The organism is Micromonospora sp. NPDC000121, assembly GCF_042899165.1.
Lineage (GTDB): Bacteria > Actinomycetota > Actinomycetes > Mycobacteriales > Micromonosporaceae > Micromonospora.
Map to the genome: position 1 here is coordinate 88,844 of NZ_JBIAZP010000013.1, position 92,593 is coordinate 181,436.

General features: G+C 73.8%; 83 protein-coding genes, 3 tRNA genes and 3 pseudogenes (1 of these 89 only partly in view). 61 read left to right on the plus strand and 28 right to left on the minus strand.

The window, feature by feature from the left end; genetic code table 11:
* Both ACFY23_RS28375 and ACFY23_RS28380 read left to right on the plus strand, forming a co-directional pair.
* Window positions 1-1,476, plus strand: the 3' portion of a protein-coding gene (locus ACFY23_RS28375) for a glycogen debranching N-terminal domain-containing protein (RefSeq protein ID WP_350687381.1). It extends 585 nt beyond the left edge of the window; only the last 1,476 of its 2,061 coding nucleotides appear in the window; the start codon falls outside the window, past its left edge; its stop codon occupies window positions 1,474-1,476.
* Window positions 1,477-1,590: 114 nt separating this feature from the next.
* Window positions 1,591-2,340: a lysophospholipid acyltransferase family protein gene (locus ACFY23_RS28380; protein ID WP_350686488.1), complete on the plus strand. Its 750-nt coding sequence runs from the start codon at window positions 1,591-1,593 to the stop codon at window positions 2,338-2,340.
* 169 nt (window positions 2,341-2,509) lie between these two features.
* Here ACFY23_RS28380 and ACFY23_RS28385 read toward each other — a convergent pair.
* Together ACFY23_RS28385 and ACFY23_RS28390 are read right to left on the minus strand one after the other, a co-directional pair.
* Window positions 2,510-3,490 (minus strand): annotated as a pseudogene (locus ACFY23_RS28385) (ATP-binding protein); the annotation flags it as partial.
* A gap of 90 nt (window positions 3,491-3,580) precedes the next feature.
* The gene (locus tag ACFY23_RS28390; RefSeq protein WP_350686489.1) at window positions 3,581-4,480 is read right to left on the minus strand and encodes a class I SAM-dependent methyltransferase; all 900 of its coding nucleotides are present in this window, start codon (window positions 4,478-4,480) and stop codon (window positions 3,581-3,583) included.
* A gap of 183 nt (window positions 4,481-4,663) precedes the next feature.
* Between ACFY23_RS28390 and ACFY23_RS28395 the strand changes: the two genes are divergently transcribed.
* The 6 genes from ACFY23_RS28395 to ACFY23_RS28420 all read left to right on the plus strand — a co-directional run bounded on the left by ACFY23_RS28395 (window position 4,664) and on the right by ACFY23_RS28420 (window position 8,541).
* Window positions 4,664-5,272, plus strand: a complete 609-nt coding sequence (locus ACFY23_RS28395) for a hypothetical protein (RefSeq protein WP_350686490.1) — start codon at window positions 4,664-4,666, stop codon at window positions 5,270-5,272.
* Window positions 5,273-5,322: 50 nt separating this feature from the next.
* A complete protein-coding gene (locus ACFY23_RS28400) occupies window positions 5,323-6,003 on the plus strand; it encodes a hypothetical protein (protein ID WP_350686492.1) in 681 nt (226 codons plus the stop codon).
* Window positions 6,004-6,123: 120 nt separating this feature from the next.
* The gene (locus ACFY23_RS28405; protein WP_350686494.1) at window positions 6,124-6,453 is read left to right on the plus strand and encodes a PadR family transcriptional regulator; all 330 of its coding nucleotides are present in this window, start codon (window positions 6,124-6,126) and stop codon (window positions 6,451-6,453) included.
* The gene (locus ACFY23_RS28410; RefSeq protein WP_350819596.1) at window positions 6,447-7,436 is read left to right on the plus strand and encodes a hypothetical protein; all 990 of its coding nucleotides are present in this window, start codon (window positions 6,447-6,449) and stop codon (window positions 7,434-7,436) included. The genes ACFY23_RS28405 and ACFY23_RS28410 overlap by 7 nt, the downstream gene beginning before the upstream one ends.
* A gap of 348 nt (window positions 7,437-7,784) precedes the next feature.
* Complete coding sequence (locus tag ACFY23_RS28415; protein WP_350686497.1) at window positions 7,785-8,240, plus strand: GNAT family N-acetyltransferase; 456 nt, start codon at window positions 7,785-7,787, stop codon at window positions 8,238-8,240.
* A gap of 67 nt (window positions 8,241-8,307) precedes the next feature.
* Window positions 8,308-8,541, plus strand: a complete 234-nt coding sequence (locus tag ACFY23_RS28420) for a tyrosine-type recombinase/integrase (RefSeq protein ID WP_350686499.1) — start codon at window positions 8,308-8,310, stop codon at window positions 8,539-8,541.
* Window positions 8,542-8,628: 87 nt separating this feature from the next.
* On the opposite strand, the gene ACFY23_RS28425 is transcribed toward ACFY23_RS28420, so the two are convergent.
* A tRNA-Arg gene (locus ACFY23_RS28425) sits at window positions 8,629-8,704 on the minus strand.
* A gap of 165 nt (window positions 8,705-8,869) precedes the next feature.
* Here ACFY23_RS28425 and ACFY23_RS28430 point away from each other — a divergent pair.
* Window positions 8,870-9,568: a hypothetical protein gene (locus ACFY23_RS28430; protein WP_350686501.1), complete on the plus strand. Its 699-nt coding sequence runs from the start codon at window positions 8,870-8,872 to the stop codon at window positions 9,566-9,568.
* Between the two features lie 157 nt (window positions 9,569-9,725).
* On the opposite strand, the gene ACFY23_RS28435 is transcribed toward ACFY23_RS28430, so the two are convergent.
* Complete coding sequence (locus ACFY23_RS28435; RefSeq protein WP_350819597.1) at window positions 9,726-10,781, minus strand: alpha/beta hydrolase; 1,056 nt, start codon at window positions 10,779-10,781, stop codon at window positions 9,726-9,728.
* Window positions 10,782-10,875: 94 nt separating this feature from the next.
* Window positions 10,876-11,304 (minus strand): HPF/RaiA family ribosome-associated protein, encoded by a 429-nt coding sequence (locus ACFY23_RS28440; protein WP_350687403.1) that lies wholly within the window; start codon window positions 11,302-11,304, stop codon window positions 10,876-10,878.
* Between the two features lie 345 nt (window positions 11,305-11,649).
* On the opposite strand from ACFY23_RS28440, the gene ACFY23_RS28445 reads away from it, so the two are divergent.
* The 3 genes and pseudogenes from ACFY23_RS28445 (at window position 11,650) to ACFY23_RS28455 (ending at window position 15,590) form a co-directional block, all read left to right on the plus strand.
* Window positions 11,650-12,405: a single-stranded DNA-binding protein gene (locus tag ACFY23_RS28445; protein WP_350819599.1), complete on the plus strand. Its 756-nt coding sequence runs from the start codon at window positions 11,650-11,652 to the stop codon at window positions 12,403-12,405.
* Between the two features lie 477 nt (window positions 12,406-12,882).
* Window positions 12,883-13,890, plus strand: a pseudogene (locus tag ACFY23_RS28450) (cobalamin biosynthesis protein); the annotation flags it as partial.
* Window positions 13,891-14,045: 155 nt separating this feature from the next.
* Complete coding sequence (locus tag ACFY23_RS28455) at window positions 14,046-15,590, plus strand: cobyric acid synthase (RefSeq protein ID WP_350686126.1); 1,545 nt, start codon at window positions 14,046-14,048, stop codon at window positions 15,588-15,590.
* Window positions 15,591-15,873: 283 nt separating this feature from the next.
* Here the strand turns inward: ACFY23_RS28455 and ACFY23_RS28460 are convergent, their stop codons facing one another.
* Window positions 15,874-16,275: a rhodanese-like domain-containing protein gene (locus ACFY23_RS28460; RefSeq protein ID WP_350686130.1), complete on the minus strand. Its 402-nt coding sequence runs from the start codon at window positions 16,273-16,275 to the stop codon at window positions 15,874-15,876.
* 246 nt (window positions 16,276-16,521) lie between these two features.
* On the opposite strand from ACFY23_RS28460, the gene ACFY23_RS28465 reads away from it, so the two are divergent.
* The 4 genes from ACFY23_RS28465 to ACFY23_RS28480 all read left to right on the plus strand — a co-directional run bounded on the left by ACFY23_RS28465 (window position 16,522) and on the right by ACFY23_RS28480 (window position 20,671).
* Window positions 16,522-17,145: a uridine kinase gene (locus ACFY23_RS28465; RefSeq protein ID WP_387038807.1), complete on the plus strand. Its 624-nt coding sequence runs from the start codon at window positions 16,522-16,524 to the stop codon at window positions 17,143-17,145.
* 158 nt (window positions 17,146-17,303) lie between these two features.
* Complete coding sequence (locus ACFY23_RS28470) at window positions 17,304-18,656, plus strand: dipeptidase (protein ID WP_350686128.1); 1,353 nt, start codon at window positions 17,304-17,306, stop codon at window positions 18,654-18,656.
* Window positions 18,657-18,733: 77 nt separating this feature from the next.
* On the plus strand, window positions 18,734-18,940 hold the full coding sequence (locus ACFY23_RS28475; RefSeq protein WP_350686124.1) for a hypothetical protein: 207 nt from the start codon (window positions 18,734-18,736) through the stop codon (window positions 18,938-18,940).
* Between the two features lie 147 nt (window positions 18,941-19,087).
* Window positions 19,088-20,671: an ATP-dependent DNA ligase gene (locus ACFY23_RS28480; protein WP_350686123.1), complete on the plus strand. Its 1,584-nt coding sequence runs from the start codon at window positions 19,088-19,090 to the stop codon at window positions 20,669-20,671.
* Between the two features lie 42 nt (window positions 20,672-20,713).
* Here ACFY23_RS28480 and ACFY23_RS28485 read toward each other — a convergent pair whose 3' ends face one another.
* Both ACFY23_RS28485 and ACFY23_RS28490 read right to left on the minus strand, forming a co-directional pair.
* Window positions 20,714-21,553, minus strand: a complete 840-nt coding sequence (locus ACFY23_RS28485) for a hypothetical protein (RefSeq protein ID WP_350819600.1) — start codon at window positions 21,551-21,553, stop codon at window positions 20,714-20,716.
* A 124-nt stretch (window positions 21,554-21,677) separates the two neighbouring features.
* Entirely contained in the window at window positions 21,678-22,505 is an 828-nt protein-coding gene (locus ACFY23_RS28490) for an SURF1 family protein (RefSeq protein WP_350686120.1), read from the minus strand.
* Between the two features lie 291 nt (window positions 22,506-22,796).
* On the opposite strand from ACFY23_RS28490, the gene ACFY23_RS28495 reads away from it, so the two are divergent.
* A complete protein-coding gene (locus ACFY23_RS28495) occupies window positions 22,797-23,258 on the plus strand; it encodes a hypothetical protein (RefSeq protein WP_350685329.1) in 462 nt (153 codons plus the stop codon).
* A 14-nt stretch (window positions 23,259-23,272) separates the two neighbouring features.
* Window positions 23,273-23,632: pseudogene (locus ACFY23_RS28500) on the plus strand (GNAT family N-acetyltransferase); the annotation flags it as partial.
* A gap of 237 nt (window positions 23,633-23,869) precedes the next feature.
* Here the strand turns inward: ACFY23_RS28500 and ACFY23_RS28505 are convergent.
* Window positions 23,870-26,002: a transglycosylase domain-containing protein gene (locus ACFY23_RS28505; RefSeq protein WP_350685331.1), complete on the minus strand. Its 2,133-nt coding sequence runs from the start codon at window positions 26,000-26,002 to the stop codon at window positions 23,870-23,872.
* A gap of 121 nt (window positions 26,003-26,123) precedes the next feature.
* On the opposite strand from ACFY23_RS28505, the gene cobC reads away from it, so the two are divergent.
* The 3 genes from cobC to cobA all read left to right on the plus strand — a co-directional run bounded on the left by cobC (window position 26,124) and on the right by cobA (window position 29,825).
* Window positions 26,124-27,335 (plus strand): Rv2231c family pyridoxal phosphate-dependent protein CobC, encoded by a 1,212-nt coding sequence (gene cobC, locus ACFY23_RS28510; RefSeq protein ID WP_350685332.1) that lies wholly within the window; start codon window positions 26,124-26,126, stop codon window positions 27,333-27,335.
* A gap of 47 nt (window positions 27,336-27,382) precedes the next feature.
* Window positions 27,383-28,465 carry a nicotinate-nucleotide--dimethylbenzimidazole phosphoribosyltransferase gene (locus tag ACFY23_RS28515; protein WP_387038841.1) on the plus strand — a complete coding sequence of 361 codons (1,083 nt, stop codon included), beginning with the start codon at window positions 27,383-27,385 and terminating at the stop codon, window positions 28,463-28,465.
* Between the two features lie 76 nt (window positions 28,466-28,541).
* Window positions 28,542-29,825 carry a uroporphyrinogen-III C-methyltransferase gene (cobA, locus tag ACFY23_RS28520; protein WP_350685333.1) on the plus strand — a complete coding sequence of 428 codons (1,284 nt, stop codon included), beginning with the start codon at window positions 28,542-28,544 and terminating at the stop codon, window positions 29,823-29,825.
* A gap of 145 nt (window positions 29,826-29,970) precedes the next feature.
* On the opposite strand, the gene otsB is transcribed toward cobA, so the two are convergent.
* Both otsB and ACFY23_RS28530 read right to left on the minus strand, forming a co-directional pair.
* Window positions 29,971-32,535, minus strand: a complete 2,565-nt coding sequence (gene otsB / locus ACFY23_RS28525) for a trehalose-phosphatase (RefSeq protein WP_387038844.1) — start codon at window positions 32,533-32,535, stop codon at window positions 29,971-29,973.
* 38 nt (window positions 32,536-32,573) lie between these two features.
* Window positions 32,574-33,974: a trehalose-6-phosphate synthase gene (locus ACFY23_RS28530; RefSeq protein ID WP_350685336.1), complete on the minus strand. Its 1,401-nt coding sequence runs from the start codon at window positions 33,972-33,974 to the stop codon at window positions 32,574-32,576.
* A 331-nt stretch (window positions 33,975-34,305) separates the two neighbouring features.
* Here ACFY23_RS28530 and ettA point away from each other — a divergent pair, with 331 nt between their 5' ends.
* The 4 genes from ettA (at window position 34,306) to ACFY23_RS28550 (ending at window position 37,877) form a co-directional block, all read left to right on the plus strand.
* Complete coding sequence (gene ettA, locus ACFY23_RS28535) at window positions 34,306-35,982, plus strand: energy-dependent translational throttle protein EttA (RefSeq protein WP_350685337.1); 1,677 nt, start codon at window positions 34,306-34,308, stop codon at window positions 35,980-35,982.
* A gap of 1 nt (window position 35,983) precedes the next feature.
* Window positions 35,984-36,430, plus strand: a complete 447-nt coding sequence (locus tag ACFY23_RS28540) for a thioesterase family protein (protein WP_350685339.1) — start codon at window positions 35,984-35,986, stop codon at window positions 36,428-36,430.
* Entirely contained in the window at window positions 36,427-37,140 is a 714-nt protein-coding gene (locus ACFY23_RS28545; RefSeq protein ID WP_350819602.1) for a hypothetical protein, read from the plus strand. Before ACFY23_RS28540 ends, ACFY23_RS28545 begins: the two co-directional genes overlap by 4 nt.
* Before the next feature lie 149 nt (window positions 37,141-37,289).
* The gene (locus ACFY23_RS28550) at window positions 37,290-37,877 is read left to right on the plus strand and encodes a YbjN domain-containing protein (protein WP_350686605.1); all 588 of its coding nucleotides are present in this window, start codon (window positions 37,290-37,292) and stop codon (window positions 37,875-37,877) included.
* Window positions 37,878-37,999: 122 nt separating this feature from the next.
* Here ACFY23_RS28550 and ACFY23_RS28555 read toward each other — a convergent pair whose 3' ends face one another.
* The 3 genes from ACFY23_RS28555 to ACFY23_RS28565 form a co-directional block, all read right to left on the minus strand.
* Complete coding sequence (locus tag ACFY23_RS28555) at window positions 38,000-38,389, minus strand: globin (RefSeq protein WP_350686615.1); 390 nt, start codon at window positions 38,387-38,389, stop codon at window positions 38,000-38,002.
* A 91-nt stretch (window positions 38,390-38,480) separates the two neighbouring features.
* Entirely contained in the window at window positions 38,481-39,905 is a 1,425-nt protein-coding gene (locus ACFY23_RS28560; RefSeq protein ID WP_350686607.1) for an MFS transporter, read from the minus strand.
* Window positions 39,906-40,135: 230 nt separating this feature from the next.
* Complete coding sequence (locus ACFY23_RS28565) at window positions 40,136-41,188, minus strand: mechanosensitive ion channel family protein (RefSeq protein ID WP_350686609.1); 1,053 nt, start codon at window positions 41,186-41,188, stop codon at window positions 40,136-40,138.
* Window positions 41,189-41,485: 297 nt separating this feature from the next.
* Here ACFY23_RS28565 and ACFY23_RS28570 point away from each other — a divergent pair, with 297 nt between their 5' ends.
* Complete coding sequence (locus ACFY23_RS28570; RefSeq protein ID WP_350686610.1) at window positions 41,486-42,019, plus strand: HNH endonuclease; 534 nt, start codon at window positions 41,486-41,488, stop codon at window positions 42,017-42,019.
* Between the two features lie 14 nt (window positions 42,020-42,033).
* Here the strand turns inward: ACFY23_RS28570 and ACFY23_RS28575 are convergent, their stop codons facing one another.
* The 3 genes from ACFY23_RS28575 to ACFY23_RS28585 all read right to left on the minus strand — a co-directional run bounded on the left by ACFY23_RS28575 (window position 42,034) and on the right by ACFY23_RS28585 (window position 43,967).
* The gene (locus tag ACFY23_RS28575) at window positions 42,034-42,882 is read right to left on the minus strand and encodes a class F sortase (RefSeq protein WP_350686612.1); all 849 of its coding nucleotides are present in this window, start codon (window positions 42,880-42,882) and stop codon (window positions 42,034-42,036) included.
* Between the two features lie 12 nt (window positions 42,883-42,894).
* The gene (locus ACFY23_RS28580; protein WP_350686617.1) at window positions 42,895-43,371 is read right to left on the minus strand and encodes a hypothetical protein; all 477 of its coding nucleotides are present in this window, start codon (window positions 43,369-43,371) and stop codon (window positions 42,895-42,897) included.
* A 137-nt stretch (window positions 43,372-43,508) separates the two neighbouring features.
* The gene (locus ACFY23_RS28585) at window positions 43,509-43,967 is read right to left on the minus strand and encodes an Lrp/AsnC family transcriptional regulator (RefSeq protein ID WP_350686614.1); all 459 of its coding nucleotides are present in this window, start codon (window positions 43,965-43,967) and stop codon (window positions 43,509-43,511) included.
* Between the two features lie 169 nt (window positions 43,968-44,136).
* Between ACFY23_RS28585 and ACFY23_RS28590 the strand changes: the two genes are divergently transcribed.
* The 16 genes from ACFY23_RS28590 (at window position 44,137) to ACFY23_RS28665 (ending at window position 58,047) form a co-directional block, all read left to right on the plus strand.
* Window positions 44,137-45,039, plus strand: coding sequence for a tryptophan 2,3-dioxygenase family protein (locus tag ACFY23_RS28590; protein ID WP_350819604.1), 903 nt, complete (start codon window positions 44,137-44,139; stop codon window positions 45,037-45,039).
* A 19-nt stretch (window positions 45,040-45,058) separates the two neighbouring features.
* Window positions 45,059-46,366, plus strand: coding sequence for a kynureninase (kynU, locus tag ACFY23_RS28595; protein ID WP_350684414.1), 1,308 nt, complete (start codon window positions 45,059-45,061; stop codon window positions 46,364-46,366).
* A complete protein-coding gene (locus ACFY23_RS28600) occupies window positions 46,363-47,700 on the plus strand; it encodes an NAD(P)/FAD-dependent oxidoreductase (protein WP_350684415.1) in 1,338 nt (445 codons plus the stop codon). Before kynU ends, ACFY23_RS28600 begins: the two co-directional genes overlap by 4 nt.
* Before the next feature lie 23 nt (window positions 47,701-47,723).
* Window positions 47,724-49,205 (plus strand): 2-hydroxymuconic semialdehyde dehydrogenase, encoded by a 1,482-nt coding sequence (locus tag ACFY23_RS28605; RefSeq protein WP_350684433.1) that lies wholly within the window; start codon window positions 47,724-47,726, stop codon window positions 49,203-49,205.
* Between the two features lie 76 nt (window positions 49,206-49,281).
* Window positions 49,282-50,082, plus strand: a complete 801-nt coding sequence (locus ACFY23_RS28610; protein WP_350684416.1) for a fumarylacetoacetate hydrolase family protein — start codon at window positions 49,282-49,284, stop codon at window positions 50,080-50,082.
* On the plus strand, window positions 50,079-51,092 hold the full coding sequence (locus ACFY23_RS28615; RefSeq protein WP_350684417.1) for an acetaldehyde dehydrogenase (acetylating): 1,014 nt from the start codon (window positions 50,079-50,081) through the stop codon (window positions 51,090-51,092). Before ACFY23_RS28610 ends, ACFY23_RS28615 begins: the two co-directional genes overlap by 4 nt.
* A complete protein-coding gene (gene dmpG, locus ACFY23_RS28620; RefSeq protein ID WP_350684418.1) occupies window positions 51,089-52,150 on the plus strand; it encodes a 4-hydroxy-2-oxovalerate aldolase in 1,062 nt (353 codons plus the stop codon). The genes ACFY23_RS28615 and dmpG overlap by 4 nt, the downstream gene beginning before the upstream one ends.
* A 55-nt stretch (window positions 52,151-52,205) precedes the next feature.
* Window positions 52,206-52,979 carry a fumarylacetoacetate hydrolase family protein gene (locus ACFY23_RS28625; RefSeq protein WP_350684419.1) on the plus strand — a complete coding sequence of 258 codons (774 nt, stop codon included), beginning with the start codon at window positions 52,206-52,208 and terminating at the stop codon, window positions 52,977-52,979.
* 135 nt (window positions 52,980-53,114) lie between these two features.
* A complete protein-coding gene (locus ACFY23_RS28630; RefSeq protein ID WP_350684420.1) occupies window positions 53,115-53,543 on the plus strand; it encodes a RidA family protein in 429 nt (142 codons plus the stop codon).
* Complete coding sequence (locus ACFY23_RS28635; protein ID WP_350684421.1) at window positions 53,540-54,064, plus strand: 3-hydroxyanthranilate 3,4-dioxygenase; 525 nt, start codon at window positions 53,540-53,542, stop codon at window positions 54,062-54,064. The genes ACFY23_RS28630 and ACFY23_RS28635 overlap by 4 nt, the downstream gene beginning before the upstream one ends.
* Window positions 54,064-55,107: an amidohydrolase family protein gene (locus ACFY23_RS28640; RefSeq protein WP_350684422.1), complete on the plus strand. Its 1,044-nt coding sequence runs from the start codon at window positions 54,064-54,066 to the stop codon at window positions 55,105-55,107. The genes ACFY23_RS28635 and ACFY23_RS28640 overlap by 1 nt, the downstream gene beginning before the upstream one ends.
* Window positions 55,108-55,135: 28 nt before the next feature.
* Window positions 55,136-55,354: a type II toxin-antitoxin system VapB family antitoxin gene (locus ACFY23_RS28645; RefSeq protein WP_350684423.1), complete on the plus strand. Its 219-nt coding sequence runs from the start codon at window positions 55,136-55,138 to the stop codon at window positions 55,352-55,354.
* The gene (locus ACFY23_RS28650; protein WP_350684424.1) at window positions 55,351-55,779 is read left to right on the plus strand and encodes a hypothetical protein; all 429 of its coding nucleotides are present in this window, start codon (window positions 55,351-55,353) and stop codon (window positions 55,777-55,779) included. The genes ACFY23_RS28645 and ACFY23_RS28650 overlap by 4 nt, the downstream gene beginning before the upstream one ends.
* 49 nt (window positions 55,780-55,828) lie before the next feature.
* Window positions 55,829-57,292, plus strand: coding sequence for an amidase (locus ACFY23_RS28655; RefSeq protein WP_350684425.1), 1,464 nt, complete (start codon window positions 55,829-55,831; stop codon window positions 57,290-57,292).
* 73 nt (window positions 57,293-57,365) lie between these two features.
* The gene (locus ACFY23_RS28660; protein WP_350684434.1) at window positions 57,366-57,653 is read left to right on the plus strand and encodes a hypothetical protein; all 288 of its coding nucleotides are present in this window, start codon (window positions 57,366-57,368) and stop codon (window positions 57,651-57,653) included.
* On the plus strand, window positions 57,640-58,047 hold the full coding sequence (locus tag ACFY23_RS28665) for a DUF5130 family protein (protein ID WP_350684426.1): 408 nt from the start codon (window positions 57,640-57,642) through the stop codon (window positions 58,045-58,047). The genes ACFY23_RS28660 and ACFY23_RS28665 overlap by 14 nt, the downstream gene beginning before the upstream one ends.
* A 230-nt stretch (window positions 58,048-58,277) precedes the next feature.
* Here ACFY23_RS28665 and pepN read toward each other — a convergent pair whose 3' ends face one another.
* Window positions 58,278-60,827 (minus strand): aminopeptidase N, encoded by a 2,550-nt coding sequence (gene pepN / locus ACFY23_RS28670; protein WP_350684427.1) that lies wholly within the window; start codon window positions 60,825-60,827, stop codon window positions 58,278-58,280.
* A 213-nt stretch (window positions 60,828-61,040) separates the two neighbouring features.
* Between pepN and ACFY23_RS28675 the strand changes: the two genes are divergently transcribed.
* The 4 genes from ACFY23_RS28675 to ACFY23_RS28690 all read left to right on the plus strand — a co-directional run bounded on the left by ACFY23_RS28675 (window position 61,041) and on the right by ACFY23_RS28690 (window position 64,216).
* Window positions 61,041-61,664, plus strand: a complete 624-nt coding sequence (locus ACFY23_RS28675) for a DsbA family protein (protein WP_350684428.1) — start codon at window positions 61,041-61,043, stop codon at window positions 61,662-61,664.
* Window positions 61,665-61,834: 170 nt separating this feature from the next.
* Window positions 61,835-62,260, plus strand: coding sequence for a hypothetical protein (locus ACFY23_RS28680; RefSeq protein WP_350684429.1), 426 nt, complete (start codon window positions 61,835-61,837; stop codon window positions 62,258-62,260).
* A 190-nt stretch (window positions 62,261-62,450) separates the two neighbouring features.
* Entirely contained in the window at window positions 62,451-63,650 is a 1,200-nt protein-coding gene (locus tag ACFY23_RS28685; RefSeq protein ID WP_350684430.1) for a DUF1015 family protein, read from the plus strand.
* Window positions 63,651-63,721: 71 nt separating this feature from the next.
* Window positions 63,722-64,216, plus strand: coding sequence for a ribose-5-phosphate isomerase (locus ACFY23_RS28690; protein ID WP_350684431.1), 495 nt, complete (start codon window positions 63,722-63,724; stop codon window positions 64,214-64,216).
* Between the two features lie 148 nt (window positions 64,217-64,364).
* Here ACFY23_RS28690 and ACFY23_RS28695 read toward each other — a convergent pair whose 3' ends face one another.
* Window positions 64,365-64,685, minus strand: coding sequence for a hypothetical protein (locus ACFY23_RS28695; protein ID WP_350819606.1), 321 nt, complete (start codon window positions 64,683-64,685; stop codon window positions 64,365-64,367).
* A 198-nt stretch (window positions 64,686-64,883) separates the two neighbouring features.
* Window positions 64,884-66,116, minus strand: a complete 1,233-nt coding sequence (locus tag ACFY23_RS28700; protein WP_350687250.1) for a GNAT family N-acetyltransferase — start codon at window positions 66,114-66,116, stop codon at window positions 64,884-64,886.
* Window positions 66,117-66,226: 110 nt separating this feature from the next.
* Here ACFY23_RS28700 and ACFY23_RS28705 point away from each other — a divergent pair, with 110 nt between their 5' ends.
* Window positions 66,227-66,772, plus strand: a complete 546-nt coding sequence (locus ACFY23_RS28705) for a hypothetical protein (RefSeq protein ID WP_350687251.1) — start codon at window positions 66,227-66,229, stop codon at window positions 66,770-66,772.
* A gap of 200 nt (window positions 66,773-66,972) precedes the next feature.
* Here the strand turns inward: ACFY23_RS28705 and ACFY23_RS28710 are convergent, their stop codons facing one another.
* Complete coding sequence (locus ACFY23_RS28710) at window positions 66,973-67,239, minus strand: hypothetical protein (protein ID WP_350687252.1); 267 nt, start codon at window positions 67,237-67,239, stop codon at window positions 66,973-66,975.
* Window positions 67,240-67,764: 525 nt separating this feature from the next.
* Between ACFY23_RS28710 and ACFY23_RS28715 the strand changes: the two genes are divergently transcribed.
* The 5 genes from ACFY23_RS28715 to ACFY23_RS28735 all read left to right on the plus strand — a co-directional run bounded on the left by ACFY23_RS28715 (window position 67,765) and on the right by ACFY23_RS28735 (window position 75,263).
* The gene (locus ACFY23_RS28715; protein WP_350819607.1) at window positions 67,765-71,397 is read left to right on the plus strand and encodes a non-ribosomal peptide synthetase; all 3,633 of its coding nucleotides are present in this window, start codon (window positions 67,765-67,767) and stop codon (window positions 71,395-71,397) included.
* Window positions 71,398-71,441: 44 nt separating this feature from the next.
* On the plus strand, window positions 71,442-72,425 hold the full coding sequence (locus ACFY23_RS28720) for an aldo/keto reductase (protein WP_350686448.1): 984 nt from the start codon (window positions 71,442-71,444) through the stop codon (window positions 72,423-72,425).
* Between the two features lie 61 nt (window positions 72,426-72,486).
* Window positions 72,487-73,224: a hypothetical protein gene (locus tag ACFY23_RS28725; RefSeq protein ID WP_350686446.1), complete on the plus strand. Its 738-nt coding sequence runs from the start codon at window positions 72,487-72,489 to the stop codon at window positions 73,222-73,224.
* Window positions 73,221-74,078, plus strand: a complete 858-nt coding sequence (locus tag ACFY23_RS28730) for a family 3 encapsulin nanocompartment shell protein (protein ID WP_350686445.1) — start codon at window positions 73,221-73,223, stop codon at window positions 74,076-74,078. The genes ACFY23_RS28725 and ACFY23_RS28730 overlap by 4 nt, the downstream gene beginning before the upstream one ends.
* A 12-nt stretch (window positions 74,079-74,090) precedes the next feature.
* Complete coding sequence (locus ACFY23_RS28735; protein ID WP_350686444.1) at window positions 74,091-75,263, plus strand: MFS transporter; 1,173 nt, start codon at window positions 74,091-74,093, stop codon at window positions 75,261-75,263.
* A 90-nt stretch (window positions 75,264-75,353) separates the two neighbouring features.
* Here the strand turns inward: ACFY23_RS28735 and ACFY23_RS28740 are convergent, their stop codons facing one another.
* From ACFY23_RS28740 to ACFY23_RS28750, 3 genes are all read right to left on the minus strand, one after another.
* Window positions 75,354-76,463, minus strand: coding sequence for an FAD-dependent oxidoreductase (locus ACFY23_RS28740; protein WP_350686443.1), 1,110 nt, complete (start codon window positions 76,461-76,463; stop codon window positions 75,354-75,356).
* Window positions 76,464-76,704: 241 nt separating this feature from the next.
* Entirely contained in the window at window positions 76,705-77,937 is a 1,233-nt protein-coding gene (locus tag ACFY23_RS28745; RefSeq protein ID WP_350819608.1) for a S8 family peptidase, read from the minus strand.
* Window positions 77,938-78,052: 115 nt separating this feature from the next.
* On the minus strand, window positions 78,053-81,163 hold the full coding sequence (locus ACFY23_RS28750) for an Hsp70 family protein (protein WP_350685006.1): 3,111 nt from the start codon (window positions 81,161-81,163) through the stop codon (window positions 78,053-78,055).
* 167 nt (window positions 81,164-81,330) lie between these two features.
* On the opposite strand from ACFY23_RS28750, the gene ACFY23_RS28755 reads away from it, so the two are divergent.
* Complete coding sequence (locus tag ACFY23_RS28755; RefSeq protein WP_350685007.1) at window positions 81,331-82,152, plus strand: hypothetical protein; 822 nt, start codon at window positions 81,331-81,333, stop codon at window positions 82,150-82,152.
* A gap of 358 nt (window positions 82,153-82,510) precedes the next feature.
* Here ACFY23_RS28755 and ACFY23_RS28760 read toward each other — a convergent pair whose 3' ends face one another.
* Both ACFY23_RS28760 and ACFY23_RS28765 read right to left on the minus strand, forming a co-directional pair.
* On the minus strand, window positions 82,511-83,092 hold the full coding sequence (locus ACFY23_RS28760) for a dihydrofolate reductase family protein (protein WP_350685008.1): 582 nt from the start codon (window positions 83,090-83,092) through the stop codon (window positions 82,511-82,513).
* A gap of 744 nt (window positions 83,093-83,836) precedes the next feature.
* Window positions 83,837-84,277: a DUF6228 family protein gene (locus ACFY23_RS28765; protein WP_350685009.1), complete on the minus strand. Its 441-nt coding sequence runs from the start codon at window positions 84,275-84,277 to the stop codon at window positions 83,837-83,839.
* A 416-nt stretch (window positions 84,278-84,693) separates the two neighbouring features.
* Between ACFY23_RS28765 and ACFY23_RS28770 the strand changes: the two genes are divergently transcribed.
* Both ACFY23_RS28770 and ACFY23_RS28775 read left to right on the plus strand, forming a co-directional pair.
* Complete coding sequence (locus tag ACFY23_RS28770; RefSeq protein WP_350685010.1) at window positions 84,694-85,314, plus strand: hypothetical protein; 621 nt, start codon at window positions 84,694-84,696, stop codon at window positions 85,312-85,314.
* 22 nt (window positions 85,315-85,336) lie between these two features.
* Window positions 85,337-85,915 carry a site-specific integrase gene (locus ACFY23_RS28775; RefSeq protein ID WP_350685016.1) on the plus strand — a complete coding sequence of 193 codons (579 nt, stop codon included), beginning with the start codon at window positions 85,337-85,339 and terminating at the stop codon, window positions 85,913-85,915.
* A gap of 91 nt (window positions 85,916-86,006) precedes the next feature.
* Here ACFY23_RS28775 and ACFY23_RS28780 read toward each other — a convergent pair.
* Window positions 86,007-86,080, minus strand: a tRNA-Gly gene (locus ACFY23_RS28780).
* A 203-nt stretch (window positions 86,081-86,283) separates the two neighbouring features.
* Between ACFY23_RS28780 and ACFY23_RS28785 the strand changes: the two genes are divergently transcribed.
* The 6 genes from ACFY23_RS28785 to ACFY23_RS28810 all read left to right on the plus strand — a co-directional run bounded on the left by ACFY23_RS28785 (window position 86,284) and on the right by ACFY23_RS28810 (window position 91,772).
* Window positions 86,284-86,357, plus strand: a tRNA-Pro gene (locus ACFY23_RS28785).
* Between the two features lie 136 nt (window positions 86,358-86,493).
* Window positions 86,494-87,840: a trigger factor gene (gene tig, locus ACFY23_RS28790; RefSeq protein ID WP_350685011.1), complete on the plus strand. Its 1,347-nt coding sequence runs from the start codon at window positions 86,494-86,496 to the stop codon at window positions 87,838-87,840.
* 168 nt (window positions 87,841-88,008) lie between these two features.
* Window positions 88,009-88,650 (plus strand): ATP-dependent Clp protease proteolytic subunit, encoded by a 642-nt coding sequence (locus tag ACFY23_RS28795; protein ID WP_350685012.1) that lies wholly within the window; start codon window positions 88,009-88,011, stop codon window positions 88,648-88,650.
* Window positions 88,651-88,660: 10 nt separating this feature from the next.
* Window positions 88,661-89,323 (plus strand): ATP-dependent Clp protease proteolytic subunit, encoded by a 663-nt coding sequence (locus ACFY23_RS28800; RefSeq protein ID WP_091103946.1) that lies wholly within the window; start codon window positions 88,661-88,663, stop codon window positions 89,321-89,323.
* Window positions 89,324-89,529: 206 nt separating this feature from the next.
* The gene (gene clpX, locus ACFY23_RS28805; RefSeq protein WP_350685013.1) at window positions 89,530-90,825 is read left to right on the plus strand and encodes an ATP-dependent Clp protease ATP-binding subunit ClpX; all 1,296 of its coding nucleotides are present in this window, start codon (window positions 89,530-89,532) and stop codon (window positions 90,823-90,825) included.
* Between the two features lie 149 nt (window positions 90,826-90,974).
* Window positions 90,975-91,772 (plus strand): carbon-nitrogen hydrolase family protein, encoded by a 798-nt coding sequence (locus ACFY23_RS28810; RefSeq protein WP_350685014.1) that lies wholly within the window; start codon window positions 90,975-90,977, stop codon window positions 91,770-91,772.
* Window positions 91,773-91,776: 4 nt separating this feature from the next.
* Here the strand turns inward: ACFY23_RS28810 and ACFY23_RS28815 are convergent, their stop codons facing one another.
* Entirely contained in the window at window positions 91,777-92,004 is a 228-nt protein-coding gene (locus ACFY23_RS28815; RefSeq protein WP_350685015.1) for a hypothetical protein, read from the minus strand.
* Between the last annotated feature and the right edge of the window lie 589 nt (window positions 92,005-92,593).

Here is a 92,593-nt window from a genome sequence, read left to right on the forward strand (position 1 = left end):
ACCTTCGCCGGCGCTCCCGGCGGCCGGGACCTGCGGATGGGGCTGGGGGCGCACGGCGCCGAGCGGCTCGCCCTCCAGCACGACCTGGAGGAGTGGATCGCCAAGGCGCCCAAGGTGAACAGCCAGCACGACCGGGTCGCCGCGACCTACCGGCGCAGCCTGATCGACCTGGCCGCGCTGCGCTTCTCGCCGCTCTCCCTCGGCGGGGCGTCACTGCCGGCCGCCGGCCTGCCCTGGTTCATGACGATGTTCGGCCGGGACAGCATTCTCACCTGCCTCCAGGCGCTGCCGTTCACGCCGGAGCTGTCGAAGACCACGCTGCGGATCCTGGCCCGCCTGCAGGGCACCCGGTTCGACGACTTCCGGGACGAGGACCCGGGCCGGATCCTGCACGAGATGCGGTACGGCGAGACCGCCGCCTTCGAGGAGCAGCCGCACTCGCCCTACTACGGGTCGGTGGACGCGACCCCGCTGTTCCTGGTGCTGCTCGACGAGTACGAGAAGTGGACCGGCGACGTCGAACTGGTCATGGAGCTGGAGCGGGAGTGCCGCGCCGCGCTGAAGTGGATCGACGACTACGCGGACCTGGTCGGCACCGGCTACATCTGGTACGAGCGGCGCAACACCGACACCGGCCTGGAGAACCAGTGCTGGAAGGACTCCTGGGACTCCATCTCCTACCGGGACGGCACGCTGCCGCCGTTTCCCCGGGCCACCTGCGAGGTGCAGGGGTACGCGTACGACGGGAAGCTGCGGGCCGCCCGGCTGGCCCGGGAGTTCTGGGGTGACCCGGAGTTCGCCGACCGGCTGGAGCAGGAGGCGGCGGCGCTGAAGGAGCGGTTCAACCGGGACTTCTGGGTGGAGGACGGCGAATACTACGCGCTGGCGCTCGACCCGGACGGCCGCCAGTGCGACGTGCTGAGCTCGAACATCGGCCACCTGCTGTGGAGCGGGATCGTCGACCACGACCGGGCCGAGAAGATCGCCCACCATCTGGTCGGGCCCCGGCTCTTCAGCGGCTGGGGGGTGCGGACGCTGGCCGAGGGGGAGGTCCGCTACAACCCGGTCGGCTACCACAACGGCACGATCTGGCCGTTCGACAACTCGTTCATCGCCTGGGGCCTGCGCCGGTACGACTTCGCCGAGGAGGCGGCGGTCATCGCCAGCGGCATCCTCGACGCGAGTACCTACTTCCAGGGCCGGTTGCCGGAGGCGTTCGGCGGCTATCCCCGCGAGTTGACCAAGTTCCCGGTCGAGTACCCGACGGCGTGCAGCCCGCAGGCATGGTCGACCGGCACGCCGCTGCTGCTGCTGCGGACGATGCTCGGCCTGGAGCCGCACGAGGGGCACCTCGCGGTGGACCCCCGGCTGCCGATCGGGATGGGGCGCATCGAGGTGTTGGACATCCCGGGCCGGTGGGGCCGGGTGGACGCGTTCGCCCGGGGCCGCCTCGACGTGCACCGGCTGACCGAGTGACGACGGGTCCCGCCGGGCCGCCCGCCCGCCGGGGCCCACCCCCGCCGACCGGCCGCACCGCGGCCGGTCGGCGGGCTGGCGTGCGGCTCAGGTCGGCAGGGTAAGTTCGCGCACATGCCGGAACTCGTGTACCCGCCCGTGATCGCCGCCGCCAAGACGCTGTTCCGGGTCCTGGACCTGAAGATCACCGTCGAGGGCGCCCACCACGTCCCGCGTACCGGCGGGGCGGTCATGGCCAGCAACCACGTCAGCTACCTGGACTTCATCTTCTGCGGGCTGGGGGCGAACCCGTCGCGGCGGCTGGTGCGGTTCATGGCCAAGAAGTCGGTGTTCACGCACAAGGTGTCCGGCCCGCTGATGCGCGGCATGCGGCACATCCCGGTGGACCGGCGGGCGGGCGCGGGGTCGTACGCGACGGCGGTCAGCGCGCTCAGGCGCGGCGAGGTGGTCGGCGTCTTCCCCGAGGCGACGATCAGCCGATCGTTCACGGTCAAGGACCTCAAGAGCGGCACCACCCGGATGGCGGTCGAGGCCGGCGTGCCGGTGCTGCCGGTGGCGCTCTGGGGCACCCAGCGGCTCTGGACCAAGGGCCGGCCGCGCACCCTGACCCGCCGGCACACCCCGATCACGATCCTGGTGGGTGAGCCGATGGATCCGGCCGCCTACCCGGACGGCAACGCGATGACCGTCGACCTGAAGACGCGGCTGAGCGCGCTGGTCGACCGGGCCCAGCGGGAGTACCCGGACCAGCCCGCCGGCCCCGACGACACCTGGTGGCTCCCGGCGCACCTGGGGGGCACCGCCCCCACCCCCGAGGAGGCCGCCGCCCTCGACGCCCCCCACCGCCGCACCCCCAAACCCTGACCGGCCCCCGCACCCCCGGGCCGCATCCCGCGCTCCTGCACGTCATGCCCCCACATGCCGGGCGAAGGCGCGAACCGCAGACCGAAAGTGCACGATCGCGGGGGCGCGGCGTCACGGTGGAGGCGACCCTCCGTACCGTCGCCTCACCGCCGCCCGGATGCGGCGCCCCCAGCCGCAGGGTGGCGGTGGCGCCCGGCGCGTGCCGGGCCACGTTGGACAGCGCGGCGTAGGCGCTCTCGGCGAGCGCCTCGGCGACCGGCGCCGGCACCGGCACCGGGGCCAGCTCGGCGGTCACCGGCAGCTCGGGCAGCCGCGCCCGCACCGCCCGTAGGCGCTCGTCCAGCGGCGCCGGCCCGTCGGCGGGCGCTGACCGCGCGTCGGACAGCGCGGTGAGGGTACGCAGGTCGGCGGCGCACCGCCCGCGCAGCGCGGCGGACGGGCCGGCGACCGCGCCCAGCCCGACCATGGTCAGCGTGGCCAGCACCGTGTCGTGCAGGTCCCGGTTCTGCCGCCGCTCCGCCTCCCGGGCGGTCCGGGCGACCAGCGCCTCCCGGGTGAGCCGCTGGTGGGCGACGAAGGCGGCATCCGCCCGGCCGATCCGCCGCCGCATGATCGCGGTCATCAGCGCCGCGCAGGCGGTCTGCACCAGCAGCGTGCCCGCGTGCGCGGTGGCCTCGTCGGGCTGGCCGGCGATGTGCGCGCCGGCCGCGTAGGCGGCGGTCACCAGCAGCCCCGCCGGCACCGACCAGCGCGCCGGGGCGGTGGCCTGCGCGTTGATCACCGTGGTGCTGGCCAGCACCGCGATCCAGCTTCCCTCGCCGGGGAGCACCTCGGGCGCCACCAGCACCGGGATCGCGAGGCACGCGGCGGTGGTCGCCGCCACGTCGCCGGCCACCAGCGGGCCGCCGATGCCGTGCCGCAGCGCCCGGTACGCGTACCACACCGACCAGGCCGTCAGCGCCGCGACGGCCGGCACCAGCAGCGCCGGCTCGACGGGCGGGGTACGCACCGACAGGGCCACCACCGCCCCGACCAGGCCGCACGTCAGGCGCAGCAGCGCCGGCAGCCGGGTGAAGATGAGGGCGAACGCGCCGCCGGCCGGGTTGTCCAGCGTGGTCGGCGACGTGCTCGGAAGGGCAACGGCCGGCATCGGGAAGAGGCGTCCTCTTGCGACAACGACCCGATCCGGGTCCGCGCGGCGGAGATCGACGCCGGAGAATAACACGAGGACGTCCCGAGATCACCCTCGGTGTGCGTCGTGTCGCCGGTCCGTCAGGCGCTCCTCCCCGCCTGGCTGCCGCCGCCTGTCACCCCGCCCCGGGCCGGGTCGGTCCGTGCCGAGCCGCGCCGCCGCCAACAGGTGCACGCTGGCGCCGATGACCTCCGGGTCGCGCTCGTAGAGCGTCGCGCAGTGCAGCACCTCCGCGAACAGCGGCCCGTCGCTCTCCGGCCCGCCCGTCACGCTCAGCAGCGGCCACAGCGGACCCTGTACGCCGTACAGGTCGGGCCGGGGGAGTCCGGCCGCCTCGAACTCGTCGAGCACCTCGCCGGTCCGGTGGAAGTAGGCGGTGGTGAAGCCGCTTCCCACGTCGTTGACGCCGGTGGCGTACGCGCGCAGGAGGGCGGGACGCGTCCGGTCGTCCACCCGCCCCTGACGGGTGAGGTCCATCAGCGGGGCGTGCCGGCTGATCGTCGCCGTGACCACCAGGCCGCCGGGCCGGGTCAGCCGGGCCGCCTCGCGCAGCGCCGCGACCCGGTCGGCGCGTTCGGTCAGGTGGTAGAGCGGCCCGAGCAGCAGAGTCGCGTCGGCGCAGGCGTCGGCGAGCGGCAGCCGCCGCGCGTCGCCGACGGTGGCGCTCACCGCCGGATGCGCGCGGCGGGCCGCCACCGCGTGCGCGGGAACCAGGTCCACCAGGTGCACCCGGTGGCCGGCCGCGGCGAGCCACCCCGCGTACGCTCCGGGACCGCCGCCGACGTCCAGCACCGTCGCCGGCGCCGTCGGCAGCAGCCGGGTCAGCACCTGACGGGTACGCAGCCTCTCCAGCCGCCCGAGCGGGGTGCGCTCCAGCCGGTCCGCCTCCACGAAGACGTCGGTGTAGTAGCGCACGATGTCCGGCTCCGCCGGTCGGGTCCCCGTCATCCGTCGATGTTGGCCACGGGCCGGCAGCGCTGTCATGTCTATTTGTCGGCCCGGGGCGCTCGGTTGATCGGCAGGGCGCTGGTGCCGCCGCCGTGGCCGTCCCGCTCGCAGGCGTCGGACCGTCCTGTTTCGACGACGGTGCTACGTTCACGCCATCGCCGCCTCACCAGCCAGGAGCCGACCGTGAAGAGGTACGTGGGCCTGTTGGGCGTCATCGTGGCGACGGCGGGCCTCGCCGTCGTCGGCACCCTTGGCGGCGCGTACCTGGCCGACCGCACCGCGACCCGGCAGGCCGGCCCCACCGGCGGTACCGACCGCCCGTCGACCGGATCCGGGCCCGCCGACCCCGGCCCGTCGGCGTCGTCGGGCCGGCCGGAGTCGCCGGGCGCGTCGGCGTCGCCGAGCGAGGCGCAGCCCACGCCCCGGACGTACCGGCTCGACCGGCCGATCTACGAACAGGCGTCGCTGAGCGTCACGCTGGTCAGCGCCGAGACCAGCGGCGGGAAGCTGCGGCTGAACATCACGTACCGCAACGACTCGCGGGTCGCGTGGCCGGTGAGCTGCCCCGACGTCGACGTCGACCTGGTCTCCTCACACATCGCCCTGTCGGACGGTCGGACCGTGCGTCCCGAGCGGACCTGGTGCGCCACGACGCGGGCCGGCCAGTCCTTCAGCATCGGGCCGGGCGAGCAGATCAACAGCTGGGCCGTCTACCCGGTGGCTCCGGCGCCCCCGTCGTCCTTCGAGCTGAGCTGGTACGACTTCCCCACCCTCGACGTCCGGCTCGGGTGACCGCCCCGACGCCGCGGTCGCGTGTCGTAGCCGTCGCCTAGCCTCCGCGCGTGCCCCACGTCGAGCATCCCGGGCCGCCCTTCCGCGAGCTGCCCGAGCGCCCCGCGCCGCTTCCGCCCGCTGCCTGGCGCCAGATCATCGCCGAGCCCGACGCGGTGGCCGGGCACCTCGCCCGCGCGGCGGTCGCCGAGGCGGGCGTGGTCGCCCGCGACTGGGTCGCCGGGGAACGGGCGAAGTACCCGGCGGCCCCTCCGGTCACCATGGCCTACGGGGCGCAGACCCACCTTCGCCACCAGCTGCTCTACACCGGGCCGGTGCGGGTGCGCTCGGCGCTCACCCCCGCCGACGCCGTCACCGCGTGGTCGGAGCTGGCGTGGTACCAGGCGGTGCTCGTGCTGCACGTCGCCGCGGCACTCGGGGCGGACCCGCAGGACCCGGGACGGGCACGGGACCTGCTGACGCTGTGGCGGGTGCGCGGCACCGTGCCGTCCGAGGTGGACGCCCCGGCGCCCACGGAGGACCGCCTGCGCGAGGTCACGCCGGGGCTGGCGGTGACGCTGGGCCGGCTGACCGGCCGACGCCGGAAAGACGTCGCCGAATTCGTGCCGGACCCCAGCTGGGGGTACGTCGCCAACGACGACGCCCGCACGCTGCGGCCGCTGGCCAACCGGGCGGTCCGGCTGTACCGCGCGGCCCCCTCCCAGCCGCTGCCGTCGAGCCCCGGCCCGTGACCGGTTGCATCATCACTCTCCTCGCCTCCGGTCCTGAGGTCATCGCCGAGCCCGCGTTGTCGTGGAGCGACTTCCACCCTATGTAGACATCCGCCTTAGGGGCTATGTAGAGTTCCGAGAATGGGAGTGAGGATCACGGTGCCGGTGGCCAAGGTGCTTGCCGTGCTGCTCAGTGAGCCGGACGGTGAGCACTACGGGTTGCGATTGATGCAGCAGACGGGGGTGGCCAGCGGCACGCTCTACCCGGTCCTTGCCCGGCTTCAGGACGCGGGCTGGCTCACCGCCCGGTGGGAAGACGAAGACCCGGCCGAGGCGGGCCGGCCAGTCCGGCGCTACTACCAACTCACAGCCGAAGGCATCACCCGGGCCCAGGCCGTGCTGGCCGAGTTGCGCGCCACCACCACGGTCGCGGACACCACCGCGTCAGCCCAGGCGAGGCCAGCGTGGTGACCGCGGCAAGGGCAGTGGCGCACTGGTTGCTACGCCTCGCTGCGCGACGATGGCCGACAGACCAACGCGCCGAGCTGATGCGCGAATGGTCCGCCGAGATCAGCACGATCGCCCGGGACGCGACCACCGGGCCCGTCGCCCGCCAATGGCACATGCTCACCTTCAGCGGAAGTCTCGCCGTCACGCCGGGTGTCGCGCAGTACGCGCCGTTCGGCGCGAAGAGGATCGTCACCGTCGTGGCCGCGTTGTCGGCGTACCTGCTCGGCCTCAGCCTGCTCCAGCATGGCTGGTACGGGGTCTATCAGACCCAAGGGGAAGGAGAGCGGCCGATCATCGACGACGCCAGCCTTGCCGCTCGACTTGTTGTCGGCGCAGTCGCACTGGCCCCCGTCGTCGTGGCCGCGCTCGCCGGGTGGCTGGTCGGCCGCCGGTCTGCGTCGACGGTACGGCCGATGTCGTTGGGCCTGTGTCTGATCGCCGTGGTCGCCGCATGGGTGGGCGTCGGCTTCGTGCTCGACGCCGTGGGTGGCGAATACGCGGTGCCCACCATGGGGTACCACTTCGGTAGCCAGCCGTACGGCATGGTGGCGAGTTGGGTCTTCTGGCTGCTCTGCTTCGCGGCCGTCGCCGGGTTGCTGCGCGGAGCCGTCCGCCATCGAATGGCCCGGGGGCTCCTTGCCGCGGTGACGATTGCCGCGGTGGCGGTCACTGCCGGCACATTCGTGCAGTTCGACTCGTCCACCGCTCCCCGGATCGAGGCGTGGAAGTGGTTCGCCCAGTGGTTGGTGCCGCCGAACCCGTTCGAAACCGCTGTCGACGAGGGGGCGGACAGCTTCCACTCCGCCCGCGGCCTGGTGTACTTCGTCAGCTCCTACCCGCACGTCCTGCTCGCGGTTGCCGCGTTCGGCGTGGCATTCCTCCTGGCCGCGAAGCCGCCGTCGACACACTCCGCTTGCATGAGTGGAACAGCACGAATTAGTTGAGAGTTGGAACTGCGGAAGGCGAGCCGCGGAAATTGGCGGCAGGCTCGACAGCCCCGATACCTGGGACGCCAATCCCAGGTATCGGGGCCGTCTGCCTTCCCCGGCGGGCTGGAGGCTGGCCGAAGTGGTGCGGCTACGGCTGCTGGATGGAGGGATCGGGTGCGGGGCGCGTACGAACGTGAACAGGCGACTTTCACGTTCAACCGCGATGAGGTCGGCCGCCTGGCGGCCATCTTGGCGGAGGCGACTACTGGTTCACCCCGCGCCAAGTCCTTCTAACGCCAGGATCGCCGTGGACCGGCGGCCCGAACTGACGCGGGTGCCTTTTGACTCGGTAGGTTGTCGATCATGACGGACGTACGGCTGGAGCCGATGGCCGAGGATCAGTACAAGCCGTGGCGGGCCGAGGCCGAGGCGCACTACGCGCAGAGCGTCGCCGCGTTGGGCCAGTCGGCGCAGGAGGCGGCCCGCGACGCCGCCGACACCTACGCGCAGCTGCTTCCCGACGAGTTCGCCACCCCTGACCACCATTTCTGGTACGCCTACGACGGCGACCGCCGGGTCGGTTTCCTCTGGGTCAAAGTCACCCGCGACACCGCGTTCGTCTACAACGTCGCCGTCGAACCCGACGTACGCCGTCAGGGCTACGGCCGCGCGATCATGCTGGCCGCCGAGCGCTGGTGCCGCGACAACGCGCTGACCAGAATCGGCCTGCGCGTCTTCGCCCACAACACCGGCGCCCGGGCCCTCTACGAGCAGTTGGGCTTCACCGAGACCGCCCGCAACATGGCCAAGGACCTGTGACCGCGATCCGCTCGACCGCCCGGCTTCTCGACCTCCTGCGACCCGTCGGAGGTGCTGATTCTCGGTAGTGGACTCGTGTAGCTCCGAGGCCGCGTCGTACTCCTCAAGCCCATCTCTGCGCCCGCACGACCTGCGGCACGCCTGCGCCACGTTCCTGCTCGCATCGGGTGCGTCGCCCCGGGCGGTGATGAAGGTGATCGGTCACAGCCAGATAGGGTTGACGGTGAACACCTACGACCACCTCCTGCCGGAGATCGAGCGGGCCGCCGTCGACGAAGCCGCCAAACGCCTCTTCGAATGACTTGGCTGTACGAATGGCCGTACGGAGGGCGTGATGATCGTTCCAGCGGGAAGCGGGAAGCGGGAAGCCGCCGAACTGGTGCGATGGTGGTGCGCCCGGCAGGATTCGAACCTGCGGCCTTGGGATTAGAAGTCCCCTGCTCTATCCGCTGAGCTACGGGCGCGCGCGTACGTGTCGCGCGTGAAGGGTACCGCCGACCACGGGGTGGCCGGTGGAACGGGTGGTCGCGTCCCACGTCGTCGATCAGGGTCGCACGCGTCCCCGGCGGAGGTCACCCGGGTTCCGCCGTCGGCGCGGCCCGGCGACTGGTGGGTCGTACCCTCGGCTGGTGCTGCTTGACCCGGACACCGAGAACGACGTCGCCTACGAGCTGTGCCAGCTCCTCGGCCGCGCCATCCTGCCCATCCGCCGGACCGACGCCGGGGCGGCGGACGGTGGCCGGGACGAGGGCACGGCGTTCTTCTTCACCGGGCGGGGGCGGGAGTACCTGCTGACCGCCGACGCCCTCACCCACGCTGCGTCCGGGGAGATCGGGCTGCGGGCGAGCGTGACCGAGCCGGCCGGAGTGTCGGCGGACGCCGTGGCCCTGCCGGACTACGCCGCGCGGTGGCACCATCGCGGGGACCTCGGCGTCGCGGTCATGCCCACCGGCGGCCTGCACGAGCACGCCGACGGCGAAGGCTGGCGGTGGCGTACCCAGCAGGTGCCGGACGGGATCGCGGCCGACGCGGACGCGATCGCCCGGATCGGCGCGGAGCCGGGCTCGGCCATCGTGCTCGCCCACGGGGCCGGCGCGGACGGCGCCCGGCCGCTGGAGGTGGCGATCGAGCGGGTGGCGCGCGTGGGCGACGCCGTCCGGATCACCGCGGAGCTGCCGTTCGGCTACGTCGGCGCGCCGGTGTTCGGTGTCCAGGCCGGCGACGGTGAGATGGGGCTGCGGTGCCTGGGGCTCGTCCTGCCGGCCCGCGACGGCGGTCACCCGCTGGCCACCTTCGACCGCATCCGCGAGGCCGTCACCGCCGTGTGAGGCCGTCGCCGCCGCGTGAGGCCGCGTCGGCGCAGTCCTGGCCGGGCACCGGCCTGGAACTGCGCGCCGGCTGAGCCGCCCTGCGCGGGCACGGGCCTGGAACTGGGCGTTGGCTGACCCGCCCCGCGCGGGCACGGGCCTGGAAATGGGTGCCGGCTCAGCCGCCCTGCGCGGGCGCGCCCGCCGGGTCGGCCTCGGCCGCCGGGTCGGTCTCGTCCGCGGGCCGCCGGCTCGCCGGTGGCCGATCCCCGTCGCGGACCGTCGGCCCGGCGTCGAAGAACGCGTCGGCCCAGCGCCCGACCTCCGCGAAGACCTTCTCGCGTACGGCGGGGCCGGAGAGCGTGAGGTCGTGCATGCCGCCGTCGAAGCGTGCCACGGTGACGTGCCGGCCGAGGCGGGGCGCCCAGCGGACCATGTGCTCGACGTCGAGGACGGCGTCGGCGAGCGCCGCCGACTCGTGCCACTTCGTGCCCTTGAACGAGCGGGTCGAGCAGGCGAGCAGCACCGGCACCCGGATGTCCAGCCCGGCGCGGAGCTGCCGCTGGGCGGTGCGGATGGCGTTCAGCCAACCGGCCCGGACGGGGAACCCGGCGAGCGGCTTCCACGCCAGGTCGTAGTTCCACTCGCCGTGGTGGTCGGCGTGGATGGTCTGGCTGTAGACGGTGCCCAGCCCGAACGGCAGGACGCGGCGCGGCGCGCGGCGGCCCAGCGGGGCGACGACGGCGGCGAGTGGCCGGCGTACCGCCCAGGGGGCGTTGATGTCGAAGAAGGGGCTGTTCAGGAAGAGCCCGTCGATGATCCCGGCGTCGCGGCGGGCGTGCGCCCAGAGCGGCATGATCAGGCCGCCGGTGGAGTGGCCCATCGCGAGCAGGGTGTCGTGCCCGTCGTCCTCGCGGATGATCGTCGCGGCGGCGTCCAGCTCGGGGAAGTAGTCGCTGACGTCGCGGCAGAAGTTCGGGGTCTGGTGGGGCAGCAGGCTGCGGCCGTGCTTGCGCAGGTCGACGGCGTAGAAGTCCCACCCCCGCTCGGCGAAGAAGTGGCCGAGGTGGGCCTGGAAGAAGTAGTCGGTGAAGCCGTGCGTGTAGAGCACGGCCCGCCTGGTCGGGCGGTCGGCCCGGCGACGGACCAGGGTGGCGACCACCGGCCCCTCGTCGTCGGTGCCCAGGTCGATCGTCTGCCGCTCGTACGGCGGGCCCAGCACGTCCGGTTCCACGAACGCGACGGTACGCCGGGAAGCTACCGGGCGGTAGCCCCGCCGTGCCGGCCCCGCCCGCCCGCACCCGCGGGCGGGGCCTCGGGCGTACGCCTCAGACCGTCTCGACCTCGGCGCGGGCCGGATCGGTGTCCGGGTCGCGCCCGGTCCCGGTCTCGGCGCCCGGCTGGCCGACGTCCCGCAGGTGCTTGTTGTGGCGCGGCTCCTGCTTGGTCTTCGCGTCGTTGAGCCGTCGCCGCAGGTCGTCCCGGACGTCGTTGAGCGCGGCGTGCAGGTCCTCCTCGGCGGAGGTGGTGACGATCTTCTGCCGGCCGGCGATCCAGCACTCCAGCGTGACCTTCTGGCCCTTCGCCTCCCGGTTCTTCACCGACACCTCCAGCTCGGTGGCGTCGGCGTGGAACCCGGCCAGCCGGGCGTCCAGCGTGGCGAACTGCTCCGCGATCCAGTTCCGGTCGCCCTGGGAGAACCCGGCGCCGACCCGCAGGCACTCGGCGACGGTGGCCGGGTTGGCGACGGCGCTCATCGCCGCACCTGGCCGGAGACGAAGGCGATTGCGGTGGTGGTCATCTTCATGATCGCTGACCCTCTCGTTCGTCGTGCTGTCGGCGGTGCGGTTGATCGAATCCATACCCCGCCGCCTTCCGTCCGGAACGTGATCTCTCCGGCGCCCCGATCATCAGCCGGACGCCGTGACCGCCCCCAGGGCCGCTCGGCCCTAGCACACCGGGACCTTGATCAGGTCCTTGTCCACAGGCGGTCCGGCTGTCCACAGGCCGGCGGGCGGCGGTGGCGCCGGTCGTGCCCGACGGCCCAGGCTCGATACCGAGTCGACTCGCGATGGCAAGCCCGATCTCCCCCTGGAGGGACGATGTTCGACACCTACGTCACGATCGTGGGCAACGTTTTGACGGCCCCGGAGTGGCGCCGCACCACCCAGAGCAACACCCTGGTGGCCAACTTCAAGGTCGCCTCCACCGCCCGCCGGCTCGACCGCGACAGCGGGCGCTGGGTCGACGGCAACAGCCTGCGCGTCCGCGTCAACTGCTGGCGCAAGCTCGCCGAGGGGGTGGCCGCCTCGGTGATGGTCGGCGACCCGGTGGTGGTCTGCGGGCGGCTCTACACCCGCGACTGGACCGACGACGCCGGCAACCACCGCACCCTCTACGAGCTGGAGGCGGTCGCCGTCGGTCACGACCTGTCCCGGGGCCGGGGCCGGTTCGTGCGCAACCGGCCGGGCATGACGACCAGCACCGTCGAGGACGCGGAGGCCGAGCACCGGGTGCACGGCGAGGCGACCGAGCCGGTGCCGGACGAGGACGCCCCCGCCCTGCCCGACGGCCGGCTGCTCGACGAGGAGTTCGAGCTGCCGGACTTCGCCGCGCCCTCGGCCAGCCGTGGCCTGCCGGCCGACGCCACCTTCGACGGCTCGCTCGACCCGTTCGACGACCCGGCGGACGGCAGCCGCGAGGAATCTGACGGCCCCGCGCCGGAGGCCGGCGACCCGACGCCGGTGCCCGAGGAGTCCGACGCGCCAGCGGGCCCGGGCCCCGAGGAGACCGACGCGGGCGTCGCGCCGAACGGGCGCGGCCGACGGGGTCGGGGGCGGGTGCCGCAGCCGGCGTGACCGGCCCGGGCCTGGGCGACACGACGGGGGCGGGGTGACGCCGGCCGCGCGCCGTCGTCACCCCGCGTGTCGCCCGCGCCCCGCCGCCGACCTCGGCCGGCGTCACTGGGTGTGTTCCCTCCCCGCAGCGGATGGGAGCGGCCCGTGGCGGCCGGGCGACTCCTGCCAGCGGACCTGGCCCTTGTCGGCGGTCTTGTCGGCGTGGCCTGGCCCCTGTCGCCGGGTCTTGTCGGCGTGGGCTTGGCCGTTGTCGGCGGGCTTGGCGGTGTTGCCTGACCCTTGTCGCCGGGTCTTGTCGGCGTGGCCTCGGCCGTTGCCGGCGGTCTTGTCGGCGGGGCCCGGCCCTGTTGCCGGGTCTTGCCGGCAGATGCGGCCCCTGTCGGCGGGCCTCCCGGTCGCTGGCCCGCGCGGACCGGTCGCTCCCGCCCGAGGGCGGAAAGGCGCTCGGCTAGGCTGGCCGGCCGGAGGTGATGGCGGGTGCGACAGGCGACGCCGGTGGCGACCGCGGCGGGACTGGTCGCGGGGTACGCACTCGACGCGCTCCTCGGCGACCCCCGCCGCTACCACCCCGTGGCCGGGTTCGGCCGCGCTGCCGGAGCCCTGGAGCGGCGGATCTACCGGCCGGACAGGGCCGCCGGCACGGCGTTCGCCGCGCTGGCGGTCGGCGCGCCGGTGCTGCTCGGCGTGGCCGCGACGGTTGCCACCCGGAACCGGCCGGTGGCGCGGGCGGCGCTGGTCGCCGCCGGGACCTGGACGGTGTTGGGCGGACGCACCCTCCGGCACGAGGCCACCGTGATGGGGCGGGCCCTGCGCGAGGGCGACCTGCTGGCGGCCCGGCAGCGGCTCGGTCACCTCTGCGGCCGGGACCCGTCGGCGCTCGACGAGCCCGAGCTGGCCCGCGCGACCGTGGAGTCGGTCGCCGAGAACACCTCGGACGCCGTCGTCGCCCCGCTGGTCTGGGGCGCGGTCGCGGGCCTGCCCGGCCTCCTCGGCTACCGGGCGGCGAACACCCTCGACGCGATGGTGGGGCACCGCTCGCCCCGCTACGCGCGGTTCGGCACGCCGGCCGCACGCCTCGACGACCTGCTCAACCTGCTGCCCGCGCGGCTGACCGGGCTGCTCACCATCGCCGTCGCGCCGACCGCCCACGGTGACCGGGAGCGTGCCTGGCGGGTGTGGCGCCGGGACCGCAACGACCACCCCAGCCCGAACGCCGGGCAGTGCGAGGCCGCGATGGCCGGTGCCCTCGGCGTACGGCTCGGCGGGCGCAACGTCTACTTCGGCCGTTCGGAGGTGCGCCCGTTTCTCGGCGACGGCCCCCGGCCCGAGGCTCGGCACCTCAAGCGGGCCGCCCGGATCTCGGGCGCGGTCGGGCTGGCCGCGCTCGGCCTGGCGGCCGCCTACCCGCTGACCGTCGGTCGCCTGGTGACCGCCGTCGGCCGCCGCGCCCTCGACCGGGGCGCTGTGGTGCGGCGCGCGCTGCGGCAGCCCGCCGCTGGGCAGGGCATCCTCGGGCGCGACGGAAACGGAAGCGCCGCCGGCCGGCTGCTCAGCGCCGCCGGTCCGCTGGTGGGCGCCGCCGGCTCACTGGTGGGCGCCGGTCGGCGTGCCGCGGTGACGGCGGGGCGGGGGATCGGCCGGTGAGCGGCGGGCTGCTGGTCGCCGGCACGACCTCCGACGCCGGCAAGAGCGTGCTCACCGCCGGCATCTGCCGGTGGTTGCACCGCCGGGGCGTGAAGGTGGCGCCGTTCAAGGCCCAGAACATGTCCAACAACTCGGCCGTCGTCGTCGGCGCGGACGGCCGGGGCGGCGAGATCGGCCGGGCCCAGGCGATGCAGGCGGCGGCCTGCGGGCTCGCCCCCGACCTGCGGTTCAACCCCGTCCTGCTCAAGCCGGGCAGCGACCTGGCCAGCCAGGTGGTGCTGCTCGGCGAGGCCGTCGACACGGTCACCGCCGGCAACTTCCGTCAACTGCGGCCCCGCCTCGCCGAGACGGCGTACGCGGCGCTCGCCGAGCTGCGGGAGGCGTACGACGTGGTGATCTGCGAGGGGGCGGGCAGCCCGGCGGAGATCAACCTGCGGGCCGGCGACTACGTCAACATGGGCCTGGCCCGGCACGCCCACCTGCCCACGATCGTGGTCGGTGACATCGACCGGGGCGGGGTGTTCGCCTCGATGTTCGGCACCGTCGCCCTGCTGGACCCGGCCGACCAGGCGCTGATCGCCGGGTTCGTGATCAACAAGTTCCGGGGCGACCTCGGGCTCCTCCAGCCGGGGCTGGACATGCTGCACCGGGTGACCGGGCGGCCCACGTACGGGGTGCTGCCCTGGGCGCTCGACCTTTGGCTCGACGCCGAGGACTCGCTCGCGTACGGCCGGGTGCTCGGCCGGCCGGCCGCTCCGCGCGGCACCGACTGGCTGGACGTCGCCGTGGTCCGGCTGCCCCGGATCAGCAACGCCACCGACGTGGAGGCGCTCGCCACCGAGCCCGGCGTACGGGTGCGGCTGACCGTCGAGCCGGCCGAACTGGCCGCCGCCGACCTGATCGTCCTGCCCGGCTCGAAGTCGACGGTGGCGGACCTGGGCTGGCTGCGGGAGACCGGGCTCGCCGACGCAGTGCTGGCGCACGCGGCGGCGGGCAGGCCGCTGCTCGGCATCTGCGGCGGCTTCCAGATGTTGGCCCGGGCCATCCACGATCCGGTGGAGAGCCGGCAGGGGAGCGTGCCGGGGCTGGGCCTGCTGCCGATCGAGGTCACCTTCGACCCCCGCAAGACCGTCCGGCAGTCGGTCGGGACCGCCGGCGGCGACGTCCCGGTCCGTGGCTACGAGATCCACCACGGCTACGTCTCGCATGCCGATCCCACGCTGACCCCGCTGCTGACCTGCGCTGACGGCAGCGGCGAGGGCGCGGTGGTGGGCACCGTGCACGGCACCCACTGGCACGGGGCCTTCGAGTCCGACGAATTCCGCCGCCGGTTCCTGACCGAGGTGGCCCGGCTGGCCGGCCGGTCCGGCTTCCGGGTCGCGCCGGACACGTCGTTCGCCGCCGCCCGCGAGCGCTCCCTGGATTTGCTCGGCGACCTGGTCGAGGAGCACCTGGACACCGACGCCCTCTGGCGCCTCGTCGAGTCCGGCCCGCCGGCCGACCTCCCCTTCATCCCACCCGGCGCCCCACCAACCCCCTGACCCCGCCCGCCCGCGCACCGCGCATCCCGGGCACTGCCGCTGTGCGTTGATCAAGAGGTTTGCGTCCCGGAGCGGGCTGTGTGGGACGCAAACCTCTTGGTCAACCGCGCTTGGCGCCGGACGCCGGGCGGTCCTGCGTCGGGGCGCCGGGCGGTCCTGTGTCGGGGCGCCGGGCGGTCCTGCGTCGGGGCGCCGGCGCCGGGGCGCCGGGCGGTCCTGCGCCGGGCGTCGTGCGGCCCTGCGCCGGGGCGCCGGGCGGTCCTGTGGGACGGATCGGGCCGCGTCAGTAGCGGATGTCGGCGGGGCGGTCGGACATGGGCAGCCCCGCCTCACGCCATGCCTGCACGCCCCCGATCATGTCGGTCGCGCGGTGCAGCCCGAGCGCCCGCAGGCTCGCCACCGCGAGGCTGGAGCTGTAGCCGTGCCGGCACACCACGACGATCCGCCGGTCGTAGCCGGTGGCCTCGGGGATTCGCCAGGCGCTGGCCGGGTCCAGCCGCCATTCCAGCACCGTCCGGTCGATCACGATGGCACCCGGGAGGTCGCCCTGCTCCCGGCGCTGCACGTCGGTGCGGGTGTCGACCAGCAACGCACCGGTGCGGACCGCCTCGACGGTCTGGTGCGGGGTCAGCCGGCGCACTCCGGCGCGGGCCTGTTCCAACAGGGCGTCGACGCCCGGACTCATCACGCTGTGGGACACCAGCCGATCATCCCGCCCGCTCCGCGGCGCCGCCGACCGAACGCCCCGGCCAGCCCGACGACCGCTCGTTCGGGCGACCCCCGATCGGTGTGCCCGCACGGCGGCCGCCCCGACGCCCCGCCGGAGCCGGCCCGCGCGCCGCCCCGACGCCCCGCCGGAGCCGGCCCACGCGCCGTCCGTTCCGCTCGCCCGTCGTCGGCCCGCTCCGGGCCTCCCGCTACCGTCGGCCACGTGGCGGTGGCGGTGGTCGAGGCGTACGACCGGTTGGCGCGGCGGGTGCTCGCCGGGCCGGCGCGGTTGGGGCGGACCCGGCTGGTGGTGGTGGACGGGCCGAGCGGCGCGGGCAAGAGCGTCTTCGCGGCGCGGCTCGCGGACGCCCTCGCCGGCCTGCCCGGCGCCGGGCGGCCGCCCGTGGTGCACACCGACGACCTGCTCGACGGGTGGGACGACCAGCTCACCTTCTGGCCCCGGCTCGAAGATTGCGTGCTGGCGCCGCTGCGCGCCGGTCGGCCGGGGGCGTACCGCCGGTACAGCTGGGTCCGCCGGGCCTTCCTGCCCCGTCCGGTGCCGGTGCCGGTCGCGCCGGTGCTGGTGGTGGAGGGGGTCAGCGCGGCGCGGGCGGCAACCGCGGCCGAGCGTACCCTCGCCGTCTTCGTCACCGCCCCGGCGCCGCTGCGGCTCACCCGGGCCGTGCGGCGGGACGGTTCCGGGATCCTGCCGGAGCTGCGCCGCTGGCATCTCGGGGAGCGGGCGCACTTCGCGGCGGACCGCACCGAGGCCCGGGCCGACCTCGTGGTCGACGGCGCGCCGAGCCTGCCGCACGACGCCGCCCGCTACTACGTGCGGCGGCCCTGACCAGGGTTGCCACGGCCGCGCCCGCCACTACACGCGGCGGCCCTGACCAGGGTTGCGGCGGACTGCCCGCTACTACGGGCGGCGGCCCTGGTTGCCGTGGCCTCGGGCGCTGCGACCGGTAAGGCCGGCATACGATGCCGGTCATGACCACACCGATCATGTCCGAGTCCGAGGTCCGGGCCGCCGTCGAGCGGGAGCTGCCCGGCGTCCGTGCCGACCTGGAACGCCTCGTCCGCATCCCCGGCATCGCGTTCGAGGGCTTCGACCACTCGCACGTGGAGCGCTCCGCCGAGGCGGTGGCCGAGCTGCTGCGCGGCTGCGACCTCGACGTCAAGATCGTGCGCTCCGGCGGCCAGCCGGCGGTCATCGGGAAGAAGCCCGCCCCGCCCGGTGCGCCGACGGTGCTGCTCTACGCCCACCACGACGTGCAGCCGGTCGGCGACCTGTCGCTGTGGGAGTCGGACCCGTTCGAGCCCGTGGAGCGGGACGGCCGGCTCTACGGCCGAGGCGCCGCCGACGACAAGGCCGGCATCATGGCGCACGTCGCGGCGCTGCGCGCGTTCGGCGACGCGCTGCCGGTGGGCGTGGTCCTCTTCATCGAGGGCGAGGAGGAGTACGGCTCCGACTCGCTGGAGCGGCTGCTCGCCGAGCACCGCGACGAGATCGCGTCGGACGTCATCGTCATCGCCGACTCCGGCAACTGGGACGTCGGCGTGCCGGCGCTGACCACCTCGCTGCGCGGCATCGTCAACTGCTTCGTCGAGGTCCGCACCCTCGACCACGCCGTGCACAGCGGCATGTTCGGCGGCGCGGTGCCGGACGCGCTGACCGCGCTGGTGCGGCTGCTGGCGACCCTGCACACCGACGCCGGCGACGTCGCCGTCGACGGCCTGATCGGCCGGGAGGGCGCGACCGTCGACTACCCGGAGGGCCGGTTCCGGGCCGAGGCCGGGCTGGCCGAGGGCGTGCAGTTCATCGGCACCGGGCGGATCACCGACCGGCTCTGGACCAAGCCGGCCCTGGCGGTGCTCGGCATCGACGCGCCGGCCACCGGCGAGGCGCCGAACGCCCTGGTGCCGGCCGCGAAGGCCAAGCTCAGCGTCCGGCTGGCGCCGGGTGACGACCCCGACCGGGCGTACGCGGCCCTGCGCGCCCACCTGCAGAAGCACGCCCCCTGGGGCGCGCAGGTGACCGTCACCTTCGAGCACGACGGCAATCCGTGCGTCATCGACGCGTCCGGCCCGATGTTCGACGCCGCCCGTTCGGCGTTCCGGACCGCCTGGGACGGCACCGACCCGGTGGACATCGGCGTCGGCGGCTCCATCCCGTTCATCGCCACCTTCCAGGAGATGTTCCCGCAGGCGGCGATCCTGGTGACCGGCGTCGAGGACCCGCACGCCCGGGCGCACGGCCCGAACGAGAGCCTGCACCTCGGCGAGTTCGCCCGGGTCTGCCTGGCCGAGGCGCTGCTGCTGAAGAAGGTCGCCGAGGCGGGCGCCTACGGGCGTTAGGTGTCGGAACCGTAACTTCCGGGTCGATGTGGGAGTTTGCGGTGTGTCGGGCGGGGGCTTGTTATAGCCTTTCGAACATGCGTACGAACGAGGTGATGAGCCGGCTCGAAGCCGCCGTCAGCGCTCTGGGGGACGTCGATGTCTCCGCGTGGCCTGAGGACACGCTGAAGGAACAGCTCGGTGAGCTCTCCGCGGCCCTGGTCGCGCTCGACACGGTGCTCTCCCGGGTCGCCGACGAGATCCGCGCCCGCGGGCTCCGCATCGAGGAGCCCGTCTCCGCCTGACCCCGCCCGGCCCGCGTGACGTCCGGCCGCGTTCGCGGTCGGTGCGGCGGCGGCGCTCTGGGCGTTGTGCCCGACCTGCGTACGGGCGTGACGGCCCGGGCACGGCAATGCCCGGGTGGTGTCGGGGGTGGCTGGCAGGATGGACCCGTGCGGTTCCTCGACCTGGCAGCCACCTCCGCCGCCGTCGGCGCCACCCGGGCCCGGCGGGCCAAGGTGGAGCTGCTCGCCGAGGCGCTGCGGTCGCTCGACCCTGACGAGGTTCCGGCCGGCTCGGGGTGGCTGGCCGGCGAGCTGCGCCAGCGGCAGACCGGGGTGGGCTGGGCGAGCCTGCGTGACCTGCCGCCCCCGGCGGTCGAGCCGACCCTGACCGTGGCCGCCGTCGACGCGGCCATCGACGAGATCGCGGCGGTGCGCGGGCCGGGCTCGCAGGCCCGCCGCCGGGCGCTGCTCGGCGCGCTCTACGCCGCCGCCACCGCCGACGAGCAGCGGCTGCTGACCGGCCTGTTCAGCGGCGAGCTGCGGCAGGGCGCCCAGGCGGGGCTGCTCGCCGACGCGGTGGCCCGGGCGGCCGACGTGCCGGTCGCCGCCGTACGCCGGGCTCTGCTGCTCGCCGGCGACCTGCGGGCGGTCGCGGTCGCCGCGCTCGACGGCGGCGCGCCGGCGCTGGCCGCCTTCGGCCTCCAGGTCGGCCGCCCGCTGGCGCCGATGCTGGCCCAGAGCGCGCCCTCGGTCGACGAGGCGCTCGCGGCCACCGGCACGCCCGCCGTGGTCGACGTCAAGCTCGACGGCATCCGGATCCAGGTGCACCGTTCCGGCCACGACATCGCCGTCTTCACCCGCAGCCTCGACGACATCACCGCCCGGGTGCCCGAGGTGGTCGCCGCCGTGCGGGCGCTGCCCGCCCGCGAGCTGGTGCTCGACGGCGAGGCGATCGGGCTCGACGCGACGGGCCGCCCGCTGCCCTTCCAGGAGACGTCGAGCCGCGCGGCGCGGCGCACCACGCCGAGCACCACCGGCCGGGCCCCGGTCGCCCCGGCCGTGCTCGCCGCCGCCGAGTCCACCGGCGAGACGGTGCTGACGCCGTACTTCTTCGACCTGCTGCACGTCGACGGCGACGACCTGATCGACCTGCCCGGCCGGGAGCGCTGGGCCGCGCTCGCCGCCGCGGTCGACTCCCCGCTGCTGGTCGGCCGGATGGAGGTCGACGGCCCGGAGCGGGCCGGCGAGGCGTTCGCCGCCGCGATCGACGCCGGCCAGGAGGGGGTCGTGGTGAAGGCGCCCGACGCTCCCTACGACGCCGGCCGCCGGGGCGCCGCCTGGATCAAGGTGAAGCCCCGGCACACCCTCGACCTGGTGGTGCTCGCGGTGGAGTGGGGCAGCGGCCGGCGCCAGGGCTGGCTGAGTAACCTGCACCTCGGCGCGCGGGACCCGCGCACCGGTGACTTCGTCATGCTCGGCAAGACGTTCAAGGGCCTCACCGACGAGGTGCTGCGCTGGCAGACCGAGCGCTTCCTCTCCCTCGCCGTCGAGCGCGGCGACTGGGTGGTGCGGGTCCGCCCCGAGCAGGTGGTCGAGATCGCCTTCGACGGGGTGCAGAGCAGCTCCCGCTACCCGGGCGGGGTGGCGCTGCGCTTCGCCCGGGTGGTGCGCTACCGCGACGACAAGACGGCCGCCGAGGCCGACACCATCGACGCCGTACGCGCCATCCACGCGGGCCGGGCCACCGGCTGACCGCCCGGCGGGGTGCGCCGGGCGGCGCGAGCCGACGGCGGGTCACATGTTCGACAGCGACCGGGCGTAGTTGACCTGGTTGTTGATGTGCTGCACCTGGACCTGGTTCGCGACGGGGATCCGGGCCACGTACTGCTGGGCGCCGTTCGTCACGGTGATCTGCACGGTGCCGTGGTGCCGGGTCTCCTTGATCAGCAGGAACAGCAGGCTGAAGAAGGTCAGGCAGAAGAAGCCGACGATGGCGCACACCACCGCCCAGGTGGCGGTCTTCTGCTCCTGCTGCCAGTGGTCGACGACGTGCCAGGAGGCGCCGGCGAGCGGCAGCACGCCGGCCGGCGTACGGATCACCGGCGGGCTCACCATGATCTCGCCGATCTGCACCGCCACCGCACCCTGCACGGGCGGCGGGTAGCCGGCCGGCAGCGCGCCGGGCTGCCCGGAGGCGGGCGCCATCACCGGCGGGTGCGGTCCCGGCCGGACCAGATCCGTACCGGGCGACGCCGCGTACGGCTCGGCCGGCGGGGCGGAGTAGGGCTGGGCCGGCGGTGCGGAGAACTGCGCGGTTACCGGCGGTGCGGAGTAGGGCGCGGCCGGCGGTGCGGAGAACTGCGCGGCTGCCGGCGGCGCGGAGTAGGGCTGGGCCGGCGGCGCGGAGTAGGGCTGGGCCGGCGGTGCGGAGTAGGGCTCGGCCGGTGGGGCGGAGTAGGGCTCGGCCGGTGGGGCGGAGTCCGGGCCCGGGACCGGCGGTGCGAGGTGGTGCGGCGTTGCCGGCGGCGCCTGGTGGCCGGTCGAGACCGGGGCGGACGCCCAGGGATCGATCGTCGGTTGCGGCTGGGTCGCCGGCTCCGAGGGTGGCAGCGGCATGGTGGGATCAGGGGTCACCGCGAACCCCCACGCAGGTTGATCATTAGCGGACCCTACAACGGGATCGGCGCGGCCGAGGAATCGCGGATCGTCCGTCCAGCACACCGGACCGGCGCGGCCGACCGTGCCGTTCGGGCGACGCTCAGGCGATGCCGTGCGACGCCGGTTCCGCGGCCCGGTCGGTGGGTCGCTCCGGCCCCACGCCCGCCAGCCGGCGGGCCTCCCGGCGGGCCACCCAGCCGTAGCCGAAGAGGGTCATCGCGGCGAAGATCCACCACTGCACGACGTAGCCGAAGTTCTGCCAGTTGTTGGTGTATCCGACCGGCACGTCCTTGAAGGTCGGGTCGGCCGCCGGGGTCTGCTCGTCCAGCAGTAGGTAAGCCCCGTACACCGGGTAGGGCAGCTCCTGGGCCAGCCGGGGCACGCCGATCCGCCGGGTCTCCAGCTTGCCGTCGCGCCGGGTGACGTTGACCGAGCCGCTCTCGCTCAGGTGCACCCGTCCCGTCACGGTGACCTCGCCGGTGGGGGCGGACGGCACCTCCGGCTGGACGGTCGCGTCGCCGCCCGGGGCCGGCGGGATCCAACCCCGGTCCACCAGCACGGCCGTGCCGTCGGCCAGCACGAGCGGGGTGACCACCTCGAAGCCGACCGTGCGCTCCACGGAGCGGCCCCGGACCAGGACGACGTTCGCGGAGTCGTACCGGCCGGTCACGGTGACCTTGGTCCAGGACCTGTCCTCGGCGGGTGCGGGGCCGGCCGTGCCGCTGCCGCCGGTCGGGGCGGGCAGCGCGTCGCGCAGCGGGACCGGGTCCATCCGCAGGCCGGCGTCGATCCGTTCGTTGATCGCCGTGCGCCCGTGGTAGCGGTCCAGTTGCCAGTTGCCGAGCAGCACCATCACGGCCGCGGCGACCAGGGTCAGCGCGAGGATGCCCAGCCAGCGCGGCGTCAGCAGGAACCGGTACACGACCACGAGGCTACCCCTGTGCTCCGGGCCACCCACCGCGGCGGGCCCGGTCCGCGCCGGGTCACCCGCCTCGGCGGACCCCGGCGCGCGCCGGATCACCCGCCTCGGCCGGCCCAGGCCCGCGCCGGATCGCCGGTCTCGACGGTCCCGGTCCGTCCCGGTCCGCCCCCGGCGCCGCGCGCCCGACAGGCCCGCTCGGTGGCGGCCACCCGCCGCCCGCGTCGGCTATCGTCACGCGGGCGGACCGCGCGGTCGGCCCGCCGCTGGGTTCCCCCGCCGCCCCGCAGGGAGTCGATGATGACCGTCGTGCCGCGCCTGGTGCTCAGCGCGCCGTCCTCCGGCCACGGCAAGAACGCACTGGCGATCGGGCTGCTCGCGGCGTTCGCCGACCGGGGCGTCGACGCCGCGGGGTTCAAGATCGGCACGGACCACGTCGACGCCGCGTACCCCGGGCTTGCCGCGGGCCACCCCGGCCGCACCCTCGACCCCCGGCTGGTCGGCGGCGCCGACCGGATCGCCCACGGGGCGTCGGGCGCCGGGCTCGCGCTGGTGCGGGGCAACATGAGGCTGTACGACAGCCTCGCCGGCCGTCCCGAGAGCGAGTCGACGGCCGCCGTGGCGACCTGGCGGGGTGTGCACGTCCCGCGGCTCACCGTGCACCGGGCGGCGTACCCGCGGCTCGCCGACCGGCTGGTCGACGCGGCGGTGGAGGCGGCGGCCGACCCCGCGACCGCCCGGCCCGGTGGGGTGCCCGCGTGATCGGCCAGGTGGCGGTGCGCCGATTCCCGGCGCTGACGGTCTCCACGCCCCGCACCGAGGTACGCGCGCTGACCGCCGCCGACGCGAAGGCCGCCGACGAGGTCTTCGCCGACCGGCAGACCCAGCGGTGGCTGCCGCTGGTCGACACGTCCGGCCAGATCGACGGCCTGGCCTGGTGCACCGACCTGGCGCGGCAGCGGCGCGACAGCGGCGACGGCGACCACTACGCGGTGGTGCGCCGGGAGGACGACCGGGTGGTCGGCTGCCTGTGGACCCGGCGCACCGACTGGGGCGCCCGGTGCACCGAGATCTCCTACGCGATGGCGGCGCACGCGCGGGGCTTCGGCCTGACCGCCGAGGCCGTCGACGCGCTCGCCATCGCGCTGATCCTCGAACACGGCTTCCAGCGGGTCGAGCTGCGCGTCGCCCCCCGGCAACCTGGCGTCCCGCCGGGTCGCCGAGAAGGCCGGCTTCAGCTACGAGGGCCTGCTGCGCAACGCCGGCTTCGTCCGGGGCGGCCGGGTCGACCTGGAGGTCTGGTCCTTCGTCGCCGCCGACCTCCGCTGACCCGCCCGCCCCCGCCCCGCGAGGGCGGGAGCGGCGGGCGGTGGTCAGCCGACGATGCGGTCCGAGGGCGGGGTGAACTGGCGGGTGGGTTGCCCCTTGAGCGCGTCGCGGAGGGTCTCCGCGACCGCGGCGATCGGGATCTGGGACTGGCCGTCGCCGACCGCGTTGAACGGGTTGTCCGGGTCGGAGATGAAGCTCGCCGCCGCCAGCTCCGGCGTGTAGCCGACGAACCAGGCCGACCGGGTGCTGTCGGTGGTGCCCGTCTTGCCCGCGACCGGCCGGCCGACCGTGCCCCGCACGCTGTCCGCCGTCGACCAGCCGCCGCAGCTTCCGCGGGCGGGGGTGTCGCCGGTCGGGCAGCGGGCGGCGTCGGTGGCGGCCCGGGCCGCGTCGGCGTTCACCACCTGCCGGCAGCGCGGCTTGGCGACCTCGCGCTCGATCCCGGAGGCGGTCTTCCAGGTGGTCGGCGTGCCGTCCCGGTTGTAGATCGCCTGCACGGGGATCGCTTCGCAGTACCGGCCGTCCGCGGCGATCGCGGCGTACGCGTTCGCCATCTCCAGCGGGGTGGCGTCGGAGACGCCCAGGGTGAACGCGCCCCACGTCTTCGCCTTGGCCGGGGACGCGTGCTCCCGGTCGACGTCGGTGCGCCACCGCAGCCCGAGCTGCTCGGCGAGGCGGACTCCCTTGTCGGCGCCGATCTGCTCCTCCAACCACACGAAGTACGTGTTCACCGACTTGCCGAAGCCGGACCACATGGTCTGGTTACCGGACATCGCGCCGCTGGCGTTCGACGGCGCCCAGCCGTTGTAGACCTCGGAGCGGTAGCGGTACGGGGCGTTGAACGAGGTGGACAGCGGCATGCCCTCGTTCAGCGCGGCCAGCATCGGGAACATCTTGAACGTCGACCCGGCCTGGTAGCCCGGCAGGTCGCCGCCGCCGAGCAGGGGCGCCACCGTGTTGGGGTAGTTCGCCTTGACGTTCGGCCCGGCCTCGGGGTTGGAGCTGGGCGGGTTCTCGTCCAGTTCCAGCGAGTACGTCCGGTTCACCGCCATCGCCTTCACCCGCCCGGTGCCGGGCTCGGCGACCACGATGCCGTTGGCGAACGGGCTCCCGGTGTTCTCCTTCGTGCCGACGTTCTTCTCGGCCGCCTCCTGGATCTTCGGGTCCATGCTGAGCACGATCCGGTAGCCGCCCCGGCGCAGCTTGTCCATCCGTTCCAGCCGGTTCTCCCCGAACGCGGGCTGCGCGCTCCACCAGTTCTTCAGGTAGTCGCAGGCGAAGCCCCAGCTGTTCCACTTCTCCGGCACCGACGCGCAGTCGTTCGGCGGGTAGGTCAGCTTCAGCCGGATCGGCTCGGTCTTGGTCCGCGCCACGTCGTTCGGCGAGAGGTAGCCGAGCTGGCCCATCCGGTCCAGCACGTAGTTGCGCCGGCCGGTGGCGTCCTTCTGGTCGGAGGTGGCCGGGTCGTACTCGGACGGGGACTTCACCAGCCCGGCGAGGGTCGCCGCCTCGACGGGCGTGAGGTCCTTCGGGGCCTTGGAGAAGAAGATCTCGCTGGCCGCGTAGATGCCGTACGCGCGGTGCCCGAAGTACGCGGAGTTGAGGTAGCGCTCGAGGATCTGCTCCTTGCTCAGCTCCTTCTCCAGGTCCAGCGCCATCCGCATCTCCCGGACCTTGCGCAGGCTGGTCTGCTGGGTGGCCTCCTGCACCTCCTTCGGCGTCTTCGCGCTGTCGCGCAGCGCCATCCGGACGTACTGCATGGTGAGGGTCGAGGCGCCCTGGGAGACGCCGTTGGAGCGGGCGTTTGCCACGAAGGCGCGGGCGACGCCCTTCGGGTCGACGCCCCGGTGCTGGTAGAAGCGGTTGTCCTCGGCGGCGACGATGGCCTGCTGCATGTTCGGCGAGATGTCCGCGAGCTTCGTGTACTGCCGGTACTCCTCGTAGAACATCGTCAGCACCGTCTTGCCGTCGGGCGCGTACAGGTACGACGTCTCGGCCGGCAGCGCGGTGGTGAGGATCTTCGTCTTGTGCTCCATGGCGTGCGCCGTGACCTTGGCGCCGATGCCGGTGGCGGCGGCCACCGGATACGCCACGGCGGCGACCACGATGCCGGCGATCAGCCCGGCGCGGAGGAGGGGAACGAGACGACCAGCGGCAGCAAGGGGTCGGTTGCTCACAGGGCCAAGTTATGACATTTCCGATTCGTACTTGAGAAATATTCATAAACGCCCGCGTGGTGACGCGTCCCACGCCGGGATCCGCTGTCCCGTGCGCCGCCTTCCCGGCAGGATCGCGGACATGCGTGGTCAGCCGACCGAGACCCTCCCCGCCGCCGGGCCCGAACGCGATCCTGCCGGGCCGGAACGCGATCCTGCCGGGCCGGAACGCGATCCTGCCGGGCCGGAACGCGATCCTGCCGGGCCCGAACGCGACCCGGCGGGGGTCGGGCCCGACTCCACGGGGGACGAGCCCGACCTCACCCACCACGGTGACGCCGAGGTGGGCGACGGGCTGGTCGACCTCGCCGTCAACGTGCGGCGGGACGCCATGCCGGACTGGCTGGCCGACCCGATCACCGCCGCGCTCGGCGACCTCGCCGCGTACCCCGATCCCGGGCCGGCGCGGGCCGCCGTCGCCGCCCGGCACGGCCGCCCGCCGGCCGAGGTGCTGCTGACCGCGGGCGCGGCCGAGGGCTTCGTGCTGCTGGCCCGGGCGCTGCACGGCGTACGCCGGCCGGTGGTGGTGCACCCGCAGTTCACCGAGCCGGAGGCGGCGCTGCGCGCGGCCGGGCACCAGGTGGAGCGGGTGCTGCTGCACGCGGACGACGACTTCCGGCTCGACCCGGCCCGGGTGCCCGCCGACGCCGACCTCGTCGTGATCGGCAACCCGACCAACCCCACCTCCGTGCTGCACCCCGCCGCCGACCTGGCCGCGCTGGCCCGACCCGGCCGGGTGCTGGTGGTCGACGAGGCGTTCGCCGACACGACCGTCGCGGCGGGGGTGGCCGGCGAACCGGAGTCCCTGGCCGCCCGGCGGGACCTGCCCGGCCTGGTGGTGGTCCGCAGCCTCACCAAGACCTGGGGACTGGCCGGCCTGCGGATCGGCTACCTGCTCGGCGAGGCCGCGCTGCTGGAGCGGCTGGCCGCGGCCCAGCCGCTGTGGGCCGTCTCCACGCCGGCCCTGGCCGCCGCGTCGGCCTGCGCCACGCCCGTCGCGGTCGAGGCCGAGCGCGCCATCGCCGCCCGGCTCGCCGCCGACCGCGATCACCTGGTCGCCCGCCTGTCGGCCCTGCCCGGCGTACGCGTCGCCGGCCGGCCCGCCAGCGCGTTCGTGCTCGTGCACCTGCCCGGGGCCGCCGAGGTGCGGACCGCCCTGCGGCAGCGCGGCTGGGCGGTGCGCCGGGGCGACACGTTCCCCGGTCTCGGGCCGGACTGGCTGCGGATCGCCGTGCGCGACCCGGCGACCACCGACGCGTTCACCGAGGTGTTGGCGGAGATCCTGGAGGCATGATGCTGGAGACCACGATCGCGGCGATCCGGCCGCCGGACGAGCCGGCGATGGCCGCCGCCCGTGAGTTGCAGGGGCGCCTGACCAAGCCGGCCGGCTCGCTCGGCGCCCTGGAGGAGCTCTCCGTACGCCTCGCCGGCCTGGCCGGGCACTGCCCGCCGCCGCTGCCGGAGCCGGCCGCGGTCGCGATCTTCGCCGGCGACCACGGCGTGCACGCCCAGGGGGTGACCCCCTGGCCGCAGGAGGTCACCGCGCAGATGATCGGGAACTTCCTGGCCGGCGGGGCGGTGGTCAACGCGTTCGCCCGGCAGGCCGGCGCCTCGGTCACCGTGGTCGACGTCGGCGTGGCCACCCCGCTGCCCGCCCCCGACGCACCGGCCGCGACGGACGCCGCCGGGACGGACGCCTCCGCGACGGGCGCCGCCGGCGCCGCACCGGCCCGTGACCTGCCCCGACTGGTCGCGGCGAACGTCCGAGCCGGCACCCGGGACCTGGCGGTCACGGCCGCGCTCACCCGGGACGAGGCCCGGGCGGCCGTGGAGACCGGCATCCGGGTGGCCGGCGAGCTGGTCGACGCGGGCGCGGGCATCCTGCTCACCGGGGACATGGGCATCGGCAACACGACGCCGGCCGCCGCCCTGATCGCCGCGTTCACCGGCATGGACCCGGCGGAGACGACCGGCCGGGGCACCGGGGTCGACGACCCGACGTACGCCCGCAAGGTGGACGTGGTGCGCGCCGCGCTGCGCCGACACGCCCCCGACCCGGCCGACCCGCTGGGCGTCCTGGCCGCCGTCGGCGGCCTGGAGCACGCCGCCCTGGCCGGGCTGATCCTGGGCGCCGCCGCCCGGCGGACCCCGGTCCTGCTGGACGGGGTCATCGCGGTCTCCGCGGCCCTCGCCGCGGCGGCCCTCGCCCCGCACGCCGTGGGCGCCATGGTGGCCGGGCACCGCTCCGCCGAGCCGGGCGCCACCGTCGCGCTGCGCCGGCTGGGGCTGGAGCCACTGATCGACCTCGGGCTGCGCCTCGGCGAGGGCACCGGCGCGCTGCTCGCGCTGCCGGTGGTCACCGGCGCGGTCCGGGTGCTGCACGAGGTCGCCACCTTCGACTCGGCCGGGGTGGCCGAGAAGTGAACGAGCGCAGCGAGCGAATCATCGGGCTCGGTAGCGTGGCGCCTCGCGCCGCCGGGAAGCGGAGCGAGGCGGCGGCGTGACCGGCAACCCGTACCCCCTCGGCCTGCGGCTCGCCGGCCGGCGGGTGGTCGTGGTGGGCGGGGGAGCGGTCGCGACCCGCCGGGTGCCCGCCCTGCTCGACGCCGGCGCGGACGTCTTCCTCGTCGCGCCGGAGCTGACCCCGGCGCTGCGGTCGCACGTCGACGCCGGACGGCTGCACTGGGCGCCACGCCGGTTCGCCCCCGACGACCTGGACGGCGCGTGGCTGGTCCAGGTCGCGGTCGACGACCCGCTCGCCGCCGCGTCGGTCAGCGCCGCCGCCGCCGAGCGCCGCATCTTCTGCGTACGCGCCGACGACCGGGCCGCCGCCACCGCCTGGACCCCGGCGGTGACCCGGCACGGGCCGGTGACCGTGGCCGTGCTCGGCGGTGGCGACCCGCGTCGGGCGATGGCCGTCCGCGACGCGATCCGCGACCTGCTGGATGTGAGGAAGGGCCCCCTATCAACGCCTGCGGTAGAGGAAGGGACCTTTTCTTACACCCGGGGCGGGCGGGTGGCGCTCGTCGGGGCCGGGCCCGGCGACCCGGAGCTGATCACCGTGAAGGGTTGGCGGCTGCTCACCGAGGCGGACGTGGTGGTCGCCGACCGGCTGGTGCCGGGGCTGCTCCTCGACGAGCTGCGCGCCGACGTGGAGCTCGTGGACGCCTCGAAGATCCCGTACGGGCCGTCCCGGGCCCAGGAGGAGATCAACCGGATCCTGGTGGACCGAGCCCTGGCCGGGAAGTTCGTGGTGCGGCTCAAGGGCGGCGACCCGTACGTCTTCGGCCGGGGCGGCGAGGAACTGCTGGCCTGCGCGGCGGCGGGCGTGCCGGTGACCGTGGTGCCCGGCGTGACCAGCTCCATCGCGGCGCCGGCCGCGGCTGGCATCCCGGTCACCCACCGGGCGGTGGCCCACGAGTTCACGGTGGTCTCCGGGCACGTCGCGCCCGACTCGCCGACCTCCCTGGTCCGCTGGGACGCGTTGGCCGGGCTGCGCGGCACGCTGGTCGTCCTGATGGGGCTGAAGAACCTCGCCGCGATCACCGCGACGCTGGTCGCCCACGGCCGCCCGGCCGAGACGCCGGCCGCGGTGGTGCAGGAGGCGACGACCGGCTCGCAGCGGGTGCTGCGCTCCACGCTCGGCGCGGTCGCCGCCGACGCGGTCGCCGCCGACCTGCGGCCGCCGGCCGTGGTGGTGGTGGGGGATGTGGTTCCGACCCTCGCCGGGGCTGGTCTTCAGGGATTTCCGGGGAGCCCGCTCGCTCCGGGCGGTCAGGCTTGATCCCTCCGCGAGCGGGCTCCCCGGAAATCCCCGGTGGGCGTCGTCCGTGGGGCGGGCTCGGGTCCGTTCGGGTCGAGTCTGATCTCGGCGGATGAGCGACGGCGGCCGGAGACTGGGTCTCCGGCCGCCGTCTTGGCTGGTCAGCTCACTGCTTGAGCATGTTGTCCAGCAGCAGGGCGCAGCGGATCAGGCCGAGGTGGCTGTACGCCTGCGGGTGGTTGCCCAGCCCCCGCTCGGCCAGCGGGTCGTACTGTTCGGGGAGCAGGCCGGTCGGGCCGGCGGTGTCCACCATCAGCGTGAACAGCTCCTCGGCGTCGGTACGCCGCCCGGTGCGCAGGTACGCCTCGATCAGCCACGCCGTGCAGATGTGGAAGCCGCCCTCGCGCCCCGGCAGGCCGTCGTCCCAGTGGTAGCGGTAGACGACCGGGCCGCTGCGCAGGTCCGCCTCGATCCGCAGCACCGTGGAGAGGAAGCGCGGGTCGTCGCCGGGGAGCAGGCCGGACAGCCCGATCCACAGCGAGGACGCGTCCATGTCCTCGTCCCCGTACGCGACGCTGTACGCCTCGACGGTCTCGTGCCAGCCGTACTCCAGCACGTTGGCGCCGATGCGGTCGCGCAGCTCCACCCACTCCGGCCGGTCCTCGCCGCCGTGCTGGCGTACGACGTGCAGCGCCCGGTCGACGGTCATCCAGCACATGACCTTGGAGAAGATGTGGTGCCGCGGGGGGAGGCGGGCCTCCCAGATGCCGTGGTCGGGCTCGTGCCAGCGGCGGCGGACCGCCTCGACCATGTTCTCCAGCACCCGCCACTCGTCCTCGCGGACCGAGCCCCGGGCGTCGGCGACGGCGGCGATCAGGTCCGCGATCGGGCCGAAGACGTCGAGCTGGAGCTGGTGGTTGGCGAGGTTGCCGACGCGGACCGGCCGGGAGCCGGCGTAGCCGGGCAACGTGTCGATGACCGCCTCGGCGCCCAGCTCGTAGCCGTCCACCGTGTAGAGCGGGTGCAGCCGCTCCGGGTGCCCGCCGGTGCGCTCCACGCAGCCGTCGACCCAGCGCAGCAGCGCCTCGGCCTCCTCCGTCGAGCCCAGGTCGACCAGCGCCCGCGCGGTCATCGCCGCGTCCCGCAGCCAGCAGTAGCGGTAGTCCCAGTTGCGGACGCCGCCCAGCTCCTCGGGCAGCGAGGTGGTCGCGGCGGCGAGGATCGAGCCGGTGGCCTCGTGGCAGAGCCCCCGCAGGGTCAGCGCGCTGCGGGCCACCATGTCCCGCGCGGTGCTGGGCAGCCGGAGCGAGGCGACCCAGTCCTTCCACGGCTGCTCGGCGAGGGCCTGCCGCTCGTGGACCGGCAGCCGGTGGTGTTCCAGGCTGTGCGTGCCGAAGCGCAGCTCCAGCACGACCTGCCCGCCGGCGGCGGAGAGGTCGACGACCGCCTTGGCCGTCTCGTAGTTGCCGCCGTCGCCGCTGACCTGCCACTCGACCCCGGGGGAGTAGAGCGCGACCGGCTCGTTGGAGCCGAGCACCAGCAGGCCGTCGCCGAGCGGCTGCAACTGCACCGCGACCTGGCCGAACTCGGGCCGGGGAGCGAACTCCAGCCGGACCCGGCCGGAGCCGGTGAGCACCCGGACGAGGGTCGAGTCGCCGGTGATGACGGCCGGGCCGTCCGGCGTGGTCTCGGTGGCCGGCTTGTCCAGCCAGTCGGTGACGGTCAGGCCCGACCACCGGGTCTCGACGGTCATCGTGCCCGAGCGGTAGCGCTGGCCGAGCGGGATGCCCCCGCGCTCCGGGGCGACGCTGAAGTGCCCGGCCGGGCTGCCGCCGACCAGGTCGGCGAAGATCGCCGCCGAGTCCGGCTTGGGGTGGCAGAGCCAGGTGACCTTGGCCTCGGGGGTGAGCAGGGCCACCGTGCGGCCGTTGGCCAGCATCGAGTGACGCTCGATCGGCACCGCCCGCTCGCCGAAGAGCCAGTGCCGGCGGGTCTCGAGCAGCAGGCCGAGGGCCCGGGCGGCCTCGATCGGGTCGGCCACCCGGTAGCCGGCCTGGGTGTCGCCGGGGCCGATCTTGATGCCGACGTCCGGCCCGTGCAGGTTGCCGAAGGCGTTCTCGTCGGTGACGTCGTCGCCGATGAACAGCACCGCGCTGGCGGAGAGCTGGGTGCGTAGCTGGTCGACGGCCGTGCCCTTGTGGGTGGCGACCACCGACAGCTCGATGACCTCCTTGCCCTGGGTGACGGTGACGTCGTCCCAGGTGGCGGGGCCGGTGCGGACCGCCTCGATGGCGGCGGCGGCGACCTGCGGGTCGACCCCGCGGGTGTGCACCGCGACGCTCGCCGGCTTGCGCTCCAGCCGGATGCCCGGGTGGGCCGTGGCGATCTCGCGCAGCGCGTCGCGCAGCCGGGTGCGCACGGCGATCAGCTCGGGGGAGAGCCGCTCGACGAAGCCGATGTCGAACTCGGAGCCGTGGCTGCCGACCAGGTGTACCTCGCTGGGCAGCCGGGAGAGCGCGGCCAGGTCGCGCAGGGCCCGCCCGGAGACCACCGCCACGGTGGTCTGGGGCAGGGCGGCCAGCGCCCGGACGGCGGCCACCGACTCCGGCAGTGGTACGGCCTTGCTCGGGTCCTCCACGATCGGCGCCAGGGTGCCGTCGTAGTCGCAGGCGATCAGGAGCTGCGGCACCCGGGCGATCCGGCCGATGGCGGCGCGCAGCTCCGGGTCCATCGTGCCCGCCGCGGGCGTGACGATGTCGCTCACGGCGTTCACGCTTCCTCCGCCTCGGGCACACCGAGCTCGGTGAGGAAGGACTTGGCCCAGTGCCCCACGTCGTGGGTGCGTAGATGGCGTTGCATAGTCCGCATTCTGCGGCGGGCCTCCGGCTTCTCGACATGCACGGCCCGCAGCAGGGCGTCCTTGACCGCGTCGGGGTCGTGCGGGTTGCACAGGAACGCCTGACGCAGCTCGGTGGCCGCGCCGGCGAACTCACTGAGCACGAGCGCACCGCCCTGGTCGGCGCGTGATGCGACGTACTCCTTGGCCACCAGATTCATTCCGTCTCGGAGCGGGGTCACCATCATCACGTCGGCAGCGGCGTACATCGCGGCCAGTTCAGTGCGACTGTACGACTGATGCAGATAATGCACCGCCGGCACGCCGACCCTGCCGAATTCGCCATTAATCCGACCAACTTCCCGCTCCACCTTGACGCGAAGCGCCTGGTAGTGCTCGACCCGCTCGCGGCTGGGCGTGGCCACCTGCACCATAACCGCGTCCGGGACTGTCAACTTTCCGTCAGCGAGCAACTCGCGGAAGGCCTTGAGCCGCAACTCGATGCCCTTGGTGTAGTCGAGCCGGTCGACGCCCAGGACGATCGTCTTCGGGTTGCCCAGCTCCTCGCGGATCTCCTTCGCGCGGGCCTGGATCGCCGGGTCGGCGGCCAGCCGCTCCATCTCCTTGGTGTCGATCGAGATGGGGAACGCGCCGGCCTTCACCTGGCGGTCGTCGACCTGGATCATCTGGCCCTCGTAGCGCAGCCCGAGCAGGTGCCGGGCCAGCCGGACGAAGTTCTGCGCGGCGAGCCGCTGCTGGAACCCGACCAGGTCCGCGCCGAGCAGGCCGCGCAGGATCTCGGTGCGGAACGGCATCTGCATGAACAGCTCGATCGGCGGGAACGGGATGTGCAGGAAGAAGCCGATCCGCAGGTCGGGCCGCAGCTCGCGGAGCATCGCCGGGACGAGCTGGAGCTGGTAGTCCTGTACCCAGACCGTCGCCCCCTCGGCCGCGACCTCCGCCGCGGCCTCCGCGAACCGGGCGTTGACCAGGCGGTACGCCTCCCGCCAGCGGCGCTTGTAGGCCGGCGTCTCCACCGCGTCGTGGTAGAGCGGCCAGATCGTCGCGTTGGACTGGCCCTCGTAGTAGCGCTCCAGCTCCTCCGCGCTCAGCGGCACCGGGTGCAGCCGGATCCCCTCCAGGTCGAACGGCTCGGGGGCGGCGCCGGTGCCGCCGGCCCAGCCGACCCAGGTGCCCTTGTGCTCGGCCAGCACGGGGTGCAGCGCGGTGACCAGCCCGCCGGGGCTGCGCCGCCACTGCCGTCCTTCGGGCGTGCTCACCTCGTCGACCGGCAGTCGGTTCGCCACTACGACAAAGGAGCTGCGGACGGTCACGTTCGGACACCTCCGGGTGCTGTCGGGTCAACCGCGAATGAGCGTACTGAGCCTAGCTGCGGCGTCTGGGCCCCCGTGCCGGAGTCACCTACCCGCGCCACGTCGACCCAACCCCGTACGTGATCTTGTCGACAGTGCCGGCCGCCGCGGCGGCGGCGACGCGGCGCGCCCGGCCGGCCGGGCGGGGTGATGTGGGCGCGGTGCCGCGTACCTGTCAGGATTGACGACGGCGTGCGTGCGGCCGGCCACCGGCCGGCGGCGGCGGGCGGAGGTCGCAGCCCGCGCCCGCGCCCGCCGACCCCAGTCGCAACCTACGGAGGTAGCCCGCACCGTGGCCCAGTACATCTACGTCCTGGAAAAGGCGCGCAAGGCGCACGGCGACAAGGTCGTGCTCGACAACGTGACGCTGAGCTTCCTCCCGGGGGCCAAGATCGGTGTGGTCGGTCCGAACGGCGCCGGTAAGTCCAGCCTCCTCAAGATCATGGCAGGGTGGGACCGGCCGAGCAACGGCGAGGCCCGGCTCATGCCCGGCTACACCGTGGGCATGCTGGCCCAGGAGCCGCCGCTGAACGACGCCAAGACCGTCCTGGGCAACGTCGAGGAGGCGGTCGCGGAGACCAAGGCCAAGCTCGAGCGGTTCAACGCCATCGCCGAGCAGATGGCGACCGACTACTCCGACGAGCTGATGGAGGAGATGGGCCGGCTCCAGGAGGAGCTGGACAACGCCGACGCGTGGGACATCGACTCCAAGCTCGAGCTGGCCATGGACGCGCTGCGCTGCCCGCCGCCGGACGCCGACGTCACCAAGCTCTCCGGTGGCGAGCGCCGGCGGGTCGCGCTCTGCAAGCTGTTGCTGGAGGCGCCCGACCTGCTGCTGCTCGACGAGCCCACCAACCACCTGGACGCGGAGAGCGTGCAGTGGCTGGAGCAGCACCTGGCCAAGTACGCCGGCACGGTCATCGCGATCACCCACGACCGGTACTTCCTCGACAACGTGGCCGGCTGGATCCTGGAACTGGACCGCGGTCGGGCCATCGGCTACCAGGGCAACTACTCCACCTACCTGGAGAAGAAGGCCGCCCGGATGGCCGTCGAGGGGCGCCGCGACGCCAAGATGAAGAAGCGCCTCGACGAGGAGCTGGAGTGGGTCCGCTCCAACGCCAAGGCCCGGCAGACCAAGTCCAAGGCCCGGCTCGAGCGGTACGAGGAGATGGCCACCGCGGCGGAGCAGACCCGCAAGCTGGACTTCGAGGAGATCCAGATCCCGCCGGGTCCCCGCCTGGGCAGCACGGTGATCGAGGTCAACGGCCTGGTCAAGGCGTTCGGCGACCGGGTGCTGATCGACGGCCTGTCGTTCTCGCTGCCGCGCAACGGCATCGTCGGCGTGATCGGCCCGAACGGCGTCGGCAAGACCACCCTGTTCAAGACCATCGTCGGGCTGGAGGAGCCGACCTCCGGCTCGGTCAAGGTCGGCGACACCGTCTCGCTGTCGTACGTCGACCAGAGCCGGGCCGGCCTGGCGGGGGACAGGACGGTCTGGGAGACGGTCTCCGACGGGCTGGACCACCTGCTGGTCGGCAAGGTCGAGATGCCGTCCCGCGCGTACATCGCGGCGTTCGGCTTCAAGGGCCCGGACCAGCAGAAGCCGACCAAGGTGCTCTCCGGCGGCGAGCGCAACCGGCTCAACCTGGCGCTGACGCTGAAGATCGGCGGCAACGTGATCCTGCTCGACGAGCCGACCAACGACCTCGACGTCGAGACGCTCGGCAGCCTGGAGAACGCGCTGCTGGAGTTCCCCGGCTGCGCCGTGGTCATCTCCCACGACCGGATGTTCCTCGACCGGGTCGCCACGCACATCCTGGCCTGGGAGGGCGACGACGAGAACCCGGCCAGGTGGTTCTGGTTCGAGGGCAACTTCGAGGCGTACGAGAAGAACAAGGTCGACCGGCTCGGCGCCGAGGCGGCCCGCCCGCACCGGGTGACCTACCGCAAGCTGACCCGCGACTGACGTGGCGGACCGATTCGTCTACCACTGCACCCTGCGGTGGTCGGACCTGGACGCGTACGGCCACGTCAACAACTCGCGCTTCCTCACCCTCTACGAGGAGGCGCGGGTGGCGTTGATGTTCGCCGGCGGCCGGGCGTGGGGGGTGGGCTCGTTCGCCGACGGGGTCGTGATCCGTCGGCACGAGGTCGACTACCTGCGCCCGGTCGACTACGCCCTCGGCCGGGCCACCGCCGAGACGGCGCCGACCGTGCGCATCGAGCTGTGGGTCGAGGAGATCCGGGCCGGGTCGTTCACGGTCGCCTACGAGCTGTACGACGGCGACGTGCTGGCCAGCCGCGCCCGCTCCGTGCTGGTGCCGTTCGACCTGAGCCGGCAGACGCCCCGGCGGGTCAGCCCGGAGGAGCGCGAGTTCCTGCTCTCGTACGCGCCGCAGGGCGGGCCGGCGTGACGGGGGCCGGGGGACCGGCCCCCGCCCCGGCGGGCGCGGCCGGCGGCGGGCACGGGATCGTGGACGTGGCCGACGCGGGGGCCTTCCTCGCCCGCCTGGTGCGGCTGGACCGGGACGCGCCGGTGCGACTGCGGCCGACGGGCGCGGCGGGGCGTACGGCCCTCTGGGGGCACCTGCCGTGGGGGGTGCTGGCCGTCCGCACCGTGGCCGGCGACGGCCCCGGCGACGTCACGGTCGCGGCCGGCGAGCTGCTCGCCGAGCTGGCGGCCGGCGGCGGGGCGCTGCCCCGCCGCCGGGACGAGCGGTGGCGCTGGCCGCTGCCGCCCCCGGCGAGCCGCCGGGTGGAGACGCTGCCGGCGGCGGAGCTGCGGCGGATCGCCGCGGCGGCGGCCGGCACCCTGCGCGACGCCGCCGCGCACGGCGTGGCCGGCCGCGCGGTCGGCCAGCGGGCGCTGCGCGATGCCCTGCTCGACCACGTGCCGGTGGTGGTCTCTCCGGACGACCCGCCCGGCGAGCCGGTCGAGGTGACCCAGCGGATGGTCCAGGGGTTGGTCCGGATGGGCTTCCTCGGCGCCGCCGGAGGGGCCGCCGGCGCGCCCGACGCGGGCGACGTCCAGGTGCGCGCGATCAGCCGTTGGGTCGGACTCGTGGGACCTTACGGAGCGATCTGGTCGCAGAAGGCTACGGATCTTGCCCTGCGGCCCCTCTGATGTCACCCGTTCGGACGACCCATGGTCATTCTTCTGTCCTGGTGCTGTCGTTGGGGGGGTGCCTCAACCCGGCTGTCCGGGTACCGTCCATGCTCGGATCCAACGCACCGTAGGCGGCTGGATCCGCTGGGGAGTGAGGTGCGCGAACGATGCCGTGGTGGTCATGGCGCCCTGGTCCCGCCAATGGCGGCGGTGATTCGGAAAGTCGGAGCGGGATCACAGTGGAGGGCACCGTCCGGGTCGGGCCACCGGCCCCCCGTCAACCAGGAGACGACTGTCCGGCGGCCGAGCGGGCCGTGATGGCGGACATGCCGGCCACCGTCGAGCCGGTCACTCTGCGCCGCGTCTGCGACGCGCTCGACCTGCTCGACGTGCGCTACCTGGCCGACGGCGACGGGAACCTGCTGGCCATGTGGGAACGGCACGCGGTGCTGGTCACCCTGGAGGGTCCCGAGGACGAGATCCTGGTGATGCGGGCCCGTCCACACGCGACGGTGCCGCCCGACTGGGCCGACCGGGCCTACCGGGTGGTCAACGAGTGGAACCACACCCGCCGATTCTGCAAGGCCTACATCGGTGACCCGACCGAGCGCGGGCAGTTGCCGATCTACGCGGAGTTGCAGGTGCCGTTCGGCGCCGGAGCGCACGACGCGCTCCTGGTCGAGATGCTCGACTGCGGCGCGGCGGTCGCCACCAGCTTCGTGGACTGGCTGCACGACGAGGGCGCCCTGCTCTGAGCCGAGGTCGTCCTGCCCGCCGCCGAGGCGGCCGTGCGCTGAGCGGAGGTCGCGGTGCGCCGAGCCGGGGCCGTACGCGCAGGCGGGCCTGCCCGTAGCCGGCCGCCGCTGCCGGCATGCGGTCAGGCGGGCCCGGCCGGGTCCTCCATCACGTTGACCATGAAGTAAGCGGCCCGCTCCAGGTAGTCCCAGAGCGCGGTGGCGATCTCCGGCGGCAGGTCGAGCCGGTCGACGGCGCGGCGCATGTGCAGCAGCCACGCGTCCCGCTCGGCGGCGCCGATCCGGTACGGCGCGTGGCGCATCCGCAGCCGGGGGTGCCCGCGCTGGGCGGAGTACGTGTTCGGGCCGCCCCAGTACTGCATGAGGAACAGGGTCAGCCGGTCCGCGGCGGGGCCGAGGTCCTCCTCGGGATACATGGGACGCAGCAGCGGGTCGGTGGCGACCCCGGCGTAGAACTCGTCCACCAGCTTGCGGAAGGTGGGCTCGCCGCCCACCGCCTCGAAGAGGGTCATCGACGCGCCGGGACGGTCGGACTCACCTGCGGCATTCACCGTTCCATCCTGCCAGGTGCCATCCGGGGCGTCGGGGGGTGGCGGCTGTGCGTCAGCTCACCGCGTGCCGCCGGTAGCCCGTCTCGCCCGGCCGGCCGCCCACCGGGTCGCCGTCGAGCTGCTCCGACGGGCCGCGCCGGTCGTCCCCCGACGGCCCGGTCTCCGCACCGGCCCGCGGGGCCGCCGTGCCCGCGCTCGCCCGGCCCGCCGCCTCGGCCGCCGCGACGGCCGCGTCGACGGTCGGCCGGCTCGGCCAGTGCAGGGCGGCGAGCACCATCAGCAGGACGCCGACCGCGCTCCACACCCCGACCACGATCGGGATCGGGTAGCGCTCGGACAGCAGCCCCGTGATCAGGACGGCCAGGCCCTGGATCACCTGAACGCCGGTGGCCATCACCCCGAAGGCGCGCGCCCGGAAGCCGGCGGGCAGGGCCCGGACGAAGAGGCCGTTGGCCACCGGGAGCATGCCGGCGACGGCGAACCCGGAGGCCGCGGCGAGCAGCGCCACCACCAGCGGTGGCGGGTCGAACAGGGCGGGCACCAGGGTCAGCGGGGAGAGCACGGCCAGCGGTCGCATCATGGTCAGTCGCCGGTCCGGCCCGAACGCCCGGCCGACCACCAGGCCGCCGACGATGAAGCCGACGGGGCTGGCCGTCATGATGATCGCCTGGGCGGCGCCGGCGTCCAGATGACCGGCGTGCTCGCTGGCCCAGGCGGCGGCCAGGCCCTCCGGCACCACCGAGAAGAGCATGGCGGCGAAGACCAGGACGGCGATCGCCCGCAGCACCGGGGTGCCGAACACGATCTGGAAGCCCTCCGCGGTCTCCCGCAACAGGTGGCTGCGGTGCGCCGCGGTCATCGCCGGCGGCCGGTCCGCCACGCCGAAGCGGACCAGCACGGCCGACAGGGCGAACGTCGCCGCGTTCACCAGGAGCGCGACCGTGGGGTTGAAGGCGGCGATGGCGGCGCCCGCGAGGTAGCCGACGACCTGGGCGGCCTGGCCGACGCTGCTGTTGATCGACAGGCCCACCACCAGCCGGTCCCCGGTGAGGATCAGGGGGATCAGCGCGGACTTGGCGGCCTGGCTGGGGGGATTGGCCAGGGTGGTGGCGAAGAGCAGGGCCAGGATCAGCGGGACGGGCATGCCGGGGATGGCGATGCCCACCATCAGCACCATCCGGACGACGTCGCAGACCACCATGACCTGCCGGTAGCGGTGCCGCTCCGCGAGGGTGGCGAGCAGGGGGCCGCCGACCAGCCAGGGCAGGTAGCTCACCGCGAACGCGGCCGCCGAGAGTGCGACCGACCGGGTCTCCTCGTAGACCAGCAGGGTGACCGCGGCCTTGGCGATGTAGTCGCCGATCCAGGAGAGAGCGCTCGCCGTGAAGACGGCGCGGTATTCGCGATTGGCGAACACCTCACGGAAGGTTGCCGGACCTTCCGGGGATGGTCGCTCGTCGGGCACCGTCGCCTCCATCGTTCCCTGGGCCGGCCACTCGTGATGGACGGTGCCCGGGAACCGTCGTCAGATTCACGGATAAGCGAGGACGTGAACACGCTCTTGGGAGCGCGTGCACCGGATTCTGCCCGATCGTCTGACAACTGGCTAGGGCGAACGGATTGATCGTCGCATCTCCGACTGAACGAACGGACGATACCCGAGGGGTCGCCCGGACCGCGACCCCCGCCGATGGCGGCCCGGCCCGCTCAGGTCGCGCCGCCCTGCCCGGTCTCGCCGGGGGCGGCGATCGGCACGCCGGGATAGAGCCGGGCGGCCGCGATCTTCGCGGTGATACCCGAGTTCTCCAGCGCCTCGGCCAGCCGGCGCCGCAGCTCCCGGCCGACCGCGAACTGCCCGTCGGCGGTCGTCTTGACCACCGTACGGATCACCGCGCCCTCGACCGTCATCTGTTCGACGCCCAGCACCTCCGGCGCCTCGACGATCTCCGGCGCCAGCTCCGGGTCCACCGCCACCGAGGCGGCCGCGGTCCGCAGCACCGCCGTCGCCTGCTCGGTGCCGGCGAAGCCGATCGGCAGGTCCACCACCACCAAGGCCCAGCCCTGGCTCTTGTTGCCCACCCGGATGATCTCGCCGTTGCGGATGTACCAGAGCACGCCCCGCGCGTCGCGGACGGTGGTGACCCGCAACCCGACCGACTCCACCACGCCGGTCGCCTCGCCGAGGTCCACCGTGTCGCCGACGCCGTACTGGTCCTCGATCAGCATGAACAGGCCGGCGATCAGGTCCTTGACCAGGCTCTGCGCGCCGAATCCGAGCGCCACGCCCGCGATGCCGGCGCTGGCCAGCAGCGGGGCCAGGTCGAAGCTGAACTCCTTGAGCACCATCAGCACCGCGATGCCGAAGATGAACGCCGTGCTGAGGCTGCGCAGCACCGACCCGATCGCCTCGGCCCGCTGGCGGCGCCGCTCCGGGACGAACTCGCCCGGCTCGACGGCGGCGGTGGGGATCCGCTCGCGCAGGGGCCGCAGCATGGTGGGCACGCCCGCGTCGCTGGTGGTGCGCACCAGCCGGCTGATGGTCCGGTGCACCAGCCACCGGGCGGCGACCGCCAGCAGCAGGATCATGACGATCCGCAGCGGCTTGAGCAGGATCCAGTAGCTGCCCTCGGCGAACCACACCGAGTTGGTGATGTCGTAGACGCTGCGGCAGAGCGCGTCGTTCAGGCAGGTCGGCGACGGGTCCGGCTCCGGCGCCTCGACGACGGGCAGGGCGAGCGGCGGCAGGCTGGCAGCGGTCACGCTGTCTTCGTACCGCACCCGCGGCCGTTCACTCCCGCCGACCCTCCGGGGCGTGACCGGGGCCCCGCCCGATGCCGGCTCGAGCCGGCCGTACGCGGGCGAACCGGTCATCGTGACAGACGGGGGAAACGCTTCCGGAGGGACCCCCGGATTAGTACGTGCAATCCGGGGGCCGATCAGGGACGATGGGCGCACGGACGTCGGTGATCCGGCCGGCGTCGGCCGTGGTGGGTCGCTGTGCCCGTTTCCGGTCGGCGGTGGTGAGTGCGGGGCCGCTGAACCGGGAGGGTGATCGCGATGCCTGACATACGACCCACGGTGGGCTCCGGTGCGCTGGTCCTCAACGCCACCTACGAGCCGCTGTGTGTCGTGTCCGTGCGTCGTGCCGCCATCCTCGTGCTCTCCGCCAAGGCGGTCTGCGTCGCCGACGGCGACGGCGTCCTGCACAGCGCCCGCAACGCGCTGCCGGTGCCGTCCGTCGTCCGGCTCACCCGCTTCGTCCGGGTCCCCTACCGCACCCACGTCGGGCTCTCCCGGCGGGCGATCTTCGCCCGGGACGGCTGGCGCTGCGCCTACTGCCGGGGTCCTGCCGAGACCATCGACCACGTCTTCCCGCGCAGCCGCGGGGGCCGGCACGCCTGGGAGAACGTCGTCGCGGCCTGCGCCCGGTGCAACCACACCAAAGGCGACAAGACCCCGGCCGAGCTGGGCTGGCGGCTGCACGCGCTGCCGGCCGCCCCGAAGGGCACCGCCTGGCGGGTCCTCGGCCACCGGGTGCCCGACCCCCGCTGGGCCGACTGGCTCGACCTGCGTGAGCCCGAGGCTGCCTGACCGGCCGAGCGGGGTCAGGCGGTGCGGGAGCGGACCAGGGACGCGAAGACCACCACGTTGTCGGCGTAGCCGGTCTCCCCGCCGACCCAGCGGCCGCCACAGGTGATCAGGCGCAGCCGGGGGCGGCTGAAGTCGTTGAAGACCTCGTCGACGGGCAGCCGCTCCTTGCCGAAGCGTTCGACCGTGTCCACCTCGAAGACCGCCACCGAGCGGTCGGCACGGGTGACCTCGACGGAGTCGCCCTCCCGCAGGTCCCGCAGCTTGTGGAAGACCGCCGGCCCGGTCGAGGTGTCGACGTGCCCGACGATGACGGCGGGGCCGTACTGCCCCGGGGTCGGGCCCTGGTCGTACCAGCCGGCCTCCTGCGCGCGGGCGGCGTCCGGCACCGCGATGCTGCCGTCGGGGGCGATGCCGACGTTGTGCACGGGCGCCCGGACGTCGATCGTGTCGATGGTGATGTCGACGGGGCGGCTGGCGGGCAGCACCGGGAACTTCTTCGGCGGTGGCCGCAGCCCCGCGATGAACCGGTCGGGCAGCATGCTCACGCCGGCGACCCGCTCCACGGCGAGCATCGCGATGATCAGCACCATCAGCGTCCCGATCACCAGGACCGGGAGCCCGGGGCCCCGGCCGGGCGCCAGCCGACGGCCGGCGGCGACCCAGCGGCGTCGGGGTCGGGCGGGTAGCGGCCCGGCCGCCGGGTCGGTGGTGGCGACGCTGGCCGACACCGTCTCCCCGGCCACCCGCCGCAGCCGGCGGGCGGTGGCGGCCGCGGCCCGGCGGGACGCCCGCAGCGCCCGCCGGGTGGCCGCCCGGACCCGGCCCGGATCGGATCGCCTGGTACGCCTTCGGGAGCGGGCCATGGCGGCGGCGGGTCAGGAACCGGCCCCGGTCCGACGACGGTTGCCGAAGAATCCGAAGCCCACGGCCAGGGCCACCGCGGCGAGGCCGCCCACCAGCAGCACGGAGCCGGTGCCCGTACCGCCGGCGGTGCCGCCGCCCCCGGTCGCCGGTCCCTTGGTGGGCTGCTCCATGTTCAGGACCGTGAGTGTGGTCGTCGCGGTGTTGCCGTTGTCGCAGCGCAGGTCCACCGGGTAGTCCCCCGGCTGCTTGTTGCCCGGGATGGTGGCCTTGGCGGTCAGGAAGCCGTTGTCGGGCCGGAGCACCACCGGCCCCCCGAACGCGTCGGAACGGACGGTGGCCTGGCGGTTGTTGGCGTTGTCGCAACTGGCCCGGATGGAGACCCGGGTGCCCGCCTGGGCGCTGTTGGGCACCACCTCGACGAAGACGTTCTCGCCCGCGCGCGCGGGCGCGACCGTCATCAGGACGAACGCCCCGACCAGGCCCAACACGGACAGGGCACTGGTCAGGGCACGTGTGAACGCTGTGAGCACCGGCATGATCCCCCCTTCCGGTGACGATCACCGGAATCCTCCCCGGGCAACAGCGCCTGCTTTCCCGTTGGCCCGGGGGCAAACCCGGATCGCGGTCAGCGGTGGCGGGGAGAGGAGGAGGGCAGCGGCGTGACGGGGTGCCACTCCAGCGGGGTGGACAGGACCATCGTGCTGGACGGCTGGCCGTACGGGGCGAGCCGGTCGATGACGGCCTCGAACTCCCCGATCGACCCGGCCGCCACCTTCAGCATGCTGCACGCGTCGCCCGTGATGCGGTGGATCTCCAGGATCTCCGGCCACCCCGCCACCTCGGGGTCGTGCAGGATGCACCGCGACCCGTAGCAGGACATCCGGATCAGCGCGACCACCGTGCGGCCGGCCCGGGTCAGGTCGACGTGGGCGTGGTAGCCGGTGATGATCCCCGACTCCTCCAGCCGGCGCACCCGCTCGGCCACGGCCGGCGGTGACAGGTGCACCCGCCGGGACAGCTCGCTGAAGGAGAGGCGTGCGTCGGCCTGCAGCTCCCGCAGCAGCGCCCAGTCCATGTCGTCCATGAGGCGACCTTACGTTCCCCAAGCCGAATCGCGCTCGCACCTTCCTCGCCACAGGTCCGACGGCGGTAGAGCCGTTGATCCGGCATTCCATCTGCCCGTTCCACCGCGAGACCATGTCGGTCATCCGGCCCGACCCGGCCGGCGCACCCCAGCGAGCAGAGGAGGACGGGTGGAGCAGACGGACCTGCGGGCGGCGCCCACCCGGGCGGCGGTACGCCCGGTCACCCCGCGGCAGCGCGCCGCCCGGGCGGCGCGCAACGGCGGGGAGCCGACCCTGGAGTTCGCCGAGCGGGTGCCGTACGACGCGTACGTGCAGGCCAGCACGCTGCACCGGTTGCAGCAGCCGCTGAGCGACGACCCCGGCGAGATGTCCTTCCTGATGGTCAGCCAGATCATGGAGCTGTACTTCGGGCTGACCTGCCACGAGCTGCGCGAGACCCAGCGGCTGCTGCGCGCCGACCGGGTGTGGGACGCGCTGGCCCCGCTGCGCCGTGCCGCCCTGCACCTGGAGGCGCTGAACGCCGCCTGGAAGGGGCTGCGCTGGATGACCCCGGCCGACTTCAACCGGTTCCGTAACCTGCTGGGCGAGGGCTCCGGCTTCCAGTCGGCGATGTACCGGCACCTGGAGTTCCTGCTCGGGCTCCGGGACGAGGCGCTGATCCGGCCGTTCCGGCGACAGGCCGACGTGTACGCCGAGCTGCGGGCCACCCTGGCCGCGCCGAGCCTCTGGGACGACGTGCTCGCGCTGCTCGCCCGGCACGGCCACGACCTCCCGGCCGACCTGCTCGACCGGGACGTCGCCGTCGAGCACGAGCCGCACGCCGCCGTCGAGGCGGCCTGGGTGCGGATCTACGCCGACGCCGGGCCGGACAACCACCTCCGCCTGCTGGGCGAGGCGCTGACCGAGGTCGCCGAGCAGTTCGGCGACTGGCGGCAGCACCACGTCAAGGCGGTGCAGCGCACAATGGGCGCCAAGGTCGGCAGCGGCGGCTCCGCCGGGCTGGCGTGGTTGCAGCGCAGCATGGCCCGGGTGGTCTTCCCCGAGCTGTGGTCGGCCCGGACCGCGATGTGACCCGAGAGCGAGACACTCCATGAGCACCCCCGCACCACGATCCTCCGGGTTCGCCGTCGGCGAGGCCGAGGCGCACCGCCGCGACGCCGCCGACCCCGGGCACCGCCACCTGTTCCACGTGCCGCCGGCCGACGGCGGGCGCTACCCCGAGGCCGCGTACCTGGCCGGCAACTCCCTCGGCCTGCAACCGCGGGCCACCCGTGGCGAGCTGCTCGCCGACCTGGACGCGTGGAGCCGGCTGGGCGTCGAGGGCCACCTGGAGGCGGAACGCCCCTGGCTGCCGTACCACGAGCTGCTGACGGCGCCCGCCGCGCGACTGGTCGGCGCGGCCCCGGCGGAGGTCGTGGTGATGAACTCCCTGACGGTCAACCTGCACCTGCTGATGGTCAGCTTCTACCGGCCGGCCGGGGCACGCACCCGGATCGTCATCGAGGACAGCGCCTTCCCCTCGGACAGCTACGCCGTGCGCAGCCAGGCCCGCTTCCACGGCCTGGACCCGGACGCGACCGTCGTCCGGTTGCGCCCGCGCGACGGCGAGGACACCCTGCGCACCGAGGACGTGACCGACTACCTGGCCGCCGAGGGCGACCGGGTGGCGCTGGTGCTGCTCGGCGGGGTCAACTACCTCACCGGCGAGCTCATGGACATCCCGGCGATCACGGCCGCCGGCCGGGCGGCGGGGGCCGTGGTCGGCTGGGACCTGGCGCACGCCGCCGGCAACGTCCCGTTGGCCCTGCACGACTGGGACGTCGACTTCGCCGCCTGGTGCTCCTACAAGTACCTCAACTCCGGTCCCGGCGCGCTGGCCGGCGTGTTCGTGCATGAGCGGCACCTGGGCGACCCCGGGCTGCCGCGCTTCGAGGGCTGGTGGAGCACCGACGCGGCGACCCGGTTCGAGATGACCCCGGTCTCCCGGCCGCCGGCCACCGTGGAGGCGTGGCAGGTCTCCAACCCGCCGATCTTCGCGATGGGCCCGGTGCGGACCTCGCTGGAGCTGTTCGACTCCGTCGGCATGCCGGCGCTGCGGGAGCGCAGCATCCGGCTCACCGGCTACCTCGCGGGGCTGCTCGACGAGGTGACCGCGGACCGCCCGCTGACCGTGGTCACCCCGCGTGAGCCGCAGCGGCGGGGCTGCCAGCTCTCGGTGCGCATCGGCGCGGGCAGCGCCGCCGGGCTGGCCAAGCGGCTGCGGCACGAGCACGGCGTGATCGCCGACGCCCGGGAACCGGACATCGTCCGGTTCGCGCCGGTGCCGCTCTACTCCACGTACCACGACTGCTGGCGGGTCGCCGACGCGCTGGCCGCCACGGTGGAGGTGACCCGATGACGGGCGAGCGCGACGAGATCGCGGTCGTCGGCGCCGGCCTGGCCGGCTGCCTGCTGGCCTGCTTCCTGGCCCGCCGCGGCTACCCGGTGGCGCTCTACGAGCGGCGGCCCGACCCGCGTACCGGCACCGTCGAGCGGGGACGCTCGATCAACCTGGCGCTCTCCGAGCGGGGCCTCGACGCGCTGCGCCGCATCGGCCTCGACGGGCAGGTGCTCGCCGACGCGCTGCCCATGCGCGGCCGGATGATCCACCCGGTCGACGGGGAGCCGCAGTTCCAGTCGTACAGCGCCTCCGGCGACCGGGCGATCAACTCGATCAGCCGGGGCGCGCTGAACAACGCCCTGCTGGACGCGGCCACCGCCCTGCCCGGGGTGCGGATCGCCTTCGACCACCGGCTGGTCGGGCTCGACCCGGCCACGGGCGAGATGACCTTCGAGACCCCGGCGGGCAAGGTCGCGGCCAGCGCGTCGGTCGTGCTCGGCGCCGACGGCGCCGGCTCGGCGGTGCGCGGGCAGTTGCTGGCGTACGGGCTGCTGACCGAGAGCCTGGACTTCCTCGACTACGGCTACAAGGAGCTGACGATCCCGCCGCTGGGCGGGGACTTCGCCCTCGACCCGGACGCGCTGCACATCTGGCCGCGCGGCACCTCGATGATGATCGCCCTGCCGAACCCGGACCGCTCGTTCACCTGCACGCTCTTCTGGCCCACCCACGGCACCGCCAGCTTCGCCTCGCTGGGCAGCCCGGCGGCGATCGAGCGGCACTTCGCCGAGCACTACCCGGACCTGCCGCCGCTCGCCCCGAACCTCGTCGACGACTACCAGCACAACCCGGTGGGCGTGCTCGGCACCGTGCGCTGCACGCCGTGGCAGGCGGACGGGAAGGTCGGCCTGCTCGGCGACGCGGCGCACGCCATCGTCCCGTTCTACGGCCAGGGCGCCAACTGCGCCTTCGAGGACGTGGTCGAGCTGGACCGCTGCCTGGACGAGTGCGCCGACGACTGGTCCGCGGCGCTGCCGCTGTTCCAGCAGCGGCGGCAGGCCAACGCCGAGGCCATCGCGCGGATGGCGCTGGCCAACTTCGTGGAGATGCGGGACAAGGTGGCCTCCCCGCTGTTCCAGGCCGGGCGGAAGGTCGAGCACGCGCTGGAACGGGCGCTGCCGGGCCGGTACGTTTCCCGGTACGAGCTGGTGTCCTTCTCGACCACCCCGTACGCCGAGGTGGTGCGGCGCGTCCGCCGTCAGCACCGGGTGCTCGGGGCGGTGGCCGCCGGCGCGGCGGCGCTGCTGGCCGGCGCGGTCGGCGTGGCGATCAACCGAGGGAGGCGTCGATGACCGTCACCTGGGATCCCCGGCTGATGACCGGGCGGGCCCCCGACGGCCCGGGCCTGCTGCGCAACTTCGTCGGCGGCGAGTTCGTCGACGCCGGGCGGCGGTTCACGAAGCGCAGCCCGGTCACCGGCGAGCCGGTCTTCGAGGTCGTGGAGGCCGAGCGTTCCACCGTGGACGACGCGGTGGCTGCCGCGCGGGCGGCGCTGCGCGGGCCGTGGGGCCGGATGGGGGAGCGGGAGCGCGCCGAGGTGCTCCGCCGGGTCGCCGACGAGCTGGAGCGCCGCTTCGACGACCTGGTCACCGCCGAGGTCGCCGACACGGGCAAGGCCATCTCGCAGGCCCGCACCCTGGACATCCCGCGCGGCGCGGCGAACTTCCGCGCCTTCGCCGAGATCGTGGCGACCGCGCCGACGGAGTCCTTCACCACGGTCACCCCGACCGGCGGCCGGGCGCTGAACTACGCGGTCCGCAAGCCGGTCGGCGTGGTCGCGGTGATCGTGCCGTGGAACCTGCCGCTGCTGCTGCTCACCTGGAAGGTCGCCCCGGCCCTGGCCTGCGGCAACGCGGTGGTGGTGAAGCCCAGCGAGGAGACGCCCGCGTCGGCGACCCTGCTCGCCGAGGTGATGGCCGCCGCCGGCGTGCCGGACGGGGTGTTCAACCTGGTGCACGGCTTCGGCCCGGACTCGGCCGGGGAGTTCCTCACCCGCCACCCGGGGGTCGACGCGATCACCTTCACCGGCGAGTCGGCCACCGGCGGCGCGATCATGCGGGCCGCGGCCGACGGCGTGAAGGCCGTCTCCTTCGAGCTGGGCGGCAAGAACGCCGGCCTGGTCTTCGCCGACGCCGACCTCGACGCGGCCGTGGCCGGATCGGTGCGCTCCAGCTTCACCAACGGCGGGCAGGTCTGCCTCTGCACCGAGCGGATCTACGTGCAGCGCCCGGTGTTCGAGGAGTTCACGGCCCGGCTCGCCAAGCGGGCCGAGGAGCTGCCGTACGGCTGGCCGGCCGACGAGGCCACCGTCAACATGCCGCTGATCTCGCACCAGCACCGCGCCAAGGTGCTCGGTCACTACGACCTCGCCCGCGCCGAGGGCGCCGAGGTGCTGGCCGGGGGCGGCACGCCCGCCTTCGGCGACGCCCGCGACGGCGGCGCGTACGTGCAGCCGACGGTGCTGACCGGGCTGGGCCCGGACGCCCGCACCAACACCGAGGAGATCTTCGGCCCGGTGGTGCACGTCGCCCCCTTCGACGACGAGGAGGAGGCGTACGCGCTGGCCAACGGCACCGAGTACGGCCTGGCGGCGACGGTCTGGACGCGGGACGTCGGGCGGGCGCACCGGGCCGGGGCCCGGCTCGACGCCGGCATCGTCTGGGTGAACACCTGGTTCCTGCGCGACCTGCGCACCCCGTTCGGCGGGGTGAAGGCGTCCGGGATCGGGCGCGAGGGCGGCGTGCACTCGCTCGACTTCTACTCCGAACTCACCAACGTCTGTGTGGACTTCTCATGAGCGAGCGCACCGAGCGAATCATCGGGCGCAGTGTTGTGGAGCCTCGTGGCGGCTCCGAGCGGAGCGAGGAGGCGACATGAGCGTTGATTACGAGGCCGCGGCCCGGGAACTGGTCGACGCGCGGGAGAGCGGCAAGCCCTGCCCGCCGCTGCGCGGGCGGCTGCTGCCCGAGGGGGACGTCACCTCGGCGTACCTCGTCCAGCAGCTCCAGGTGCGGCAGTGGTTGCAGCGGGGCCACCGCCGGGTCGGCGCGAAGATCGGGCTGACCTCGCGGGCGGTGCAGGAGAGCCTCGGCGTCTACCAGCCGGACTTCGGCGTGCTGACCGACGCGATGGCGGTGCCGGACGGGGTCGAGGTGGCGATCGACCGGCTGCTTCAACCCCGGGTGGAGGCGGAGGTCGCCTTCGTGCTGGGCGCCGACCTGCCCGACGAGCGGGTCACCACCGCGGACCTGGTCCGGGCGGTCGACCACGTGCTGCCGGCGATCGAGATCGTCGACTCGCGGGTCGCCGGCTGGGACATCTCCATCGTGGACACCGTCGCCGACAACGCGTCCAGCGGCCTGTTCGTGCTCGGCACCACGCCGCGCCGCCTCGCCGACGTGGACCTGCGGCTGTGCGGGATGGTCCTCGAACACGCCGGGGAGCCGGTGGCGGTCGGCGCGGGCGCGGCCTGCCTGGGCAATCCGCTGCACGCGCTGGAGTGGCTGGCGCAGACGATGGCCCGCTCCGGCGACCCGCTGCGCGCCGGCGACGTGGTGCTCTCCGGGGCGCTCGGCCCGATGGTGCCGGTGACCCCCGGCGCGGCGTACGAGGCGCGGATCTCCGGCCTCGGCTCGGTGCGGGCGTGTTTCTCGTCGTCGGAGGAGGCGGCATGACTGTCGGGGTGGCGGTGATCGGGTCGGGCAACATCGGCACCGATCTGATGATCAAGGTGCTCCGGTTGAGCGGTGATTCCGACGGGTCGCGCCTGCCGGACTCCGCCTCGCCGCGTTCCTCGCGCTCCCCGGCGAGCCTCCGGATGGTGGCGATGGCCGGCATCGACCCGGACTCCGACGGGCTGGCCCGGGCCCGGCGCCTCGGCGTGGCGACCACCGCCGAGGGCGTCGACGGGCTGGTCGCGATGCCCGAGTTCGCCGACGTCGAGCTGGTCTTCGACGCCACCTCGGCCGGCGCCCACCGGCACAACGACGCGGTGCTGCGGGCGCACGGCCGCACCGTGGTCGACCTGACCCCGGCCGCCATCGGCCCCTACGTCGTGCCCCCGGTCAACCTCGACGAGCACCTGCGCGAGCGCAACGTCAACATGGTGACCTGCGGCGGGCAGGCCACCGTCCCGATCGTCGCCGCCGTCGGCCGGGTCACCCCGGTGGCGTACGGGGAGATCGTCGCCTCGATCGCCTCGAAGTCGGCCGGGCCGGGCACCCGGGCGAACATCGACGAGTTCACCGAGACCACCGCCCGGGCGATCGAGGTGGTCGGCGGCGCCGAGCGCGGCAAGGCGATCATCGTGCTCAACCCGGCCGACCCGCCGCTGCTGATGCGGGACACGGTCTACTGCCTCTGCCCGGACGCCGACGCCGACCAGGCCGCGATCGCCGCCTCGGTGGCGCGGATGGTGGCGACCGTCCAGGAGTACGTCCCCGGTTATCGCCTCAAGCAGGACGTGCAGTTCGACCGGGTCGACACGTACGTGCCGTCGCTGGGTCGGCACCTGGCCGGGTTGCAGGTCTCCGTCTTCCTGGAGGTTGCCGGCGCCGGGCACTACCTGCCCGCGTACGCCGGGAACCTGGACATCATGACCTCGGCCGCGCTGCGCACCGCGGAGCGGCTGGTGGCCCTGCGCGCGGCGGCGACCGGCCGGGACGCCGTGGAGGTGACCGCATGACCGACCTGTACATCCAGGACGTGACGCTGCGCGACGGCATGCACGCCATCGCCCACCGCTACACCGTCGACCAGGTGCGCGCCATCGCCGCCGCGCTGGACGCGGCCGGGGTGGCCGCCATCGAGGTGGCGCACGGCGACGGGCTCGCCGGCTCCAGCGTCAACTACGGCCACGGCGCGGCCAGCGACGCCGAGTGGATCTCGGCCGCCGCCGAGGTGCTGACGACCGCGAAGCTGACCACCCTGCTGCTGCCCGGCATCGGCACCATCGCCGACCTGAGGGCGGCGAAGGCGCTCGGGGTGACCAGCGTGCGGATCGCCACCCACTGCACCGAGGCGGACATCTCCGCCCAGCACATCTCCTGGGCCCGCGAGAACGGCATGGACGTCTCCGGCTTCCTGATGATGTCGCACATGAACGACCCGGCCGGGCTCGCCGCCCAGGCCAAACTGATGGAGTCGTACGGGGCGCACTGCGTCTACGTCACCGACTCCGGCGGCCGGCTGCTGATGTCCGACGTGGCCGAGCGGGTCGACGCGTACCGGCAGGTGCTGGAGCCGACGACGCAGATCGGCATCCACGCCCACCACAACCTGTCGCTCGGGGTCGCCAACAGCGTGGTCGCGGTCGAGCACGGGCGGATCCTCGGCGACGGACCGCTCGGCTCGCCGCACGGCCGGACGGTGCGCGTGGACGCCTCGCTGGCCGGGCAGGGCGCCGGTGCCGGCAACGCGCCCCTGGAGGTCTTCGTCGCCGTCGCCGAGCTGCACGGCTGGAAGCACGGCTGCGACGTCTTCGCGCTGATGGACGCCGCCGACGACCTCGTCCGGCCGTTGCAGGACCGGCCCGTGCAGGTCGACCGGGAGACGCTCTCGCTGGGGTACGCCGGGGTCTACTCCAGCTTCCTTCGGCACGCCGAGCGGGCCTCCGCGAAGTACGGCGTGGACGTCCGGTCGATCCTGGTGGAGCTGGGCCGGCGCCGGATGGTCGGCGGGCAGGAGGACATGATCGTGGACGTGGCGCTGGACCTCGCCAGTGGCAAGGAGGAATCGCTGTGAGCGCGAGGAGTGAGCCGGTTTTGCGAGCCCCGCAGTCGCGAACGGAGGTGGCACGGTGATCGGTCCGGACACGGCGGGGATCGCCGAGCGGTTGGGCGTGGCGGCCGACACCGCCACCGCGATCCCGCAACTGGCGGCCGAGGCCGGCCTGGACGTCGACGCCGCGTACGCGGTGCAGACCGCGCTGCTGCAGCGCCGGCTGGACCGGGGCGAGCGGCTGGTCGGGCTGAAGATGGGGCTGACCAGCAGGGCGAAGATGGCCCAGGTCGGCGTGGACGAGGTGATCTGGGGCCGGCTCACCGACACGATGCGGGTGCCCGACGGTGGCGCGGTCGACGTCGGCGACTACATCCATCCCCGGGTCGAGCCGGAGGTGGCGTTCCTGCTGGACCGGCTCCCCGAGCCCGGCGAGCCCGTCGGCGACTTCGTCGACGCGGTCCGGGCGGTCGCCCCGGCGATCGAGCTGATCGACTCCCGCTACGCGAACTTCACCTTCTCGCTGCCGGACGTGATCGCCGACAACACGTCGGCCGCCGCGTTCGTGGTCGGGCCGTGGCGCCCGGTGCCGGACGGGCTGGACAACCTGGGCGTGCTGCTGGAGATCGACGGGCGGGTGGCGCAGGTCGGCTCGACCGCCGCGATCCTCGGCGACCCGCGCCGGGCGTTGGACGAGGGCCTCCGCCTCGCGGGTCGGCACGGGGTGCGGCTGCGCGAGGGCTGGGTGTTCCTGGCCGGCGCCGCCACCGCCGCGGTGCCGCTGCGTCCTGGTGCCCATGTCCGGGCCGTCGTCGAGAAGCTCGGCACCGCTTCGCTCCGGGCGGCCCCGTGAACGCGCTGCGCGTCGTGGTGGGGGTTCCGGGCAGCCCGACCGGCTCCGGGCGGTCAGGCTTGATCCCTCCGCCGGCCGGGCTGCCCGGAACCCCTGACGTGGTCGTTGTCCGCTTTGTGCTGTCGGATGGTCGTCATGGGTGACGGCGCGAAGGTGGTGGCGGGGAAGGCCGTGCCTCGGGGGGCGTTTCCGCACGTCAAGGTGGCGGGCGGGTTCGTCTTCGTGTCCGGTACGTCGTCGCGGCGGCCGGACAACACCTTCGCGGGCGTCGAGGTGGACGAGTTCGGCACCACCAACCTCGACATCCGGGTGCAGACCCGGGCGGTCGTCGAGAACGTCCGGGACCTGCTGCGCTCGGTCGGCGCGGACCTGTCCGACCTCGTGCAGGTCACCACCTACCTGGTCAACATGAACGACTTCGGTGGCTACAACGAGGTCTGGGCGGAGTTCTTCGACGCGACCGGCCCGACCCGTACGACGGTGGCGGTGCACCAGTTGCCCCACCCGCACCTGCTCATCGAGATTCAGGCCGTGGCCCTTCTTCCCTCGGGAGGTCAGTCATGAGTGACATCGCGGAGCCGTTCAGCTTTCCGGGCTGGATCGCCGAGAACCAGCACCTGCTCAAGCCGCCGGTGGGCAACAAGGAGATGCTGCCGGGCAGCGACGACTTCATCGTCATGGTGGTGGGCGGGCCCAACCAGCGCACCGACTTCCACGTCGACCCGTACGAGGAGTTCTTCTACCAGGTCAAGGGCAACATGCACGTCAACCTGATGACGCCGGAGGGGCCGCGGACGGTGCACATCCGCGAGGGTCAGATGTGGATGCTGCCGCGCAACACGCCGCACTCGCCGCAGCGGCCGGAGGCCGGCTCGATCGGGATGGTCATCGAGCGGGTCCGCGAGGAGGGCACGCTGGAGAGGTTCCAGTGGTACTGCCCGGAGTGCAGCCACAAGGTGCACGAGGTCGAGTTGCAGGTCCGCGACATCGCCGCCGACCTGCCCCCGGTCTTCCAGGCGTTCTACGCCGACGAGAAGGCGCGCACCTGCGACAACTGCGGCGCGCTGCACCCGGGGAAGGGCTGATGGCGGTGCCCGCCGACGGCCTGCCGGGGCAGGCGCGGTTCCCGGTGGTCGACGTGCACACGCACGTCGTACCGAAGGGATGGCCGGACCTCGCCGCGGCGTGCGGCGGGTCCGGCTGGCCCTGGCTGCGGGTCGACTCCGAGCGCGCCGCCATGATCATGGTGGGGGAGACGGAGTTCCGGCCGGTCGGCGCGGAGTGCTGGGACGCCCCGACGCGCCTCGGCGACATGACGGCGGACGGCGTCGACGTGCAGGTCGTCTCGCCCACCCCGGTCTTCTTCGGCTACGACCGCCCCGCCGACCAGGCCGCGAAGGTCGCGCGGATCTTCAACGACCTCACCCTGGAGGTCACCGCTGCCGGCGGCGACCGGCTGGTGCCGTTCTGTCAGGTGCCGTTGCAGGACCCGGACGCCGCCTGCGCCGAGCTGGACCGCTGCCTCGCGGCCGGGCACGCGGGCGTGGAGATCGGCAACCACGTCGGCGACCGCGACCTCGACGACGCCGGCATCGTGCAGTTCCTGACCCACTGCGCCGAGGTCGGCGCGCCGGTCTTCGTGCACCCGTGGGACATGCCGGGCGGCCCCCGGCTCGACCGCTGGATGGCCCGCTGGCTGACCGGGATGCCCGCCGAGACGCACCTGTCGGTGCTGGCGCTGATCCTCGGTGGCGTCTTCGACAGGGTGCCCGACACGCTGCGGATCTGCTTCGCCCACGGCGGCGGCAGCTTCCCCTTCTGGCTGGGCCGTGCCGACAACGCCTGGCACCGCCGCGGCGACCTGGTACGCGGATCCTCCGCCGCCCCGCCCAGCTCCTACGTCGACCGGTTCCGCGTCGACTCGGTCGTCTTCTCCGGGCCGGCGCTGCGGCTGCTGGTCGACACGATGGGCGCCGACCGGGTGCTGCTCGGCAGCGACTACCCGTACCCGCTGGGGGAGCGGCCGGTCGGTCGGGTGGTGCGCGAGGCGGACTTCCTCACCGACGACCAGCGCGCCAAGCTCCTCGGCGGCAACGCCCTGCACTTCCTCGGGACGATGAGTATATAAACCCTTCGGTCGCGTATATAGTGGATGCGTGAAGACCGTTATTGACCTTGATGATGAGCTGCTCGAGCGCGCCCGGCTCGAACTCGGCACCAAGAGCAAGAAGGACACCATCCACGCGGCGCTGCGTCTGGTGGCCGAGCGGAGCGAGCGGTTGGAGGCGGTCCGGGAACTGTTGTCGATTGACCGTGACTGGACGGGGATCGTGGACGACGACAAGACGCCGCCGGGCCAGCAGGATGCGGCGTGACCATCCCGGGCGGTCTCTACCTGATCGACACGTCGGCCTGGGCCCGGATGCGTCTTCCCGTCGTGCAGAAGCGCTTGTCCGCCGTCCTCGTGGAGGGACTGGCCGCCAGCTGTCTACCGCTGGATCTTGAAGATTGCAGAAGCGCGCGCGACTTCCGTGACGCCATGGCCATCCGTGCCCGCCGGGCCCAGCTCATGGTCGATCTTCCGGTGACTGCCGCGGTCGCCACCCGAGCGCGGGACCTGCAACTGGCGCTCACCGCTCGCGGGCACCACCGCGCGGCCAGTCCGGTGGACGTGACCGTGGCGGCCGTCGCTGCCGAGTACTCGGCCGTCGTGCTGCATTACCACCGTGACTTCGACCTTCTGGCCGAGGTCGGGGGGCCCCGGAGCGAGTGGGTGGCACCAGCGGGCACTTTGTCCTGACCGCTCGTGTCGGGCTGGCGATGGCCGGCAGAACCGGGAGGATGGGGGGATGGCCGAGCCGCACGACCTGACCGCGCTGGAGCAGGCCGCTGCGATCGCCCGCGGCGAGCTGTCCAGCGTCGAGCTGGTCGAGCACCACCTCACCAGGGTCGACGCGCTCGGCGACACGGTCGGCGCGTTCGTCACGGTCACCCCGGAGCTGGCCCGCGCGGCGGCCCGCGCCGCCGACGCCGCGCCCGCCGGGGAACGCGGCCCGCTGCACGGCGTGCCGACGGCGATCAAGGACCTCACCCTCACCGCCGGGGTGCGCACCACCTTCGGCTCGGCCGCGTTCGCCGACTTCGTGCCGCCCGTCGACGCCGACGTGGTCCGGTTCATGCGCGCGGCCGGGCTGGTCAGCCTGGGCAAGACGACCACCTCGGAGCTGGGTTGCTCACTCTACTCCGAGGGGCTGGTCGCCCCGCCCGCCCGCAATCCGTGGGACCTGGCGTACACGGCCGGGGGCTCCAGCGGCGGGGCGGCGGCGGCCGTCGCGGCCGGGCTGGTGCCCGCCGCCCAGGGCTCCGACGGCGGCGGCTCGCTGCGCATCCCGGCGTCGCTGTGCGGGTTGGTCGGCTACAAGCCGAGCCGGGGCCTGGTTCCAGGCGGCCCCGTCGGGTTCGGCGCCTACGGCCTGCCGACCAACGGGCCGGTCGGGCGGACGGTCGCCGACGTGGCGGCGCTGCTCGACGTGCTGGCCCAGCCGGTGCCCGGCGAGCCCTACCTCGCGCCCGCCCTGCCGGCCGGCGGCTTCCTCGCCGCGGCCCGGGCAGCGCAGCCCGGTCGGCTGCGGGTGGGGCGGTTCACCGCCCCGATGCTCGCCGACGAGCCGGTCCACCCCGACTGCGTCGCCGCCGTGGACCGGGCCGCCGCGCTGCTCACCGCCGCCGGCCACGAGGTGGTCGACGTCCCCGCGCCGCTAGGGCCGGCGGTGTGGCCGCTGTTCGAGATCGTCTGGTACGTGCTGGCGCTCGCGCCCGTGCCGCCGGAGCGGGAGGGCGACCTGCTGCCGCTGACCCGCCACCTGCGCGCCCGGGGCGCGGAGGTCTCCGCCGGCACCCTCACCGCCACGCTCGGCGAACTCCAGGCGCAGGTGCGCCTCGGTGTCCGGCGCACCGCCGGGTGCGACCTGCTGCTCTGCCCGACGCTCGCCGCGCCGCAGGCCCCGGTGGGCTGGTTCGCCGAGGGCGGCGACCCGGCGGAGGATTTCGACCGGCAACGTCGGTTCTCGCCCTACTGCGCGGTCTTCAACGTCACCGGCGATCCGTCGGTTTCGCTGCCGGTCGGCGTCACCGCCGAGGGGTTGCCCGTGGGCGTCCTGCTCACCGGCCGGTACGGCGACGACGCGAGGTTGGTCGCCACCGCTGCGCAACTGGAGAACGCCAGTGGCGGATGGGATCGCCACCCCGCAATCTGGCGGGCCGTCGGCTCCGCTAACGTGAATGGCAGCGGACTCGGGCGGTCGACACCATGATCGTCCACCCGACCCGGATGTTCGAGGTCTCTTCTTCCGCCTGGGGGCGTTGGGATTGTCTGTAACCGAGACGTTGCTGGTCTTCGTCGGCATCCCGGCGGCCGCGGTGCTGGTGATCGCCGGCCTGGCGTACGCCGGTAGCCGTGGCGGCGGCGGTGGCGGCGACAAGCGCTACCGGCCGGGCCGGCCCTTCGACTTCACTCCGGTCTGGTTCCTGGGCCGTCCGGAGCAGCTGGCCGACTCGGCCGGCACCGCCCTGGCAGCGGGCGCGCAGGCGCCGGCGCTGACCAGCCGCAAGCAGGAGCAGGCCGGCATCGAGGCGCCGGCCGGTGGAACCGGAGGCGCAAGTGACCGTTGGTGAGAAGCAGGTCGGGACGGGGACCCCGCCCGAGGTGCTGGACGGGCCGTTCTCGACCCGCCAGCTGCTGCGCATCGACGAGGCCCTGCGCCTGGCCGACCAGGGCACCGGCCTGGTCTTCTCGGTGTTCGTCGGCGGCCTCGACGAGCCGATCCGGGAGCACGCCGAGCGGCTGCACCGCCAGCTCGCCGAGCCGGACCGGTCCGTGCTGATCGCGGTGTCGCCCAACCAGCGCCAGCTGGAGATCGTCACCGGCCGGCACGCCCGCAAGCGCATCCCGGACACGTACGCCCGGCTCGCCGCGCTGTCCATGGTGGCGGCCTTCGGCGGCGGCGACCTGGCCGGCGGCATCATCAACGGCCTCGACCAGCTCGCCAGCCACGCCGGCAAGGGCTGAGCACCCCCGTTCACACCGAAGCCCGGTCCGCCTGTGCGGGCCGGGCTTCGTCGTGAGCGGACCCGGGCGGCCGGACGGTCGGCCAGGGCATCGTGCCGCGACCCGGCGTGCTGACGTCCCCCACCGCCTACCGGGACACCGCGACCGGCGGCGGCCCGGGCGGGACCCGCACGAAACGGGCCGGGGCCGGCGCGGGTCTCCCCACGCCGGCCCCGGCCCGTCGGACCTGCTCAGGCGCTCTGGGCGTCCTTGGCGCGGGCCTTGAGGGCCCGGACGACGCCGTCGCGCCCCTCGGCGACCAGCCGGCGCAGCGGGGCCGGGTGCCCGTCGGCGGCCAGCCACGCGTCGGTCGCCGCCACGGTCTCCTCCTCCACCAGGTACGTCGGGTACGCCAACTGCGCGAACTCCTGCGCCGGCTCGCTGTCCCGGCTGGCCCACACCTGGCCCACCGCGGCGAAGTACTTCTCCCGGTACGGCGCGACCAGCTCGACCTGCGCCGCGTGGGTGAAGCCCTGCAGCAGCGCCCGGTGCCGCCAGTTCGGCAGCGCCTCCGGCCCGGTCAGCTCCGCCCAGACCGCGGCCTTGTTCTCCGCCGTCGGCACCAGCGCGTGCGCGTGCGCCGCCTCCCGGTCGCCGCTGGCCGTCCGGTCGGTGGCCAGCTCGGCCTCGATCTCGGCGGGACCGGCCGCGCCGTTGGCGACCAGCGCCTGCAGCACCGTCCAGCGCAGCTCGGTGTCGACGGTCAGCCCGGCGGGGACGCCGCTGCCGGCCAGCCAGCCGCGCAGGGCGGCCAGGTCCTCCGCCGAGCGGGCCGCCGAGGCGTACGCCCGGGCCCAGGCGAGCTGGAAGCCGCTGCCCGGCTCGGCGGCGGCCAGCGCGGTGCGCGCGGTACGGGCCAGCTCGGCCCAGCCGGTCGGCGCCCAGGCCGGGTCGGCGTAGACGGTGAGCGTCGTGGTGGCCTGCCGCAGCGTCGCGGTGACCAAGTTGATGTCGGTCTCGGCGGGCAGCCCGGCCAGCACCAGCGCCACGTAGTCGCGGGCGGCCAGCTCGGCGTCCCGGGTCATGTCCCAGGCGGCCGTCCAGCAGAGCGCGCGGGCCAGCGACGACTCGAGCCCCGCGATGTGCTGCACCACGGTGGCCATCGACCGCTCGTCCAGCCGCAGCTTGGTGTAGGTGAGGTCGTCGTCGTTGAGCAGCAGCACGTCGGCGGCGCGCACGCCGCGCAGCTCGGCCAGCTCCGTCCGCTCACCGGTCACGTCCACCTCGACGCGCTCGCGGCGGACCAACCGGCCGTCGGTCAGGTCGTAGAGGCCGACCCCGATCCGGTGCGTGCGCAGCGTCGGGTGCCCGGCCGGCGCCTCCTGGCGCACCACGACGTTCTCGTAGGCGCCGTCCGCGCCTATGGTCACCTCCGGCCGCAGCGTGTTGACCTGCGCGGTCTCCAGCCACTGCGCGGCGAACTTGCGCAGCTCCCGGCCGGAGGCGGCCTCCAGTTCGGAGAGCAGGTCGTCGAAGGTGGCGTTGCCCCACGCGTGCTTGCCGAAGTACGCCCGCAGGCCGGCCAGGAACGGCTCCTCGCCCACGTACGCGACGAGCTGCTTGAGCACGCTGGCGCCCTTGGCGTAGGTGATCCCGTCGAAGTTGACCTCGACGGCCTCCAGGTCGGGCATCTCGCAGTAGACCGGGTGGGTGGAGGAGAGCTGGTCCTGCCGGTAGCCCCAGTTCTTCCGGATGGAGAGGAAGGTCGTCCACGCCTCGCGGAACCGGGTCGCGTGGGTGTTGCACCAGTGGCTGGCCCACTCGGCGAACGACTCGTTCAGCCACAGGTCGTTCCACCAGCGCATGGTGACCAGGTCGCCGAACCACATGTGGGCCAGCTCGTGCAGGATCGTGTTGGCCCGCTGCTCGTACTCGAAGTCGGTCACCTGTGAGCGGAAGATGTAGTGCGCCTCGGCGTGCGTGACGCAGCCGAAGTTCTCCATCGCGCCGGCGTTGAAGTCGGGCACCCAGAGCTGGTCGTACTTGGGCAGCGGGTAACGCACGCCGAACTGCTCGTGGAAGAAGTCGAAGCCCTGCTTGGTGATCAGGAAGAGGTCGTCCGAGTCCATGTACTGCGCCATGGAGGCGCGGCAGTAGGCGCCCAGGTCGATGCCGTCGTGGCTGTCCCGCACCTCGTGGTACGGCCCGGCACAGAGCGCGGTGATGTAGGTGCTCATCCGCGCGGAGGTGGTGAAGTGCACCGTCTTGAGGCCCTCGCCCGCCGGCTCCTCCCGCTCCACCGGCATGTTCGAGACCACCTTCCAGTGGTCCGGGACGGTGGCGTGCCAGGTGTAGACGCTCTTCAGGTCGGGCTGGTCGAAGCAGGCGAAGACCCGCTGCGCGTCCGCCGTCTCGAACTGGCTGTAGAGGTAGGTCTCGCCGTCGACCGGGTCGACCGAGCGGTGCAGGCCCTGCCCGCTGTTCGAGTACGCGAAGTCCGCGACGACGACCAGCGTGTTCTCGCTGGCGAGCCCGGACAGCGACAGACCCTTCTCCGCCGACCAGCCGTCGAGGTCGACGGGGGCGCCGTTCAGCGTCGCCGACCGCACCGAGTCGGCGGCCACCTCGATGAAGGTGCTCGACCCCGGCTCGGCGCACCGGAACCGGATCTCGGTGGTGGATCGGAAGGTGCGACCCTCGGCCGCCTGGACGGCGGTCGAGAGGTCCAGACTGATGTCGTACCCGGTCACGTCGAGCAGTCGGGCCCGCTCGGTGGCCTCGACCTGCGTCAGGTTGCGCACTCCCGGCACTGTTCGTCTCCATCCCGTCTCGCCGTACGCCCTCGTTGGCGCCCGTCACCGACCGCTCGTGACGGCCGGATTCGAGTCTTCCATGCACGAACACCCCGCGGTGGGCGAGGTCACGCTCTCATTCCGGTGCCGGTCGATGCCCGCCGGGGTGAAGATCGGGGCAGGCGCCGGAGGCCGGCGCCACCTGTCGCGAAGGGACCCACCGTGAGCGAGCGTGTCGCCGTAGACATGTGGTTCGACCCCATCTGCCCCTGGGCGTGGATCACCTCCCGCTGGCTGCTGGAGGTCGAGCAGGTCCGGGACGTGGACGTCCGCTTCCACGTGATGAGCCTGTCGGTGCTGAACGAGGGCCGGGAGGTACCCGAGAAGTACCAGGAGCTGATGCGCATGGGCTGGGGCCCGGTGCGGGTCTGCATCGCGGTGGAGCAGCGGTACGGCCAGGACGCCGTCCGGAAGCTCTACACCGCGCTGGGCACCCGGATCCACCTCGGGCAGGAGAAGCTTTCGCCGGAGCTGTTCGCGGCCGCGCTGGTCGACGCCGGGCTCGACCCGGAGCTGGCCGACGCCGCCGAGAGCGCCGGTTACGACGAGGCGCTGCGGGCCAGCCACGAGGCCGGCATGCGCCCGGTCGGCACCGACGTCGGCACCCCGGTGATCCACGCGCCCGGCCCGGACGGCGGCACGGTCGCCTTCTTCGGCCCGGTGGTCACCCCGCGCCCGAAGGGCGAGGCGGCGGGTCGGCTCTGGGACGGCGTCCTGCTGGTCGCCGGCACCCCGGGCTTCTACGAGCTCAAGCGCTCCCGCGAGCTCGGCCCCATCTTCGACTGACCGCCACGGCGGCCGCGAGCCGGGCGCCGGCCCCACCCGGCGTACCGCTCGCGGCCCCGGTCGGCGGGCCGGGGTCGCCGGCGTCACCGGGGGGCCGGCGGACTCGTTCTCTTCGGTGTCCGCCGCAGCGACCCGCAGGGCCGCACCCGCAGCTCGTGGAGGCAATGCCGATGGCCAAGCACCGTGCTTCCGGTGACGATCCGCTGACCGGGGAGGAGGTGACCGAGGGCCCGGAGGCGGCGTACTGGTCGGTCGACGACTCCCGCTGGCCGGCGGTCCGCCCCGACCTTCCCGCACACATGGTGGACCTGCTCGCCCCGCCGATCGTGGTCGGCGTCGCCCGCGTGCCGGCCACCTCCCGGCTCACCCCGCCGGTCGAGCACCGGCTCACCCCGCCGGTCGAGCACCGGCGGAACGCGCCGGTCGAGCACCGGCTCACGCCGTCGGCCGAGCAGCGCCGCAACGCGCCGGTCGAGCACCGGCCGGCGTCGACGGCCGGGCCGCGGACGATCCTGCCCGCCGCGCCGGGCGGTTCGGGCCGGCGACCGGCGGGCGCTCACGCGTCGGCCGGCCGGCACCGCCTGCCGGCGAAGTAGCCGCCGGTCGGGCGGGGGAGCGGCCGTCCGGCCACGGGCCGCCGCCGCGGCTGGCGGCGGCACCGCCTGCCGGCGGCGTGACCGCCGCGCCACCCGATCCGACGGACCGGGGACGGCCGCTCTTTCATCTGGTGGACGCCGCGCGGGTCCCGCCGCGCCGGTGGTGGCGTCGCCGGTAGCGTGGTCGCACATGACGGTCGTGCATCCGATCGCCCGGGCCTGGATCACCACTGGCGGCACCGGCGCGCAGAACTACGACGAGTTCGCCGACGACGCGGAGATCACCGCGATCATCGAGGCGAACCCGCACAGTGCCCTCGGCATCGAGATGCCGCACCGGGCGCCGGAGAGCCTGGGGAAGTCGTTCCTCGACGCCCTGCCGGACGCGGTGACCCGCCTCGCCGAGGCCAAGGCCGACGGCAGCTACACCCCGGCCGAGCAGGTGGTGGTCCTCTACCGGATCAGCGCGCCGGGGGAGGAGCCGGCGTACGGGCTCTGGGCCATGACCGACACCGACCAGATCTCCACCCGCGCCGACGAGCCCGGTCTGGTCATCCGCAACGAGGACGTCTTCATCGCCAAGGTGCGGGAGCGGGTGGCGCTGGCCGAGGCGCTGGGCCACCTCCTCTCGCCTGTACTGCTGCTGCAGACCGGGCGCGGCGACGAGCTGCACGCCGCGCTCGCGGCGGCGACCGACGCGGCCGGGGCGCCCGCGGCGACCGACACCGACCAGGCCGGGCGCACCCACGCCATCTGGCTGCTCGGCCCCGGCCCGCAGCAGGACGAGCTGACCGCCCTCGCGGGCGGCGGCGAGCTGGTCGTGGCCGACGGCAACCACCGCAGCCTGGCCGCGCAGACCGGCGGGCTGCCGCGCTTCCTGTCGGTGATCACCACGCCGGCGTCGGTGGCGATCCAGCCCTACAACCGGCTGGTCAGCGAGCTGACCACCACCGCCGACGAGCTGCTCGACCGGCTCCGCGCGGCCGGCGCGGAGGTCACCCCGATCGACGGCCCGGTCGAGGTCCCGGCGGCCGGCGGCACCGTCCACCTCCGTCTCGCCGGCCGGGGGTACGCCGTCACCCTGCCGCACGTCGGCGGCGGCCGGCTGGAGAACCTGGACCACGCGCTCGTCGAGCGGTTGCTGCTGCGCGACGCCCTCGGGTTCGACCCGGGCGACAAGCGGATCACCTACGTCGGCGGCGACTACCCGGCGAGCTGGCTGACCGGCGAGGTCGACGCGGGCCGGGCCGAGCTGGCCGTCCTGATCGCCCCGGTGACCGTGGACGACTTCGTGGCCGTCAACCTGGCGCGGGAGAAGATGCCGCGCAAGAGCACCTGGTTCACCCCGAAGGCACGCGGCGGCCTGGTGGTCGCCGAGCTGTCCCGCTGAGTTGTGACGAATCCGCCCCGGGGCGCCGCCCGCGCGGCGTCCCGGGCGCGCGCCCTGACAGACTGCGCGGTATGCGCGTCTACCTGGGATCCGACCACGCCGGTTTCGAGCTGAAGGTGCACCTGGTCAACCACCTGACCAAGGAGGGGTACGACGTCGTCGACGTCGGCCCGCACGCCTACGACCCGGACGACGACTACCCGGCCTTCTGCCTGCACACCGGTGACCGGGTGGTGGCGGACGCCGGCAGCCTCGGGGTGGTCATCGGCGGCTCCGGCAACGGCGAGCAGATCGCCGCGAACAAGGTGACCGGGGTCCGGGCGGCACTCGCCTGGAGCATCGAGACCGCCCAGCTCGGCCGCGAGCACAACGACGCGAACATCGTCGCGGTCGGCGCGCGCCAGCACACCCTGGACGAGGCGACCGCCATCGTCGAGGCGTTCCTGACCACCCCGTTCTCGGGAAACGAGCGGCACGCCCGCCGGATCGGCCAGATGGCCGACTACGAGCGCACCCGCCAGCTCCCCGCCCTTCCTGGGTCCAACAGCCCGACGCACTCCGCCTGACGACTCCCGCACTCCGATAGCCGGGGAGCCCCGGAGGGTGACGGCTGAGGCGGATCTTGGCAGGAAGAGGCCCTTACCGGGGCACCTTCCTGCCACGATCCCTCGGGCGGTCCGGGTTCGGCTGGGCGGCACGCGGGCGGGGCCGAGGTCAGCGGCGGGGGAGGTCCTCGCGGGGCGTCCAGTTCCGGCGGATGACCACCACGCGTTCCTCGGCCGCGGCCAGGTCCTCGGCGGTCGGCTGGGCGGCGTCGCGGGCCCGCATCGCGGCCGTCACGCCCACCTGGGACGAGCCGGAGCCGACCAGGCCGCGCAGGCCGCGCTCGCCCTCGTCGCCCGGGCCGCCCCGGCGACCACGCGGGGGCTCGGCGCCGTCGTGCACGTCGGAGGTCGTGGCCTGTGGCCCCTCGGGCGTGCCCGAGGGGCCGCCCGGGTGCCGTAGCCGGCGTCGCCGTCGTTCCACGTCCCCCATCAGCCGACCGTACCGCCCGAGGCCCGCCGCCGCCGCCCGCCCGGCCCACCCCGCCCGGCCGCCCCGCCCGGCCGCCGCCCACCCCGCCCGGCCGCCCACCCCACCCGGCGCCGGCCCGCCCGCTGCGGGCGGTGACGGACGGCCACCGGACCGACCGACGACGGCGCCGGCAGCGGGCGGTCGGGTGCAGGGGGGAGGTCAGAACACCTCCATGCCGGCGGGGAGCCGGTGCCAGCCGAAGGCCGGACCCGCGGCGGCCAACGCGCCGGGGCGCAGCTCGCGTACCCGGCCGGCGGCGGCGAGCGCGGCCAGCCCCGCGCCACCCAGGTACAGCTCGCCGAGGCAGCGCACGTCGCAGGCCAGCTCGGCCGGCCGGTCCGTCGGCGCGCACCCGGCCCGCTCCGGCCCGCCGGTCAGGTGCCAGCGGCCGGCGTTCTCCGGGAGCAACTCGTCGGTGACCTCGATCACCACGTCGACACCGGTCGCGTACCGGCGGGCGGCGAGCGCTGCGGGCACGTCCACCACCCGCAGCCAGAGCGCGTCGATCAGTTGGGCGCCGAGCCGGCGCGGCTCGTTGACCAGCCGCAGCAGCGGCTCGTCCACCGCGCCCGCCCCGAAGGAGAGCTGCCCGGTCAGGTCGAGCGAGAGCAGCATCCGCCACATCGCCGCGTACGCCGCCGGGGTGGCGGCCACCACCTCGTCGACCGTGGTGATCCCGTTCGGCCCGGTGCTCTCCCAGTTCGCCCGGGTGCGGAAGAGCCCGTACCCGTCCACGCCGTCCGGCCCCTCGTGCAGCACCGCCCGGCGCTCGGTGGCGCCGCCCCGTCGGTCGGCCGGGTCGCCCAGCAGGTACCGCCACCACGCCTCGTCACGGCTGGACCAGCCGGGGCGCTCGGGCCGCACCCGGTCGTACACCCGGGCCAGCTCGGCCCGGCAGTCGGCCGGCGCGGCCAGGCGCAGCCGGCCCTCGGCGGGTGTCGGGTCCGGCATCCGCAGCGCGACGGTGGCGCACTGGACGGAGAGCCGCTGGGCGGCCAGGCCGTAGCCGAAGCGGGGGTAGATGCCGCCCTCGCTGGCCCACAGCACCGCCACCGGTTCCCGGCCCTCGTCGCGCACCTGCCGCAGTTGCCGCACCATGAGCCGGGTGAGCAGCCCCCGGCGGCGGTGGGTGGGTGCGACGCCCACCCCGCTGACGTGGGCGGCCGGCACCCGCGCGCCCGGCACGGTGAGTTCCCGGGTGAACGCCCGCGCGGTGGCCACCGCCTCGCCGCCGTCCCGGACGAGCAGCGTGCGCTCCGGTTCGAAGAGCGCCCGCTCGACCTCGTGCGTCCCGGGGTCGGACGGTGCGTGGAAGAGGTGGCCCAGCAGCCGGGCCAACTCGTCGAAGTCCTCGGCTCGGGCGGTCCCGACCGGAAGTGGGGGATTCGTCACGCCGCCGTGTCTAGTCGATCGGTCCGGACTCGGCGACCGATTTGCCGGCTGGCTACCCTCGAAGCCGGACGGTGGCCGGTGGGCGCCGTCGGTCCAGGGGAGGGGACGAGATGGCCGACCAGACACAGCCGTGGGCCGAGCGGACCGTCGAGGTGCCGCCGCAGCCGGGTGTCGGGGTGCCGCCGCAGCGGGACGCGTACCGACGGGGGGTGGCCTCGGTCGGGCAGCCCCGGACTCCGCGCACCGAACCGTTCCCCGTCGTCGGTCAGGAGCCGGCCGACACGGGCTGGCCCGGCGGGTCGGCGCCGCGGCGTCCGCTGAGCTGGCACGTCGCGCAGCTCAAGCGCGGCGGCGAGTGGAGCGCCGCCGGGGCGCTCTTCGCGTTCGTCTGCTGGGGGATCTGGGCGATCTCGGGCGGGGGCGACCTGGCCGGGCCGCTGCTGATCTTCGTGCTGAGCCTGCTGGTGGCGGCCGGTCTCTTCGCGCTGGCCCGGCTGCTCGGCCGGGTGGTGCTGGAGCGGCAGTTGGGCCGGGTGCGGCGCAGCGCGCGCGGGGCGCACCTGGTCACGGCGGTCTTCCTGGCCGGCCTCGGCATCGCCTACCTGCAGCAGACCGAGTGGGTCATGTCGGCCTGGAACTGGATCACCGGGAACTGACCGGACAGGGGACCTCACCCCAACTGGCCGGAGAGAACCGTGTCACCCGCCGCACGCCCGGGCGGGTCGGCGTCCGCCGCCCGCCCGCGCGCCCGGTCGCGGGGTGTCGCGACCCCGGTCGTTCTCCACTCCACCAGATCGGCCGCTGCTTACCCGGCCGGTCGCGGTTCATCCGCCCCCGGGTCGGCCTGACCCGGCGGTCAGTGCTTGCCGCCGTGGCCCTCCGCGTCCGCCTTCGGGGACGCCACCCGGGCGGCGGGGTCCTCGACACCGGGCTGCCCGCCGTCCGGCGCGACCATCCCGTCGTAGTTGTAGATCGTGCCGTGCTCGCCGTGCTGCTTGGTGGTGCGGATGTAGCGGTGCATCATGCCGTCGATCTCCACCTCCACGAGGGCGTCGCCGCCCGCGTCGATGGTGCTGCCGTCCCGGGGGCCGCCGACCAGGTGTGCCTTCGTGTTCGTGTCCATGGGGCTGCGGTACCCGGGCGGTCCCGGCGCAAAACGGACGGTCGCCTCGGCGGCTAGTCGCGGAAACGGTGTGCGGGAACCCGGCCGGCCCGCCCCGGCCGGGTTCCCGCGCGTGTCCGCCCCCGCTACGCCCACCGTGCCGGCGACTACCGGACGTGATCCGCCCTGCTCGACCGGGTGACGATAGCGTGCGGCGCGGCCCCGTCCCGGCCCCCGGCCGCCCGGCGGCGCCGGGTGCGGGAACTCCGTGCCCGGTCGGCGGGGTCCGGAGGGTCGGCTGGTCGCGGGCCGGTTTCCGGGCGGTCCGAGCGTCCGGGGGTGGGGCCGACCGACGCCGGCGCATTTCAGTGATGGATATCGATGTAGCAGAAAGTTGCATATTCCATACCGTCGATCAGCCCTCTAGTGTCCATGACCAGCGGCCGGCCATCGACCGATGCCGATCATTGTCGGCGTGTGTCGGGCCGACGCAGCTCCGTCCGCGGCTGTGACCGACAGCCGCACGGGCTCGGGACAGGAGGCGTGATGAGGTCGGGCGACAGCGGGTCCGCGGCACCGGTTCCCGTCTCGGACGGATCGACGTACCGGTACACCGCCACCCGCCCGGCGGCCGTCGGGCCGCACCCCGCGGCCGACCCGGGCAGCGAAGCCGACGGCGACCGGGACCGGGTGGCCACCGCCGCCCTGGCCGCGGTGGAACTGCTCGACCGCCTGGGCCGCCAGGCGCCGGTCCGGGTCCGGGCCGGCGTGGAGGTGCTGGATCTGCCGGCCTGGCCGGCAGACCTGCACCGGATGCCCGGCGACCGGGCCCGCGCCGCGGTCCGCGCGTGCGCCGACGCGCCCGACCACGAGGGCGGCGACCACGTCCTCGTGGTCCTCGACGGCGGGGCGCCGACGCCGCCCGCCGACGCCCCGCCCGTGCTGCTCGCCGCCGACGTCACCGACACGGCGGTCACGGTCGTGCTCCGCTGCGCCGCCGACGACCCGTGGTCGGCCGGCGCCGCCGCCGTGGCGGAGATGTACGCCGAACTGCTGGCCGCCCTGCTCGCCGACCCGACGACGCCCACGTCGGAGGCGCCGGCCCTCGGGCCCGCCTCCCGGGCGCTGGTCGAGCGGGCCGCCGGCCGCCGGCACGACGACGGGCCCTTCGTGGCGGTGCCCCGCATGATCGAACACCGCGTCGACCTGCATCCGCACCGCCGGGCGGTGTCGTTCCGGGGGCGCTCGCTGACCTACCGCGAACTGGACGACCTGGCCAACGGTGTCGCCGCCGCCCTCGCCGCGCGGGGGGTCGGACGGGGCGACGTGGTGCCCGTCCTCCTCGCCGACGGCCTCGAACTCCCCGTCGTCGACCTGGCCCTGATGAAGCTCGGCGCGGCCTTCGTGCCCGTCGACCCCGGCTGGCCGGCGGACCGGCTGCGCGCGTCCCTGGCGGTGATCCGGCCCCGGCTCGCGGTCGTCCGGGGCGGCGACCCGCGTCCCGACACCGGGGAGGTTCCCTGCCTGCCCGTGGACCTCGACGACGTCACCCCGACCCGCCGCCGGCCCGGGGTGCCCGTCGGCCCGGGCGACCTGATCTACGGCATCTTCACCTCCGGCACCACCGGCGCCCCGAAGTGCGCGGTCAACCGGCACGACGGCATCGCCAACCGGTTCCGGTTCATGACCCGCTACTTCGCGGCCAGCGGCGCGGAGGTGGTGCTGCAGAACAGCCGGCACACCTTCGACTCGTCGGTGTGGCAGATGTTCTGGCCGCTGACCACCGGCGGCCGGGTGGTGGTGCCCGTCGAGGGCGGCTTCCTCGACGTCGAACGGACCGTCCGGACCATCGCCGACGAGGCCGTCACGATGACCGACTTCGTGCCGAGCGTGCTCGGCGCGCTGGTGTCGGTCCTGGACCGGGACCCGGCCGCCCGCCGCGCCGTCGCCACGCTGCGGCACGTGATCGTCGGCGGCGAGGAGATCGACCCGTGGGCGGTGCACCGCCTGGCCGACCTGGTGCCGGGGGTGTCGGCCACCAACGGGTACGGCCCGACCGAAGCCTCCATCGGCATGGTCTTCCACACCGTCACCCGGTCCGACGGCGACGTCATCCCCATCGGCCGGCCCATCGACAACTGCTACGCGACGGTGGTGGACGCCGAACTGCGCCCCCTGCCGCCCGGCGCGACCGGCGAGATCGTCATCGGCGGGGTCTGCCTCGGCGAGGGATACCTCGACGACCCGGCCCGCACCGCCGAGGTGTTCGTCCCAAACCCGCTGCCCGGAATCCCCGGCACCCGGCTCTACCGCACCGGGGACCTGGGCCGGCTCGCCGCCGACGGCCGGCTGCACTTCGTCGGCCGGCGCGACTTCCAGCTCAAGGTCAACGGCGTCCGGATCGAGGCCGGCGAGATCGAGACCGCCGCCACCCGGCTGCCCGGGGTGCGGCAGGCGAAGGTGCTTCTCGCCCGGGAGGGCCGGGGGAAGTCGCTGGCCCTCTTCGTCGCCGCCGACCCGGAGGTGACCGAGCCGGCGGTGCGGGCGCACCTGCGCCGGCTGCTGCCCCGGCCCCACGTGCCCCGGCACGTCGTGGTGCGGGACGCGCTGCCGCTGACCGGCAACGGCAAGGTCGACCGGCGGGCCCTGGAGACCTGGCTCGACCGTACGCTCGCCGAGCGGGCGCGCGCGGCCGCCGCGCGCGCCGAGGCGCGTACGCTCCCGGACCGGGTGCTGGCCGTGTTCCGGACCGTCCTCGGCCGGCCGGACCTCGACGCGGACACCGACTTCCTCGACGCCGGCGGCGACTCGCTCCAGGCCCTCGACGTGGTGACCGCGCTCGGCGCCGACCACCGCGTCCGGGTGGGCGTCCAGGACCTCTTCACCCACCCCACCGCCGCCCGGCTCGCCCGGGTGGTCGCGGCGCGGCTGCGCGCGGCCGACCCCGCCGAGACCGAGACCGAGCTGGTGGAACGCGACGCGGCCGTCCCGGCCGACCTGCCGGTGCGCCCCGTCGCCCGGCGTCGGTCGCCGCGCACCGTCCTGGTCACCGGCGCCACCGGTTTCGTCGGCGCGCGGCTGGTCCACGAACTGCTCGCCACCACCGACGTCCGGGTGCTGTGCCTCGCGCGGGCCGCCGACGACGCCGAGGCCACCGCCCGCGTCGTCCGGGCGCTGGCCGAGCGGGGCCTGTGGCGGCCCGGCCACGGGCTGCGCCTGCACGGGTACGCGGCGGACCTGGCCCGACCCGCCCTCGGCCTGGACCCGGAGACCTGGGCCCGGTTGGCCCACGACTGCGACCTCGTGCTGCACGCCGGGGCGCTGGTCAACTTCCTGTTCGACTACCGGGCCCACCGTCAGGCGAACGTCCTCGGCACCGCCGAGCTGCTCCGGCTGGCGCTGACCGGCCGGCCGAAGCCGCTGCACCACGTCTCCACCCTCGGCGTCCTCGACACCGAGGCCGCCCGCCGCCCCGACCCGCTGCCGGAGGGGTGCGACCCGGCCCACGTCGTCCCGCCCACCAGTGGCTACAGCCGGTCGAAGTGGGTGGCGGAGCGGTATCTCGCCGAGGCCCGGCGGCGCGGCGCGACCGTCACCGTGCTGCGTCTCGGCGAGGTGATGCCCGCCGCAGACGACGGGCAGCCCAACCCCCGGGCGCTGACCCACCTGCTGCTGGCCGCCTGCCACCGGCTGCGGATGCGCCCCGACGCGCCGGTCCGCTCCGACTGGACACCCGTGGACTGGGCCGCGCGGCGGATCGTCGCCACCGTCGTCGACCCGCGGGTGTGGGGCAGCACGCTGCACGTCCTGCACCCCGTGAGTGTCGACTTCACCGACCTGCCGCTGGCCGGCGCGGACGCCCTGCCCCGGGTGAGCTGCGTGCGCTTCGTGGCGGCGCTGCGCGAGGCGGCGACCGACGGCGACCGGGCCGCCGCCGTGCTGCTCGCGCTCTTCCCGCCCGGGGCCGGCACCGACGAGGAGCGGCTGCGGGCGGTCTTCGCGACGCTGCTCACCGACAACCCCCGGCTGTTCCGCCGCGACGGCTGCGCCGAGCTGGAACGGCGCCGGGGCTTCACCGACCACCGGCTCGGGCCGTCCGTCGGCGCCTACCGCGCCTGGCTGGGCGAGCACGAGCGACGGGCGACCGACCGGCTGCTGCTGCCGGCGGGACCAGGGTGACCAGCCGCGTACGGCGCGGCGATCGGCACGGACGAGGGAGTGGAATGCGATACCGCAGGATGGGTCGGCTCGGCTGGCAGGTCAGCGAGGTCGGGTACGGGATGTGGGGCATCGGCGGGGGACCGGGCGGCTTCACCGGCTGGGACTACGACACCGCGCCGGCCTGCCTGGACGAGGCGGTGGAACGGGGCTGCAACTTCTTCGACACCGCCTGGGTCTACGGGCGGGGCGTCAGCGAGCGGCTGCTCGGCGCCCTCGTGCGCCGGCACCCCGAGCGCCGGCTCTACCTGGCCACCAAGATCCCGCCGAAGAACCGGGAGTGGCCGCCCGGCCCGCAGGACACCCTGGACGACGTCTTCCCGCCCGACCACATCCGCGAGTACACCCACCACAGCCTGGAGAACCTCGGCGTGGACCGGATCGACCTGCTCCAGTTCCACGTCTGGGAGGACCGCTGGGCGGCCGACGGCCGCTGGCAGGAGACCATCGCGGACCTCAAGCGGGAGGGCCTCGTCGACGGCGTCGGGATCAGCGTCAACCGGTGGGAGCCGACGAACTGCCACGCCGCCCTCGACACCGGGCTGATCGACGTAGTCCAGGTCATCTACAACATCTTCGACCAGGCGCCCGAGGACGAGCTGTTCCCCCGGGCGCAGCGCGACGACATCGGGATCATCGCCCGGGTGCCGTTCGACGAGGGGACGCTGACCGGCACGCTGACCGCCGACAGCACGTGGCCGGAGGAGGACTGGCGCAGCACGTACTTCGGCCCGGAGAACCTGCTGCCCAGCGTGGAGCGCGCCGAGCGGCTGGCCGGCGACGTGCCGCCGGGGATGACCATGCCGGAGCTGGCGCTGCGGTTCATCCTGCACCACCCGGCGGTCAGCACGGTGATCCCCGGCATGCGCCGCGTCGAGCACGTCCGCGCCAACCTGGCCGTCAGCGACGGCGCGCCGCTGGACGCCGGGCTGCTGGACCGGCTGCGCGGCCACCGCTGGGACCGCAAGCCGACCTGGTGGTCCCAGTGAGGCCCGTCCGCCACCCCGGCGACGCGCGGGTCCGGCGGGCGACGCGGTACGGGGGGCCCGCATGCCGGTGATCGCCATGTGGGCGCATCCGCGGGCGCTCTCCACCGCGTTCCTGCGCATGATGATCGCCCGTGGTGACGTGACGGTCGTGCACGAGCCGCTGGTCACCCTCGTCGACGAGGGGCACGTCGACCTGCCCACCGCCGACGGCGGCAGCGTCACCGTGACCGACCCGGCCGACGTCGTCGCCCACCTGACCCGGCTGGGCCGGGACCGGACGGTCTTCGTCAAGGACACCCTGGAGTACCGGTACGGGCACCTGTTCGACGATCCCGAGGCGATCGCCGACGTCACGCACACCTTCATCGTCCGGGAACCGGCCCGCACGATCAGCTCGCACTACGCCATCAAGCCCACGGTGACCTGCCCGGAGATCGGCTTCGAGCACCAGTGGGAGCTGTTCGACCTGGTCCGCCGGACCGCGCGCCGGCCGCCGGTGGTGATCCGGGCCGAGGACCTGCTGCGCCGGCCCGCCGACACGGTGGCGGCCTGGTGCGCCGCCGTGGGGCTGCCGTTCCGGCCGGAGGCGCTGAACTGGGCGCCGGGGGAGCGCGCCGAGTGGCGGCGCACCCGCAAGTGGCACCTCGACGTCGAGCGCACCTCGGGCTTCTCGCCGGTCGCCAAGTCCTTCGAGGTGACCGTCGACAACGACGACACCCTGCGCTCGTACCACGACCACCACCAGCCCTTCTACCAGCGGCTGATCCGGCACGCCATCGCCATCGGGGAGGATTCATGACCACCATCGCCGCGCCGCCCGTGACCGCGTCGTCGACCCTGTCGCCCGGCGAGGTGTTCGCCCGCGCGTACGCCGCCGACCCGGCCGGTGCCGAGGTGCGCTTCGACTACACCATCACGGACGCCTTCCAGCCGACCAAGGAACGCCCCCGGGTGACCGTCCGCAACCTGTTCCGCAAGCGGTCCGTGGGGATGGACCCGGTCCGGTTCTGGTGCGAGGGGCGGCCCGACGCCGGGGAGGCCGCCGCGGTGCACGAGTCCGGCCTGCGCCGCGAGGCGGCCTTCCGGTTCGGCACCGCCTCGGCCGGCGTGCACCCGATCCGCGCCTGGGTACGCGTCCCCGAGGAACTCGCCGACGACCCGGAGGGGCTGGCCGTCTTCGTCGACTACCGGCTGCTGGTCCGCCTCGCCACGGCGGAGAACCAGGCGCTGACCATCGGGGAGCACGGCCTGTTGCGGCACCCGGAGATCGGGCGGCTGCCGTACCGGCACGACTGGCTGACCGGCCTGCTCGCCGCCTGCGACGAGATCGAGCAGACCGGCGCCACCCCGCACGCGATGATCGTCAACCCGAGGGACTACTACACCCACCTGCTCGGGCGCGACGCGCTGCTGGCGGACCTGCACCGCAACGGCGTCCTGATCAGCCGTACCCGGATGGTGGCGCCGGGCGAGGCGGTGGTGGGCGACTTCGCGATGGCGGCGCGCCTGCTCGACGCCGGGCGCTCCGCGATCCGCGTGGCGACCCCGCCGCCGGGCACCTTCGCCATCGACGGCCCGGCCGTCTGCGCCGAGATCCACGAGGGCCTGGCCGTGCACCTGCCGACCCACTTCTTCCACGTCGTACCGGCCTAGGAGCGTCACCGGATGACCACGACCGGCGGGAAACTCTCGTTCTACCGGCCCATCGTGCCGCTGTTCGGCGCCATCTTCCTGTGCCTGCTCGGCGTCGGCGCGTCCCTGGCGGTGCTGCCCTTCTACGTCCTCGACGAACTCGACGGCAACCGGGTCGAGGTGGGCGTGGTGATCGCCGCGATCGCGGTCTCCGCCGTGATCGCCCGGCCCATCGCCGGCCGGCTCGGCGACCGGCACGGGTACCGGACGGTGATGCTGGCCGGGGCGGTGGTGTGCGCGGCCGCCGCCGCGGCCTACCTGGTGGCCGGCAACGTCGGCGTGCTGGTCGGCGTCCGTGTGCTGCACGGCGTGGGCGAGGCGGCCGTCTACACCGCCGGCGCCGCCTGGCTGGTGGCGCTCGCGCCGGCCGACCGGCGGGGCCGCGTCGTCGGCCTGTACGGCATCCACATGTGGCTGGGCATCACGCTCGGCGCGCTGCTCGGCGCGGTGCTGCTGCGCACCTCGGGCGGCTATCCGGCCGTGTGGCTGTTCGCGATCGTGGCGGCGCTGGCCGGCGCCGCGCTCGTCGCCGTCCGCCCCGGGCCGGAGCAGCCGGAGCCGAAGGGGCCGGCCGGCATCCTGCCGCGCAGCGCGGTCGCCCCGGGCGTCGCGCTCTCCCTGGCCGGCTTCGGGTACGCCGCGCTGGCCGCGTTCGTCGCCCTGCACCTGGCCGACCGGGGCATCGAGAACGGCATCGCCGCGTTCAACGCGTTCGGCTTCACCTACGTCGGGGTCCGGCTGTTCGTGGGCGGGCTGCCCGACCGGCTCGGCGCCGGCCGGGTGGCGGTCGCGTCGGCGCTGGTGGAGGCGGTGGGGCTGCTCCTGGTCGCCGTCGCGCCGAACCTCGTGGTCGCGGTCGTCGGCGGGTTGGTGATCGGCGCCGGGCTCTCGCTGCTCTTCCCGGCGCTGGCCCTGCTCGTGATCAACCGGACCGACCCGGCGCACCAGGGGGCGGCGCTCGGCGCGTTCACGTCGTTCTGGGACATCGGCCTGGTGGCCGGGGCGCCGCTGGCCGGTCTGGTCGCCAGCGTGGCCGGCTACCCGGCGGTCTTCCAGGTGATGCTGCTGGCGGCACTGGTGTCGGCGGGCATCTCGGCGTGGACGATGCTGCCCCGTCGCTCCCTGGTGGGCCAACGCCCCACCTGACCCACCCGACCCCGCCACGCTCCTGAACGCCCGCGAGGTGGAAGGAAGGGCACCTTCCTAACGCCTGGGCATAGGAAGGGGCCCTTCCTTTCAGCTGACCGGGAGGGGGCGGGCGGGTGAGTAGGGGGCGGGATCGACGGGTGGCGGGGCGTCGACCGCCAGCGCGGCGAGCAGCGCGCCGGCCGCGGGCGCCGTCTGGACGCCGTAGCCGCTCAGCCCCGCCAGCCAGAGGAAGTCCGGCGCGTCGGGTGCCGGGCCGATCACCGGCACGTCGTCCGGGGCGGTGGTCCGCAGGCCGGCCCAGGCCCGGTGGACCCGGCGGAAGCTCAGCGTGGTCGCCTCCTGCACCCGCTCGGCGCCGATCGCCACGTCGAGGTCGTCGGGGCGGACGTCCCCGGGCGGCGCCGGGGTGGCGTCGGACGGGGAGACCAGCAGGCGCCCCGACTCCGGCTTGAAGTAGAAGGTGCCGGCCACGTCGGCGACCATCGGCCAGTCCGCCGCCGGGACGCCGGCCGGCGCGTCCACGAGGAAGGCGGTGCGCCGCAGCGGGGTCAGCCCCACCGGTCGTACGCCGGCCGCCGCGGCGACCTCGTCGGCCCAGGCGCCCGCCGCGTTGACGACGACCCGCGCGGCGAACTCGCCGGCGTCGGTGGTGACCCGCCAGGCCCCGCCCGCCCGCCGCAGCCGACGGACCCGGGCGCCGCACACCACCCGGCCGCCGGCTCCGCGGATTCCGCGCAGGTATCCCTGGTGCAGCGCGGCGACGTCGAGGTCCCGGGCGGCCGGCTTCACCATCGCCCGCCGGCACCACCCCGGACGCACCACCGGGCAGTACGACGCCACGTCGGCCAGGTCGATCTCGCGGGCCGGCGGGTCCACGTCGGCCCCGTCGCGCAGCGCCGCGTCGAACTCGTCCTCGGCGCCCGGCGGGCAGAGGGTGAGCACGCCGCGCGGGGTGAGCAGCGGATGGTCGGCGAACCCCGGCGGCGGGGCGGCGAGGAAGCCCCGGCTGGCCCGGGTCAGCGCGCGCACCACCGGCCCCCCGTAGTACTCGGAGAACAGGGCGGCCGAGCGGCCGGTGGAGTGCTGGCCGGGGACCTGTTCCATCTCGGCCAGCAGCACGCTGCCGTACGCGGCGAGGTGGTGTCCGGCGCTGGCGCCCGCGATGCCCGCGCCGATGACCATATAGTCGATCGTCACTGGATTCGACGGTAGTCGCAGACGTCCCCGGCGACAACCGTTGATGGGCGTCGATGTTGTGAGGGCGGCCCGCCGCCGTGCCGGAGGTGCGACCGTCCTCGTGCCGGTACCGCGCCGCATCCGGCCCGATCGCCTGTGACGACCGTTCGCCGCGCACGATCCGCCCGCGCGGCCCGCCGGGTCGACGGGCCGCGCGGGCGGACGCCGAGATGTCCGGTGCCGACGGCCCCGGCGTTTCCGGTCAGGCGCCGCAGTAGAGCAGGCGGTTCGGCGTGCCGGCGACCACGCCGCTGACCACCCCGGTGGTCGCCCTGCCGTTCAGGTAGGCCGCCACCTGGGCGGGAGTCCAGGTGGGATTGGCCGAGAGGGCGAGCGCGGCGCACCCGGCGACGTGCGCGGCGGCCATCGACCCGCCGCTGAGGGTGGCCACCGCCGTGTCGGTGGTGTGCCAGGTGGAGGTGATGTTCGCGCCGGGGGCGTACAGGTCGAGGCAGCTACCGTAGTTGCCGCTCGGCATCCGGCCGTCGGTGCTGGTGGTACCGGCCACGGTGAGTGCCGCCGGCACCCGGGCGGGGGAGTAGTTGCAGGCGTTGGCGTTCGAGCTGCCGGCCGTGACGACGTAGGTGACGCCGGACGAGATCGACCGGGTCACGGCCGAGTCGAGGGCCGTGCTGGCCCCGCCGCCGAGCGCCAGCAGCGCCACCGCCGGCCGGACCGCGTTCGCGGTGACCCAGTCCACCCCGGCGATGACCTGGGAGAAGGTGCCGCTGCCGGCGCAGTTCAGCACCCGCACCGGGCGTAGCTGGATCTCCTTGGCCACCCCGTGCCGCGTGCCGCCGACGGTGCCGGCCACGTGGGTGCCGTGGCCGTTGCAGTCGTCCGCCGGGCCGCCGTCGACGAGGTCCACCCCCACGCCGGCCCGCCCGCCGAAGTCCGTGTGGGTGCGCCGCAGGCCCGTGTCGATGACGTACGCGTGCACGTTGTGGGCGGTGTTCGGGTAGGCGTACCGGCCGTCGAGCGGGAGGCTGCGCTGGTCGATCCGGTCCAGGCCCCAGGACGGCGGGTTGAGTTGGACGCCCGGCCCGACGAGGGTGACCACCCGGTCCCGCTCCACGTACGCCACGGCCGGGTCGGCGGCGAGCCGGCGGGCCGCGCGCTCCGGCAGCCGCGCCTCGAAGCCGGTGAGCGCGTGGCCGTAGACGTGGCCGAGGGTGGCGCCGTAGCGGTCGGCCAGCCGGTCCGCCACGCTCCTGACCGCGGCCTGCCGGTCGCCGGCGTGCCGGCCGACGCTGTCGCCCCGGAGCACCACGACGTACGCGTCGGTCACGGCGTTCGGGTCGCCGGCGTGCCGGATCTCGCCGCCGGGGGCCGCGGCGGCGGGGGCGGGGGTGCCCACGGTGGCGACGACCGTGGCGGCGAGGGCGAGTACGCCCACCGCGCGGGCCCGCCACCGCCGGGTACGGGGAAGTGTCATGCCGGTCCTCCTCCTGTCGGCCCCGCGCCGGCTCGTGGCCGGACGCGGGGCGGCCTGGCCGTTGAGAGGAGGCTATCGGTTATATAGATCGATATAAATGACTGTCGGGATTCGGCTAACGGTCGGCGAACCGGTAGAGCACGAAGTCCTCCTTCGCGCCGCAGGCGATCACGCTGGTGTTCCACGAGCACGTCTCGCTGCGTACGTCCGCCAACTCGCCCATCTCGCTCACGGCGCCCGTGCCGGCCGCCACCCCGGCGACGCTGCGGTCGTCCTCGACCGAGCTCGGCGGGTCGGCGAAGACCAGCAGGTTGCCCGCGTCGAGCCGGACCGCCACCCCGGGCCGGTCCCGCAGCACCGCCCGACCGTCCGGGTCGAACAGGGTGCTGACCGACTCAGAGGAGGTCCGCCGGACCAGCAGGTGCTCGCCGAGCGGCACCAGCCTGGTCGCCTCCGGTGCCGGCCAGTGGGCCACCTTCTTCTCGGTCGCCGCCACCACCTCGGTGCTCTCGTCCTCGCCGCCCGTGGTCTCCAGCAGGCATGCCCGGTGCTCGCCGCAGGGCACCAGCGCCTCCGGCCGCTTGCGGTCGTCCGTGGCGGTGTACAGCACCTTCGGCTGGGCGTCGGTCGTCAGGTCGTACGCGAGCAACTGGTAGCCGGCCTCGTCGCGGGCCACGTAGAGGCGGTCCTCGTGCGCCACCACCAGGTCGTCGTGGTCGGCCACGCCGGCGCGGCTGCGGACCACGTCGCCGGTGCCCATGTCGATCAGCCGGACGGAGCGGTCCGCGCCCACCTGCACGAGCCGGCGGACCTCGCCGAGCCAGGGGTTACGCGGGGAACCGTCGAGGAAGGCCGGGCCGCCCAGCGCCTCGTCGGTGGTGACGGGGTGGACGTTGGTGCGGGCGCTGTCGTACTCGTCCTGCGGGCTGTCCTGCGCCCACGTCTCCCCGCCGTCGCTCAGGCGCAGCCCGACCAGCCGCTTACCGGCCCGGTCGACCAGCACCGCGACGCCCTCGCCGAAGAAGACGTCGTCGTTGCCCAGGATCGGCCGGCGCCACCGCTGGTCGCCGGAGGCGCCGTCGAGCAGCACCAGGTCCCGGGGGGTGTCGTCGCCGATCGCGTCGGCGAAGGCCACCACCGCGCCGGGCAGGGCGACGATCCGCTCCCACCGCTCGGCCGACGCCTCAATCTGCTTCCGCCACTCGACCCCGCCGCTGTCGGCGTCGACCGCCACCACCTCCAGCCGCCCGTCGTCGAGCGGGTACGCGAGATACGCCCGGTCGCCGAGCACCGCGGTGAACATCTCCGAAGGCCGGTCGTCCCCGGCGGCCACCCGCTCCACCACGGCGACGGAGGTCCGGAACTCCAGGGCGGGGTAGCGGTCCCGGGTCAGGTACAGCATCGCCGCGGTCACCACCCCGGCGAGGGCGACGACGGCCCCGACCGTGATCCACAACGCCCGGCGGCGCGGGAACGCCGGCGCGGTCCGGCCGGCGCCGGGCGGCGGCGACACCGGCGCGCCGGAGACGGGTGCGCCCGGCCACGCCGCCGGTGGCCCGCCCGGCCCGACGGACACACCCGCCGGGGGTACGCCGGGCGCCCATCCACCCGCCTGGGGCGGCGCGGGTACGCCCGCCGGCTGACCGCCGGGACCGCCATACCCGTAACCGCCGTGGCCGCCGGGCGGGGCGGCCGGTGGCGCGCCCGGCACCGGGCTCCCGGGCGGTGCGGCGGCCGGCGGTCCGTACGGTGTCGGTGCGCCGGGCATGGTCGGCGTGGCCGCCGCGCCCGCGACCAGGGTGGGCGCCACCCCGGCGGGGAGAGCCGGCGTGACGCCCTCCGGCCCGGCGACAACGGTCGGCGTGGGGCCCACGGGCCCGGCGGGCGCGGGCTGCGCCACCCCGTTCGCCTGCTGCGCCGGTCCGTCCGCCTGCTGCGGTACGGAGCCGGCCTGCGTCGGTACGCCGGACCCGGCCTGCGCCGGCCCGGCCGGTCCTGGCTGCTGTGCTGGCGTTGGTCCTGGCTGTGGGGGCGCGGCGGGTCCGGCCTGCGCGGGCGCGGCGAAGGCGGCGGCGCCGCGGGGGCGCCGTGGCAGGGGCAGGTCGGTGAGCGCCCCCTCGGCGACCGGCAGTTCCGGCTGCTCCAGCACGGTCGGGGCGACGCCCAGCTCGGCGTGCAGGAGCCGGGCCACCATCGGCATCCGGGTGGCGCCGCCGACCAGGAACAGGCCGGCGAGCTGCTGCGGGTCGAGGCCGGCCGCGCCGACCACCTCCCGGGTCACCGCCACCGCCCGGCCCAGCAGCGGCGCGGCCACCCGCTCCAGGTCGGCCCGGGTGAGGGTGACGGCCGCCTCCACCCCCGGCACGGCCACCGGCGCGGCCGTCGTGCGGGACAGCATCTCCTTCGCGCCCCGGGCGTTCTCCCAGAGTTCGTGCTGCTCCCGTCGCTGCGTCGCCGACTGCGGGTGGAGCAGCCGCTGCCACTGCGCCGGGTGGTCGCCCGCGACCAGCTCGCCGAGCCGGCTCAGCAGGGCCGCGTCGACGTCCAGGCCGCCGAGGTCGTCCGCGCCGCCCGCGGCGACCACGCTGAATCCCGAGTCGCCCCACGGGTCGGCGCCCTCGTTGCGGAGTACGGCGACGTCCAGGGTGCCGGCGCCGAAGTCGAACACGGCGATCGTCCCGCCGACCGGCACCGGCCGGCGCAGCACCTGCGTGTAGTAGCGGGCGGCGGCGACCGGCTCCCGCAGCAGCCGGGTGCCCGGTGGGGTGGGGCCGGAAAGCGTGTGCTCGGCCGCCGACGGCCACCCGGCCACGGCCAGGGCGTCGGCGAGCACCTGCCGCCGGGCCGCGTCCCAGGTCGCCGGGCAGGTGAGCACCGCCGGAGGCAGGAAACCGACCGCTTCGACGGCCGCCCGGGCCACCGCGTGCAGCGTCGCGGCCAGCAGTTCGGCCGGCGGGTACCGGCGGTCGCCCAGCGACACCGCGGGCTCGTCGATGCGCCGCTTCGGGTTGGGCTCGTACCGGCCCGGATCGGTGCGGGCCAGCCGCTGGGCGTCCCGGCCGGCGTGCAGCAGCCCGTCCGCGTCGGCGTACACGCCGGAGGGGATGACCGGCTGTCCGTCCACCAGCAGCGGGCGCGTGTGCCCGTCCGGCCGGCGCAGCACGGCGACGGTGTGGGACGTGCCGAGGTCGACGCCGAGGGCGTACCCCTCGTGCTGGCCTGCCATCTGCCGATACCTCCGCGGGACGAGGGGATGCCCGGCCCCGCATCGTACGCAGCACCCGCACCGACGCCGATCGCGCCCGGGGGTTGCCCCGACCGGTGGTGCGCCTCGCTGCGCACAGGTGTCCTCGCCCCGAACGGCAGGGGCAGCCGGAGGAGACGCAGGGCAGTATGCTGCGCAGCGACCGGAAGCGGGGAGCGATGGCTGCGGTTGATCGGATGCGCGGAGGACCGCTCATCGCGAGCGTGCTGGTGGTGGCGGGACTTGCCGGCTGCGTGGAACAAACTGCTCCGCCGCCACCACCACCACCACCACCGCCGTCGGTGAGCCCCGCGTCGTCGGCGCTGCCACGTGAGCCACAGGCCGTGATGGCGACCGTTCGCGGGCTGGTCGAGCGGGCCGGTGTCGGCGACGACATCCGGCCGGGCGAGATCGAGACCGGCGAGGTGCGGTATGAACCCTGCGACCTGCTCGTCGCCGAGTCGAACCGGGCGGAGGGGAGCGGGTTGCGGCTCGACGCCGTGTGGTCCGCCGGTCTCGAGATCAACCCCATGCCGTCTTTCCAGAACGTCCAGTCCCCGACGACCCTCCTGGACGTCAGGGTGGTCCGTCTGCCCGATGCCTCTGCGGCCGTCGCCGCCGCAACCAAGGTGCACGCCGCAAGGTGCCCGAGTGACAAGTTCCGGCTCACTATCGGCCAAGCGAGTGCCCGGCGGGGCGCACGCGCGGTGACCGTCGACTCGACGAGCGCGCGGCTGACCACGGCGACGGTCGAACGAGTCGACCCGGAAATCGAAGCCGGCGTGGCGTATCTGCCCGGTGACGCGCGACTGATCTTCGCGCACGGGCCACTGCTGATCAGCGTCGAGGCGCTCACGCTGTGGCCGCGCAAGCTGAACTCCCCTGCCGAGATCACCGCCATGGCGCAAGAGAAGGCGACGGCCCTGGCGGCGGAGATCGTGCGGAGCCTCCCGACGTCAGGTGACGGTTGACGCTGCCCATCGCGACGAGGCCGCGGTGGGATGCGGCGGCCGCACTCCGGGCAGGGCGCCCGAAACGCCTGTGGGTCGTGGCGCTCCGGTTGCGTCTCGTGTCACGGGTGCTCAGGTCCAGCCGGGGCGTTCGCGGAGAGGTTTCCGAGGCTCATCGGGAAACCCCACCCAGCTTGATCGCGGCGGCTCCCGACCTTGCTGCACGGTGTCTCCGGCTCCGGTTGATACCTCACACGGCGGCTTCACTTGATGCGCGACGTTCCGCCGAGTGCTGGTGGAGATGAGCGTGGCGGAACAGCGTTGTCGCGCCGTGTTGGGAATCGAGGCCGGAGCCGGCCACCGTGACCGAGCTGACGGGTCACACCGGTTCGTACGTGAGCATGAGTACGCCAGTGGTGGTCGGCGCGCAGTCGACGAGCCGCAGCCGTCGCGGCCGGTCCATCTCCCGGAACAACCGCTTGCCGGTGCCGAGAAGCAGAGGATGCACAAACAAGCGGTAGCCGTCGACGAGGTCGTTCGCGATGAGGTCCTGGACGAGCATCCCGCTGCCCAGCACGGCGATGTTGCCGTCGCCCTGTGTCTTCAGATCACGAACGGCCGACCCGGGATCTCCGGCTAGCACCTGGGAGTTTGACCAGGTGAGGCTGGTCAGGGTCCGCGTGGTGACGTACTTCGGCGTCACGTTGAGGTGCGCGGCCATCGGGTTCTGGTCGGGCTGGCTCGGCCAGAACTCGGCCATCTTCTCGTAGGTCCTGCGCCCGAAGAGATACGCCGTCGTCGACTTCAGCCCTTCGACCGCTGCGGCTCCCTGCACCTCGTCGAAGTACGGCCCGGCCCAGCCGCCGTGCTCGAAACCGCCGTCGCGATCCTCGTCCGGCGACCCCAGCCCCTGCATGACCCCGTCGAGGGTCACGAACTCGATGACTATCAGCTTCCGCATGGCCTCGCCCTCACGCCTTGCGGTCGGCACCGCGCCGACCGGTCACCGTCCATACGAACGGGCCGCGGCCACATCGACAGCACAGCGAGAACGTGAGCCCACGGGGCTCCGCTTGATGGTCATGACCGCCTGCGGCGGTGCGCACCTGCCGCTGGCACGCCGCGGGACCCGGGAACACCCTCGCCCGCCAGCACCGGTGCCGGCCTGGCCGGCCTCATGGCGCGCATGGGACACGGCTCGGCCCGAGCTGCGCTGATCTACCAGCACGCGACAGTCGAGCGCGACAAGTCCATCGCCGGAGCGCTCAGCGCCAGCATCGCAAGGAACGGGATGGGGCACGTAGCGGGCACGCCCGCGAGAAGGAGCGACAGATACGGATGTGGCCCAGGTCGGAAACGGCGTCTGACCTGGGCCACCATCGGTGAGCGGGCGACGGGAATCGAACCCGCACCGTCAGTTTGGAAGGACGAAGATCATCGTCAGGAAGCACCTGGTGGCCCAGGTCAAGGCGAGAGACGTGTGACCGCTCGTGCCTTCTGGTGACCGTCCGGGGTACCGGCTACTGGCACGTGGATGGCACGGCGACCTACGTCCGGCCGGACCCCTGCCTTGCAAAGATCAAGACCACTGTCGGCCCGCGTCGGTCACTGCCGCTGACCTGCTCGCCGTGTCGCCTACCGTCGACTCCCGGCCGTATCTGTCGGCTGGCTTGGCTGTACGGATGGCTGTACAGCCGGACAGTGCCTATCCTCCGCCTAGGAGCTCACGGACGTCGGCCGCCAGTCTGGTCATCTCCTCGCCGGCCTCCACCACGAAGACCGTCCGGGCCGACCAAGCATCGTCGGCATACGCCTGCCGGGCACGCCTCAACGTCACGCCGATGGTTACGTGGCCTCGCCCGTCGTGGTGCGCATCGATCTCCATCTCACCTTCGAGCGAGCGCCACTCTCGTCCGCCTTCCCAGCCCCGCCAGTCATCTGCCAGAGCCTGAAAGAACCACCCAAGACCCTCGTTCTCGGGTGCCCAGCGACCCGCTAGCCTGGCGCTCGTCTCCGCCGTCACGCCTTCGTCCGAGATCTCTGACCGCACAGCCCAGATATAGCCGTCGCCGTACGGGTCGGTTGGAGGGTGCAGTACCCAGCGGCAGCTCGTTCCAAGCGGTTGAAGCACGAAGGGCTCTTCCATGGTCAACATGATGGTCGAAAGCTGCGGGGTGTCGACGGCAATACTGCACCGTCAGTTTGGAAGAGCGCGCTCAACCGGTCGTGATGCCCGAAACGCCTGTTGGCGGTGGCGAAGGAACCTGCGCCTCGTGCCCGTTCGTGACCGGTCAGTCTCGTAGTTACTGGCCCGGGGATGGCCCGGCGGCTCGTATCGCAGCGGTCCTGAGCCGGTGTGCCACCCTTGGCGCGTCGTGGGCATCCATTCCGGGTGGGCAGGGGGCATTGGTGCTAGTCGGGGCTGCTGACATCTACGCGAACCACCCGTTTGTCTTCATCGGCTCTGCGGCTCCGCCTGAGCTGGACTGGGATGACGCCCCAGCCTCCGGAGATGGCAAGCACGTCGTCGTGCGGACCCGAGGACAGATAAAGCTCACCCGGGTGTCGATCTGGAATGGTGCGATGCCGCTCATTGGTGAGTCCGTCTTCGACGGTGTTCTGAACCTAGTTGATCACCAGGTGTGTGTAGCCGACCTGGAGAACCTCACGCGGTGGGTCACGAAGCTGGTCGGATCCGGTCCTCAGCGGGTTGTGGTGTGTGCCGACGATCCCGGCTATGCCTCCCGCGTACATGTCGGCTTCGGCCTCGGCGGCCAGGCGCGCGCGTTGACAACGGTCACCGGTCATCCACTACCACCCGTGCTCACCGCTCCAGGCGTCGATGTGTCCCGGCCGGACGAACTCGGGCTGATACTGGATGGCCATGACTCACCTCTGGCGCGGCTGGCTGCTGCGGTCAAGCTCCTGGCGGTGCCCCTCCCAGGCAAACCGTGGCCGTATCGCTACGAGATATCCCTCGTGGTGGAGTGGCTACGCGGGCTAGCCAGTAGCGCCACCTTCGCCCAGGCCGACGCACTCGGCGAGGTGATAGTCGACCAGATGAAAGCCAGGTACGGCAGCAGCGGCGCCGCCACCGCCGAGATGGCTCCCGAGGACGTGCCGTTGGCAATCGCGACCAACGTGCTGCGCCAGCTCGCTACCCAGTGCCCAACGGGTCAATAACCTGCTGGTCACCTGAGAGCGGATCTCCTCGTCGGGCAGTCGTAGACCGTCCAGCCTCCTCGGACGGGTCGCCGCCCTCTCCGGTCTCCGGTGGGGCGAGCTGGCTGCCCTGCGCCGTTGCGACGTCGACCTCGACGGCGCGACCGTGCGGGTGCCCCGCAAGCTCGCTGCGCTGAAGGATCGCCTGGAGTTCGGGCCGCCGAAGTCTGCCGCCGGTGTTCGTGTCGTCGCGCTGCCGGCGGCTGCGGTTGAGTCCCTGCGCGAGCATCTGGCCGAGTACGTCGAGGACGGTCCCGATGCGCTGATCTTCACCGGGGCGAAGGGGGCACCTCTGCGTTCCGGCAACTTCGCACGGGCCGTCAAATGGACCAAGACGGTCGCCTCGGTTGGGCTGGCTGGCTTCCACTTCCACGACCTGCGCCATACCGGCAACACCCTCGCCGCCGCGTCCGGGGCAAGCACTCGGGAGCTTATGCACCGCATGGGTCACGCCACCATGCGCGCCGCCCTGATCTACCAGCACGCCACGAGCGAGCGGGACCGCGAGATCGCCTCCGCGATGGACCGCCGCATCGCCGGTGAGGGCCGGCGTCGCCGCTAAATGGCACGCGGATGGCACGCAAGATCGAAGATGGGGGAGAAGCAGAAGGCCCAGGTGCCGCGATCATGCGGTCTACCTGGGCCTTCGTCGGTGGAGCGGGCGACGGGAATCGAACCCGCACCGTCAGTTTGGAAGACTGAAGCTCTGCCATTGAGCTACGCCCGCGTGCGTCCCGACGCTGCGGGACGCGCCGACAGCGTACCCAATGCCCCGCCCCGCCCGCTCAGCCGTATCCCGGCGCGGCGCGCGCCACCGCCCGGCGCAGGGGGTGGCCCGCGTGCCCGGTGTCCGGTTGGTCCCCGTTCGGCGCGTTGGGTGACGCCCCGGCACGTCACGCCGGCCGCGACCGCATAGACTGCTCGTCGCCACGGGGTGTGGCGCAGCTTGGTAGCGCACTCGCTTTGGGAGCGAGGGGCCGTGGGTTCAAATCCCGCCACCCCGACTGTCGTCCGCGGCCGGTCGCCGGGGTCGCCCTCCGCGCGGTCCCCGGGCGCTGCCGGTGCGCCCGGCCGGCTCGCCTACACTCGATGGGCTTGTCACGCCCAGACTAAAACCGAGATCCGTCAAGGAGTACGCCTGTGAAGAGCACCGTCGAGACTCTGAGCCCGACGCGCGTGCGGCTCGCCATCGAGGTGCCGTTCGTCGAGCTCGAGCCGAGCCTCAAGAAGGCGTACCGGGAGATCGGGCAGCAGGTCCAGGTTCCCGGCTTCCGCAAGGGCAAGGTTCCGGCGGCCGTGATCGACCAGCGGGTCGGTCGGGGCACCGTCCTCAACGAGGCGGTCCAGGAGGCCATCCCGCAGAACATCCTCGCCGCCGTCCGCGAGCACGACCTGAAGACGCTCGGCCGCCCCGAGGTCGAGATCACCGAGTTCAACGACGGTGACTCGCTGAACTTCACCGCCGAGGTCGACGTCCGCCCGGAGATCACCCTGCCGGACCCGGCCACCATCGAGGTGACCGTCGACGAGCTGCAGATCGACGACAGCGAGATCGACGAGCAGGTGAAGAACCTGCGCGAGCGGTTCGCCACGCTGAAGACCGTCGAGCGGGCCGCCCAGGAGGGCGACTACGTCCAGATCGACCTGAACGCGACCGTCGACGGTGAGGACGTGCCGGGCGGCCAGGCGAGCAACATCTCCCACGAGGTCGGCAGCAAGCAGCTCCTCCCGGGCCTGGACGAGGCCGTCGTCGGCCTGTCCGCCGGCGAGAGCACCACCTTCACCACCGAGCTCGTCGGCGGCGACTTCGCCGGCCGCGAGGCCGAGGTGGCCGTGACCGTCCGCACGGTCAAGGAGAAGGAGCTGCCGGAGCTCAACGACGAGTTCGCCCAGATGGCGAGCGAGTTCGACAGCATCGAGGAGCTGCGTGGGGACCTGCGGGAGCGGGTCACCCGGGGCAAGCGGGTCGAGCAGATCTACGCCGCGCGTGACAAGGCCCTGGAGCAGCTCGTCGCCGCCGCCGAGGTGCCGGCGCCGGAGGGGGTCGTCCGCGAGGAGGTCGAGAGCCGCAAGCAGGCGATGGTCGACCAGCTCGAGCGCATCGGCGCCTCCCTCGAGGAATACCTGGCGGCCGAGGAGAAGACCGAGGAGCAGATCGACGCCGAGCTGACCGAGGCGGCGACCGAGGGCGTCAAGATCCAGCTGCTGCTGGACACCCTCGCCGACGCCGAGGACGTCCAGGTCACGGACGACGAGTTCGGCCACGAGATCGTGCACCGCGCCCAGCGCGCCGGGATGGCTCCGCAGCAGTACTACGACCAGTTGGTCCGCTCCGGCGCGGCCGGCGCCGTCTTCGGTGACGTGCGGCGCGGCAAGGCCCTGGCCTCGGTCATGGAGCGCATCAAGATCAAGGACTCGGCCGGCAACGAGGTGACGCTCGACGCCCTCCGCGCCGAGAGCGAGGCCGAGCACAACCACGAGCACTGATCGTCGGGTGAGGCCGCCGTCCGCCGCTTGCGGTGGGCGGCGGCCCGATCCCTTTTCCGGGTACATCTTCAGGGCTGCGCTGTCAGCGAACACTGCCCGGACCGGGACTCTGCCACCCGGCTGAGCGGTTAGTGTCGGGTAGGACGGTACGGAGAGCGAAGGGCTGCCATGACCGACATGCACATGCAAGCGATGCCGCTCCGGGCGATCGAGGCCCGCGGTGGCGACAACATTGGCAACCTCGATGACTCGGTCTACAACCGGTTGCTCAAGGAGCGGATCATCTTCCTGGGCAGCGAGGTGACCGACCAGGTCGCCAACCGCATCTGCGCGCAGCTCCTGCTGCTCGCCGCGGAGGACCCGGACCGCGACATCAACCTGTGGATCAACTCGCCGGGTGGCTCGGTCTACTCGGGCATGGCGATCTACGACACGATGCAGTTCATCGACAACGACGTGTCGACCGTGGCGATGGGCATGGCGGCCTCGATGGGCCAGCTGCTGCTCTGCGCCGGCACGAAGGGCAAGCGCTACGCCCTGCCGCACGCGCGGATCATGATGCACCAGCCGTCCGGCGGCATGGGCGGCACGGCGTCGGACATCGCCATCCAGGCGGAGCAGATGCTCTACACCAAGCGGATGTTCCAGGAGCGGGTCGCCTTCCACACCGGGCAGAGCCAGGCGCAGATCGAGGCGGATTCCGACCGTGACCGCTGGTTCACCGCCCAGGAGGCCACGGACTACGGCTTCATCGACAAGGTGATCACCGGAGCCACGCAGGTTCCGGAAGGCGCCGGGACCCTGAGCTGAGGAGCTGACGATGACCGACCTGAGCCTGCCGCCGCAGTTCGCGGCCGTGCACAACCGCTACGTCCTGCCGTCGTTCGTCGAGCGCACGTCGTACGGGGTCAAGGAGTCGAACCCGTACAACAAGCTCTTCGAGGACCGGATCATCTTCCTCGGCGTCCAGGTCGACGACGCGTCGGCCAACGACGTGATGGCGCAGCTGCTGACGCTCGAGGGCACCGACCCGGACCGCGACATCATCATGTACATCAACTCGCCGGGTGGCTCGTTCACCGCCATGACGGCGATCTACGACACCATGCAGTACGTCCGGCCGGACATCCAGACGGTCTGCCTCGGCCAGGCCGCGAGCGCCGCGGCCGTGCTGCTGGCCGCCGGCACCCCGGGCAAGCGCATGGCGCTGCCGAACTCGCGGATCATCATCCACCAGCCCGCCACCGAGGGCGGCTACGGGCAGGGCTCGGACATCGAGATCCAGGCCCGGGAGATCCTGCGGATGCGGACCCAGCTCGAGGAGATGCTCTCCCGGCACTGCAACCAGCCGATCGACAAGGTCCGCAAGGACATCGACCGTGACAAGATCATGACGGCCGAGGAGTCCCGCGAGTACGGGCTGGTGGACACCATCCTCACCAGCCGCAAGAAGGGCCTGCTGGCGGCCAACGCCGCCAGCTGAAACAGTTTCGCGTCAAGGTCGGCCGGGAGTCCGCTCCCGGCCGACCGTCTGACACACCCGATTTGGGGGTCGGAGAAACCTCCGCCAGCGGGTAACGTCGGGTCTGTACCGCTCCGCCGGTCCTCCGGCTGGGTGAACGAGGCGGGCGGCGCACCGTCCGCAGGTCAGGGCCGGGTCTCCGGCCGATGAGTGCAGGGAGAACGTAGGTGGCACGGATCGGTGACGGCGGCGACCTACTGAAATGCTCTTTCTGCGGCAAGTCGCAGAAGCAGGTCAAGAAGCTCATCGCGGGCCCAGGGGTCTACATCTGCGACGAGTGCATCGATCTCTGTAACGAGATCATCGAGGAGGAACTGGCCGAGTCCGGCGAGGTGAAGTGGGAAGAGCTTCCCAAGCCGATGGAGATCTGCCAGTTCCTCGACAACTACGTGGTCGGGCAGGACCAGGCCAAGAAGGCGCTCGCCGTCGCGGTCTACAACCACTACAAGCGGATCCAGGCCGAGGCGGCCGGCGCGCCGGGTTCCGGCAGCGACGCCGTCGAGCTGGCCAAGTCCAACATCCTGCTGCTCGGCCCGACGGGGTGCGGCAAGACCCACCTGGCGCAGACGCTGGCGCGGATGCTGAACGTGCCGTTCGCCATCGCCGACGCCACCGCCCTGACCGAGGCCGGCTACGTGGGCGAGGACGTGGAGAACATCCTCCTCAAGCTGATCCAGGCGGCGGACTACGACATCAAGCGCGCCGAGACCGGCATCATCTACATCGACGAGGTCGACAAGATCGCCCGCAAGTCGGAGAACCCGTCTATCACGCGGGACGTCTCGGGTGAGGGCGTCCAGCAGGCGCTGCTCAAGATGCTGGAAGGCACGGTGGCCAACGTGCCGCCGCAGGGCGGGCGCAAGCACCCGCACCAGGAGTTCATCCAGATCGACACCACCAACGTGCTGTTCATCTGCGGTGGCGCCTTCGCCGGCCTCGACCAGATCATCGAGGCCCGCACCGGCCACGGCGGCACGGGCTTCGGCGCCCGGCTCCGGTCGGTCAGCGAGCGGTCGACCGACGACATCTTCAGCCAGGTCATGCCGGAGGACATGCTGAAGTTCGGGCTGATCCCCGAGTTCATCGGCCGGCTCCCGGTGATCACCAACGTGCGCAGCCTGGACCGCACGGCGCTGGTGCGCATCCTCACCGAGCCGCGCAACGCCCTCGTCCGGCAGTACCAGCGCCTCTTCGAGCTCGACGGCGTCGAGCTGGAGTTCGAGGAGCCGGCGCTGGAGGCGATCGCCGACCAGGCGATGCTGCGCGGCACCGGCGCCCGCGGCCTGCGCGCGATCATGGAAGAGGTCCTGCTCTCCGTGATGTACGAGGTGCCGAGCAACCCCGACGCCGCGCGGGTGCTGATCACCCGCGAGGTGGTCCTGGAGAACGTCAACCCGACGATCGTGCCCCGCGAGTTCACCGGCCGCCGCGCCCGGCGGGACCGCGAGGAGAAGTCGGCCTGAGTCGCCGCCACCGCGCCCGTCCGTCGAGGTCGGGCGCGGTTGGCGTGTCCGGGGGCGGTGAGCGCCGGCGCCCGGTGAGGTGCCACGGGGCGGACGGTCCGACGGTTGCGGCTGTCGCCGTTGCCCGGTCCGGTCGTACGCTGATCCCCATGCGCGTCGCCGTCTGCCAGCTCAACGCCCGGGACGACCGTAAGGCCAATCTCGCGGCCGCCGAGGCCCTGCTGGAGCGCGCGGCCGCGGCCGGCGCGGACCTCGCTCTCCTGCCGGAGTACGTCGACTACCTCGGCCACGCCGCCGGCCTGCCCGAGCCGGAGCCGGTGGACGGCGAGGTGGGCCAGTTCTTCGCTGGCGTGGCGCGCCGGCTGGGCATCTGGGTGATCGCCGGCTCGATCCACGAGCGCGGGCCGGACCCGGCCCGCACCTGGAACACCAGCCTGGTCTTCGACCGCTCGGGAGCGCTCGCGGCCACCTACCGCAAGATCCACCTGTACGACGTGGAGATCCCCGGCCGGGTCTCGTACCTGGAGTCCGCCACCGTCGCCCCCGGTGACCAGCCGGTGGTGGTCGACGTCGAAGGGCTCCGCGTCGGGCTGTCGATCTGCTACGACCTCCGTTTCCCGGAGCTGTACCGGCAGCTCGCCACGGACGGCGGCGCCCAGTTGCTGGTGGTGCCGGCGGCCTTCATGCTGCACACCGGGCGGGACCACTGGGAGGTGCTGCTGCGCGCGCGGGCGATCGAGAACCAGTGTTTCGTCGCGGCGGCAGGGCAGACCGGTGACCACGACCCGGGCCGGACCTGCTTCGGGCGCAGCATGGTGGTCGACCCGTGGGGGACGGTGCTCACCCAGGTGCCCGACGGCCCGGGTCTCGCCGTCGCCGACCTCGACCTCGACCGGCTGCGGACCATCCGTGCCGAGCTGCCCAGCCTGGCCAACCGGCGCCTGTAGGCCCTCAGCCCTGCAGCAGTACGCCCACCACGGTGAAGCCGGCGATCGCCGCGGCCGTGACGAGGAGGGCCGTCGTCATGCGGGACCGCCCCCGCCGGGCCAGCCGTGCCACCGACACCACGAGGACGAAGAGCACGAAGGCGCCGATGACCAACTGCCAGAACGGCAGCAGAAGCCCGAGCAGCGCGTCCTCGGCGAGCACCGCCGGCCGAGGGCGGGGGAGGTCGTCCATGACGAACACTCTGGCACGGCGGAGCCCCGGACGGACCCTGTGCCGCCATCACGAATGCCGGCCCGCCATCCGCCGGCGAGAGCCGGGCAGTGACGAACGCTGATTTGCCTTCCCGGGGCGGCCAGCGTAACTTTCTCCCTGCACGCGGGAGGCCGGACAAACCGGCTGACAGCGGGCACCAGGCTCGTGGCGGATACGCCGAGCGAGACTGAGGATCGGGCGGTGCGAAGACACTCCGACACGGGGTTGCGATCGCGAGACTGACCGGGTAGAGTTCTGAAGCCGGCAGGAGCCGGGCGGATAGCCGCGAAGCGGCGATCGGCCGGTCTGCGGTTTCCCACGACAGAAGCGACCGCCGTGATACGGCGTGCGTCATCGTGGATACGGAACACCAAGCGTTGATCACCTCGGACACGAGGTTGACAGCGAGGGGTGAGCCGAGTAAGGTAGAGGAGTTGCCCCAAGTGGGCTCCCAGGATGTGGGACGCCTGAGTGGTGTGTGGTTGTTCTTTGAGAACTCAACAGGGTGCTTGATAAGCCAGTGCCAAATTGATTTATACCCCGGACTGGCAGGCCACTTGTGGTTTGT

Coding starts and splice junctions, on each gene's coding strand:
- ACFY23_RS28605 (WP_350684433.1), top strand. CDS start 47,724: ATGACCGGGCGGGCCCCCGACGGCCCGGGCCTGCTGCGCAACTTCGTC.
- ACFY23_RS28390 (WP_350686489.1), bottom strand. CDS start 4,480: ATGACGGGGACCCGACCGGCGGAGCCGGACATCGTGCGCTACTACACC.
- ACFY23_RS28600 (WP_350684415.1), top strand. CDS start 46,363: ATGACGGGCGAGCGCGACGAGATCGCGGTCGTCGGCGCCGGCCTGGCC.
- otsB (WP_387038844.1), bottom strand. CDS start 32,535: ATGGACCCGGAGCTGCGCGCCGCCATCGGCCGGATCGCCCGGGTGCCG.
- ACFY23_RS28635 (WP_350684421.1), top strand. CDS start 53,540: ATGAGTGACATCGCGGAGCCGTTCAGCTTTCCGGGCTGGATCGCCGAG.
- ACFY23_RS28755 (WP_350685007.1), top strand. CDS start 81,331: ATGCTGCGCAGCGACCGGAAGCGGGGAGCGATGGCTGCGGTTGATCGG.
- ACFY23_RS28720 (WP_350686448.1), top strand. CDS start 71,442: ATGCGATACCGCAGGATGGGTCGGCTCGGCTGGCAGGTCAGCGAGGTC.
- ACFY23_RS28575 (WP_350686612.1), bottom strand. CDS start 42,882: ATGGCCCGCTCCCGAAGGCGTACCAGGCGATCCGATCCGGGCCGGGTC.
- ACFY23_RS28810 (WP_350685014.1), top strand. CDS start 90,975: ATGCGCGTCGCCGTCTGCCAGCTCAACGCCCGGGACGACCGTAAGGCC.
- ACFY23_RS28710 (WP_350687252.1), bottom strand. CDS start 67,239: ATGGACACGAACACGAAGGCACACCTGGTCGGCGGCCCCCGGGACGGC.
- ACFY23_RS28765 (WP_350685009.1), bottom strand. CDS start 84,277: ATGGAAGAGCCCTTCGTGCTTCAACCGCTTGGAACGAGCTGCCGCTGG.
- ACFY23_RS28515 (WP_387038841.1), top strand. CDS start 27,383: ATGGCCGCCGCCCGTGAGTTGCAGGGGCGCCTGACCAAGCCGGCCGGC.
- ACFY23_RS28630 (WP_350684420.1), top strand. CDS start 53,115: ATGGGTGACGGCGCGAAGGTGGTGGCGGGGAAGGCCGTGCCTCGGGGG.
- ACFY23_RS28570 (WP_350686610.1), top strand. CDS start 41,486: ATGCCTGACATACGACCCACGGTGGGCTCCGGTGCGCTGGTCCTCAAC.
- ACFY23_RS28800 (WP_091103946.1), top strand. CDS start 88,661: ATGACCGACCTGAGCCTGCCGCCGCAGTTCGCGGCCGTGCACAACCGC.
- ACFY23_RS28405 (WP_350686494.1), top strand. CDS start 6,124: ATGGGAGTGAGGATCACGGTGCCGGTGGCCAAGGTGCTTGCCGTGCTG.
- cobC (WP_350685332.1), top strand. CDS start 26,124: ATGCGTGGTCAGCCGACCGAGACCCTCCCCGCCGCCGGGCCCGAACGC.
- ACFY23_RS28445 (WP_350819599.1), top strand. CDS start 11,650: ATGTTCGACACCTACGTCACGATCGTGGGCAACGTTTTGACGGCCCCG.
- ACFY23_RS28680 (WP_350684429.1), top strand. CDS start 61,835: ATGGCCAAGCACCGTGCTTCCGGTGACGATCCGCTGACCGGGGAGGAG.
- ACFY23_RS28745 (WP_350819608.1), bottom strand. CDS start 77,937: ATGACACTTCCCCGTACCCGGCGGTGGCGGGCCCGCGCGGTGGGCGTA.
- ACFY23_RS28730 (WP_350686445.1), top strand. CDS start 73,221: ATGACCACCATCGCCGCGCCGCCCGTGACCGCGTCGTCGACCCTGTCG.
- ACFY23_RS28690 (WP_350684431.1), top strand. CDS start 63,722: ATGCGCGTCTACCTGGGATCCGACCACGCCGGTTTCGAGCTGAAGGTG.
- ACFY23_RS28470 (WP_350686128.1), top strand. CDS start 17,304: ATGTCCGAGTCCGAGGTCCGGGCCGCCGTCGAGCGGGAGCTGCCCGGC.
- ACFY23_RS28615 (WP_350684417.1), top strand. CDS start 50,079: ATGACTGTCGGGGTGGCGGTGATCGGGTCGGGCAACATCGGCACCGAT.
- ACFY23_RS28815 (WP_350685015.1), bottom strand. CDS start 92,004: ATGGACGACCTCCCCCGCCCTCGGCCGGCGGTGCTCGCCGAGGACGCG.
- ACFY23_RS28415 (WP_350686497.1), top strand. CDS start 7,785: ATGACGGACGTACGGCTGGAGCCGATGGCCGAGGATCAGTACAAGCCG.
- ACFY23_RS28795 (WP_350685012.1), top strand. CDS start 88,009: ATGACCGACATGCACATGCAAGCGATGCCGCTCCGGGCGATCGAGGCC.
- ACFY23_RS28560 (WP_350686607.1), bottom strand. CDS start 39,905: ATGGAGGCGACGGTGCCCGACGAGCGACCATCCCCGGAAGGTCCGGCA.
- ACFY23_RS28460 (WP_350686130.1), bottom strand. CDS start 16,275: ATGAGTCCGGGCGTCGACGCCCTGTTGGAACAGGCCCGCGCCGGAGTG.
- ACFY23_RS28475 (WP_350686124.1), top strand. CDS start 18,734: ATGCGTACGAACGAGGTGATGAGCCGGCTCGAAGCCGCCGTCAGCGCT.
- ACFY23_RS28760 (WP_350685008.1), bottom strand. CDS start 83,092: ATGCGGAAGCTGATAGTCATCGAGTTCGTGACCCTCGACGGGGTCATG.
- dmpG (WP_350684418.1), top strand. CDS start 51,089: ATGACCGACCTGTACATCCAGGACGTGACGCTGCGCGACGGCATGCAC.
- ACFY23_RS28750 (WP_350685006.1), bottom strand. CDS start 81,163: ATGGCAGGCCAGCACGAGGGGTACGCCCTCGGCGTCGACCTCGGCACG.
- ACFY23_RS28640 (WP_350684422.1), top strand. CDS start 54,064: ATGGCGGTGCCCGCCGACGGCCTGCCGGGGCAGGCGCGGTTCCCGGTG.
- ACFY23_RS28495 (WP_350685329.1), top strand. CDS start 22,797: ATGACCGTCGTGCCGCGCCTGGTGCTCAGCGCGCCGTCCTCCGGCCAC.
- ACFY23_RS28655 (WP_350684425.1), top strand. CDS start 55,829: ATGGCCGAGCCGCACGACCTGACCGCGCTGGAGCAGGCCGCTGCGATC.
- ACFY23_RS28735 (WP_350686444.1), top strand. CDS start 74,091: ATGACCACGACCGGCGGGAAACTCTCGTTCTACCGGCCCATCGTGCCG.
- ACFY23_RS28695 (WP_350819606.1), bottom strand. CDS start 64,685: ATGGGGGACGTGGAACGACGGCGACGCCGGCTACGGCACCCGGGCGGC.
- ACFY23_RS28610 (WP_350684416.1), top strand. CDS start 49,282: ATGAGCGTTGATTACGAGGCCGCGGCCCGGGAACTGGTCGACGCGCGG.
- ACFY23_RS28550 (WP_350686605.1), top strand. CDS start 37,290: ATGCCGTGGTGGTCATGGCGCCCTGGTCCCGCCAATGGCGGCGGTGAT.
- kynU (WP_350684414.1), top strand. CDS start 45,059: ATGAGCACCCCCGCACCACGATCCTCCGGGTTCGCCGTCGGCGAGGCC.
- ACFY23_RS28685 (WP_350684430.1), top strand. CDS start 62,451: ATGACGGTCGTGCATCCGATCGCCCGGGCCTGGATCACCACTGGCGGC.
- ACFY23_RS28715 (WP_350819607.1), top strand. CDS start 67,765: ATGAGGTCGGGCGACAGCGGGTCCGCGGCACCGGTTCCCGTCTCGGAC.
- ACFY23_RS28380 (WP_350686488.1), top strand. CDS start 1,591: ATGCCGGAACTCGTGTACCCGCCCGTGATCGCCGCCGCCAAGACGCTG.
- ACFY23_RS28705 (WP_350687251.1), top strand. CDS start 66,227: ATGGCCGACCAGACACAGCCGTGGGCCGAGCGGACCGTCGAGGTGCCG.
- ACFY23_RS28725 (WP_350686446.1), top strand. CDS start 72,487: ATGCCGGTGATCGCCATGTGGGCGCATCCGCGGGCGCTCTCCACCGCG.
- ACFY23_RS28585 (WP_350686614.1), bottom strand. CDS start 43,967: ATGGACGACATGGACTGGGCGCTGCTGCGGGAGCTGCAGGCCGACGCA.
- ACFY23_RS28440 (WP_350687403.1), bottom strand. CDS start 11,304: ATGAGCGCCGTCGCCAACCCGGCCACCGTCGCCGAGTGCCTGCGGGTC.
- ACFY23_RS28555 (WP_350686615.1), bottom strand. CDS start 38,389: ATGACCCTCTTCGAGGCGGTGGGCGGCGAGCCCACCTTCCGCAAGCTG.